Genomic DNA, 115,343 nt, shown 5'->3' on the forward strand with positions numbered 1-115,343 from the left:
CTGATGCGTATAGTTCATTTTTCCAGTTAAAGCCTAGCCATTTAATATCTTCTTGCTGGCTATTTACATACTCAGTTTTTTCTGTTACCGGGTTGGTATCATCAAAACGCAAGTTGGTGTAGCCGCCATATTTTTGTGTTAATCCGAAGTTTAAACATATCGCTTTTGCATGGCCAATGTGTAAATAACCATTTGGTTCTGGCGGAAAACGCGTAACCAAAGTTTCATACTTGCCGCTATTTAAATCGTTTTCAACAATTTCTTCAATAAAGTTTAAAGCCTTCTCATCACTCATAAAAACCTGTAAATTAGGATTGCAAAGGTAAAAAGTTTGAGCGGATTTAGGTAATGATTATTGGTTAATTGGCATCCTGTTTTTAGTTTTTTGATTCTTGATAATTTACAAATGAAAGTCAGACAACTAAAAGCGAGAAATGAATAACAAAAATCAATACATTTACATCAACTTAATATTCGTTATGAGCAAAACATTAAACCGACCGATACGTGTTTTAGTGGCAAAAGTTGGATTAGATGGGCATGATAGAGGTGCTAAAGTAATCGCTACTTCTCTTCGTGATGCCGGGATGGAAGTAATTTACACAGGGCTTCGTCAAACCCCAGAAATGGTAGTTAATACCGCTTTGCAAGAAGACGTTGATGCTATTGGAATCTCAATTCTATCGGGCGCCCACATGACAGTTTTTCCAAAAATCATCCATTTTATGAAAGAAAAACAAATGGATGATGTTTTGCTAACCGGAGGAGGAATAATACCCGAGGCAGATAGAGCAAAACTTTCTGCAATTGGCGTTGGTGAGTTATTTCCACCTGGAACAACCATGGCAAGCATTACAGAATATATTAAGAATTGGGTTACAGAAAACAGAAATTTTTAAGCTATGGAATATCAGAATTTAATATCAACAGTAAAAGAAAATATACTTTACGTTACTATAAACCGCGAAAAAGCTTTAAATGCTTTGAATAAAGATACCTTAACTGAACTTGCAGATGTTATTGCTTTTGCGGAGAAATCATCTGAAGTTAGGGGTGTGATTTTAACTGGTGCTGGTGAGAAGGCATTTGTTGCTGGTGCAGATATTAAGGAGTTTTCTGATTATAATGGAGAACAAGGAGAAGAACTTGCAAAGCGGGGGAATCAAAATGTTTTTAATGCTATTGAAGGCTCATCTAAACCTTTTATTGCTGCCATAAATGGTTTTGCTTTAGGCGGTGGACTAGAATTGGCTATGGCTTGTCATATCCGTATTGCAGCTGATAACGTAAAATTAGGATTGCCTGAAGTAACGCTTGGTTTAATTCCGGGTTATGGTGGTACGCAACGCTTAACGCAACTGGTTGGTAAAGGAAAGGCTATAGAACTTATTACAACTGCTAATATGATTAATGCTGAGGAAGCTGAAAGAATTGGATTGGTAAATTATGTTGTGCCAAAAACCGATTTAATTCCAAAAGCTGAAGAAATTTTAAATACCATAAAATTACGTGCTCCACTAGCTGTAGCCGCCGCAATTAAATCCGTAGTTGCCTCATTTAACGAAACTGATGGGTATTTGGTTGAAACACAACAATTTGGAAAGTGCTTTGATACAGATGATTTTAAGGAAGGAGTAGCTGCTTTTGTTGAAAAAAGAAAATCAGTATTTGTTGGCAAATAAAAATTTTGTCTGATTAATTCGAGCGAACAACACAAAAGTGTAGAAAAAATTTCCCATTTCAATTATTTTTATCTATTTATGTAACGAATTACCGCCCATGAAAAAAAAGATACTTATAATAGATGATGAAGTTAACATTGGGCTTTTATTATCCAAATTTTTAACTAGGAATGGTTTCGATGTTGCCAATGCCATAACAGGCAATTCTGCCATTGAAATATTAGCTAATGATACTTTTGATTTAGTGCTTTGCGATTATCGTTTAGATGATACTGATGGTAAGGAAATTCTCATTAAAATTAAAGAAAACTATCCTACAACTGGAGTCATAATTATTACAGGTTATTCTGATATAAAGTTGGCTGTTGAATTAATAAAGCTGGGTGCATACGATTACATCACGAAACCATTATACCCAGATGAAATTGTAAATACAATAAATAAAGCCTTAGAAACGCAAAGGGTACTTAATGAAATTTCTGGGCTACCTAACAAAAATAGTTCGTCCGAAGAAGCCGAATACATAAATCATACAGATTATATTGACGGGAAAAGTGATGTTTCCTCAACTTTATTAAAGCAAATACAATTAATCGCACCAACTTCGTACAGCATTATTTTAACTGGTAAAAGTGGTACTGGAAAAGAATATGTGGCCAAAACCATACATTTAAATAGCCTACGCAAAGACAAACCTTTTATTGCAATGGATTGCGGCTCGCTAACTAAAGAATTAGCAGGTAGCGAATTTTTCGGGCATGAAAAGGGTTCCTTTACTGGTGCTTTATATACAAAAATCGGTCATTTTGAGCAAGCCAACGGAGGAACGCTGTTTTTAGATGAGATTGGAAATTTATCTTATGAAATTCAGGCTACTTTACTTAGAACGGTTCAAGAGCGTAAAGTAAAGCGCATAGGAAGTACAAAAGAAATAGATTTAGATGTTCGGATTATTGTTGCAACCAATGAGAATTTAGTAGATAATATTGCCAAAGGAACTTTTAGGGAAGATTTATACCATCGTTTTAATGAGTTTTCCATTCATATTCCATCTTTAAAAAAACGAGGAAATGATATTATAGTATTTGCAGAAAAATTTTTAGCTACCACTAATAAAGAACTTAATAAAAATATTAGGGGTTTTTCTGAGGAGGTTAAAAGTTGTTTTTTACGTTACAGTTGGCCCGGAAATGTACGTGAACTTAAGAATGTTATCAGGCGTGTGGCATTGTTAACAGATGGAAACATGATTCAAGTTGACGTGCTCCCATTAGAGTTGGCTAACCATGCAAAAGATTACGACAAAGAGGAAGTTCAAAACCAAGCAAAAATTAAATTTTCTAATAAAACCCAGAATTTAAAAAATGCATCTCAGGAAGCGGAATTTGATACAATTTTAAGGGTATTAAAAGAAGTGAATTTTAATAAAACCAAAGCCGCTCAAATTCTAAAGATTGATCGTAAAACGCTGTATAATAAAATAAAAGCAATTAAAATAGACGAAAATGAATAAGATTTAGCGCAAACAAACTAATAATCCTTTTGTAGTATTGATGTAATAGCAAGCAATTAATTATGTCTGTATTCTCTTATAAACAACGCAACAACATTAACCTTGTTATAATTATAGCTTTAGGGTTGTTAATTGCTTATTCACTACAAGGAATTTTTAGTGCTATTTTAAGTACACTTGTATTGTACACCATCATGCGACCAGGTTATATTTACTTAGCTGAGGTTAAAGGTTGGAATAGAAGATTAGTTGCGCTGCTGTTAATTACATTCAGTATCATATTAATCATTTTGCCCTTCTATGCTCTAAGTAGTATGGTCATTAGTAAAATCTCAGAATTAAAGAATAACGAGATTTTCTTCAAAAACCTTCTTGTAAAACTTCAGCATTTAATTCCTGTTAAAATCAACGAGAGTTTAATTCAAGATGGTATGAATCGGATTGGAAATTTTGCAACTCAGTTATTTCCATCATTAATATCAAGTGCGGTAAACATTATACTTAGTTTATTGGTAATGTTCTTTTTATTATACTTTATGTTAATAGAAAGGAAAAAGTTTGAATCTTCTCTAATAAGATATGCTCCATTAAGAGAACAAAATGCTTTACGTTTTGGCGAGGAAATGCAAAACACAACTTATGCAAATGTTTTAGGTCAAGGTTTAATATGTCTGGTTCAGGGTTCGTTGGTAAGTCTTTCATTTTTTGTATTGGGATATAAAGACCCTGTTTTTTGGGGTGTTATAACAGCTTTTATATCTTTTGTGCCAGTTTTAGGTCCGCCTGTTATATTTGTTCCGGCAGCGATTTTACAAATTGCTAATGGCCATAATTTTGAAGGCTGGGCAATGTTAATATTCGGTTTTGTCGTAATTATAAACATCGATAATGTATTAAGATTTATAATTGCCAAAAAAGTTGGTAATATTCATCCGATTATTACAGTAATTGGCGTAATTATTGGTATTCCCTTATTCGGAATTTTGGGCTTGGTTTTTGGTCCACTGTTGCTATCTTATTTTATATTGCTTGTTAAAATTTACGAATCGAGTACGCTTGCATCAGAAAGATTGGAAAGAATTAAAACAAATAATGAGCAAAGTGAGTTATAATTTATAGCTTAACGATAAAATAATATAGTATTGTTATTTTTAAATGTTAAACCCTTAAAATACATTAATTATGAATGATAACTCAAAAGTTGTAGTTGCCCTTTTAGCAGGATTGGCTGCAGGAGCTGCTTTAGGAATTTTATTTGCACCAGAGAAAGGTGATGAAACTCGTGACAAATTAAGCCAGTCGCTTAAAGACTTAGGAGATTCGATAAGAGATAAAGCTGCTGACGAAATTAATAACTTATCTAGTTTAAAAGAAAAAGTTGTTAGCTCAATTAAAACCAAATTGAGAAACGTAGAAGAAGAATATAGCGACGACGTAGAGCACGCATAAAATTATACTAACCGGGCATTTTGCCCGGTTAAATCTCATCTTAATTATGCAGGAAAATAAAGACAAAAGCATAGAGGATCTTGTTAATGATGCCAAAGGTTTTTTTGAAGCCAGGCTAGAATATACCAGACTCCATGTTGTTGAAAAAGCATCAAAAATATTTGCCGATTTAGTAACCAGCACCGCTGTAATTGTGTGTTTTATACTCGCATTCTTATTTGGTTCTGTTACTTTAGCGTTGTATTTATCTGATGTTTTAAATAGTTATGCCGGTGGCTTTGGATGCGTATCGTTAATATATATCTTGTTAGCGCTTATTGTTTATTTTACTAAAGATAAGTACATTGAAAAGGCAATAATTAATATTGCCATTCGAAAATATTTTGATAAACTTGCTGATAAGGAGGAAGAAGATGAGAAGTTATAATAACATCAGAACCCTGGAAGACTTACAAGCAAAAAAGCTTGAACTTAAGGTAGAATATATGCTTAAGCAAACAATGCTTAAATCAGATTCTAAAACTTATTTTAGTCAATTTACCCCCGGTGCGCTAATTAAAAGGTTTGCTAAACCAAATAACCTCTTTAAAGTTGATGATAAGCTAAACTTGAGCGGTACAGCTATGTCATTCATCTTACCGCTGGTAATGAACAAAACATTATTTAGAGGAGCTGGGTTTTTAACTAAGGCGGCTGTTGGTTTAATATCTGGTAAAGTTGGTAAATCAATTGATGCCGAGCACATTTCAGGCATCTATAATTCTATAAAAGGATTTTTTACAAAGACTAAAGAAAAGAAAGCTAAAAAGTTTATTGATTACGGCATTCCACCAGATAGCGAAACTTATTAGTTTAATGGTTCATTAGTATTCATTGGTCATTAGTTTAATTATACTGGCTCTGAATTAAAATCTGAACCTAATAAAATATTAAGCCACTTAACATTTTTATGCTAAGTGGCTTTTTTTTAGTTCAACTGTATAAGACAAATGAACTAATGACTAATGAACTATTGTACTACAAATCAGTTTTAATTTTCAATTCTTTCAATTGTTTTTCATCAATCGTACTTGGACTATCAATCATTACATCTCTTCCCGAATTATTCTTAGGGAAAGCAATTACATCACGGATAGAATCTAATCCTGCAAAAATTGATGTCAGTCGGTCGAAACCAAAAGCGATACCTCCATGTGGTGGAGCGCCAAATTCGAATGCATCCATTAAGAAACCAAATTGTTTTTGCGCTTCTTCTGCACTAAAACCTAAATGTTTAAACATTAAAGCTTGCAATGCTCTATCATGGATACGGATTGAACCACCACCAATTTCAGTTCCATTAATTACCATATCGTATGCATTAGCACGAACGTTTTTTGGGTCGGTATCTAACAATGCAATATCTTCTGGTTTTGGAGATGTAAATGGGTGATGCATCGCATGATAACGTTCAGTTTCCTCATCCCATTCTAAAAGTGGAAAATCCAATACCCAAAGTGCAGAAAACGTATTTTTATCACGTAAACCCAAACGGTTACCCATTTCTAAACGCAATTCATTCAATTGCTTGCGAACTTTATCTGTTGAGCCAGCAAGTACCAAAATTAAATCGCCTTTTTCGGTTTCAAAAGCATTACTCCACTGTTTTAAATCATCTTCATTAAAAAATTTATCAACTGATGATTTAATGGTTCCGTCTTCATTATGGCGAGCGTAGATTAAACCGGTTGCTCCAACCTGTGGGCGTTTTATAAAATCTGTTAATTCGTCTAATTGCTTACGTGTATAGCTTGCAGCGCCTTTTGCATTTATGCCAACAACCAATTCTGCATTATCAAAAACAGGGAATCCTTTGCCTTTTACCAAATCGTTTAGCTCAACAAATTGCATTGCAAAACGAGTGTCGGGCTTATCCGAACCATATAAACGCATCGCATCTGCATATTGCATCCGCGGTACTTCTGGCAAATCATAATTGCGAACTTCTTTAAATAGCGTACGAATCAAGCCTTCAAAAGTATTTAATATATCTTCTTGTTCGATGAAGGACATTTCGCAATCAATTTGAGTAAACTCAGGTTGGCGATCGGCCCTTAAATCTTCATCTCTAAAACATTTAACAATCTGAAAATACCTATCGAAACCTGAAACCATAAGCAATTGCTTAAATGTCTGTGGCGATTGTGGTAAAGCATAAAATTCACCAGCATTCATTCTGCTTGGTACAACAAAATCTCTAGCACCCTCTGGGGTAGATTTAATTAAAACAGGGGTTTCTACTTCAATGAAATCTAAGCCATCCAAATACCGACGAACAGATTGTGCCATTTTATGACGCAAAACCAAATTGTTACGTACAGGATTACGGCGTAAATCCAAATAACGATATTTCATCCGCAACTCATCACCACCATCGGTTTCATCATCAATCATGAAAGGAGGAAGTTTTGCTGCGTTTAAAATTTCTAGTGCAGAAACTTTAATTTCAATATCACCGGTAAACATTTTTGGATTTTTGTTGCTGCGTTCTACAACCGTACCAGTGGTTTTAATTACAAACTCGCGGCCAAGCATACGTGCTGCTTCGCAAAGTTCGCGGTTATCATCCATGTTAAAAACCAGTTGTGTAATCCCATATCTATCGCGAATGTCTATAAAAGTCATACCGCCTAAATCTCTTGATTTTTGTACCCAACCACACAGGGTAACACTGTCGCCCAAATTTTTAAGGCTTAATGCACCGCAAGTTACTGTTCTTAACATATTTGTAATTCTAAATTAAGCGGCAAAAATACCGATTTAGTTTTAAAGTTTAGGAGGGAAGATTGAATGATTTTATTCCATTTGGAATAAATGGACTTATGAAATTTGAATTTTTGTTATTGATCCATCAATATCGTTCTTCCAAAATCACCTCTACCTTAACAACTTTCCATTCACCATCCATCACTTTCCAATGAAAAACCTCCTCTGTTTGGATGGTTTGTTTATTGGTTAAGATTATCATTTTTGGTTTGATAATAACAGATTTCCGGGCAATCTTTTCTGTAAATATTTCATGCTCAAAAGAAGATTTAATCCTATACTGACTGGTTTGAAGCGATTTTGTCTTCCTGAAAGTTTTATCTAAATCAGCAATGTACTCAGCTTTAGTTAATGTTTTGCCATCAGCCTGAATGTATTCTAAATTTTCAGCAAAAACTGTTTCAAAAGCTGTTGAATCTTTACTTTCTAACGCTGCATTTACCTTTTTATGAGTATCATTTATTAAATCAGTTTCCATGCTATGAAGTTAGTTCTTTGTTTTAGCGTTTTCAAATTTTTGATGAATGCCATGAAAAAGGTTTCAACAACTTGTTACCGATAAATCATCCGTGTAAATAAGCTGATTGATACTTATTTAAATTTTTTTCTACCTTGATGCAACGTTTTAAAATCCCTCATGTCTTATAATCAGAATCATCAAAATTTTGGAAGCCGTTTACGTCGATAAAAACCTTGAGCTTGTTAAAGAATGCATGCATGGCAGCAGAGCAGCACAGTTTCAATTATATAAACTGTATGCTAAAGCGATGTATAATGTAGCCTTACGCATTCTAAATTATGAAGAAGAGGCCGAGGATGTTTTGCAGGAAGCATTTTTAGATGCTTTTACCAGAATAGTTGATTTTAGACAGGAAACCACTTTCGGTTTATGGTTGAAGCAGATTGTAATAAACAAATCAATAAATTACCTCCGTAAACGGAAGTTTGAATTTGTAAGTACAGATGAAGTGTCTGAAATTCCGGAAGAACTAGGTGCTGATGAGTATGATATGCGGTTACAGGCAAATGAAATTAGGCAAGCAATAACAAAATTGCCAGATGGATACAGAGTAGTGTTGAGTTTATATTTACTGGAAGGTTACGACCACGAAGAGATTTCACACATTTTAAAAATAAGCGAAAATACAAGCCGCACACAATATATGCGGGCAAAAAAGAAGTTAAAAAGTATATTAGAACAGAAAGGGATGAGAGATGAATAATAGATTAGAAACCTTTGTTAAAGAAAATCGAAAAGATTTCGATGTTTTTGAGCCATCGGCAGCCCTCTGGGCAAAAATAGAATCGGGGCTGGATAGCAACAAGAAAAAAAAACCAATAAATCTGTATTTATGGATAAGTGCTGCCGCATCCATCATTATAGTTTTTGGTTTAGTTTGGCTATACACAGGGCAAATGCAAAATCGCGACTTGGAAATAGCAGACGTTAATGCGGCAGCAGCAAGAAGAGAAATTCAATTTACAAGTTTGATTACCGAGAAGAGAGATAGTTTAGCAATTTTTGCATCAGCAAACCCAGATTTGTATAAAAAATTTACAGACGACTTGCTGAAGCTTGATGAAGATTATGAACGGTTAAAATCGCAATTGCCAACCACGCCAAATCAACTTTATGTGGTAAAAGCAATGGTTAAAAACCGTGAAATTCAGTTAAACTTATTAAAACAACAACTATTAATTATAAACCAGGTTGACGACTACAAAAGGGTTAATCAGATTTAATTCAACAAGCAAACATGCGCTCACCTTATTTATTAGGCTTTAAAATCGGTCGGCAGATTTTGAGGTAGATAAATATTTAAAATTAACAACATGAAAACGATAAAATTATTTTTAGCCATTATGGCTTTCATTGCCGTAAAAAGCTACGCACAAGAAATCTCTGTTACAACAAATTCAACAGAAAATTATGCAGTTAACGTTACAAACAGTACAAATGTTAATGCTGCTGTAAACCCAAATATTACCATTGTTAGCTCAACGCAATCTGGTGGTGATGCAGAACGTTCTAAATCTTTCAGCAAAACATTTAGCGTAAATGGTAACGATAAAATTAACCTGAACAATCAATATGGTTCTATCGTAATTAAAACATGGGATAGAAAAGAAGTTAAAGTTGATGTGGACATAAAAGCCTTTAGCAATTCTGATAAAGACGTTCAAAAATTAATAGATGAAGTGACTATTGATGCAACCAAATCAGGCGACCAGGTTTCAGTTAAAACAAACATAGGTGATAGGGATGGAAACTTTGGAAGAAGATTAAAAAATGGCGTAACTACCTGGAGAAGAGAAATTAAAGTAAATTATGTGGTTTACATGCCTACAACAAATGCTTTAACTGCGCAACAAGAATATGGTAGCATAGATGTTGGTGACTTTTCTGGTCCAACTTCATTTAAAGTTCAGTATGGAAATTTATCGGCCGGTAATTTAAACAATAGCAATAATTACCTTTCTGTTGAGTATGGTAAAATGACTGTTCAGGATATAAACGCCGCCGTTGTAAAACACGAATATGGCGGTGGAATTAGCATAGGGTCTGTAGGTACAATTGAAGTTAACGCAGAATATGTTCCTGTAAACATAAATACAATCCGTAAATCGGCTGATATTAAGGTACAATATGGTTCTGGCTTAACAGTTGGCGCTATAGCAGGTAATTTATTGCTTAATAGCGAATATGCTAAAGTTAATATCAATAGTATAAAAGGAAATACGGTAATTAAACAAGGTTATGGCAGCCTAACGATTGCCAGTGTTGGCAAGTTATCGTTGAAAACAGAATATACAAGTGTTACACTTGGCGCTTTAAATGGTGATGCTTTGATTGATATGGATTACAATAAGTTAACCGTAAATGAGATAACACCAGCTTGTAAAAACTTCGGTTTTAACGGAGAATATGCAAGCGTTGGACTTGGTTTCAGCTCAAATTATAATGCAAACTTTAACATTTCTACCACCTATGCAGGCTTTAAATATGGTTCAAATGTATCATCAAAATTAGTAAGTGATGATGATGAAAATAAACGATACGCTGGTAAAATTGGGGGCGGCGGTGCAGCAAGTGTTTCTATAAAAACAGAATACGGAGCAGTAAGCTTTAAATAATAATTCCAGACAAAATTGATTTAAGTCTTGTCATCTTATGGCAGGACTTTTTTTTTATTTTCTTTTTCATTGACGTTATATTTCATGGCGAAAAGATTGGTTTTCTGTCTGTGAGGACACAGACCAAGGGGAAGATTAATTAGCCTTCCTTATACTAGATCATAATGGAAAATTACTATTCCTTGTTTTACATATAACATTTTTCATTTCCATGGTCTGTGTTCCCACAGACCATTTATTGGTGAAGAGGAAACAAAGAGTAGATGTTATGATGATAATACATTTTTGAAGTAGCTTTCCTTATATTAGCATGTAATGAAAAACCATTTACTCTTTTTCTTGCTACTCATTTCAATATTTGCCAAAGCACAATCTGAGCCGGTAAAATGGGCAACGCAAGAAACATTTTTTGATGATTTAAGAGGTAAAAACTTACCCGATTTTGGAGGGGTGAAATTAAACGGAAAAGCTTTTTATAAAGATAATTTGAAGAACCAGATTGTACTTATAAATTTTTGGTTTGAAGCATGTCCGCCTTGTGTTAAAGAAATACCTGAACTAAATAAATTGGTTGATAAATATAAGACTTCAGCCATAAGGTTCATCGCAATTACTTATGATTCACCCAAACAGGCCGCAATCTTCAAGAAAAAAACTGGATATAAATATGAAATAATCTGTTTAAAACCAGAAGAGATAAGAAAATTAAATATCAATCATGGTTATCCAACCAATGTTTTAATTGGTAAAGATGGTAAAATAATCCAGGCTGTTGCATCCTTATCATTTGATGATGAAAATCCGGAAACTAAACAAAGAACTAAAGATTTTGAAGAACAACTAAAACGAGAAATCTACAAATCAGCTAAATAAGTATTTCCAAACCAAAGCGATAAAAATCTGTTCCATAATTCAGGCGTCTTTTTTATATCTTCGCCTATCAGATAAATTAACTTATGGATTTTTTAAGCACACCCGAAGCCTGGATTTCACTTTTAACATTAACAGTTCTCGAAATCGTTCTCGGTATAGATAATATTGTTTTCATCTCCATTCTTTCAGGAAAACTACCTGTAGATCAACAAAAAAAAGCGAGGCAATTGGGTTTAGGCTTAGCCATGATTACGCGAATTTTATTATTGCTTTCTTTAAGTTGGATAATGACTTTAACCTCGCCACTTTTTAATATTGGCAGCTGGATTGGCATTAATAGCGGCGATTGGTTCGAAAAACTTGCAATTTCGGGTCGCGATTTAATTTTAATAAGTGGTGGGTTATTTTTGATTTACAAAAGCACACATGAAATACACAATAAATTAGAAGGCGAAGAAGATGAAGAAGGAAAAACTAAAGCGCATTCTTTTTGGGCTACTATCATTCAAATTCTCATTTTGGACGTTGTCTTTTCTCTTGATTCTGTAATTACGGCTATTGGGATGGCCGATCATATTGAGATTATGATTGCTGCCGTAATTATTGCTGTTATTACTATGATGTTTTCTGCAGGTGCCATTAGCGCATTTGTTAACAATCATCCAACAGTAAAAATGCTAGCACTTTCATTTCTACTATTGATTGGGGTTTCTCTTTTAGCCGAAGGATTAGACCAGCACATACCTAAAGGCTATGTTTATTTCGCAATGGCCTTTTCTGTTTTGGTAGAAATGCTTAACCTGAAAATGAAAAAGAATGGCAAAAAGCCTATTAAACTAAGGAGTTAGTGCTGGTAATTATAGCACATATTCATCATTTATCGGTTTTACAGGTTCTGGAATTTCATCATCTCCAAGCATTTGAAGCAGGTTTATTTCAATCGTTCTCGTAATTTGATTCAACGGAACACCTGCAGAATTACTTTCGAAAGGATCTATCAGGCTCATTCCATTTATTTGGGTTGATACAAATACAAAACCAATTAACCAGCCTAAAAATATAGATGCAACACCCGCCGATTGACTAATAACCAAAGTAAATGTTACTACGAAAAGCCAAATAAAAACCTTGGTTAAGTAACTGTATGTGGTGGGGAAAATGGTGTTTTTAATTCTTTCACTCATTCCCATCGAATCAGAAAATCGAACAAGCATTTCATTTATTTCCATAAACCTAAAGCCATCAATAGCATTTGCTTTTGATAATTTTTGTAAATCTCTCGATTGAATATTTAAAATTGCGTTGTGCGTATTTTTATGATTTTCGATTTCTTTTAAGTCTTCTTCAGTTAAATATTTAATATAAATTTCATCAACCGTGCCCCGTAAACTAGCTTTTAAGGCATACAGAAATGCTATGTGGCGATAAATCATTCTTCTAACACAGTCATCTTCGCCATCAACATAATTTAGTAAAGCTCTGGTGTACGATCTTGAGTCGTTAACCAATGCACCCCACACTTTTCTGGCTTCCCACCATCTATCGTAAGCCTGATTATTGTTAAAACCTATAAAAAATGCAATGGCAGTACCTAAAACGGTTGGAATTATAGATGGAATTTCAAAGTGATGGGCAATTAAATATGCTCTAACAAAATAGGCAACTGTACAGGATGCTATCATTATTAAATCTACCTTCCATGTATTTCGTAAAATTCTTGTAAGTCTTATGTTCTGTATTAATAGCATATTTTAGTTTTAAAGAGGAAATGACAAATTTAAGTACAAAATGTTTTTCTTCTTTACGAATTAATCACAACTACAGATTTGATTTAAGCATTTCTTGATATAATTTATATATTCTTTATAGGTTTAAGCGGATTTGGATGCTATCCAATTTATAAATTTCTGTAACATTTTTAAATGTAGTTGCTATAATTCATTTCGAATCCATTGTAAATCAATTATATTCGGAAAACCAAATTATCCTGTTAACATGAGCGAAACACTACCTAAGAATAATATTTTTAAAGTAATTGGTGCTTCATCTTTAGGTACGCTCATCGAGTGGTACGATTTTTACATCTTTGGAAGTTTGGCCGTTATCATAGGACATCAATTGTTCCCGGCTGATGCAGGTGCTTCAGCATTGATAAATACATTGGCAATATTTGCAGCTGGGTTTATTGTTCGGCCATTTGGCGCATTGGTTTTTGGGCGTTTGGGCGATTTAATTGGCCGGAAATATACCTTCCTTTTAACGCTGGTTTTAATGGGCGGCTCCACTTTTTTAATCGGGCTAATTCCATCTTATAAAACAATTGGCTATGCGGCACCAATTTTAGTACTGATATTGAGATTAATTCAAGGCTTGGCTTTAGGAGGCGAATATGGTGGGGCAGCAACTTATGTAGCCGAACATGCGCCTAAAAATCGTCGTGGCTTTTTTACCAGTTGGATTCAAACCACAGCAACTTTAGGTTTATTTCTTTCTTTGGGGATAATCGTGATCACTAAAAACATCTTAGGCGCCGAAACTTTTGGGGATTGGGGTTGGCGTATTCCTTTTTTACTGTCAATTGTGCTCGTTGGAGTTTCCATTTATATCCGCATGAAAATGCATGAATCACCAATGTTCACCAAACTTAAATCTGAAGGGAAAGTTTCAAAAAACCCTTTAAAAGAAAGTTTTAACAATAAGGCAAACTTTAAAATGGTTTTATTGGCTTTGTTTGGTGCAACCATGGGGCAAGGTGTAATTTGGTACACCGGGCAATTTTATGCACAATCTTTTTTAGAGAATACCTGCAGGTTAGATTTCAACGATTCGAGGTATATTTTACTTTGGGGAATTGCTTTTGCAACGCCATTTTTTGTCGTTTTTGGTGCCTGGAGTGATAAAGTTGGGCGCAAGTGGATTATGTTAACAGGAATGCTTTTGGGTATAATCTTTTACCGACCGATTTATAAAACATTTTTAAACGACACGAGTGAAGAAAATTTTGCCAAAAATGAATTGTTTTCATCAAGCCAGGGTTTTCCGGTAATTACGCCATTAGCCAACCAGGTTGATAGTTTACGAAGTTTAGAAACTAAGATTTTATTCACAAATGGTTCTGGATACACCAAAGTTCAAATGGATACACTTTCGGCTAAGCGAGGAGTTATATCAGCACCAGGTATGCTAAAAGATAAAATATTACCGAAGCCGGTTTTTTGGAAATTTGTAGGTTTAATCTTCTTTCAAATTCTATTGGTAACTATGGTTTATGGACCTATTGCTGCATTTTTAGTCGAGCTTTTTCCAACTAAAATTCGTTATACCTCCATGTCTCTACCCTACCATATTGGTAATGGCGTATTTGGTGGTTTGGTTCCATTTATTGCAACGTTAATGGCAAGTTTTGAAGATTCTACTCCTCTTTCGGGGCTTTGGTATCCGATAGGAATTGCAGCGCTTAGTTTAGTAATTGGTACAATTTATTTGTCAAATAAAAAGGATGAAAGCATCAATGATTAATTACATCAAGAAAATTTTAGGATTAGGATGGATGGCTTTGGGGCCATTGGCAATGATATTTTTGTTTATTCAAGCGGTAGAAAAAGTTGGGTTGGCACATTCTGAAATCGAAAAAACCAATACCATTCTGCAATGGGGAATTATTCTATTTATCTTCTTCCCGATAAGTATAGGCTTGATGATTTTTGGATTTTATGCCTGGAAAGGTGAATATGAACAATTATCTGAGGTGTCAGAAAATAACGAATTGTAGGCGATAAATAACTGCGCATTTCTCTTCATCTCGATTAGAGCGCAGCGGAACAGAGAGTTCATTGTAGAATGGTTTTATAAATAATTACATAGATTTCTCGGCTTCACTCGAAATGATGCCACTTGTCTGTGGATTCTGAGATTCTGTGGCTATTCTTTTTTTTTGGAAACGGTGGTTCAGTAATCCTTTCGATGCTTCAGTCCTGCTTTACATTACAAGCCCAATGAAATATTGGGGCTTTCCATTTCAATCAGGTTTATTTTTTAAAGTGAGCTGTTTTGCGGTTAATCTCGTTATATCAATTAGAGTGTTGCGAACAGCGCAATCTTTGAACCATACTCGAAACGACAAATTATTGTAATCCCTATAAAACCCTCAATAACAAACCTTTTAAATATTCACCTTCTGAAAAGGAAACCCTAACTGGATGATCTTCCGGCTGGCAAAACTGTTTTATAATTTGAACTTCCCTACCGGCATCAAGTGCAGCCCAAGCGATAATTTGCTTAAAAGTTTCTATATCAACAGCACCAGAGCAAGAAAAGGTTGCAAGCAGTCCGCCTTTTTCTAACAGCAACATGCCAAGGCGATTTAAATCCTTGTAAGCTCTTGCTGCTCTATCCAATGCAGAACGAGATGGTGCATATTTTGGTGGGTCTAATACAATAACATCAAACAACTCCCCAGTTTCTTTAAATGCTCTAAGTTGCTTGTTCACATCCGATTGTATTGATGTAACCTTCGCTGCATCAAATTTATTTAATGCTATATTTTGTTTCAATGTTTCTAAAGCTAACGCAGAACTGTCTACACTTGTAATGTTTGCAGCTCCATTTGCCAAGGCATTTAAACTGAAACCTCCACTATAGCTAAAGCAATCTAAAACTTTTTTACCTTTTGCGTAGCTTGCTAAAATCTTTCTATTATCGCGTTGGTCGCAATAAAAGCCAGATTTTTGTCCGTCGGCAATATTAATGTTGTATGCAATTCCATTTTCTTTAACCTCTAAAAATTCGGGTGGGTTTTCGCCCCAAAGCAAGCCATTTTCAATAGGTAAACCTTCATGACCCCGAGCTGTTGCATCACTTTTATCAAAAATTCCTGCCGGATTTAATTCAGCTTTTAAAAGTTCAACTATATCTGCTTTTACTTTTTCAATGCCCGAACTTAGTATTTGAAGCGATAAAAAATTGGCGTATTTGTCAACAATTAAACCTGGTAAAAAGTCAGCTTCTGAGAAAACCAAACGGCAAGTATTCGTATCATTTGATAAAATAAATTGGCGTGATGCAATGGCTTGTTGCAATCGGTTTTGATACCAACTTTTATCAATAGTTTGTGTTTCATCCCACTCTAAAAGGCGAACTGCAACCCTCGAATTGCTATTAAAATATCCATAAGCTAAAAATTCATTATCAAAAGCAAATACTTTTACCACATCACCATCTTCTGGTTTGCCCTTAATTTTTTCTAAAGCGCCAGAAAATACCCAAGGATGCCTTTGTAATGCTGCTTTTTCTTTGCCCTTTTTTAATATGATTTCTACCATTTGGCAAAGGTAATTAAAAGAGAGGGAATGTTAAATGGAATATCGCTACGAGAATGCTTTGCAGGTTTTTACAAAAACCGATTGCCTAACATTTTCTGCATTTTAACCAATTCTGTATCTAAAACCCTGGTTTCGAATTCAGTAACAGGTCTTTTAGCTTCAATCATAGAAATTAATAACTCAGTAGCAACCTGCCCAATTTCGAAAGCAGGTTGCTTTACCGAAGTTAGTGAAGGGCTGAATAATTCTACTAAATTAGAATTTGTAAAACCTGCAATGGCAATTTTATGGGCAACTTCAGGATTGGTTTTTTTTAATGCCATTATGCATCCTGTTGTTAACCTATCGCTCGAAATAAAAATACCATCAGGTTTAAGTGGTAAAAGTTCTTTAACGGCTTGTTCCAGCTCTATGCTGTGCATGCCGCCATGTTGGCAATATTTTACAATTTCGGGATTAAATTCGATGTGGTATTTAGCCAATGCAGCTTTATATCCTTCTAATCTTTCTTTGGTATTCGATAATGTTTCGGAACTGGTTAGGTGCGCTATTGTCCTTTTGCCTGATAAAATAAGGTGTTCTGTAGCATCAAACGAACCTTTGAAATTGTTGGCGATTACTTTATGGGTTTCAAAATTATCAGGTACTCTATCAAAAAATACAATAGGCAGTCCTTTCCCGTACAAATCTCTTAAGTAATCAATATCCTGTGTTTCTGATGATAGAGCAATTAATAAACCATCAATAGAACGTGATGCCAAATGTTCTACGTTTAATTTTTCTTGTTTGTGTGATTCATGACTTTGAGCTATAATTACATGATAATCTCGGGCATAAGCAATAGATTCAATTCCATTAATAACCTGAGAAAAGAAGTTGTTTGCAATTTCACTTACAATAATTCCGATAGAATAACTTCTTCTCTCTTTTAAGCTGCGGGCAATGGGGTTTGCTCTGTAATTTACCTTCTCTGCATAAGCTAAAACAACTTTTTTGGTTTCATCACTAATTTCGTAACGGTCTCTTAAAGCTCTGGAAACTGTAGAAGTAGAAAGTCCTAAGGCTTTAGCAATATCTTTTATGGTTGATGTTTCAAATCTCATTTTATGAACTTGCACCCAAGTTACGAAAAATATATGTTCAGGGCTATTTAAAGGCTATTTTTAATAACCGTCTAAAGCACGTTTTTGGGAACGATTGCACAGTTTTTTGGTTAAAAGCAGTTTCAAGCCATTTTTAGTTTGTAAAATTGTTACACCATTACAACCAAATATTAACACAGAATATTCTGCTTAACTAAGAATAATATTCTACGTGCGAGTTATTGCATGATTAAAAATCCCAATTCTAGATGCTATGAGCAAAATTTTACTCTTATTAACAATTTTTACTTTTTACTTTGGAATAACCAACGCCCAAATAAGGCAGGTAAGCGGTACAGTTTCCGAGCAGGGTGGTGAAACAATTCCAGGTGTAAGTGTTTTAATTAAAGGCACAAAAACCGGTACTCAAACAGATAACAATGGTAAGTTTTCTATTGCTGTTTCGCCAGGAGCGGTTTTGGTTTTCAATTATGTTGGTTTTAAATCCAAAGAAGTTACTATTGGCAGCCAAACCAGTTTACGCATATCTTTAGAATCAAACGCTACCGATTTAGATGAGGTTGTTGCGATTGGTTATGCCACAGTAAATCGCCGAGATTTGACGGGTTCCGTTTCATCAGTTGGTGCAAAACAATTAAAAGATATTCCGAACAACTCGCTTGCAGAAGCTATTTCTGGCAGATTAGCTGGTGTACAAATTACGGTTTCAGAAGGAACACCAAATGCAAGTGCACAAATTAGGGTACGTGGTGGTGGTTCCATCACTCAGGATAATACACCTTTATACGTTGTTGATGGTGTACAAGTAGAAAATGCACTCTCAGTTTTATCGCCTCAGGATATCGAAAGTATTGATGTTTTGAAAGATGCATCTGCAACAGCAATTTACGGTTCTCGTGGAGCAAATGGTGTTGTTTTGATTACAACAAAGGGCGGTAGAGAAATGAAAACCACCATAAATTATAATGGTTTGGTTGGCATTAGGCAATTGGCTAACAAGTTGGAAGTAATGAATCCTTACGATTTTGTTAAATATCAATACGAAGCAAGCCGAGGAAATGCAACTAGCGAAAGTTTATATGCAGGTTATTATGGTACTTTTAATGATTTAGAAAGCTTTAGAAATACACCATTTGTAGATTGGCAGGAAGAATTATTCGGTCGGGATGCCTTAATGCAAACGCATAATGTAAGCGTTACGGGTGGTGATGCAAAATCGACCTTTAATTTAAGTGTTACATCCAATACAGAAGATGGTGTAATGCTGGCATCAAATTTTGATAGAAAATTAATCAACTTTAAATTCGACCATAAATTTAACGATAAACTGAAAGTTGGATTTAATGTCCGTTACAACAATACGGTTGTGAACGGAGCAGGAACCAGCAACGAAGGTTCTTCATCTTTAAACAGATTGCGTCAAGCTGTTAAATATCGTCCTTTATTAGTAAAAGGACAAGATATTTTAGCATACGACCCAGATTATGCAAGTGAAACAAATGGTAACAGTTTAGCTCTGGTAAATCCATTATTATTAAATGACGCTGAATATAAAAAGGTTTTCACTAATGTAACCAACTTTAACGGTTATTTTAATTACATCATTTATAAAGGAATTTCGTTCAGAAGTACTTTGGGTGTGGATTTTAGTAACAACAGAACAAATATTTTTAACGATATCATTACAAATGAGTCGAGGTTAGTAGGTTCATCTCAGCCAATTGCATCTATTGGTACCAGTAACAGGCAAACCATAAATAATTCAAACGTTATTTCATATACCAATTCTGGCTCTAAAACAGAGTTTAGCAAACGTCATAGTATTGATGCGTTAATTGGGCAAGAGCTTTATCAAGATAAAGTTCAAGCTTATTTCACCGAAAACAGATTGTTTCCTATCGGAATTACGGCAGAAAGGGCATTATCTAATATGGCTTTGGGTACCACACCAGCAGGTGCGTCTACTTCAAGCGATTTAACAGCAAGATTATTTTCTGTTTTCAGTAGGGTTAATTATTCCTTCGATAAAAAATATTTGTTAACCTTAACCATGAGAGCCGACGGCTCTTCGAAATTTTCTGAAGGAAATAAATGGGGTTACTTCCCATCAGGTTCAGTTGCCTGGAGAATCTCAGATGAAAAATTTATGGAGAATCTTAAAACTTCAATTCGCTTGAACGATTTAAAATTTAGGGTAAGTTATGGTGAAGCAGGAAACAATCGTATATCTGATTTCTTGTACACAACCCAATTTAAACCAAATGCATTTTATGACATAAATAACACCTTGGTTACTGCTTTGGTAGCTACAGAATTGGCAAACCCTAATTTAAAATGGGAAACTACAGTATCAAGAAACATTGGTTTAGATGCAGGGTTTTTAAATAACAGATTGCAGTTCACTGTTGATTTGTATAGCAATAAAACTAAAGGGCTTTTGGTAAACAACCCGTTCCCATCTACAAGCGGTTATGCGTTTCAATTACAAAACATAGGTTCTACCAGCAATAAAGGAATTGAACTTCAAATTAATGGTACGCCTGTACAAACTAAAAACTTTTCATGGTCAACTAACTTTAACATCTCATTCAACAAAAACAAAGTTGAAAGCTTGGGCGAATTTCAAAAATCTTTCTTGATTAATTCTGGTTGGGCTGGAACAAATGTTCCTGCCGATTACCAGGTTGCAGTTGGCCAGGCCGTTGGTAAAATGTACGGATTGGTTAATGATGGTTTTTATAAAATAGAAGACTTTAACTATGCAAATGGAGTTTACACTTTAAAACAAGGCGTGCCAAATAACTCAAGTGTAACTTCGTTAGCCCCAAAACCAGGCGTTATAAAATTTAAAGATTTAAATGGTGATGGAGTTGTTGATATTACGAACGACCGTACAATTATTGGTGATGCAAATCCGAAATTTACTGGCGGTTTCAATCAATCGTTTACTTACAAAAACTGGGATTTGAACGTATTTGTAAACTTTCAGGTTGGAAACGATGTGTTAAATGCAAACAAATTAGAGTTTACAAGCGGCTATACACCAAATGGAAACTTGCTTGCAACTATGAATGGCCGATGGAGAAATGTTAACGACCAAGGTGTGGTGGTTACAGATCCAACAGAATTGGCTGCCCTAAATGCAAATGCAACATTGTGGAGCCCACTAACCAGTAACAGTTCATTCTTTGTAAATTCTTATGCAGTAGAAGACGGTTCATTTTTAAGAATCAACAACATTACCCTGGGTTATACTTTGCCAGAAAATTTATTAAGAAAGTTTAAAATAAATAGAATGCGATTGTATGCAACTGTTAATAATCTGGCCGTCATTACAAATTATTCAGGTTACGATCCGGAAGTAAACACCCGTCGTTCAACAGGTACAACACCTGGTGTAGATTATTCGGCTTATCCTAGAAGCAGGGCATTTATCTTCGGACTTAATTTTACGCTATAACATTTAATTAGAGCAACAATGAAAACTAATATCAAACTTATCATAAGCGGACTTTTTATCACCGCAACCATTTTTACTATATCTTCCTGCAAGAAATTTTTAGAAGTAGAACCCATTTCGTCTTTCGGTAACGATTATGTTTTTAGCAATGTTACCAATGCACAAAAGGCATTGTTAGGTGTATATTCATCTTTAGGGGGCGACCAAGGTTATGGTATTCGTTTAAGCATGTACTACCCATACGATAGCGATGAAATGATGGGGCAGGGCGGAACGCCTTATCCGGATAATGAAAGGCGAGATATTGCACACTACAATGTGCAGCCGGCAAATACTCAATTAGCTGGGCCATTTAATCAGCTTTATGTTGGTATCGAAAGAGCAAATATTTGTATTGATAATATACCAAAAATGGAGGCTTATACCAGCGGTAGCGCGGCTGATCAAAAGGAATTGAGAAGACTTTATGGTGAAGCTTTAGCTTTGAGAGCTCAGTTTTATTTCGAGGTAATAAGAAATTGGGGCGATGTTCCAGCCCAGTTTACATCATCCATTAATGTAACTGATCCGTATAATGGCAGAACCAACCGCGATACAATTTACAATCAAATTATAAGAGATTTGGCTATTGCTGCACCTTTGGTTCCATGGCGCTCAGAATCATCGGTAACTAGTGATAGAATTAGTCAGGGTGCTGTTAGAGCTTTACGTGCAAGGTATGCAATGTTTAGAGGCGGATATGCATTAAGACAAGATAGAACAATGAAGCGAAATGCAGATTACAAAACGTTTTATCAAATTGCTAAAGATGAGTGTGCAATTGTAATGGCAAGAGCAGATCATAAATTAAACCCAAGCTTCCAATCAGTATTTAAAGATGGAATAAATGCCCACCGATTTGAACCAAATGGAGAAGTAATTTGGGAAGTTGGTATGACGGGCGGAAGTTCTGGTGTTGGTGATAGTAAATTGGGTTATTACAATGGTCCAAGACAATTCACAGTTGCCACGCCTGGTACAACTGCTGTTGGTAATGCGGCGTTAACAATTTTACCAACCTATTTTTATTCGTTTGATGCAAACGATAGAAGACGTGATGTTACTTGCGCACCTTACGATATTAACCTGGATATGACTTTACGCCCGCGTAGTTTAGTTACCATGCTCGATGGTAAATTTAGAAGAGATTGGCAGGTGCCTTCGGTTACAACTAGTGCTGCACAGTATTTTGGTGTAAACTGGCCAGTAATTCGCTTTTCTGATGTATTGTTGATGTTTGCAGAGGCTGATAACGAATTAAATTCTGGTCCTACTGCAGCGGCTAAAGCAGCATTCGAACAGGTTAGAACACGTGGTTTTGGTGGTAACGCTGCGCTTATTGGTACAACACCATCCGATTACAATGGATTTTTTAATGCTATTGTTAAAGAACGTCAGTTAGAATTTGGTGGAGAAGGTATTAGAAAGTACGATTTAATCAGATGGAATTTATTGGCAACAAAAATTGCTGAGACAAAAGCTAATTTAGCATTAATGGCAGCAAAGGCAGCACCATATAACACTTTGCCGGCAACCATGTATTACACGCCAGATCAAGCTACTGTTGTGTGGTTAAATTCTTTTTACACACCTGCTCCAACCGCACCTGCTGGTTCGGCAAGTGTTGCTTGGAGTGCTACAACCATAAACACAACATTATTAACCTATTACTCTATTGCATTTACGCCAAACAAAAGTGAATTATTGCCACTACCTCAATCGGTAATTGATGCAAACCCTAAGTTAGGGGGACAATTATATGGCTATTAATCGAGTATTAATAAAAATTTAATTCAAAGGGACGATGTAATTATCGTCCTTTTGCGTGTTCGAAAATAAGTAAATTGCTTTGAAAACCGCCACCGATGCAAAATAATTTAACCCCTTTACTTTCTCGTTCAACAATAATTTTATTGCTCTTTGTACTAGGTTTTTATCCTGAAGCAAATGCTCAAAGCAAAGTTTATCCTACAGAAATTACGGTTGATAAAAACGGCAAAGGTAACTTCACAATCATTCAAGAAGCAGTTAATTCCATCCGCGATTTAGGCGAGGTGCAGGTTAAAATTTTCATCAAAAATGGAACATATCAAGAGAAGATATTTATTCCTTCCTGGAAAACAAAAATTGCTTTGATTGGCGAAAGCAAAGAACATACAATTATTACTTTTGATGATTTTTCCGGAAGAATGAATCCTAAAAAAGATGCTCTTGGCTTGGATAAAATTAACACCTATACGTCTTTCACTGTATTGGTTCAGGCTGATGATGTATCACTAGAAAATATAACGATTGCAAATTCAGCGGGGCGGGTTGGCCAGGCGGTTGCATTACACGTTGAAGGTGATAGATTTGTGGCTAAGAATTGCAACATATTAGGTAATCAAGATACATTGTTTCCAGCGACGGAAAATAGTCGGCAGTTTTACACAAATTGCTACATAGAAGGAACAACAGATTTTATTTTTGGCAAGGCCACTGCAGTTTTTGAAAACTGTACCATAAAAAGCTTAACAAATTCATACATCACTGCGGCTGCAACTTCTCAAAGGCAAAAATTTGGATTCGTGTTTTTGAACTGCAAGCTTATTGCGGCAGATGGTGTAGATAAAGTTTATTTAGGCAGGCCTTGGCGACCGTATGCAAAAACGGTTTTTTTAAACGCAGATTTGGGAGCCCACATTATTGCTGAGGGTTGGAATGCGTGGAAAGGTGATGTCATGTTTCCAGATAAGGAGCAAACAGCTTTTTATGCAGAATACAAGAATATAGGCGCAGGTGCTAATCCAAAATCTCGTGTAAAATGGTCAAGGCAATTAACGGATAAAGAGGCCAAACACTACACTATAGAAAATATTTTAAAAGGTGCTGACGAGTGGGATCCAACAAAATAGATATGAAAAACACTGCGTTTAAAATTCTTATCGTGGTAATGCTATTTGTTTTATCTGCGTTTTCATCAAAGCAAAAAAAGATAACCATATACATTATCGGTGATTCTACGGCTGCAAATAAATCAGCAAAAGCATACCCTGAAACAGGCTGGGGAATGGAATTACAGTCTTTTTTTAAAACTGATGTTGTTGTGGATAACAGAGTATTGAATGGTAGGAGCACAAAATCATTCAGGGCAGAAAAACATTGGGAGCCTGTTTTAAGACAATTAATGCCTGGCGATTATGTTTTTATAGAATTTGGCCATAATGATGAAAAGATTGAAAAGCCAGGAATAGGAACTTCATTATCTGAGTTCAAATCTAATTTAATCAATTACGTACTAGAGGTTCGTAAAAAAAGGGCGATTCCTGTTTTACTCACGCCAATTTCTCGTAGAAGTTTCAAAAATGGAATACTTGTTAATTCACACGGCGACTATCCAAATGTAACCCGAAAAGTTGCTGATTCTTTAAACGTTCCGATGATTGATATGTTAGTTAAGACAGAAAAATTACTATCCAATTTGGGCGATTTATCATCCATCAAATTATTTAATTATGTTGATTCAGGGCATATAAATTATCCGATAGGAAAAAAGGATGATACGCATTTAAGTCCTGATGGTGCAAAGCAAGTTGCGGGTTTGGTAGTACAAGGGATAAAAGAAGAAAGGTTAAAACTAGCGAAGCGGTTGAAAAAGTGGAAACCAATAGCGCAATTAATATAAGCTACAAATCTTTGATTTTTTCTTTTGAAGCTTTGACAACTTTTTAAAAGTTGTCAAAGCTAAACTACCACATTAAAAAATATACTTTGTGCTTAAAAAGTTAGAGTCATTGTCGCCAACAATTTCATTCAATAAGTTTTTGTTATTATCAGTCAGTTTCGCAGCTACTAACGATCGAATGGAGAATGAACGCAATGCATCAACAACAGAAAGTGTACCTTCTGCACTATCTTTTCTGCCAGTAAATGGAAATGCATCAGGGCCACGTTGGCATTGGCAATTTAAGTTCACCCTGCTAACTTGATTAACCAATGGATCTATCAATGAAGATATGACAGCCGCATTATTGCTAAAAATACTAACCTGCTGCCCATGTGGCGAGCCAATTAAATATTCAATTGGTTCTTCTAAATCATCAAAAGGAACGACAGGAATAACTGGCCCAAATTGCTCTTCGCGATACAATTTCATATTTGCATTTACGGGGTACATAATTGCTGGATAAACAAAAGTTTCTAATGTTTGTCCACCATTTGTATTAACCACTTTAGCACCATGAGCAATGGCATCATCAATGCACTCTTTTAAATATTCTGGTTTATTTAGTTCCGGGAGTGGAGTTAAAGCAACGCCTTTTTCCCAAGGCATACCAAATTTTAATTTTTCAACTTCGGCAGATAAACGTTTTAAAAATTCTTGTGCCAAACTGCGATGCACATAAACAATTTTAATCGCCGTACAACGCTGTCCGTTAAATGATAGCGAACCCAAAACAGTTTCAGAAACTGCTAAATCTAAATCAGCATCTTTAGTAATAATGGCTGCATTTTTTGCATCCAAACCTAAAATTGCCCTTAAGCGGTTTACCTTTGGATGAAGTTTCTTAAGTTCATTAGCAACTTTGCTTGAGCCAATTAAAGTAAGTACATTAATTTTTCCTGATTTCATTAAACCGGGAACAATGGTATTTCCACGGCCATAAATCGTATTCACAACGCCTTTTGGAAAACTCGAACGGAATGCTTCTAAAAGAGGATAGTGCAATAAGGTTCCATGTTTAGGTGGTTTAAATAAGAGCGTATTTCCCATTATCAAAGCAGGAATAAGTGTTGTAAAAGTTTCGTTTAAAGGGTAATTAAACGGACCCATACATAGCACAACTCCCAGTGGCGAACGGCGTACTTGTGCAACAATTCCTTGCTCTATTTCGAAACGAGATGATTGCCTGTCTATATCTTTCAGGGCATCGATTGTGGCATAAATATACTCTACCGTACGGTCAAATTCTTTTATCGAATCGGTATAAGATTTACCGATTTCCCACATAATTAATTTTGCAACGATATCTTTTTGCTCAATCATTTTATGCGTAAAATTCTCTACACAAACTATCCGGTCGGCCACGCTCATGGTAGGCCATTGCCCGCGACCGTTATCGTAGGCCGCAACAGCTGCATCTAAAGCTTCGGCAGATTCTTTTTCTGTACAAACAGGGAAGCTTCCAATACGTTTTCGTTTTAATCCATCGGCGGTTTTGACGCATACAGGAGAAAAAACTTCGTTAAAAGGACCATTCCAGGTTTTCATTTCGCCGTTAGAAAGAAATTCTTTTTGATTGATTTCTTCCTTGAGCCTAAATTCTTCCGGAATCTGGCTTTCATCAACGAAAATACTTTCGAGATTTAAAGTTGTGCTCAATTTAGTTTGTTTAAGGGTTTATAATTATTGTTAATCTATCGGTTAGGTATAGATTTTGGTTGGTTCTATATTTATGAATTATGTTGTTTCACATCAACGGCTCTTGGAGCTATAAAAAGGCACTATTGATCCTGAAATAAAACCGAAGATTATATCAAACCTTGCGCTATTTTAATTCGATAACTTTATATTTTGGTACAAGGCTTTTCATCACTACCCATCCAATTAAATAGCAAACTGCACATATTGAGAATATGATAAAATAACCGGCTTCCTCACCTTTGAAACCCATGAAGATGATGTTATTTTTTCCAGTATAATCGAACAATACCCCCGAACCTTTATTGATGATGAAGGCACCTATACCACCTGCCATACCGCCAATTCCGGTTATTGTTGCAATTGCTTTTTTAGGAAACATATCACCTACTGTAGAAAAAATATTTGCTGACCAAGCCTGATGTGCTGCACCTGCAATACCAATAATAACTACAGGAATCCAGTAAGTAATATGGCCTAAGGGTTGCGCCGCCAAGGCTAAAAGAGGAAAAAATGCAAAAATTAACATGGCTCTCATTCTACCTTCGTAAGGATTCATACCCTTCTTATCTACAAAATAAGTAGGCAACCAACCACCAATTATAGATAGCAGCGTTATCATGTACAATACAAAAAGTGGCAACGCACTTTGGGTAGAATCCATTCCATAAACAGATTTAAGGTAAGCTGGCGTCCAAAATAAAAAGAACCACCACACACCATCTGTCATAAATTTACCAAAAGCAAATGCCCAGGTTTGTTTGTATTTAAAACAATCTATGAACGATACTTTTTCTTTTGTTTCTTCAACATAATCAGCAAGTTTTCTATCATTTATAACATCTTGTTGTATGTATGCTAACTCTTCGACACTAACTCTTTTGTGTAGTTCGGGTTTGTTATACACAAAAACCCAAAGTCCCATCCAAACAAAACCTAAAGCACCAATAATTAGAAAAGCCATTTCCCAACCGTAAGCTTTAGCAATAAATGGAATTGTTATGGGTGCGGCAAGTGCACCTACTGTTGCCCCGGCATTAAAAATACTGGTTGCAAATGCCCTATCTTTTTTAGGAAAATATTCTGCGGTTGCTTTAATGGCTGCGGGAAAATTCCCTGCTTCACCAACGGCTAAAACAAACCTCGCGAAGATGAATAACGTAACGCTTACAGAAACAACCATACCGGTATTGTTAATTCCGGCGATAACATCTTTTGCACCTTCAAAACTTACCAACCAACTACCTGTTATTACGCCAGACGTTGCGATGCCACAAAAAGCATGCAAGCAGGCACCCACAGACCAAACTCCAATTGCCCATAAAAAACCTTTTTTAGTATCCAACTTATCAACCAAACGGCCTGCAAAAAGCATAGATATGGCATAAAAAATTGAGAAAAGGGCAGTGATATTACCATAATCATTGTTATCCCAATGGAATTCTGGTTTAATAAAATCTGTCCACGTTAGGGAAAGTACCTGCCTATCTAAATAATTTATTGTGGTAGCAAGAAACAGAAGTAAACATATCGTCCATCTGTATTTACTTGATTTGGGTTGGTTCATTTGGTTAGGTTGATTTCTTTTATTTATTCTGCTGAATTAAATCGAGTGCTAATTTTGTGTTATCAAAAAGTTCATCGTAAAGACCTTTACTCATCACATCTTTACTAATTAATTTGCTTCCCATACCCACGGCACATACGCCCGATTTAAACCAGCTTTTTAAATTTTCTGCATTAATTTCTACACCACCGGTTGGCATAAATAATTGTCCGGCAAATAAATCTTTTATCGATGATATAAATTCAGGACCTAAAATATTGGCAGGGAAAATTTTAATTAGCATGGCTTTATGTTCTTGTGCAATGCTAATTTCTGTTGGTGTCATGCAACCCGGAATCCAAAGCATCCCAATTTTATTTGCAATTTCTGCAACCGCAGGATTAACAATTGGCGCAACGATAAAATCCGTTCCAGCCTCGATAAATGCGTTTGCATCTGCCGGGGTTTTAATTGTGCCGATACCCAAATACAAATCAGGCATTTCTGCATCACGAATTTCTTTTAGCTTTTTGAAATTCGGCAAAGCCGATTTACCTCGGTTGGTATATTCGAAAACTCTTATACCTGCTTTATACAAAGTGCGAAGTATTTCAATACTGCCCGCTTCACTATCTTGATAGAAAAGTGGCAACATGCCTTGCTCTAAAATAGCATCTAAAATTTTATGCTTGTTGCTTATCATCGTATTATTCTTTTTTCTATATCGCCAACTGTACTAGTTGTTGCATCGCTTGGAATATATAATTTATCGTAAGCTGCTGCGGTAGCAAAGTTTACTATTTCGTCGGTACTTAAATTATTGTAGAAACCGTAAATTAAACCTGCCATAAAACAGTCGCCACTACCAACTTTATCTAATATTTCGTCTGATACATATTCGGGCGATACCGTTAATTTATCATTTGTATAAAGTGCTGTGTAATACCTTATGCCTTTGCCGTTATCAAACCTAAATGTATTTGCTACTGCTTTGCACGATGGAAACAAACTTAATATTTCTTTCGAGGTATCAGTTGCTTGTTGTAGTAACGTTTGCTTTGCATAACCTTCAGTTGGTTTTAAATCATCGTGAAGGGCAGTTCCAAGCATTTTATTTGCCGCCCAAACATTTCCCATTATCAGGGTGCAATATTCAGCAAGTTCTGGTAAAATCTCTATTGGGTCTTTTCCGTATTTCCAGAGTTTGGCTCGATAGTTTAAATCTAAAGAAATGGTGATGTTTTTTGCTGTCGCGGCTTTTAGCGCTTCTATACACACATCAGCAATTGATTGATTGATAGCAGGGCAAATGGCACTAAAATGAAACCAACTTACATCTTCAAAAACTTCGTCCCAATTTATTTGCCCAACTTTTAAATCTGCGTAAGATGAATTTGCCCTATCGTAAATAACACCAGCGTTTTTTAAGTCTTTCCCTTTTGGTAAATAGTATAAACCTAAACGTTCGCCACTGTAAACAATTGGCGAAGTATCAATATTTCTTTTGTTTAAATAATCGGCAATTTCTTCGGTAACAGAATTTTGCGGCATTGCCGATAAATATGCTGATGGAACATTCCATAAGGCTAAAGCCGTGGCAACATTTAATTCTGCACCACCAATGTAAAAAGGTAATTTATTTTCTTGAAGCCATTTGCCATCCATATCCGGGCAGATGCGAAGAAGAATTTCTCCGAAGCTTAAAACTTTTTTTCCTTTTTCTAATGAGGATGAAATTTGGTTGCTCATTTAATGGGATTATCTGGCTAATATATTTTATTTCAATGGTCTGTGTCACCAAAGACCATTACTTGTTTTAATTTCTGTCTATGATGACACAGACCGAGGTGATCAAACAATAAATCAATTAAAATTTAAAGTAATTTTTTGCGTTAAAATACGAAATATCTTGTATAATTTTTCCAATCCATTCCATGTCGTTTGGTAGTTCGCCTTGTTCAACATCGTTACCAAAAAGATTACAAACTATTCTTCTAAAATATTCATGACGAGGGAAAGATAAAAAGCTTCGTGAATCAGTAAGCATACCAACCAATCGACTTAACAAGCCCATGTTTGATAATGCGTTCAATTGCTTTATCATTCCATCTTTTTGATCTAAAAACCACCAAGCCGAACCAAATTGAACTTTACCGGCAACAGAACCATCGTTAAAGTTTCCTATCATGGTAGCAATTAATTCATTATCTGCCGGGTTTAGGTTATAGATAATGGTTTTTGCTAATTTGTTTTGCGTATCTAATCGATTTAAAAATTTAGAAAGCATTCTTGCCTGGCTAAAATCGCCGATAGAATCCCAACCCGTGTCAGGTCCTAACTGGCTTAACATTCGGGTATTGTTATTTCTTAATGCACCTAAATGATATTGTTGTACCCAACCCTTTTCATGATCCCATTCTGCAAAATAAACCAACATCGCCGATTTAAATTGCAAGTTTTCTTGATATGAGATTTTTGATTTTGTTCTGATTTTATCGAAAATTGAGGTTATTTCTGCATCTGTATAATCTTCAGCATAGATTTGTTCTAAACCATGATCTGAAACAGAACATCCATTTGCTGCAAAATAATCATGGCGGTTTTTTAATGCACCAAGATAATCCTGAAAATTGCTAATAGTCGAATTTACAACCTGTTCAAGTTTATCAATATAATCGTTCAAGCCTGTAATATCGTCGCTGTTCATTGCCTTATCGGGGCGAAAAGCCGGCAACATTTTTAGGTTAATATTTTCATTAACCAACTGCTGATGAAAGTTTAAACTATCTAAAGGATCATCAGTAGTACAAACCGCTTCAACATTCATTTTTGCCAATAAACCTCTTACCGAATAATCTGATGTTTGCAATTTCGATGAGCATTCATCATAGATTTTTTGAGCAGTTTTGCCCGAGAGGATGTCGGTTATGCCAAAATATCGCTGTAATTCTAAATGCGTCCAATGGTATAAAGGATTGCGCAAAGTGTAAGGAACGGTTTCTGCCCACTTTTGAAATTTTTCAAAATCGGAAGCATCGCCAGTAATGTATCTTTCATCGACACCATTTGCCCGCATTGCCCTCCATTTGTAATGGTCGCCATAAAGCCAAACTTGGCTAATGTTTGAAAACTGAACATTATTTGCAATCTGCTCCGGAATAAGGTGATTATGATAATCAATAATCGGCATCGACTTTGCAAAATCGTGGTAAAGTGTTTGCGCAGTTTTGGTTTCCAGTAGGAAATTTTCGTCTAAAAAAGATTTCATTTCAAAAGATATTGTATTTAAGAAATTTGCCATAATATTTTATGCTCAACTTTCTCCTGTGCTATTTTTTAACTATATAATGATTCAATTGCTTAGCGTAAAAGTATCCCACCTTTATGGCTAAGGGTTCCATTTTACATCATCCATCTTACAATTTTTAGAGGCTTACCCCACGTTTCCATGGAATGAAATCATCTTGATTAAGCTGTACCGCTTTCGGAATTACCTCTCCACTAGCCGCTTTAATGCAATATTCTAAAATATCTTCGCCCATTTCTTCAATGGTTTTTAAACCTTCTATAACTGGCCCGCAGTTGATATCAATTATATCGCCCATGCGTTTGGTAAGAGCATTATTGGTAGAAACCTTGATAGTAGGGCAAACCGGGTTTCCTGTTGGCGTACCTAATCCTGTTGTAAATAGAATTAAAGTAGCACCCGAAGCGGCTTTTCCGGTAGTTGCTTCAACATCATTACCAGGTGTACACACTAAATTTAAACCAGGTTTTGTGGCAGGTTCGGTGTAATCTAAAACATCTTCTACAGGCGATGTACCACCTTTTTTTGCAGCGCCAGTGCTTTTTATCGCATCTGTAATCAAGCCATCTTTAATGTTTCCAGGAGATGGATTCATATAAAAACCTGAGCCTACATTTTCTGCCGCTTGGTTATAAGCCGTCATCAATTGGATAAATTTCCTTGCTGCAGTTTCATCTTTAGTACGGTCGATAAGTTGTTGTTCGGCACCACAAAGCTCAGGAAATTCTGCAAGTAAAACCGTGCCACCTAAGGCCACTAATAAATCAGAAGTGTAGCCAACCGCCGGGTTGGCGCTGATGCCACTAAAGCCATCGCTTCCACCACATTTTACGCCTAAAACCAATTTGCTTAATGGTGCCGGCTGACGTTCAATTTCGTTAATTTCTGTTAAGCCAATAAATGTTTTTCTTATGGCTTCTTTAACCAACTGCTCTTCGCTTTGCGATTGTTGCTGCTCGAAAATAAATAGGGGTTTATCAAAATTAGGACTCCGCTGCTTCAAATCGTTCATAAAATCATGAACCTGTAGGTTTTGGCAACCTAAACTTAAAACAGTAACACCGGCAACATTTGGATGATCTGCGTAAGCTGCCAATAATTTACTTAAAACAGCTGCATCCTGGCGAGTACCACCACAACCACCTTGATGGTTTAGAAATTTTATTCCATCAACATTTTTAAAAATACGATTTGCGGCAGGGTTTGGCAAGCCAATGGAGTTTGAATCTGACTCCAATAAGCTTTCGCCATTTTTATACGCATCAACCAATTGATGTGTGTAAGATTTGTATTTATCAGTTACAGCATATCCTAACTCATTGTGTAAAGCTTCACGAATAACATCAAGATTACGGTTTTCGCAAAAAACAGTTGGAATAAAAAGCCAATAATTTGCAGTTCCAACACGGCCATCGCTGCGAACGTAACCATTAAAAGTTCTGCTTTCAAATTTCGATACATTTGGTGCATGCCACTCGTAATTGTATGGTCGAAATTCAAAAGGATCGGAAGCATGTTTGGTATTTTCGGTGTCCATTAAGCCACCTTTTAAAATGAAACGCTGTGCTTTGCCTACCAAAACGCCATACATCATTATTGGGTCGCCAATGTTCATATCCTGCATAAAAAATTTATGCTTCGCCTGAATATCATCTTGTAAAGTATATTCATGTCCATCATGAATTATGGTTTCACCTTTAGTCAAATCTTGCAAGGCAACCAATACGTTATCATTAGGATGAATTTTTAAAATTCTTGTAACCATTTTTAATTTATTCTTATTTATGCAAGTTACCTAATGTTTCTTTTACACCATTACGTTGCAACAAATCTACATTACTTTTTATTGCAGCATTAAAGCCCGGATAATTGTTCAAATTCTTATCCCATAAACGCCTATCACCTAAAATATTATCAATGGCAGTTTCAGGATTTTGCCAATATGTGTATAAAATTTCTGCAAATTCATCTTGAATTGGATAGCTTTTTCCGTTAATGTTGGCTACATAATTGTCGCCATCTTTTGTCGTATTCATAAAGATGATATACGCGGCAAGACCTAAGGCAATTAGCGGAGGTACTTCATTTTTCTGACTATAATATTTTCTGATTAATGGCATATTTCGCATCTGCATTTTTGATGTGAAATTTAAGGTAATGGCTTGCCATTTATGCTCTAATGAAGGATTGCTGAAGCGATCGATAACGCTCATGGCGAAATCGACAGCATCTTGATAAGAAATATCATCGTTTTCTAAAGAATGGGCAATTTCTTGCTTCATTAAAGCAGAAACGTAATTAGCAAAAACTTCATCAGCCATTGCCTCTTTTACGGTGTCAAAACCTGCTAAAATTGCTAGTCCGCAGCTTAATGTGTGTGTGCCATTTAACAAACGCAGTTTTAATTCTTTAAATTTGTTAATGGAAGGCACAATGAAAATGCCTTTATCAGCTTTTTCGAAAGATAAAATTTCTTTCACTTTTTCATTCGATGATTCGATTGCCCAAAGCCTGAAAGGTTCGGCCATAATCATCAATTCATCTTCATACCCAAGTGTGGATTCTATTGCTTTTTGTTCATCGGTTGGTAGTTTGCCAGGTACTATTCTATCAACCAAGGTTTTGCAAAAATAATTTGAGGTTTTTAACCATTGTTCAAAATCCCAACTTAGCTTATTTTGAGCAGATAACTTTAATAAAATTTCTTTCAATTTATCCGCATTATCGCTTATGAGTTCGGTTGGTACGATAACCATTCCGCTTTCTACAGAACCGTTAAAAGCAGTATAGCGTTCGTGCAAAAAGGCAAGCAGTTTACCTGGATAAGATTGCGGTGGATTATCTGTTATTTTATCTTCGCTCATTACAATTCCAACTTCGGTTGTGTTAGAAATTACAATTTGCATTTCGGGCTGGTGTGCGGCTTTTAAAATTTCTGCCCAATCTGCCGTGGCAGATAAAACCCTGCTTATTGCCGAATTAATGCTATTTTCTTCTACATGTACGCCATCTTCAATACCTTTTACGCAAAGTGTGTATAAATTATCCTGCGTAGAAAAAGCATCGGCGCCACCTTGTGATGTTGATTTAACAACTAAAACGCGACCATTAAAAATACCGTTTCTGTTTGCCTTATCAATAAAGTAGTCTGGTAAACCGCGAAGTAAAACTCCCGTACCAAATTGAATTACTTTTTCAGGCAATTCTAAAAGTTCTGCTGCAGGTATGGTTACGTTTTCTGCACTAATGTTTTTTAAATTTTCTTTGCTTAAAATCATTTGTTTTCATTTTGCCGTCGCAGACGGATTTTAAATTATTTTAGTCCGTTGGCTGCTAACCATTTAGGATATTCTTTATCTATCAGTTTTTGCCCCCAGTTACCATACCAGGCATAGCCATTTCTCCGCTCCGGACTTAAATCTTCTAGCTTTAATTTTATGGTATTATCTCTATCGCCAAAAATTGGAATGTTCTTTTCTAAATCATAAAATCGAGCCCAAACAATGCCTGTATTATCTGCAATTAAACCTGAACCGGTTTTTTCCCTATCGAAACGATAGCCAACAATTTTATAATCGCTAAACCATTTAACGGCCGCCGTTATAGAATTTTTTATCTCGGCAGATGGATTTTTAAATTGCATTAAAAAACGAACAACACTTGCCGATTCACTTGTACTTAAAGAAGCTGGTTCAAATGCTCTTGCCTTTGCAGGCTGCAGCGTATTTTTATCATACTGTGCTGCCCAAATGGTTAAGTTATCGCCTTGTTTTACTTGGGTTTTTAAGATGCAATCTATCCCTTTAAGCACCGCTGTTTTTGCTTTTTCAATATATATCGAATTTACTACTTCGAAATCATTTGTTTGTGTAGCGATGTCTTGCAAAATGTTTAAAACATTTACCATTGCATCATCATTATAGGTAATTTCTGAACGGTAAAGGGCTTTATCTGGATAATATTGAGGCCAACCGCCATTTGGATATTGCGCTTCTAAAATAAAATCTAAACCGCGTTCTGCTGCTTTTAAATAGTTTTTGTTCTGCGATTTTTTATAAGCTTTTACCAAATAAATTATTTCTCTACTGGTGGCTCGATTATCAAAAGTTGCATGTAAATTGGTAGTTGCTTTTATCTTTTCGTTTAACGCTGGCGATAAGGGTAAATCGTAGTTTACAACACTTTTATCTTGCAACTGCTTTGGCCATCCTCCATTGCTTAATTGATAAACTAACATTTTATCCGCAATAGAATCGGTAGGCACTTGTGCATAACAAGACATTAAAAATGTACCGAAACCAAGCAAAAAAAATGTTTTTAATTTAATTGTGTTTATCATGTTAAGATGGTTTACTAAAAACCTTGTTTTATTTTTTAGTTGATGTTATTTCTTCGAAGGCACTTGTTTAATTAACCAATTCACTAAATCGTTTGTTGCTTTGTAATTTTCAAGGTCCTTTGGCAATTTCCTTCCATCAATATATTCATTGTAAAACCATGGATCGCCAACGGCGAAAACAGTTCCTTTACGATATTTTGCTGTAGCGATGATTACATCATTTTTATCGGTTAAAGCAGAAGTTGCAGGTGCTTTAGCAACAATTGTTGAAATTTCTTTGATGTAAACTTTTTTAGAAGTTTTAAAAATTGTATTGCCTTGCGGAATGGTAATCGCACCCTGCTCAAAATTTAATCCCTGTACTTTATTGCGGCTATCTTCATTAAAATGAATGCCAAAAGTTTCTGGCAAAATGTTAAATTTTGTGATTTCACAATTGCCTACATCGTTTAAAAGCAATACCAAAACGCCACCTGCTTTTACCCATTCGCTAATTTGCTTTGCATGTGTAGCATTCATAAAATTGGGCTTTGCAGTTTCCTTTTCTGTATCAGGATCAACAATAATATAGATGTTGCTACCTTTTAAATTTGAAAGTGTTGGTGCATCGGCAAGTGTTGATGTTTTTACTCCAGCATCGTTAAATACTTTTCCTAAAAGTGAGAATCCGTTATTATCATCCTCATTCCACAAATAATGAAATGGAATTTTATCGCCGGTTGGACCAGTCATGTATTCGTTATTGAAGAAGTTATCAACGGTAACGGTTAAATCTTTGCCTGGTTTTGGTAAAGCAGCTAATTCCATTTCGCTGGCAGCACAAATAAAAGCACCGACTCCTTTTGGGTCGTTGGTTATTACTTTTTCACTGATGTAATATTCAAAGCTACCATCTCTATATTTTGGTTTGCCGCCTAAGCCAGAAACAGAAACTGTTTTGGTTAAGTTCACTCTTTCATCACCAGCGCTTTCTATAAATTCTTTCTTTAAACCAGCATAGCCTTTATTTGCAGCTTTAGCAAAAGATTGCGGCAAGTAACCTTTACGAACGCCTTTCGCAAAACCATAAACAAACATGCTAGATGCGGAAGATTCTAAATAATTACCTTTTTTAGTAGGCATATCCAGGATGTCATACCAAACGCCAGATTTTGCATCTTGATATTTCATGGCAGCATTAGCTGTACGATTAAGAATTGCTGTTAAATCTTTATATTTAGGATGATTTTTCGAGAAATTATCAAGCACATCTACCAAAGCCATTATATACCAACCCATTGCTCTGCCCCAAAAATTTGGCGATTTACCCGTTGTTTTATCAGCCCATTTTTCTAATCTGCTTTCATCATATCCATGGTAAAGAAGTCCGGTTTTTGCATCTCTAGAATTTTTTTCCATCAAAATAAATTGATTGGCGATATCATCAAATGCCGAATCTTTTTTCATCAAAATTGCATATTCCGTATAAAATGGCTCTGCCATGTATAAACCATCAAGCCACATTTGGTTTGGATAAATTTTCTTATGCCAAAAGCCTCCTTCTTTTGTACGAGGTTGATTTTTAAGCTGATTATATAACTGTGTTGCTGCAGATAAATACTTTGGCTGACCGGTAACTTTGTACAATAATAAGAGCGAACGACCATTTTTAACATTATCAATATTAAAATCTTCGGCTTTGTAAGTTCTGATGTTACCCGTTTTATCTACGTAAGCATCCATAGAATTTTGGATGTACTTAAAATAATCTCCGTTGCCTGTGTTTCTCCAAACTTGTGCAGCGCCTTCCAAAACAACGCCCATATCGTAACTCCATTTTGGTCCTTTAGCATCTTTCAGTACCGTTGTATCCTGAAACAATGTTTCCATTGCTGTAAGCGTTAATTGCTCTGATAGTTTCTTTTGCGCAAAGCCACTTAAGGAAATTATTGTTAATACGAGCAGAAAGGATATTTTATGGATGATTTTTTTCATATTATTTAAAAATCTCTAAAACAGTTTTACTTACTTCTGTGCCAAATGCCGATGTTTTTTTGGCTTTAGTTACATCGGTACCGCTAATTTTTACGCCTTTGGTTTTTTCACCGGTGATGTTAAACAACAATTCACTTCCGTTTTTATATTGTAAACCATTAATGTTTATGTTGGTTCCATTTTGTACATGTAATATCGGATTTGTATCATCAGTTATCACATTAATGTTCTTTAAAAAAATGCCTGATGCTTCTATAATTTCAATTCCCTTTTTCGCCTGAATGGTTACATTTTCGAGATAAATATCTTTTATATTCATTTCTGGTAAACCTCTAAAAAATATAGCTTTGGCTGCTCCGTTTGCTACAACATTTTTAATGTAGAAGTTTTTGAATTGGGGTGTAGCCTCAGTAACAGGCACCGTAATGGTTTTTATGGCTTCACGTTTTTCTCCAGCTAAAGGAACCGGGTCTTGCGCTGCATAATACATATCAAATAAAATGGCTTCACCAGGAATATCAATCATATTAATATTATTGATGTAAATATTTTCTACAACACCCCCGCGACCGCGAGTGGTTTTAAAGCGTAAACCAATGTCAGTGCCAATAAATGAACAATCGTAAACCCAGATATTTTTTGCTCCGCCACTCATTTCACTACCGATTACGAAACCGCCGTGTGCATGGTAAACCACATTATTTCTGATAATGACGTTCTCTGTTGGCATTCCACGTTTTCTTCCTGATTCATCTCTTCCTGATTTTATACAGATTCCATCATCGCCAACATCAAATGTGCTGCCCTCTATTAACACGTTTTTGCATGATTCTACATCTACACCATCTCCGTTTTGAGCAAACCAAGGATTTTTAACTTGTAAATTTCTTAGTGTTAAGTCTTCGCACATTAACGGATGCAAGTTCCATGCGGGTGAGTTTTGAAAAGTAACGCCTTCTAAAAGGATTTTTTTACAACTTGTTAGTACAACCAAATTTGGGCGTAAAAAATCTTTAATATCATCATAATCTGCAGCAGTTTTACCAGGTACAATTACACCTGCATTCTTTATTTTAGAACCTTTTACGGTTTTTTGCGATGGATACCAGGTTTTACCATCTTCGCTAACAAAGCCACCAGATGCAACCAACTTTTGCCACTGTGTTTCGGTTAATTTATCCTTTTTAACCATGCGCCATGCGCCACCATTTCCGTCAATAATTCCTGAACCCGTTATGGCAATGTTTACCAAATTTACACCAGATATAGGACTTTGATTACGCCAAGCTGGCTGTCCTTCCCAATTGCCTTCAACCAGTTTATATTGATTAAAATCGTCTGTAAATTGAAGAATTGCATCACGCTTTAAATGAAGATTAACATTGCTTTTTAGTTCTATTGGTCCGGTAAGCCATAAGCCCGAAGGAATTAAAACTACTCCACCACCTTTTTCGCTTACTTTTGCAATCGCATTGTTTATAATGGTAGTATTCAAAGTTATGCCATCGCCTTTGGCACCGAACGTTACAATGCTAGTTGTATCTTTTTTAAATTTAACTTGTTGAATTACAGGTAAAACCTGTTTTTGAGCACTTACAGTTGTTGCAGCTAAAAAAAAGATGCATGCACTTACCGAAAATATATAATAGAATTTACCTCTGAAAAGATTCATGTTGTGCTCCGTTAAATTATACTTGGTTATTATTATAACAAGTGTACGGTGTTTAAGGCTAAAACAGAAGAGAAATCTATGCAATCGTTGCCAAAGAAAACAACCAAATGTATTGGTAAATTACTATTAACTATTTGTTTAATAGATGAATAGCCTATTATTTTAGTTGTGGAATCCAGCTTCGGAACACATTTTCCAGTGTATATGCTTCATATTCTTTAGCTGTTAATTGGTGAGACCATCCAACTCTATTATCTGTTTTTGCGCCCTTGCCCGAGTTATTATACTCTGCATAATAGGCTGTTTTTTCATTGCTTTCCTTACCCCAATTGTTCCATCCTGCAGGATTTATGAGTTCTGGAAGCACACAATTTAGATAGGCCACTTTAGCAAATGGTCGCCACGGTCTGCCTAAATAGAAACTATTTGATGCTGCATCGCCAACAACTTTACATTTATTAAATACGTAACCAAATTTTGTGGTATCGGCTGTAGATGCAGCAGTAATATACCCTGACTTCTTACAAAAAATGGTGCAGCTTTCAAACCAGGCCGTTGATGCACCAAAAATAAAATCTACTGTACCTTCAATATAGCAATTGTAATAATACTGCCGGTTATTGCCGCCATAGGTGTAAAGTGTATCTTGAAAACCCAAGAATCTGCAGTTGTTAAAAATCAACTTATCGCCACCAGCCCATACTGCAACTGCCTGCCCAACCGGGCCAGAAGAGTTTTGAAAAGTTATATTCTCTGCAGAAAACCCTTCACCATAAATGTAAAAACTTGATGAGCCAGAAGTCCCTTTTTCTTCGCCAAAAATATTTTTTTTCTGGTTGTAATCATCATAAGTTAAAATAGTTTCTTTTAAACTTTCACCAACAAGCTTTACGTTCTTTTTTGATGCTGCCAATACAAGCTTTTCTTTATACACACCCTTTTTAATAAAAATTACTGTTGTTTTATTCCTAAAATCAGGTACAGCATTAATGGCTTCCTGTACCGTTTTAAAATTGCCTTTTCCATCAATGGATACGATAAAATCGGGCTTTATTTGTGTAGCATTTGCAGATAAGCGAAATGCAATTAACAGCAGGATGAATACGGTTTTCATATTATGGTTAGCTAAAAATAAAATCGGCCACGTTATCGGTAAACCTTAAACGCAGCCGTGTTTTAATTAATATATGATGAGCAATTTTAATCATTAAAAATAAAGCAAAGAAGGATTAGCATAAATTAAACCTCGCAAACGATAACGGGAACGATTGCACAATAAACATTGGATTAAAAATAAAATTGGCTTAACCTTGTTTAGCCAAATATAAATTGAATTTTTTAATCAGTTTTCCAATGAAAAATCTATTAAACATACTTTTTTTATCCATCATTCCTTCGTTATGTTTTGCTCAAGATACAGTTAAGAATAAATATGTTTCTAAAGTTTGGGTTTCTGATTTGGGTAATGGAACTTTTAAAAACCCAGTTATAAATGCCGATTATTCTGACCCCGATGCCATTCGTGTAGGAAGTGACTATTATATGGTTGCGTCTAGTTTCGACGCAGTTCCCGGCTTGCCAATACTGCATTCTAAAGATTTAATTAATTGGAAAATAATCGGGCATGCTTTGTTGCGGCAACCGCCTTTCGAGCATTTTGAAAAAACACAACATGGAAATGGTGTTTGGGCGCCATCCATCCGGTATAGAAATGGCGAATTTTGTATTTATTATCCCGACCCAGACTTTGGGATTTACCTAACAAAGGCAAAAAGTATCACAGGACTTTGGTCTGCTCCTGAATTGGTTATTGCAGGTAAAGGTTTAATCGACCCATGCCCGTTTTGGGACGAAGACGGGAAGGCATATTTAGCTTATGCTTATGCCGGAAGCAGAGCAGGTATAAAAAGTGTTTTGGCCATTATGCCGTTAAATTCTGAAGGAACCAAACCCATCTTTGTAGGTACAATAGTTTACGATGGACATGAGCTCGACCCAACTATTGAAGGACCAAAAATGTATAAGCGGAATGGGTTTTATTATCTTTTTGCTCCTGCCGGAGGTGTTTCTACAGGATGGCAGGTAGTATTAAGAAGCAAAAACATTTATGGTCCATATGAGCGGAAAGTGGTTATGGACGAGGGCAAATCAGGCATTAATGGGCCACATCAAGGCGCTTGGCTTAATACCCAAACAGGGGAAGATTGGTTTATCCATTTTCAGGATAAAGATGCTTATGGTAGAGTTATTCATTTACAACCAATGAAGTGGGTAAATAATTGGCCAGTTATAGGAATTGATAAAGATGGTGATGGAAAAGGTGAGCCTGTAAAAAGCTTCAATAAGCCGAATGTTGGTAAAATATATCCCATAGAAACACCGATAGAGAGTGATGAATTTACAACACAACAACTGGGTTTGCAATGGCAATGGCAAGCAAATCCACAAAGCACCTGGGCATTTACCGATGCTGCAAAAAGCGTTTTAAAGTTATATACATCAAAAGTGCCTGATGATGCAAAAAATTTGTGGGATGTCCCAAATTTGTTGCTGCAAAAATTCCCTGCTGATGAATTTATGGCAACTACCAAACTAACCTTTAAACCAAACCCCAAACTAGAAAATGAAGAAACCGGATTGGTTGTATTAGGGAGAAATTATGCTGCATTCACAGTAAAAAGCAAAAAGGATGGAATCTACTTAATTTACAATACTTGTATTTCGGCAGATAAAGGAAAGGCTGAAGATGAAAATGAAATTATCAAATTAAATTCTAACGTGATTCACTTAAGTGTTAAAGTAACTGCTGGTGCAAAGTGCCAGTTTAGCTATAGCTATGATGGAGTAAAATTTATAAATGCTGGTGATGAATTTCAAGCTGTAGCCGGGCAATGGATTGGTGCAAAAATGGGCATATTTGCTACAAGAGAAACACAAACAAATGATTCGGGCATTGCAGAATACGATTGGTTTAGAGTTGATAAAATCAAATAGAGATAATTTTATTTTTGTGTAAATTAATTATAGTTAAAATTTATATATTTGAAGTTATAAATCAACTTTCCCTATATGACTTTAGTTCAGCTTGAATACATTGTTGCAGTAGATACTTACAGAAGCTTTGTTACGGCTGCAGAAAAGTGCTTTGTAACCCAACCAACTTTAAGCATGCAGGTTCAAAAACTGGAAGAGTTGCTCAGTGTAAAACTGTTCGATAGGAGCAAGCAACCTGTTAGTCCAACGGAGATTGGAACTCAAATTATTGCCCAAGCCAGGGTTATTCTTCAAGAAAGCGGTAAGGTTAAAGAGTTGATTAATAGTCAGCAGCAGGATGTTTTGGGCGAATTAAGAATCGGGGTCATCCCAACGGTTGCACCATACTTATTGCCTCAGGTAATATCGGCAATGCTAGAAAAATACCCGGATTTAAAATTAATGATTTGGGAATATACCACAGAAGACATTATTCACCATTTAAAAACTGGAGTTTTAGATTGTGGGATTTTAGCTACTCCGTTAACGGATATGAACATTTTAGAAATACCGCTTTATTACGAGAACTTTGTTAGTTATATTAGTAAAAACAGCAAATTATATAAGAAGAAAGCAATCGATGCTGAGGACTTGAACGATGAAAACATCTGGCTTTTAAATGAAGGGCATTGTATGCGGAACCAGGTGTTAAATATTTGCCGCTCTACCAAAAATAACAGGCTTCAGGGTTTAGAATATAATACAGGAAGTGTAGAAACCTTGGTAAGAATGGTAGATTTAAACGGTGGTGCAACACTGTTGCCAGAACTGGCAATAGCAGAATTAAATGTAAAACAAATCAACAAAATTAGGCACTTTAAATCGCCAGAACCTGTGCGTGAAATTAGTTTGGTTACACACAAAAACTACATCAAAAAAAGAATGCTAAATGCTTTAAAAGATGAAATTTTAGAAATAATTCCTAAAACCATGAAGCAAAAAAAGAAAAAAGATATCGTTGGTATCTAATAACCTGAGTTAGATTAATACTTTCAAAAAAAATTTGTTTGAACACCTTTTGCGTCATTCCGAGGTACGAAGCAATCTATTTATTTAGTTAGAAAGATTGATTCAGCTCGCAAAAGTCCAGCCTCGCAATTACGACCATTCTTGTTAAATGCTTACCGTTATTGTAAAATGCATTTTAATAATTGAAATCAGGTTAATTAAGTAAAAATTAGAGTTACTAGTTTACTTTTTCAGGTTTAAATAACAATCCGTTAATATCTCCTTCAACTTCTTCTTCGCCTTTTTTCTTCTTTTTATTTGATTTGCCGCTCAAACGCTCTTCGATAATTTTATCGTATTTGGTTTGTTGGTCGCCTTTTAATACGTTGCGAATTCCTTTCGAAGTTTCGTTTTGTAGTTTATAAAATTTATCAACATCTTCTTCTTTAGATGTTCCGGCTTGTTGTCTTTTAATTAAATCAGATTGTTCTTTAGCTTGATTAAACGTTAAACTATAAATGATGCTTTTTTGGGTATCATTCAATTTTAGTTTTTTATCTAAATCTTCAACATTTTTTTTGGCAATTTCTGATGATGTTGGCACCTTATTTTGCTGTGCAAATGTTAATGATGTAACGCCGAAAACCATTAAGAATAAGAATATAACCTTTTTCATGTGTAAAATATTATATGCGAAGGTATCGATTAATAAGAAAGCCTGCAAATTTGTGTTTACAGGCTTTCAAAGTAATTTTTGTTTCTACAATTATAGTGCTTTCTTATAAAGCTCTGCAACAGCATCCCAATTCACAGCATTCCAAATTGCTGCTAAATAATCAGGGCGTTTATTTTGATATTTTAAGTAATATGCATGTTCCCAAACATCGATACCAAAAATTGGTGTTCCTTTTACTTCAGCAATATCCATTAAAGGGTTATCTTGATTTGGAGTAGATGACACCTGTAGTTTTTTATCGGCACCAACTGATAACCAAGCCCAACCAGAACCAAAACGTGTTGCTCCAGCTTCTTGTAATTTAGTTTTTAATTCAGCGAAAGAACCAAAAGTTTCATTAATCGCTTTTGCTAAATCGCCTGTTGGTTCACCACCTTTATTCGGGCCTAAAACATTCCAGAATAATGAGTGATTATAATGTCCACCACCGTTGTTTCTAACAGCAGCCGGGTATTTCGAAATATTTTTAACAATATCCTCGATGCTAGAATTCGCCTCAGGCTTACCTTCTAATGCTTTGTTTAAGTTGGTAACATAAGCCTGGTGATGTTTGTCATGGTGAATTTCCATGGTCATTTTATCAATATGCGGTTCTAATGCATCGGTTGCGTAGTGTAACGCAGGTAATTCAAAAGCCATAATATTATATGTTTAAAGTTTAAAATATGTTTCTTGTAGCAAATATAACATTCGAAGGTTAAGTTTTGTTCACGTTATTATCATCAAATGATTTTTTACTTATTATATTGCTATATTATTTTCGATAAAATCTTCCTCTTCAAGTCAATCAAATTATCTTTTATTTAGGAAAAAATTTTTCATCAATTCAGCACATTCATCTGCTAAAACACCACCTTTTAGCACCGTTTTCGGGTGAAGCAATTTAGCACCTTTAGATAAAAAGCCTCTTTTTTCTTCTCTCGCACCATAAACAATTCTGCTTATCTGTGTCCAATAACTCGCCCCAGCACACATTACGCAAGGTTCAATAGTAACGTACAATGTACAGTCGGTCAAATATTTGCCTCCAATGGTTTGGGCTGCTGATGTAAAAGCCTGCATCTCCGCATGTGCAGTAACATCGTTAAAACGTTCTGTTAGATTGTATCCCCTTCCAATAATTCTGTGTTTTGAAACCACTATTGCGCCAATAGGAATTTCATCTTCTGACAAAGCCTTTTGGGCTTCTGCCAAAGCTAATTTCATATAGTGAAAATCTTCGGCCTCGGGATTGTTGTTTTCGAAATTATAAAAACTCATGGTTCAAATATAGCTTATATCATTTTACTACCGTTCGGTACTTTTTGATTTACTGTAGTTAAAACAATGTCGCCGCTTTCATTAGCAAAGCCTGTTACCAGAAACTCTGACATAAATTTTCCAATTTGCTTTTTCGGAAAATTAACTACACCAACAATTTGAATTCCTAAAAGATTATCTGCGGTATATAATTTAGTGATTTGAGCACTACTTGTTTTAATGCCAAACTCACCAAAATCAACCTTTAATTTGTATGCCGGTTTTCTGGCTTCAGGAAAATCAATAACTTCAATAATTGTACCTACACGTAATTCTACTTTTTCAAAATCATTCCAGGTTATTTCTTCCATAGGTATTTTTATGTGGTGTAAATTTAAAATAATCTAATCGGGATAAAGAAGATATTGAAATCTCAATAATTTCATTCGAAATTTATTATTTGATTAGCTTTTAGTAACGTATTTTTTTTGTTAAAAATCTCTATTTATTTTTTATGAATCATTACATTTAAACTTCCGAACCAAATAATCCTTAATAATTAATGAAAAATAACTTACTGGATACAAAAGATTACATCGTCTTTTTAATCTATTTCGTAATTGTTGCCGCTTACGGTCTGTACATTTACAATAAGAAAAAATCAGCATCAACTGGGTCTAAAGATTATTTTTTAGCCGAAGGTTCTTTAACCTGGTGGGCAATTGGCGCATCATTAATTGCTTCTAATATCTCTGCCGAGCAGTTTATTGGTATGAGTGGCTCGGGTTTTAAAATGGGTTTAGCCATTGCTACTTACGAATGGATGGCCGCCGCAACATTAATTGTTGTAGCTGTATTCTTTATTCCGGTTTACCTAAAAAATAAAATTTCTACCATGCCACAATTCCTGCACCAAAGGTATAATGGTACAGTAGCAATGATTATGGCTGTGTTTTGGTTGCTTTTGTATGTCGTGGTAAATCTTACTTCAATCTTATATCTAGGAGCTTTAGCAGTGAGTAGCATTTCTGGTTTTAGTCTCGATTTATGTATGTATGCCATCGCTGGTTTCGCGATAATTATTACCCTTGGCGGGATGAAAGTTATTGGTTATACAGATGTAATTCAAGTGTTTTTCTTAATCCTCGGCGGATTAGCTACTACATATTTGGCTTTGAATTTGGTTTCAGAACATTACGGAACTAAAGGAATTTTTGGAGGATACAGCTTGATGACGTCAAAAGCATCAGAACATTTCCACATGATTTTAAAACCTGAAAATGAAAATTACATTGATTTACCAGGCTTAAGTGTTTTGGTAGGCGGTATGTGGATTGTGAATTTAAATTACTGGGGTTGCAATCAATACATTACTCAAAGAGCGTTAGGAGCAGATTTAAAAACGGCCAGAAGTGGTATTTTATTCGCTGCATTTTTAAAATTATTAATGCCAATTATTGTGGTACTTCCAGGAATTGCAGCTTATGTTTTATACAAAGATGGCGCATTTCAATCAGAGATGCTACAAGATGGCTCTGTAAATCCTGATAGAGCATATCCTGTTCTGCTTAATTTATTACCTGCCGGATTAAAGGGTTTATCTTTCGCGGCATTAACGGCCGCTGTAGTTGCATCGCTTGCAGGTAAGGCAAATAGCATTGCAACAATTTTTACGTTAGATATTTACAAAAAGGTTCTTAATGTTGATGCAACCGAAAAGAACTTAGTTTTAACAGGTAAGGTTGCCATTATTGTGGCAATGGTTTTGGGTGTGCTAATTGCTCCTCATTTAGGTATCGATAAAAAAGGAGGTTTCCAATACATTCAGGAATACACAGGCTTCGTTTCTCCAGGTATTTTTGCCATGTTTATTTTAGGTTTCTTTTGGAAAAAGACGACATCAAATGCAGCCTTATTTGCTACAATTGGAGGCTTCGCGTTATCGCTTTATTTAAAATTTCTTCCAAAATGGCGTGATTTATCATGGTTATCAAGTACGGGTTTCTCTAAATTGGTGAAACAAGAGAATGGAAATATGTTATATGAAATTCCGTTTTTAGATAGAATGGGCTTCGTATTTATATTTTGTATTATAGGAATGTTTATTATTAGTATGATAGAAGGTAGAAAAGGCGTAAATACTAAAGGACTTGAAATTGATGCTAAGATGTTCAAAACCTCAACAGGTTTTGCAGTTGGCGCCTTGTTAATTTTGGGATTACTTGTTGCGCTTTATAGCATTTATTGGTAAGAGAAATTGTTTGTCATTGCTGAGATAGTTACCATCTACAGCAATGGCGAATTTTATATTAAAACCTTATTGTGCACAAGGCCCATCAGGGATTTCTTTGCTAATCTTAATCACCTTTGTTACTACCAAGGTAGAATCAAAATCTGCAGCTACAGTGGCAGTATCAGATTTTGAAAAATAACCTTCTAATTCTACATATACTGGCTCGTAAGGCTTTTCGAAGTTTAAATTACTGTATGATAATTCAAGATTTTTAACACTATCTGCCACCCAATATTCCCTGCCATCTTCGCAAAGCGTGAATGATTTCATTTCAGGTCCGAAACTGTATAAACCTTTAACGGTTTTACTTTTACTTGCTTCTTCAGTCTTCTCCTCTCTATTACAAGCGGTTATGGCAACGCCAAATAGCATAACGAATACGCCTGCTTGTTTAAATAGTTTCATGTAGTTTATAATGATTGATTAATTTGTTCTATGTTCTTTACGCTCAAATTAGATGACAAAGCAGATGCCAAAAATGAGAAAATGCCTACCGTAACAAAAACTAAAATAAAATCTTTCCATTTTAAACCTATCGGATAAGAGCTTATCAAGGTATCTTCTCCCATTTTAATGATTCCGAAGTTATGCTGAATGAAATAAAATATTATCCCGATTATTAATCCTAGTACACAGCCAGACATGGTAATCATCATTCCTTCCAATAAGAAAATTCTCTTAATTAGCGATTTGCTTGCTCCTAAACTGCTTAATATGGCAATATCCTTAACCTTATCTATTACCAACATGGTTAACGAGCCTATGATATTAAATATAGCAATAATTAGTATAAAGGTTAGTATGATATAAACTGCCCATTTTTCCGTATTTAAGATGTGATATAGCGATCGGTTTTGTTGAGCTCGGTTTCTCACTTCAAATGCCGAACCAGCCTTTTCTGCAACTTCTTCCTGAAATTTTTCTACATCAACACCGGGCTGCAGATATATTTCTATAGATGAAACATTCTTTTCTTCACCTAAAAGTGTTCTCGCAAAATCAAGCGGAACGATAATGCCATTATCAAACTCTTGCTGTACCTCAAATACACCGCTAACCCTGATGCTCTTGTTTACAAAGTCATCAGCTGGATTAAGGGTGTTTGCTGCAATATCTTTTTTCGGCGAGAAAACTTCCAATTCTGTAAAGGGATCAACCGTATTTACATTTAAATAACTTTGTAAAGCCGAACCAATTACCGAGGTATATCCGCTTTTATTATTTAAAACAAACCTGCCTTCTTTAATTGTACTATCTAATTTAGTGTTCTTTAAGTAATCATAGCTTACTCCTTTTACCATGCCTACAGCCTGCTTGTCGTTATATTTCAACAAGGCATTTTCTTGCAATACTTCAGTAAAAGAGTAAACATCTTTGCTATCCCTTAATTGATTAAAATATTCGGTATCAGGGTTAAAAGTTTTTCCCTTTGCCGGACTGATGGAAATTTCTGGTGTTACTGTATTAAACATGTTTAAAATGGTAACTTCTAAACCATTAAATACCGATAAAATAATTATTAATGCTGCACTACCAACCATTACCCCAACCATAGAAATGCCCGAAATTAAATTAATAGCATTTGTTGATTTTTTGGCAAACAAATACCTTTTGGCAATATAGAATGGAGTATTCACAGATTAAATGTATAAAAATGAATTGGATAGCTTTAATTTAGTTATTCCAAGGAGTTAACATTAAAAGAAGGGATTATGTTCTTTTTCAAAACCGATTGTTGTTGATGGACCGTGACCAGGATAAACTTTGCAATCGGCTGGTAATGGAAATATGTTTGTTTTTATGCTGTTGATAAGTTGATTGTGGTTACCGCCGGGTAAATCCGTGCGACCAATGCTGCCATAGAATAAAACATCGCCGCCAATTAAAAAGTTATCGGCTTCGCTATAAAAACACAAATGAGCAGGTGAATGCCCCGGTGCAAAAATCAGCTCCAGGCTACTGTTTCCAAAAGTTACTGTACCTTTTTCATCTAGAAATGTATCAGGTTCTGGCGAAAGTTCATATTTCCCAAAGCCCATCTGCGGCGCATAACCTGGTACAGCTTGTAAAATTTGCAGTTCGCCTTTATGAAATTGTGGTTTCAATCCCCAGGTATCAAAAACAAATTTATTACCGAAAACATGGTCTAAATGGCAATGTGTATTTAAAAGTAGTTCGGGTTTTAACTCGTTGTCTTTTATAAAGGCTACTAATTTATTTTGCTCTGAACCCTCATACATCCCTGGGTCGATGATTACGCATGATTTAGTTTCATCGTACAAAACGTAAGTATTTTCACTATAAGCGTTAAACGTAAATATTTTTATGCTAATCATAATGTTATTTTCATTCTAGAAATTAATCTTTCCATTTAAAGGTCGATATCATTTTATCAATATCAGTTTTTATGAATTTTACCACTGGTTCTATTGAATCGTACTGCGGACGTTCGTTAAAATACAAAGCACCTCTAAAATAATGTTTTGTGCTATCTGTTAGAAAAAACTGGACAGATGATGCTGTATTGCCTTCAATTGCATAGTAAATTCCGTAAACTTTTCTTTCCGGATAGTTAATTACTTTTTGATCAATAGCCCTTGCTTTTATGGTGTGCTTAAAGGCAAGCTTACGGGCATCTTCAACCATTTCATCATACTCAGCCTTATTCGAAACATCGTAATAAGTTAAATGCAAAAAACCATTAAATTGTTTAAAATGAAGATTGTACCAGTCTTTCCCGGTCTTTTTACCTTTGTCAATTTCCATTTTGGCATAAACAGGATATTGAAAACTAAAGGCCGAAGAGGATTTAAATTCCTGATATTTTTTTTCGGGATAAATAATTCTGAAATAAGCCTTTGGTTTCGGACTATAATCATTATTCTGGCAAGCTGCTAAAAGTAGAAGAAGCATTGAGGGCAGAAAAATAAAGTATTTCAATTTCATATTATCTTCTCTAGTAGTAGGCTAATGTAGAAACGCAGTTTATAATATATTATTCCAAATGCACCAGGCTTTTTCTGCTTGTTGATGAAGCATTTCCAAGCCATTTTTAGTTTTAGCGCCTTGTTCCGCTGCTTTTATTAAAAAAACTGTTTCTAACGGATTATAAACCAAATCATAAGCCAAGTGTTCTTTTCCTAATATATTGTAATTTATTTCAGGAAAGGTATCTATGTTGGGCGACATGCCCAAAGGCGTTGTGTTTATTAATAGTTTATGCGATTGCAAAAGTTCATCAGTTACATCGCTGTATAAGATTTTTCCTTCAAAAGCTTTGCGCACAACCACCTGAAACTCGATATTTAACTTGTGTAAAACATATTTTACTGCTTTCGCCGCCCCACCATCGCCAAATATTAAAGCTTTTTTATGCTGAGGTTCTAATAGAGGTTTTAACGAAGTTTCAAAACCAAATGCGTCAGTATTAAAACCTTTTAAATAGGTTTCTCCTTCAAAACTTCTTATCGCAATACAATTTACGGCCCCAATTTTTTCTGCTGCTTCCTCAATATCATTCAAAAATGGCATAACTGCAACCTTATGAGGAATGGTTACGTTTAAGCCATAGAGGGAAGGGTTTTTAACCAATAAATCTGGTAATGATTTTATACTTTCGATAGGAAAAAGCTCGTATTGGTGATCTTTTATACCTTCGTTGATAAACTTTTCGGTAAAATATTTTTTGGAGAATGAATGCGAAAGCGGAAACCCTATTAAGCCGTAAGTTTTCATAATTATATTTACACTAATGCGAGGCAAAAAACAACCTTATAAACAAGCAAAAAATAGTGCTGTTTGATTGCTTTATGCCTCGCAATAACGATTTTGAATATTTTATTTGCCTAAATTTAGGAAGTGGTCGAAAGTATCGCCTCTCAATCCTAAACGAATGGTTTCTAATGGAATAACTTCTGCAGGCGCAATGTTTCCTAAATTTACATTGGTGCCAATTAGTTTAATAAACCAAACCTGTTGCTCTTTTTGTGGAGCTTCCCAAATAATACTTTCTTCTGGAATTTGAGTTAGAATTTCATCAACCAAACCTTCTCTAACTTCACCGCTGCCACGATATATACCTACGTTTCCGCCTTCACGGGCTTCGGCAATTACTTTCCAGGCGCCAGCTTCCATTTCCGCTTTCATAAGTTTGATCCATTTATATGGAGCAAAAATTTTGGCAGCATCTTTACTTCCTACTTCAGAAATTACGGTAACTTGTTTAGCAAGTTCGCTAATGTAACCACATTTTATATCGTGTTCAATTTCGATAGAACCATCGGATACTTCGGCGTATTCCATTCCATATTGATCTAGAACACGTTGATAATCCTCGAATTGATTACGGATGATAAATGCTTCAAAAAGCGTTCCGCCGAAATAAGTTGGAATACCTGCACTTTTATATAAGGCTAATTTTTCTTTGAGGTTTGGTGTAACATGTGATGTAGCCCAACCTAATTTTACGATGTCTGTATAAACGCCGGCAACTTCAATAAAATCTTCTACCTGGCGAAGGCTTAATCCCTTATCCATAACCATTGTGTAGCCTTTTTGGCGTGGTTTAGCAGGACGCTCGGGAACGTTTAATAATGGGTAATTCATATGCGTACAAAAGTGAAAAAAATTTTGAGAATTATTTGTTAAATTTTTCTCACAGGGCTTTTACCTGATATATCTGTTTATAACGTTGATAATGGCGCTGTTATCCTGTAATTGAGGTAAATATTCAAATAAAATATAATGTTTATCAGGGTCAGTTGTTAAAGCGGTTTCTAAATAACCCAATGCATCGGCATAATTTCCTAATGCGAAAAGATATGCAACCATTCTATAATAAAGTTCTGCTGCTTCCGGATTATTTTTTATTGCTTCTGCCATCGTTTCCGATGCTTCTAGAAGTTTTCCTTGCTCGTATAAAACAGTACTAAAGTCTAACCAAGCCTCTATATCTAAAGGATTGTACTCTAATACTTTCTCATAAGCTGCAATAGATTCTTCAATTTGATTCAATTTGTAATGAGCATCGGCCATTGCAAACCAAAAATCTGGATTTTCGCCTTCTAAGTCTATGGCTTTTTTATAAAAATGTAACGATTCGAAATATCGCTCTTCATGATTTAACGTAACGCCAATTCCAAACCAGGCATCGGCCATTTTTGGATCCATTTTAACCGATTTCTTGTAGTAAGAACGGGCTTCATCCATTTTCTCCAACTTCTCGTAACATTCGCCAATTGCGCAATAAGTATCGGCATTGGGTTGTTCGTATTCGAAAGTGTGTTTATAAACTTCTATCGCCTCATCATATTTATCTAGCTGCACTAAAGCATTACCCTTATTAAAGTACGCTGAGCTAAAATCTTCTTTAATTAAAATGGCATAATCGTAAGCATCAATCGCTTTTTCAAAAAGATTAAGTTTATGAAAGCTGTTGCCCAAGTTATACCATGCCGCATACGAATACGGGTCAGTATCAATATATTGCTGATAAAATTTTATGCTTTCTTCTTGTTTATCTAAAACATCATAACAAAAAGCCAGTTCGTATAAACCATCCTGATTTTCCATGTTTTGCTCCAAACTTAGTTTAATGTAAGTGATGGCGCTTTCATAATCAGACATGCTTTGATATACATAAGCAATTTGAAGTAAAATCTCATCAGTGCTTTCTGCTAAATCTAAAGCCTTTTCGTAATTCTCTAAAGCTTCGCTATAACGTTCTGTATTTTGATAGATATTACCACGCAGTAAGTAAATATCCGGTTCAGATGGTTCAAGCAATTCGGCTTTTTGCAAGGCAATAAAAGCTTGCTCGTTATGGTTTGTAAGAATAAACAAATGGGCTTGTTTTATTAAAAATACGGTAGCGTAAGGATGTTGGCTAACCGCATAATCTACTACCTGCAAAGCCTTAACAGGATCGTTTTTCTCGATGTAAAAATCTACAATGTATTCAAAGGCACCTGCATCAAAAAAGTATTGATCCTTATTGCGAATCATTTCTTCGTAACGCTCGATAGAACGTTGTGCATCTTCATTGGATTCAAAAAAAAATTCTTCTTCCATATCGTTATACTATTAAAAGAACCGTGCCATTTAGTAGAAAAACACATTATAAGTTTACAATATTTACCAATGCCCTTTATAAATAATTATTAACAATGTATGTTAATATAGGCGTAAATCGTTGAAATAAACTCTTTTAGTTGTGTTAAAATGTGTGAGTAATCAACAAATTATTCTGTAGCAGCAGTTCCTTTTCTCTTCTTTTACAAAAATAACATAAATTTATTTTATCAAAGGTAATTCAGAAGTCATGAAAAGAGTATTCGTTTTGGCGCTTATATGTGCATTTTTTAGTCAGAAACTGATGGCACAAAAATCAGTAGAAGATTCAGTTAAAGCCGTGGTAAACAATTTATTCGCGGGTATGAAGAAAGGTGATAGTTCATTGGCATCATCCGCCTTTGCAAGCACGTGTATTATGCAAACCATTGTTAATAAAAATGGAATAAATACAGTACAAACTTCACCAATATCTAACTTTTAAAGTTTATTGGCACACCGCATCCACAGAAATATGATGAGCGAATTGTATTTACAAAAGTTTTAATTGATGGGCCGTTAGCCAGCGTGTGGACGGACTATAAATTTTATATTGATGATAAATTCAGTCATTGCGGGGTGAACTCTTTTCAATTGGTTAAAGGCGAAAGCGGCTGGCGAATTGTTTATATTATTGATACCCGGAGAAAAGATGATTGTAAATCTTAGCTTTGAATTATTGATGATTAAAAATTATAACAGCGCATTCTATGAAAACAGATATTCAATCTATATTAAATACATTAGAAATTCAACCCGAAAACCTGGCCTATAGCACGGGTAACAATTGGGGAGGATCATCAAATTCAGAAACTATTGTTAGCTCCTCACCAGTTGATGGTAAAAGTATTGCTACGGTAAAAGTGGCCAATCAGGCTGATTATAATTCGGTAATTGAAAAGGCACAAGAAGCTTTTCTTTTCTGGAAGACAGTTCCATCACCCAAAAGAGGAGATATAGTTCGCCAGCTTGGTGATGCTTTGCGGCAAAATAAAGAAGCTTTAGGTACGCTCGTATCTTACGAAATGGGTAAAAGTTTGCAAGAGGGTTTTGGTGAGGTGCAGGAGATGATAGACATTTGCGATTTTGCTGTTGGTTTATCTCGGCAGCTTTATGGTTTAACCATGCACAGCGAAAGACCAAGCCATCGTATGTACGAACAATGGCATCCTTTAGGAATTGTAGGTATTATTTCTGCATTTAATTTTCCTGTTGCAGTATGGAGCTGGAATGCGGCATTAGCTTTGGTTTGTGGTAATGTTTGCATCTGGAAACCATCCGAAAAAACACCTTTAACCGGGATTGCCTGCCAGAAAATTATAGCGAAAGTTTTAGCAAATAATGATATTCCTGAAGGTGTTTCAAACCTAATTGTTGGCGATAAATTGATTGGCGAATTAATGACTAATGATGGTCGTGTACCTTTAATTTCTGCAACGGGTTCTACTCGAATGGGTAAGGAGGTTGCAGCTGCAGTTGGTGCCCGTTTAGGGAAAAGTTTGCTAGAACTAGGAGGTAATAATGCAATAATCATTTCTGAACATGCCGATCTAGATATGAGTTTAATTGGCGCAGTTTTCGGAGCTGTAGGTACCGCAGGGCAACGTTGTACCTCTACCAGAAGATTAATTATTCACGAAAAAGTATATGATACTTTTAAAGAGAAATTGGTTAAAGCCTACGGACAATTAAGAATTGGAGATCCATTAGATCAAAACAATCATGTTGGTCCGCTGATTGATACAGACGCCGTTAAAGCTTATCTAAATTCGATTGAAAAATGTAAAGCAGAAGGTGGAAATTTCGTAGTAGATGGTGGGGTTTTAGAAGGCGGAAATTATAGCAGCGGTTGTTATGTTAAGCCGTGTATTGCCGAGGTTAAGAATGATTATGAAATTGTACAACATGAAACCTTTGCGCCAATTTTATATTTAATTAAATACAAAACTTTAGATGAAGCAATTGCATTGCAAAACGGTGTACCGCAAGGTTTATCATCAGCAATTATGACGTTGAATTTGCGTGAAGCAGAATTGTTCCTATCTAATCAAGGATCTGATTGTGGAATAGCGAACGTAAATATTGGAACATCGGGAGCAGAAATTGGTGGTGCTTTTGGCGGTGAAAAAGAAACGGGAGGCGGTAGAGAAAGTGGTTCTGATGCCTGGAGAGCATATATGAGGCGCCAAACAAATACAATCAATTATTCTAATACATTACCACTTGCACAAGGAATAAAGTTTGATTTTTAAGAATTGGTTTTCTGTGTTATGCTCAGCTTGTTGAGTACCTTTTGAAAAACGCTTTAGCAATTCCTACCGCAAAAGGCATAAAAAAACGGTGAAAGAATCGCTCTTTCACCCTTATCATTAACTAAAACTAAACTATTTATATAGATTATTAGAAAAACTTTTCTAATAAGTCGGTTTTGATATCTGCATAGCGAGAAGTATTGTTTGCGTAAATTGCTTTCGTAGAAATACTAATGTTTGTACTTTCTGCAGCAAAATCATCCATTTTCAATTTGGCTTCTTCGCCTAATACTACGGTATGGTTTTCTGTAGCTCCTGCTAAATTTAAGCTTGTGCCATCGTTAATTAATGTAGATAAATTAACTGTGTTAGCATTAATATTGGCGCTTGATTTATCTTTTAACACTACATTAAGATTTAATAAATTAAATAATCCAGCTGTTGTAACTGATGAAGTATTAGAAGCCTCAATCGACGAAATATTATTTACATGAGCTACAACTGTTAAGGCGTTTTTGCTAAAAGAACTTATGCGAAGTTCAGAACCTTGTTGTTGCACCAATGCATTGTTTGCATAATATTTATCGTAAACCTCTACGCTCTCTTTCCCATCCTGAACAAGTATTAATTTTACGTTACCGCTAACCGAAATTTTAGTGATGTTTTTAACCTGAGTTAAGGCGGTATAACTGCTGTTATTTTCGGTAGCATTTGCTATTGTTGTTGCGCTGCTTAAAGTAACTACTGTTAAGGCTGCAATAAATAAGTTTTTGATAGAATTTTTCATGACTTTAATATTTTATATGTTATAAATCTTTTTTTAAATCCCTAATTATTTGGTGGTTTTAAATATAAGACGATAACAATTCGAAAACGTTTCAGCAGATTTACCTGTATTATACCACAATGGATAATTGATAGACGAACGCCTGTAATATCTATACGAAAAGAATCATATCGCCTAAAAAACATCAATAATTAATCGCTGAATTAAATTCTTATAACATTTTTGTTAATTAATGTTAATGTATGCTTAAACTATAAAATTAGTTTTATATTCACGGCATAAACCTATCTCCATCTATGAAGAAACTAATGCTCTCACTGTGCTTTTTATTTTTTTGTATTATTTCAGCAAAAGCACAGAATTTACATGCCATTAAGGGGCGTGTAATTGATACCACCTCAACAACCATTTTGGGCGGAACTTCTATCGCTGTTTTAAACGCAAAAGATTCTACCATGGTTAAATTTACTCGGGCAGCCGAGAATGGAACATTTGAAATTAATAATGTTCGCAACGGCAAGTATATATTACTGGTGTCTTATCCAAAATATGCAGACTTTGTCGATTTTTTCACGTTGGATTCAACCAAAAAAGATCTCGATTACGGCAAAATAAGCTTGACAGGTAAAGTGCAGCTACTTGCTGATGTTATTATTAAGGGTAATCGTGCCGCTATAAAAATTAAGGGTGATACTACCGAATTCGATCCTTTAGCATACAATATTGAACCAAATTCTAAAGTTGAGGATTTGATAAAACAATTTCCAGGAATAGAAATTGATAAAGACGGTAAAATAACTGCTCAAGGGCAAAAAAATGTTAAGGTTTTGGTAGATGGTGAAGAGTTTTTCGGCGATGACCCTACATTGGTAACCAAAAACATTCGGGCTGATATGGTTGATAAAGTACAGCTATATGATAAAAAGAGCGACCAAGCAACGTTTACAGGTATTGATGATGGTGAAAAAACCAAAACCTTAAACATCAAACTTAAAGAAGATGCTAAGAATGGCTTTTTTGGTAAAGCTGTTGCAGGCGTAGGTACAGATGGATATTACCAGGGGCAGATTTTATACAACAAGTTTACAGGTAAAAAGAAGTTTTCGGCCTATGGAATTTTAGGTAATAATGGTCAGGTTGGATTAAATTGGGAAGACAGTCAGAAATTAGGCGCATCTGGTGGCACCACAGTTAGTGATGATGGTGGAATTTATTTTACCGGAAGTGGTGATGAGTTTGAAGGATGGGGCGGTCAATACAATGGACAAGGAATTCCAATAGCTAGGTCAGGTGGTTTGCATTTCGACAACAAATGGAATAGTGATAAAGAAACCATCAATACAAATTATAAAATAGGTTCGTTAAAAGTTGTGGGTGATAGAAATACAATAAGTCAAAATAACCTTGCTACAGGAATTATAAATAATACGTCGAACCAAACGTATGACAATGATATATTTCGTCAGAAATTGGATGCTATGTATGAAATAAAGTTAGATACCACGCTGACTTTAAAAATAAATGTAGATGGAACCATCAAAAATAGTAATACATATAATGATTACGCAACTTTAAGTACACGAGGAGATAATAGCTTGTTAAATACGAGCTCTCGAACCTTAACCAATGAGGGTGATGATAAAATATTTAATATAAATGCATTTCTTACTAAAAAATTAAAGAAAAAAGGACGAACACTATCGCTCAATCTAAGTCAATCCGTTACGGATAGTAAAACTGAAGGATATTTAAACTCTTCAAATAGTTTCTATAATATTGCTGGTATTTTAGATAGTATAGCAAATGTTAATCAATATAAAGTTAATGACATTACAAACAATGTTTTTAAATCAAATATTGCTTATACCGAACCATTATCGAAAACGCTTACAGTAGTATTAAATTATGGTTTAAATTTAATTACTGGTAGGTCTGACAGAAAATCATTTAATCAATCTATCCCAGGAAGGTATGATATTCTTGATACACAGTTTAGTAATGATTATCAGCTGGATCAAACCGTAAACCAGGGTGGTGCTATATTTAATTATAAGAAAGGTAAAACAGTTATTAATGTAGGTTCTAAATTTAGTGGTGTAAGTTTTAAACAGGAAGATCTTTATAATAATAAGACTTACGATAGAAACTTTGTTAATTATATGCCACAGGCTATGTACCAATATAATTTTTCTCAACAAAAATCATTCAGGTTAAATTATAATGGTAATACCAATCAACCCTCTTTAGAGCAAATTCAACCAATTAGAGTAAATACAGATCCGTTAAATATTACATTAGGTAATCCTGATCTAAGGCCTTCATTCAGAAGCAGTATTAATGCAAGCTATAACTCATACAAAGTAATAAGCAGCCAGTCTATATATATTAGTGGTTACTTTAGTTTTACTTCAAATCCTATTGTAAGCAATGTTTTTACAGATGCTGCAGGCAAAAGTACCTTTCAAGCGGTTAATATTTCAGATAAAATGCCTTCTAACTTTAGTATATACTCCAGCTTTGGAAGGAAAATTAAGGGGATTGATATTAATACTGGTTTAGGCTTTAATATGAATGGTAATACCTCTTATAACTATATTAATACTGTGCTAAATCAAACTAAAAATATGACTTATAGCCCAACAATAAATTTCTCGAAATATAAAGATGGTAAATACAACTTTTATTTATATGCTGGTCCAAGCTATACTACAACCGAAGCCTCTGTTCAACAGGCTTTTAATAGTAATGGATGGGGAGCACAGGGCTATTTCTCTGGTTCGATTAAATTGCCGGGTAAATTCGAAATCAATTCTGATGGAGAATATACTTACAGAGGAAAGACGCAGGCATTTAATGAATCGTTTAATCAGTTCTTATGGAATGCAACTGTAGCAAAAAAATTCTTTAAAGCACAAAATCTTAAAGCGTCGGTAACAGGTTTCGACCTTTTAAATCAAAACCAAGGATTTGAACGTTCAGCATCAAACGGGAACATTACACAAAGTAGTTATGCAACAATAAGAAGATATTTTATGTTCTCGCTAAGCTGGGATTTTACTAAAATGGGCGGCGCCGCTAAAACTCAAAAATAAACACTATGAAAACAGCATTAAAACTTACCATTGTTCTGGCAACTATCTTTGTAGCTAATAGTTGTTTTGGGCAAAATGTACATTTTATTAAGAATGGCGTAATCGAATTTGAAAAAAGATCAAATATGTACGCACTTATTAAGAAGAAAATAAATAAGAATAACGAAAGTTACATGCAGCAGGCTTTTGAAGCATATAAAAAGAATAATCCTCAGTTTAAGGCCGCTAAAAGCACATTACGATTTAATAGCGATAAAGCCATGTATAAATTCGATGATGATACTGCACCTATTTCTAATAATTGGTTAAATAACAATCCTATCGCCGATTTAAAAAATGTAATTGCTACAGATTTTAAAACGGAAACAAGCGTAACTCAGAAACCTGTGTACGAAGCAACTTATCTGGTAAAGGATAGCGTTCGTAAAATTAACTGGAAAATTACAGATGAAACTCGTGATATTGCAGGTTATGAATGTAGGAGAGCGAATGCTATTATTATGGATTCGGTTTATGTAGTGGCTTATTATTGTAACCAAATCGCAGTTTCGGGTGGACCAGAATCTTTTACTGGCTTACCGGGCATGATATTAGGATTAGCGTTGCCACACGACAATATAACATGGTTCGCAACGAAAGTTACAGAAATAGCCGTTCCCGAAAAAGAATTAATACCACCAACAAAAGGGAAACCAATAGATAATGCTGGACTTAAAAAGGTATTAATATCTGTATTTAAAGATGAAGGCGATTATGCTCAGCCATATTTGAAGGCTTTTTCACTTTAGTAAATAGATAGGTTTATCAAAGGATAAATTTAATCTCTTGTTTCAAAAATTTGCGTGTCTTTTGTGGTAAAATTTACTCCACAAAAGACACATTATAAATAAACAAATTAATATCTGCTCAAGAAATCATTATACGCTAAAGCTATTCCTTCTTTCAATTCGATTTGATGCTTCCAACCTAAATTATGCAGTTTAGTAACATCCATTAGTTTACGTGGTGTGCCATCCGGTTTGCTCGAATCAAAAACCAATTCACCTTCAAAACCTAAAACATCTTTAATTAATAAGGCTAAATCTTTAATGGTTAAATCATGTCCAACACCAATATTAATCAGGTTTGGTTCGTTGTAATTTTGCATCAAAAAATAACAGGCATCAGCTAAATCATCAGCAAATAAAAACTCACGCATTGGAGCACCCGAACCCCAAACAGTAACCTGTTTTTCGTCATTAATTTTAGCCTCGTGTACTTTGCGGATTAAAGCCGGTAAAACGTGCGAATTTTGCGGATGATAGTTATCGTTATATCCATACAAATTGGTAGGCATTACAGATATAAAATTACAACCATACTGGTCGCGATATGCGTCGCACATTTTTATGCCTGCAATTTTGGCGATTGCATAAGGTTCATTGGTTTCTTCTAAAGCGCCTGTTAAAAGGTAATCTTCCTTTAAAGGTTGAGGTGCCAATTTCGGATAAATACAACTCGAACCTAAAAACATTAATTTTTTAACGCCTGTTAAATAAGCGTTGTGAATTACATTGTTTTGAATGGCAAGGTTTTCGAAAAGAAAATCGGCACGATAAGTATTATTTGCAATTATGCCACCAACTTTTGCTGCTGCTAAAAAAACATAATCGGGTTTTTCGGCAGAAAAAAAATCTGTTACAGCTTGCTGATTACGCAAATCTAATTCGGCTGAGGTTTTTGTTAAAAGATTAGTGTATCCTTCTTTTTGCAGCTTACGATAAATGGCTGAACCAACCATGCCTCGGTGACCCGCAACATATATTTTAGCACTTTTTTCCAATGAGAATTTTTTAAAATTTCACCAAAAATACAATGAATTACCAATAATGCTTCAATTACGGTCAAGAAAAACAAATCGATAAATAATTAAATCTTATTTTTGCTGAAAAAAAACTTTTGGGTAAAGATAAACTTAGGCGTTTTGCAGAAATAGAAACCTTTGCAAACGTGTTTCAATTAGAAGAAGGAAAACCATTACAAGGTAAATGGGCTGTTGAACATTTTAGAAATGACAATCCTGTTGTGTTGGAATTGGCTTGTGGAAAAGGTGAATATTCTGTTAACCTCGCAACGTTATTTCCTGAGAAAAACTTTATTGGCATTGATTATAAAGGCAATCGCATTTGGAGAGGAGCTAAAACCGCAATTGAAGATGGGTTAACGAATGTTGCATTTCTTAGGATTCAAATTGAAAATTTAATGGATTATTTTGCCAAAGCTGAGATTGATGAAATTTGGATAACCTTTCCTGATCCTCAACCACAAATTAGCAGAGAAAAGAAACGTTTAACATTCCCAGCCTTCCTGAATAAATATAAACATATTTTAAAGCCAGGCGGTAAAATCAACCTTAAAACCGATAACGATCAGCTTTATGCTTACACCTGCGAAAAGGTAGAAGAACTTGGATTGAAAGTTCATAAAAACACCGACAAATTGTATGCTTCAGAATTTGCTGATGAGGTTTTATCCATTAAAACATATTACGAAAAGAAGTATTTATTACACGATAAAAACATCAATTACATTCAATTTTCGTTTCAATAGTGGATAAGAATTTTTACGAACAGGTTTATGAAATTGCCCGGCTAATTCCAAAAGGAAGGGTAAGCTCTTATGGTGCAATTGCGAAAAGTTTAGGGGCTGCCAAATCATCGAGAATGGTTGGTCATGCAATGCGTTACGCAGGCACAGCACATCCACCTGTCCCGGCACATCGGGTTGTAAATAGTTCAGGTTTGCTAACAGGTAAGTTTCATTTTGAAACACCAGAAACAATGGAAATGCTTTTGGCCGCCGAAGGTGTTGAAGTTAAAAATGATAAAGTGGTAAATTTCAAGGTGGTGTTTTGGAATCCTATGGACGAAATAAATCTTTAAACAATCTTAACAATTCAATCACTCAAAAATCATTCATTAATAATAAATTATGGGCAAGTTAGTAGAAGAATTTAATGGCTATCGCGAAAAAATGAACGATAGAATTATGGATACGACAAATACCAATATAAAGCGTTTTTTTGCTTTGGATACCACATCATATGCAGATGGCGCTTTAGATGTGAAAACTAAAGAGATGCTTGGCTTGGTAGCTTCTATGGTTTTGCGTTGTGATGATTGTATAAAATACCATTTAGGTAAATGTCATGATGCCGGTGTAAACAGTGATGAAATGAACGAAATATTTATGATAGCCAATTTAGTAGGTGGTAGTATCGTAATACCACATTACAGAAGAGCTGTTGAATATTGGGATGAACTAAATGAGGGATAGTAATGATGTATGCAAAATTCAAAACCACTTAATCTCCTCCATCATCTTAAAATCCTTTAATTCTTCTAATTCTGGTTATACTTTCTCACCATCTCTGTAACCTCTTTACTATTCAGTGCGGTATTGGCTTCAACCTCAGCTTTTAAATTGGGGTTGTCGCCTAGTTTTTGTAGCAGGATAGTTCTAACCTCAGCTTTTCTAGTATCGTCGGTTATTGCCTTAATGGGTATTTCCTGTAGCGGGCCAGCACCTGGCTTTTCTATAAAATATCGCACTATTGGTGCGCCAGCTGGTCGGTTGTCGTAATTTCTTCCACCGCCAATACTTATCCCGCCACCTAAACCCATTCCACTTCCGTAGCCACCAGTTCCTGTGCCAATTCCAACTGAAGGACTAAACCTAACTCGTTTTTGTTTTTGTACAGGCATTAACGTTTCACCGCCAAATGCATAAAGGTTCACTTTACCCATTTCTAAAACCTTTACAAAACGATACTCTAAATTTTTACCCGTTGCAAAACCTTTGCTTAGATATGTATTTCCATTCCAAAAGAAATTTTTGATGTCTTTAGCAGGTAAAATCACATCCGTTTCATCATTTGCTTTTATCAAAACAGAAAAATAATCTGTGCCTTTTATGGTTCCGCGAATTACATCATCATCGTTTTTAACAATAAAATCTTGAGCAGAAACATGCTGAAAACCAAAGAAAAATAATGTGACTAAAAAAAATAAATTCCTCATAAGTAAATCAATATTTAGGATAACGCAATTTTAAGGCTTTTGGCACATCAATCCTAAAATACATGCGATATAGTTTCCTTAGATTATTAACTTTGAATAAATTTCAGTGAAATCACTACGCTGTGAAATCACTTAAACTGTGTAACCACATGAACAATAAAAAACTCTTTCTTCTGGATGGGATGGCGCTTATGTACAGGGCTCATTTTGCATTAAGTAAAAACCCTCGCTTTACGTCAACAGGAATCAATACTTCGGCTGTAATGGGCTTTACCAATACATTGCTCGATGTAATTAAGAAAGAAAAGCCAACACATATTGCCGTAGTTTTTGATACAGATGCACCAACAGAAAGGCATACATCATTCGAAGCATACAAAGCACATCGGCAGGCAATGCCCGAAGATTTAGCTGCGGCAATGCCTTATGTTATTAAGTTGATTACTGGTTTTAATATTCCTGTAATTACTTCTGATGGTTATGAGGCTGATGATATTATTGGTACACTGGCCAAAAAAGCAGAGCAAAAGGGTTATCAGGTTTATTGTATGACGCCCGACAAGGATTTTGCGCAACTGGTTTCAGAGAACATCTTTATTTACAAGCCTGCTCGTATGGGTAACGACATGGAAATATTAGGCGTTAAAGAAATTCTTGCAAAATGGGAAATTGAAAACGTATTACAGGTTATTGATATTTTAGGTTTATGGGGCGATGCTGTTGATAATATTCCGGGTATTCCGGGCATAGGTGAAAAAACTGCGAAGCTTTTAATTAAGCAGTATGGCTCGATGGAAAATATCATTGCCCATTCGCACGAGTTAAAAGGAAAACAACGAGAAAATGTAGAAAATTTTTCCGAACAAGGATTAATCTCTAAAAAGCTTGCTACTATTTTGTTGGATGTTCCAGTAGAGTTGGATGAGGAGAGTTTAGAACTGTGCGACCCAAGCAAAGATTTATTAGAGCCGCTGTTTACCGAGTTAGAATTTAGAACTTTAGGTCGCCGAGTTTTTGGAGATGAATTTTCCGTTACCACAGCGAAATTTCAGGAAGGCACACAAACCGATATGTTTGGCAACCAGTTTGGCGAAACTGTTCAATATACCAACACGCTCGAAGAGGAAGAACCTGTTGAGAAACTTCCGGCTAGAACGATAGAAAATACAGAACACAATTATCAGCTGGTTGAAACAGCAGAACAACGAGCCGATTTAATTAAACTATTGCTTACGCAGGATAGAATATCATTTGATACGGAAACAACCGGTACAGATGCAAATATGGCAGAGCTGGTTGGTTTATCGTTTTGTATAAAACCAGGCGAAGGTTATTATATTCCCGTTTCGCCAGTAAGAGACGAAGCCCAATTGATTGTTGATGAATTTAGGGTTGTACTGGAAAATGAAAAGATTGAAAAAATAGGGCAAAACACCAAGTATGATATTTTAGTATTTAAATGGTATGGTGTGCAGGTAAAGGGGAAACTTTTTGATACCATGTTGGCGCATTATCTTATCGATCCTGATACCAGACACGGAATGGATGTGCTATCGGAAAACTATCTTGGATATTCACCAATTTCCATTACAAAGCTAATTGGTCCGAAGGGTAAAAACCAAGGAACGATGCGTGATGTTCCTGTTATTGATGTGGTTGATTATGCAGCCGAAGATGCTGATGTGACTTTGCAACTAGCCCACATTTTCGAGCCTAAATTAAAAGAATTAAATGCCGCTAAACTTGCTGAAGAAGTAGAAAATCCACTGGTTTATGTGTTAGCAGATATTGAAAAAGAAGGTGTAAGAATTGATATGGAAACGCTAAGGGCGTATTCAAAAGAATTGGAGAAAGACATCATCAAATTTGAGCAGAATGTTTACGACAAAGCCGGAATTAAATTTAATCTGGCATCGCCAAAACAGCTTGGTGAGGTTTTGTTTGATAAATTACAACTAGATCCAAAAGCTAAAAAAACTAAAACCGGGCAATACCAAACCGGTGAAGATGTTTTAACGGCATTGGCCGGGAAAAGTGATATTGTAAAAGATATTTTAGATTTCAGGCAGTTACAGAAACTAAAATCAACTTATGTTGATGCGTTGCCATTAATGGTTAATCCTAAAACTGGTCGTGTTCATACTTCTTACAATCAAGCAGTTGCTGCTACAGGGCGATTAAGCTCTAACAATCCTAACCTTCAAAACATTCCAATCCGTACCGAAAGAGGTAGGGAAGTTCGGAAGGCTTTTATCGCCAGAGATGAAAATCATATTTTATTATCGGCCGATTATTCTCAAATAGAATTACGAATTATTGCAGAAATCAGTAAAGAAGAAAACATGCTCGATGCTTTTAGCAAAGGTATCGATATTCACACCGCTACTGCAGCAAAAGTTTACGGCATAAGTATAGAAGATGTTGACAGTACCCAACGAAGAAATGCGAAAGCCGTAAATTTCGGAATTATTTATGGTCAGTCGGCTTTTGGTTTATCACAAAATTTAGGCATTCCACGTAAAGAAGCAGCAGATATTATTGAACAATATTTCACCCAATATCCAGGTATTAAAAGGTACATGAGCGATACCATGAACTTTGCTCGTGAAAACGGATTTGTAGAAACGATTATGGGTAGAAGGCGCTATTTACGGGATATTAATTCGGCCAACCAAACCGTTCGTGGGTTTGCAGAACGAAATGCGATTAACGCACCAATACAAGGTTCTGCCGCAGATATGATTAAAATTGCAATGATTAACATTCACAGGGAAATGAAAGCACAAAACCTGCAATCAACCATGACTATGCAAGTGCATGATGAGTTGGTTTTTGACGTATTAAAATCTGAAAAGGATGTTATGAAAGCTATCATACAAGATAAAATGACTAATGCAATTAAGTTAACTGTACCAATTGTTGTAGAAATTGGCGAAGGCGAAAATTGGTTAGCCGCACACTAATTATGAAATATCTGCTCTCTATTTTTTTTGGTTTTATAACCATAACCAGCTTTGCTCAAAAAAGCGATACACTTTACAGCTATACCAACATTGGTGGTAGAGAAGTTAAAAAGGACAAGGCTGCTAATATTTATAAAATTTACAAACGTGATGATTCTACATGGATAAGAACGACTTCTAATCAAAACCTTGATTTATTAAAAAAGGAAACTTTTATCGATTCTAAGCTGAAAGTTTTAAATGGTAACTACCAGGAATATATTAAAGGAAAGGTTGTTTTAGACGGAGCATATTTAAAAGGAAATAAAACTGATTTGTGGATAAGATATGATTCATTAGGTAGAGTTTTAGAATCGGAAACATATCAGATAAATATGCTAAATGGCCCATACACTTCGTATTGGCCCACTGGTAAAGTTATGGAAACTGGTAGTTACGTTAATGGTAAACTTGTTGGCGACTGGAAACTTTACAACGAAACAGGCGAATTAAAATCGGTTAAAAATTTTAATAATGGCATGTTAATCCAGCGAGATAAAAGTCAAATTCAGTTGGTTGACTTAACACCGCCCGTCTTTCCTGGGGGAATACAAGAATTTTATAAATATTTAGGTAGAAATATAAGGTACCCTAAGGAAGCATTTAATGCGCATATTGCTGGCAAGGTTTATTTTATGATTACTATTGATAAAGAAGGCAAACCTAAGGACTTCAAAATTATTTCCTCTCCTGGATATATGCTATCTGATGAAGCAAAACGTGTTATGCTAAATTCGCCAATATGGATTCCAGGAACTGAAGCGGGCAAGCCCGTAGATATGAAACAAACGTTGAACATAAATTTCACCTTGAACTAATTCAAAATAAAAATTATTCCTATCTTCATTAAAACTTCATCCCGATTAATCAATTTTATATCAACAAATAAACGAGTAAAACAAAAAATTAAAAAGTATGAAAAAGTTATTGAGTTTAATCGCAATTGCAGCATTTGGTTTAACTACCGCATTTGCTCAAACACCAGCAACATCTACTGCACCAGCAAAAAGAGTTGTTAAAAAAGAAGTAAAAACCACAGTTGCGCCAGTAAAAGCAGGAGTAAAACAAGAAGCCAAAAAAGTTGAAACTAAAACAACTACAACGGCAGCAAAATTGAAAGCAGATGGAACGCCTGATATGCGTTTTAAAGATAATAAGACAAAAGCAGTAACAAAAGTAGTTGGTCCAACTAAAAAAGACGGAACAGCTGATATGCGTTATAAAGCAAACAAAGCTGCTGCTAAAAAGAATTAGTTTTAGGTTTATAATTTGAGCGTCCCGATTTTACATCGGGACGCTTTTTTATTTTATAGTATTATTGTTTCGCCGATTTTAGGCAATAGAAGTGTTTTGTTTTCGCGTTGAAATTTTGCAATTGCATCATCCATATCTATACTTATTGGCGGAAAAGTATTATAATGCACTCCGATAATCTTATCACAATCAATGTAATTTGATGCAATAACCGCATCATCTACGTCCATTGTATAATGCCCGCCGATTGGTAAGATGGCATAGTCTAAATTGTGTAATTCTGCCAATAATTTCATTTCTACAGTTAGTGCAGTATCTCCGGCAAAGTAAATTTGTTTTCCACTCAGGTTTAATACAAAACCAGCTGGGTTTCCACCATAGCTTCCATCTGGGTTAGAACTGCTGTGTACAGCCCAAACGGTACGAAGTTTACCAAAACCTAAATCTTGAGTTCCAAAATTAATATCGGTTACTTTATCAACTCCTTGTTCTTTAATCCATTTTGCCACTTCAACCATTGCAATTACTTCGGCTCCGGTTTGCTTGGCGATTTCAACCAAATCGGCAACATGGTCGCCATGACCATGGCTTACCAAAATATAATCAGCCTCTATCTTTGTTATATCTATATCCTTTGCTAAAGGATTGTGTGTTATAAATGGATCGAAAAGGAATTTTTTGCCGTCTGCTTCAATCAAAAAGCAAGATTGACCGTAATATGTAAATTTCATGATGATACCTTTAATTTCTTATTTGAATAATTCTATTGTCCAAACATACCACCTAAACCACCAAGCATGTCGTTAGTAGCCGCTTGCATTTCTGTGGCGCTTACTTGTTCTGCACTTGCTAAAGCTTTATTAATTGCTGTAAGTAGTAATTCTTCCAGCTCTTCTTTATCAGCAGTTTTTAAAAATTCTTCGTCAATTGCAACTGCAGTAATGGCTTTATTTGCTGTCGCGGTAATTCTGATTGCACCGTTTTCTACTTCACCAAATACAGAAATGGTATCTAAGCGTTTTTTAATTTCTTCGGCTTTTTGTTGCGCCGCTAATAATTTATCGAACATAGTATTTGCTGTTTTTAATATAAAACGAAATTAGGGCAAAATGTTTTTAGGATTTGTTTTTATGACAAACTATTCAATTTTTTTACAATAATGATTGATGTTAGAATTTAATCTTCATCGCTACCAGGTAAACTACCATTTCCATGATAAGCACCTTTACGAATGATTGGCATATTAAAGTGTTTGTATAAATCATCAAGATGCATTAAGCTACCATTGGTTAAATTTCCAAGGAAGATAATAACGATGTTTTTATCCAAATCGCGAACGTAAATGTGGCGAAAGCCGTGCCACCAACCTGTATGATACACTACCTTATCCATTTTTTCACCTTCAAAAGTTCGCCAACCGTAACCGTAATTAAAATGACCATTTACAGGTTTGTTATGGCCTTTATATGCAGAATCTAAACTTTTTTTGGTTAACAATCTGCCATTTTTCAAATATTTATCAAACAACACCAAATCGTGTACTGTACTGTAAATTCCTTTGTCGCCAACCGGGCCATCTAAAAAATTTTGTGCAACAGAATAACGCCAAGTACGATCGTGGCCTACAACATCTACCGGAACTTTTTCATATTCGGTTGTGCTGTACACATGCGTATGCTTTAAACCAGCAGGTTTAAATACATGCTCCATCATGTATTGCGAATAGCGCTGACCAGTTACTTTTTCGATAATCGCACCTAAAACCATAAAATTGGAGTTGTTGTAATGAAAGCGGTTGTCAGGCTTTGTATATGGATTAGGTTTTTTTTCGGCAATTACGTCCATCACTTGCTGGTTGGTAACACCTTTTTTCATGTTTCGTTTTTCCTTTCTCCAAATATCGTCGATAAAGTAAACGTAGTTCATCATGCCGCTGCGGTGTGTTAACAAAAGCTTTACGGTAATACCGTCATATGGAAAATTAGGGAAGAATTTTTTCACATTATCATTTAACGATAATTTTCCTGCTTCTACCAATTGAATTATGGCTGTTCCGGTAAAGGTTTTGGTGATGGATGCAAGTTCAAATTCCGAGTTTATTTTTAAACTATCTCGGTGTAGATAATCTGCCCAGCCAATTGCTTTTTGATAAAGGATTTTGCCATCTTTAGCAACCAGCATATTTCCGTTAAAACCATATTTTTTGTGGAGGTTATCTACAAAATCGGCAATCCATTTATCGCCCTTTTCAGGGTTATAAACCAATAGTAAACTATCAGCTTTATCATCTTCTTTTACTCTTATTTTGGCATCTTCAGCTTTCTTTTCTTCAGTTTTTTTACTGTTGCAAGCGGTTAAGATTGTTAATGATAGCGCAAAGGCTGATATTATATACTTAAAATTCATTTATTCGGGCAGACTAAATTTAAAACCCGAAAATTAAAGATTTTTGAACGGTTACTGGCAAAGAGTTTTAAACATTCTTACAGTTCTGGTTAAACCAGCAATCAAACAAATGGCCCTGTTTTCCATAAACAGGATCATTATCTGGTTTTTCTACCTTTGATATATCTCCATCAGCTTCAGGGCGTTCATTTGCTTCTCCATACTTCATGTTATAATCAATCCCTTTCGGATAAGCACCAACAACAGTAAAACCTTCACTGGCTCTAAGCCTCTTATGCGCAACACCAGCAGGAATTAATACCACATCACCTTTATCGAGTTCAATACAAACACCGTGCTCTCCGCCAAATTGTACATCTGCATTTCCACAAAAAACACCCATTACCTCATGAGTATTACTGTGGTAATGGTGGTAATCATAAATTCCATCAACCCAAGAATTACTGTAACCATTTTGTTCAAAAACAGTTTTAATTACATTAATATCATCATCAGGATGAATTAAAAAGGCTCCCTTGTATATCATCAGCGGATAGATCGGATTGTTGGGGAAATTTCCGTTTTCCTCTATTTTATGTGATACTAAGTATGCTTCTTGAATTAACTTTCCTTTATCCATAATTTAATTCTTTTTATTATCTAACAAAAGATTACTGAAAGGGTTTAGAGAAAAGTACGTTCCTTTACACTTCGGAAATTCCTTAACTACTTGCGATTATTTCTGAGCTTCTGCCCAAACATTCATTTTCGCTTCAAATACAGAAAGTGGTAGCGAACCGTCTTTTAAAACTTCTGTATGAAAAGCCGATAGTTTAAACTTTGCACCGAGTTCTTTTTCATATTTATTTCTTAGTTCTCTAATTTTCATAGCACCTGTTTTGTAACCTAAAGCTTGCGCAGGGATTCCCATATAGCGTTCAATCTCAGCAGTAGCGCCTTCTGTACTTATCGCTTCGTTATCAGTCATGTATTTTATTGCATCTTCTCTACTCATATTTTTGCTATGGATTGCAACATCAACAACCAAACGAATTGCTCTGTGCATTTCATCGCCTAAAGCACCCATGTGTTGATAAGGGTCTTGGTATAAGCCCAATTCTTTTCCTAAAGATTCGCAATACAAAGCCCAACCTTCAACATAAGCATTGTGACCTCCAAAACGGCGGAAATTAGGTAATGCAGCGTTTTCTTGAGTTAGTGAAATTTGATAGTGGTGACCAGGAATGGCCTCATGAAGGAAAAGAGATTCCATTCCTGAAGTGGTGTTAAATGTTTTTGCATCAAGAATTGGTACGTAAAATATCCCCGGACGTTTACCATCTGCCGAACCTTGGTTGTATTCTGCGCTTGCCGATGCCGCTCTGAAAGCTTCTGTCTGGCGGATTTCGAAAGGAGTTTTCGGCTCATTTTCAAACATCTTTTTTAAATTTGGCTTCATCCTTTGATGAATGTTTTCGAATGCTGCTAAAATTTCTTGAGGATTTTTATAAGCCATAAATTTTTTATCTGTCTTCATATATTCGAAGAAAGCTTTTAAATCGCCCTTAAAACCTACTTTATTTTTAATGCTATCCATTGCAGCTTTAATTCTTGCAACCTCTTTCAAGCCTGTTTGATATACTTCCTCAGGGGTTTTGTTTGTGGTAGTTTGCTGCCTAACTAAGTAGGCGTACCATTCTGCACCATTTGGTAGTGCAGCATAGCCTGAACTTGTTCTAGCTTTAGGTAGATATTCATTCTTAAGATAATCGCCTAACTTTTTATAGGTTGGGATAAGTACATTCTTAATTGCAATGCGATACTCATCTGTAATTCTTTTTTTATCAGCAGCAGAAAATGAAGCAGGAATTAATTTTATCGGACCATAAAACAAACTTTGTTCTGGAGTGGCTACAACCATACTTTGCATTTGCGGAATCATTTTTACCACCAAAGCTTTCGGAAGTGTAAAACCTGCATTAGCTCCTTTTTTGAAGTTGCCAATGGCTGTATCGGCCCAAACCGAAAAAGCATTAACGCGTTTTAGCCAGTCTTCGTAATTTTTAACAGTTTTAAAAGGTTGAGCTCCCGTTCCCGAACCTAACTGTCCGAACATTAACGGCAAAGCAAACATCTGGTTAAAAGGGAAATATTCAGTATGATATCTAAAACCTTCCAGATTCATTTCAATTTGGTCTTTCATATAATCGAAAGACAGCTTATCATTCTGATTCAAAGCCTCTCTATCAAAGCTTTTCAGGCTATCGAGATATCGCTCGTTAAAACTTTTATTTTCTTTTATATAAGCCTGAGAACCATCATTGGGTAATAAATCATTATAGCGCTCATCGCCAATAAATGTAGCTGATATTGGATTTAATTTTAATCCATCTTGATAATATTGCTCACACATGGAAGCAAATTTTTTGTTCGCTTCAGCATCGTCAGATTTATTAGTTTGCTTGCAGGCAACAATTGTAATTACGCAAGCGGCAAAAAGAAAAAGGTTCTTCATTAGATCAGTTTTAGGTTCTAATCAAAAATAGTAAAATTTAGGTACGTATTTAAACCAAAAAAGCCAATCCTTTTAAAAGAATTGGCTTTAATTATTTATGTTTTAAATCCTTCGAATAACTTAGGATGACAAATTATTAAGCTAATAACCTGATTGGTTCTTCTAATAAACCTTTTAATGTTTGTAAGAATTGAGCTCCTGTTGCGCCATCAACCACACGGTGATCGCAGCCTAAAGTTAGTTTCATAACATTACCTGGAACAACAGCGCCATTTTTAACAACTGGCACAGCTTGAATAGCACCTACAGATAAAATTGCGCCATCTGGTGAGTTAATGATTGATGTAAATTCATCAATACCAAACATACCTAAATTAGATACTGTAAAAGTAGAACCTTCCCAATCTGCTGGTTGTAATTTTTTAGCTTTTGCTTTGCCACCAAAATCTTTTACTTCGGCAGAAATGTGTGATAAAGATTTACCATCAGCAAAACGCACAACTGGTACCAATAAACCATCTTCAACAGCCATAGCAACACCAATGTTGGTGTGTTCGTTAAAACGGATTTTATCGCCACCCCATGATGAATTAACAGCTGGGTGTTTTTTCAAAGCAACTGCAACCGCTTTAATTACGATATCATTAAAAGAAACCTTTACAGGAGCAACAGCATTAATTGCCGTACGGGCAGCCATTGCATTATCCATATCTATACTTACTGTTAAATAGAAATGCGGAGCGGTAAATAAACTTTCTGCTAAGCGTTTTGCAATTACTTTACGCATTTGCGAAACGGGTTGTTCTGTAAATTTAACCTCGCCAACATAAGTAGGGATTGTTGGTGCGGCAGCAGCAGCTTTCTCTGTTGATGGAGCGCTTTCAGCTTTAGCACTTCCGCTTTCTGCTTGTGGAGCTGCTGGTTTATAGTTTTCGATATCTTTTTTAATGATTCGGCCACCTTCTGCGCTACCCGCAACTTGTGATAAATCAATACCTTTATCTTTTGCAATCTTTTTAGCCAAAGGCGAAGCTTTAACACGGCTATCAGAAGATGTTTCTGCAACCGGTGCAGATGAACTTGCATCAGCAGTTGCTTTCGGACTTGCTGACTCCTGAGTTTCGGACTTTTTAGGAGCAGAACCTCCAGCTAGAATACCACTTACATCAGTGCCTTCTGGTCCAACGATAGCAATAATGCCATTAACTTTAGCCGCTGCACCTTTTTCTACACCAATATGTAATAAAGTTCCGGTTGCATAACCCATAACTTCCATAGTTGCCTTATCGGTCTCTACATCAGCTAAAACATCATCATCCTTAACTTTATCGCCAACTTTTTTATGCCATTCAGCAATAACGCCTTCAGTCATAGTATCACTTAATAAAGGCATGCGAATAACCGTAACACCTTTCGCTGCTAATTCTTCTTCACTTAAGCCACCACCTTGAGCAGGAGCCTCCTCTTTTGGTTTTTCGCCTTCTTCTTTTGGCTGTTCAGTTTCAGCTTTAGGAGCTTCAGTACTTTCCGCAGGTTTTTCTTCTGTTTTACCAGTACCACCAGCAGCATCAATTGCAGCCTGAAAATCTTCACCTTCTTTTCCAATTACAGCAATAATTGCATCAATAGGAACGCCTTTACCTTCTTCAACACCAATATGTAATAAAGTACCTTCCTCGTAAGATTCAAGGTCCATAGTTGCCTTATCGGTTTCTACTTCAGCTAAAACATCGCCGCTCTTTACTTTATCGCCAACTTTAACATGCCATTTTGCCAATACCCCTTCTGTCATGGTATCGCTCATTTTGGGCATTCTAACTACTTCAGCCATTATATATTTTTAATTGAAATCTTTTAAATTATTAATCCATTACGTAAGGATAGTCTTTTTGCATATATACATCTTTGTATAGTTCTGCAACTTCTGGCCAAGGAGATTCTTCAGCAAATTTTACAGCCTGATCTACAGTAGCCTTTACTTTGGCTTCTACTTCTTCAATCCAGGCTTGGTCTGCATACTTTTCTTTAAGAATCGTTTCTCTTGCAAGTTCAACCGGATCTTTAGCTTTATAATCTTCTAATTCTTCTTTTGTACGATATTTTGCAGGGTCAGACATCGAATGTCCACGGTAGCGATAAGTTCTCATTTCTAAGAAAGTTGGTCCCTCACCTTTACGGGCACGTTGAATAGCTTCATCCATAGCGTTGTGCACTGCAACTGGGTCCATACCATCAACAGGAGCGCAAGGCATATCAAAGCCTAAACCAATTTTATAAATATCCGTCATATTGGTTGTACGTTGCACTGAAGTTCCCATGGCGTAACCATTGTTTTCGCAAACAAAAATTACAGGTAATTTCCAAAGCATTGCCATGTTAAATGTTTCGTTTAATGCACCTTGGCGAACAGCGCCATCGCCCATGTAACAAATGTTAACATTATCTGTTCCTTTATATTTTTCTGCAAAAGCAACACCTGCACCTAAAGGAATCTGACCGCCAACAATTGCATGGCCTCCATAAAAGTTATGTTCTTTGCTAAACATGTGCATAGAACCACCTTTACCTTTAGAGCAACCAGTAGCTTTACCGTACATTTCTGCCATAATGCTATCTGCACTTACACCTAAAGCTAAAGCATGAGCATGATCACGATAAGTTGTAATCATCGAATCGCCTTTTTGCATAGCGGAAATCGCTCCTGCAACTACAGCTTCTTGCCCAATGTATAAATGGCAAAAGCCACGAATTTTTTGTTGTCCGTATAACTGGCCGGTTTTCTCTTCGAATTTGCGCATAAGCAACATCGATTCGAACCACTTTAACCAAGTATCTTTATTTATTTCTACTGCACTCATTTTAGGATATTTGTTTTTTTGCGTGAGCAAATCTAATTTTTTTATTGTAATTTTTGGCACTTTTTAGTGTAAAAACATCATGGTATTTAACCAAATCTAGCATATTTTTAAAAAACTTCACTGTTAATGCTGAATTGCCTTTCAAGGTAAATTTTTTCAGCTTTACAAAATGCAGTTTATCCTGTTTGCAAAACCAAAGTATGGTGAAATTTAATTCTGCCAAACTACATTTTGCTATAATTATTATTTTTATTAGAAAGGCAATTGCAGTAGCTTTTCGGTTATGATAGCCCCGCCATACGCATTATCTTTTTTGCCAAAGTTTCTACAAGATTTTTAATTTTCTGCTACAAAAAAGTATAATTGCTGCTGTCGGGCTTAAAATAGTAAAGTTAACCTAAGTAAATTAAAGCCCGACAAGAGATCCTTTACAATGATATTTCTCAATGGAGTACCGAATCGAATGGCGTGATTTTCGAACAGATTAAAGCACGATAATTTGCTTGCTAAAAATTATTTTCTCAACGTGTTTTTATCAAACAAAATAGTGGAAATGTTAATAACTTTTAATTTTTGCACCAAACATTTGGATAACATTTGTATAATTAATACTTTTGGTAACCAACAATAAGCCCAAGTGGTGTACGTTAATGTGTAAGTAGATTACCCAAACATAACTGTATAACATGATTAAAAAATTTTTGTTTTCATCCCTAATCGCTATTTGTACGCTCTCAGCCGCATTTGCGCAAACAAAAACAAAAGAATCCGGTAAAGAATTAACAGACCCAGATAATCTTGCATCGCAGTATTTCTCACAAGTTATGGGTGTTGCAGTAGATGCAACTTCGAACTTAAAGTTATACAAGTTTGTTTACGAATGGATTGGAACTCCCTACAGCTTCGGTGGAAATACCAAAAAAGGCATAGATTGTTCAGCTTTTACAAAGGCGATTTACGACAAAGTTTTCAACACCACCATCAGACGAAATTCTCGTGATATTTTTAGCATGGTTGACCCACTTTCTAAAGAAGATTTAAAAGAAGGTGATTTGGTTTTCTTCAAAATTAAAAGCAGAAGCATTTCGCATATAGGCATTTACTTAGGGGATAACAGATTTGCACATGCATCTAGTTCTCGTGGTGTAGTTATCAGTAATTTAAATGAACCTTATTACAGCCGTTATTTTTATAAAGGCGGAAGAATTTTGGAATCGTTTAAAAAGGACTTCATAGTTGAATAAAATTTAAAATTTAGTTTAATAAAATACATAATCCTCCCGAAGCAATTCTGGAGGATTTTTTTATAACCATAAAATCAATTAATGAAAATAATAAACAGCATCATTCTATCATCCCTTCTTTTTGCTTTATTTATTAGCTGCACAAGCAATAGTGCCCAGGTTGTTTCCTATCAGCCCAAAGCTGATACAGTAATCCGCAAAGTTAAAGATACCATATCGATTACTGCTGTTGGAGATATTATGCTGGGCTCGGCATTTCCATCTGCTAGTAATTTACCTCCAGATGATGCTGTAAATAGTTTTCAAGCCGTAGATAGTCTATTAAAAGGAGATATTGTTTTTGGAAATTTGGAAGGTTGTTTTCTAAATTTAGGAAACTCCAATAAATGCAAGGGCTTAAATCCTAATAATTGCTATGCCTTTAGAATGCCAGAACGATATGCTGGAATTTATAAGAAGGCGGGCTTTAATGTTTTAAGCATAGCGAACAATCATGTAGGTGATTTCGACGCAAGAGGAAGGAAAAATACTGCGAAAATTTTAGATTCTTTAAAAATACATTATGCCGGGCAAGTAAATAAACCTTTTGAAATTTTTGAGAAGGATAGTGTTAAATATGCTTTTTGTGCTTTTGCCCCAAATGAAAATACAGTTTCGATTAATAAGATTGATAGCGCAAAGGCTTTAGTGGCTCGGTTAAAAAAGCAGGCAGATATAGTAATTGTTTCTTTTCATGGTGGTGGTGAAGGCGCTAGATTTGAACACGTACCACGTAAAAATGAAATTTTTTATAATGAAAACCGAGGAAATGTCTATGCCTTTGCTCATACTGTCATCGATGCTGGAGCAGATATCGTTTTAGGACACGGGCCCCATGTTAGCAGAGCTGTAGAGGTTTATAAAAATAAATTTATCGCTTATAGTATGGGTAATTTTTGTACATACGGTATGTTTAGCTTAAAGGGAAAAAATGGTTTCGCTCCACTGTTTCAGGTTAAAGTTAATAGCAAGGGCGATTTCTTATATGCCGATGTAGTTTCGGTTAAGCAAGAAAAAATAAGCAGATTAACTATTGATGAAAATCATACCGCCTTTAAAAGAATTAAACAACTTACAGATGAAGATTTTGTTGGGCACAAGCTTGAATTCGAAAATAATAGGATAAAAGTTCAACCCTAATTTTGTCATTAACCACATAATTTTCAATCTCAGCCTTAACCTCAACACATGAAAACAGGAATAATTCTACACTATATAGTTGGTATTGCAGCAGCAATTTTAGTTTTAGCCGCTGCATATTACATTAATCAAAATCCAAAAAACATTGTTTCTGCCGGAATAATAATCCTTGCAGGTTCATTGGTTGCTTTTAGCCAGTATTTGATTATTCGACGGAATAAGAAGTAATAAAAATCTATCCTTTTCAATAAAAAAATTACCTAATGAATAGGTTAAGAAGAGATAATTTGAACTATGCCTCGTCTTTCGTGTTTTTTACTAAACCAATACCTGATACAAAGAATATTAAGCCGATAATACCATACACTAATAACCCTCTTGTTTGTTCGCTGTGGTTTACAAATCCCCAACCTGCGTAGATTAATCCAATTACTCCTAATACGGTAAGTATTGTTCCGAAAGTGCGTTTTACGTTCATGTTTTTTAAATTACAGAGTAAATACAATAAATATTGGTTTTTGTTTTTTAATTGTAATAAAAACTAGCTAACATGTTGATATTGACGTTTGAAACGTTGTATGGACTTAAATCTTAAAAAACAAAAAGGCCACAAACGTGCAGATTTTATACTCTGTAATTTGTGGCCTAAAATTAATATGTCTTAATATTGTTTATTACCAAACACCTAATCTATTAGCTGGTGCAACATACATTTTTGCTGTAGCCGGAATATTAAATGCTTTATAAAAAGCTTCCATATTATAAACCGGACCATTTACACGAAATATTTCTGGGCTATGTGGATCGGTTTTTAAGCGTACACGCATGCTTTCATCGCGATTTTTCATTCTCCAAACTTGTGCAAAGCTTAAAAAGAAGCGTTGGTCTGGAGTAAAGCCATCAATCTTTTCATTGCCTTTACCTTGTTCTGTAAGTTTAAAAGCATCGTAAGCAATATTTAACCCGCCAATGTCGGCCAGGTTTTCGCCTAATGTTAGTGCGCCATTAACATGTTGATTATCTAATAAGGAGAAGTTATTGTAAAACGCAACTACTTTATCGGCTTTGGTTTTAAACTTAGCAGCATCATCCTTTGTCCACCACTCTTTTAAATTTCCTGCAGCATCGTACTGTCGGCCTTGATCATCAAAACCATGCGTCATTTCATGACCAATCACTGCACCAATACCACCATAATTTATCGCATCATCAGCATTAAAGGCAAAAAATGGAAATTGCAAAATACCGGCTGGAAAAACGATTTCATTAAACGAAGGATTGTAATAAGCATTAACTGTTGGAGGCGTCATTCCCCATTCTGTTTTATCAACAGGTTTGCCTAATTTATCCATCATCTCTTTATAATCGTGCTTTTTAGCAGATTGAAGATTTGCATAATAAGTATTTTTAGAAATTTCTACATCATCGTATTTCTTCCATTTATCAGGATAGCCAATTTTTTTAACAAATGCATTTAATTTTTCCAATGCCTTTTTCTTTGTTTCTGGAGTCATCCAATCTACCTGCTTTATTCTATTCTCATAAACCTTTTGCAAATTGTTTACCAGTTCGAGCATTCGTTTTTTAGCTTCTGGCTTAAAATATTGCTCTGCATAAAGCTGCCCTAATAAATCGCCTAAACTTCTATCCGTATTGGTCACCATTGCCTTCCATCTTTCGGTTTGCGATGGCTGACCGTATAATGTTTTACCGAAAAAATCGAATTTAGCAGTCCTGAAATTTTTCGTAAGTGCATTTGCAGCAGCGTTTAAAGCATCAAACTTCAATTTTTCTTTCCAAATCGCAATGGGTTGAATTTTAATTAAAGTAGATAAGGCTTGATAGTATTTTGGCTGGCGTACAATTACGCTATCTGTGCTTGCGCCTAATTTATTTAGAACAGTTTTGAAATCGATATTGGGTATTTGCTTTTGAAAATCAGCAACCGAAAATTTATTGTAATTTTTTTGTGGATCGCGAAGTTCAACAGGTGTTGAATGGGCTTTTGCCAAAGCGGTTTCTAAGTTTAAAATATCATTGGCGTATTTTGCTGCATTAACAGAATCGCCCGCAAGACTAAATATTTTATTGATGTATTTAACATATTCAGTTCTAATCTTTTTCGCTTTCTCGTCTTGGTCTAAATAGTAACTACGTTCCGGTAAATTAATACCCGATTGTGCAAAAACTAAAACATTTTTCGAACTCATTTTATCATCAGGCTCTATCCCGAAACCTAACAAATCGCCTTCACCTTCTTTAAATCCTTCTGCAATAAAATTGATTAAATCTTTATCATTTTTAATCGCATCAATTTTTGATAATAATGGCTTTACTGGTTCAGTACCAAGTTTTTCAATGGTTAACGAATCCATCCCGCTTGCGTAAAAATCGCCAACTTTTTGCTCAGCACTTCCTTTACCTGCACTGCTTTTTGCAGCATGTTCTAAAATGTTCCGTAGGTTTTTAATGTTATCATTATATAAGGTATAAAATGAACCCCAGCCAGTTTCGGTTTTAGGGATTTGAGCATTTTTCATCCATTTACCGTTGGCATAAAGGAAGAAATTATCGCCAGGTTTTACAGTTGTATCCATACCGGCTGTATCAAAAAATACAGTTCTTTGATCTGTTTCGGTAGCTTGATGATTTTTATCATTCTGGCAGGCTGCAAGTAATATTAAGGCTGCAGCAGGCAGATATAATTTTCTTTTCATGAGATGTATTTAAGTTATCAATAATTAAAGCTACGAAAAGCATGATGTAGTTTGCATGAATTTTTTATAACTTCAAAAAAAAATCTAATGTTATGCAATACGTAGTTTACATTCTAATTTTCTTTGGAATTATTATTCTCTTAAGTTCTTTTGTTACAGTAAAACAAGGAACCATAGCGGTAATTACTGTTTTTGGCAAATATCAACGCCAATTGAGGCCAGGATTAAATTTTAAAATTCCTTTAATTGAGCAGATTTATTCGCGTATTTCTATTCAGAACCGCTCGGTTGAATTATCATTCCAGGCCGTTACGCAAGATCAAGCAAACGTTTATTTTAAGGCGATGCTGCTTTATTCGGTAGTCAATCAGGATGAAGAAACCATTAAAAATGTGGCCTTTAAATTTGTTGATGCTACCAACTTGATGCAAGCTTTGATTAGAACAATTGAAGGTTCTATTCGTGCTTATGTAGCTACCCAAAAACAGGCAAATGTTTTAGCGCAACGCAATGAGATTGTACTTCATGTAAAAGAGCAAATTGACCAGGTTTTAGACGGCTGGGGTTATCATTTGCAAGATTTGCAATTAAATGATATAACTTTTGATGAAGAAATTATGCGCTCGATGAGTCGTGTGGTTGCATCAAATAACCTTAAGGCTGCAGCAGAAAACGAAGGTCAGGCTTTATTGATAACCAAAACAAAGGGTGCAGAAGCAGATGGTAATGCCATTAAAATTGCAGCAATGGCCGAGCGTGAGGCTGCACAATTACGTGGGCAAGGTATTGCATTATTTAGAGAGGAAGTTGCAAAAGGTATGACAAATGCTGCTCATGAAATGCAACAAGCTAATTTGGATACTTCAGTAATTCTTTTCACCATGTGGACGGAAGCGATTAAGCAATTTGCAGAATATGGCGAAGGAAATATTATTTTCTTAGATGGAAGTACTGAAGGCATGAATAAAACCATGAAAGAAATGATGGCTATGCAACTGAATAGACAAAACCAGCCTGGACAGCAAGCAAAATAGGCTTGATGCTTTATTTAAACTTACGAAGTCTCCTTTGCTATTGGCTTGTTAGACTTCGTAAGTTTTACATTGAGTATAAAAAAGCCCGCTAAAATTTTAAATTTTAGCGGGCTTTTTACTGATTAAATTTTTATTAATTGTTCTTTGGCATTAAACCCAAATTCATAACGTAATTACCAGATTGTTGCATGAAATCACCCATAACATGTAATGATTCATCTTCAATAAAATCGAATGCATCTTGCTTAGTAGGTTTTTCGCCCTTTTTAATAGATGGTAAACCACGTGCTGTTCTAAGCTCATTAATTCTTGCTAAGCTTTTTGCTTCCTGAGCATCACGTTCTGCTTTCAACTTAGCTTCGTTTAATGGAACAGAAACTTCAGCATCACGTTTTTTCATTTCAGCAAAATCTTGTTTTAAATATTTGAAATCTAAAGAGTTGGCAATGCGTTGTTCACTATTTTTTATCAAGTTAGGTTTAACAGCTGTTAAATTTGCTACTGCTTTAAAATTTGAACTTGGAATTACATCCCAAGGCAATGCTGATGGTTCTGTATCTTCTCCAATTTTATCCATCGGATATAAAGATGGGAAAACAACATCTGGTGTTACACCTTTATGTTGAGTGCTACTACCTGCAACTCGATAGAATTTAGCCATTGTAAGGTTTATCTGACCTAAGTTAATATCTGCAGCAGTAACATTACTTGGTGCTGTTCCTGTTGTTTTGTTTTTAGTAATTAATCCTGCAACTCGTTGCAACATGCTTGGGTTTACCAATTTATTTAAATCGATTGACGATTGTACTGTTCCTTTACCATAGGTTTGGCTACCCATAATAATACCGCGGCCATAATCTTGGATGGCGCCAGCAAAAATTTCAGATGCAGAAGCACTTAAGCGATCTACCATTACACCAAATGGACCATCCCAAGCAACACCTGTAGTTTGGTCTTCGTCAACTTCGATTTTACCACGTAAATCTTTAACCTGAACAACAGGACCTTTATCAATAAATAAGCCAGTTAATGAAATTGCTTCAACAAGTGAACCACCGCCGTTTCCACGTAAATCCATCACAATTGCATCCACTTTATCAAAAGTTTTTAAAGAATCAATAAGTTTTCTAACGTCACGAGTTGTACTTTTATAATTTTTATCGCCAGCATTTGCAGCTTTAAAATCAGCATAAAATGCAGGTAAAGTAATTACACCCATTTTATAGCTTTTGCCATTCATATTGATGGTTTTCACTGTTTTCTTAGCAGATGTTTCTTCTAAAACAACTTTATCTCGAACTAAAGATATAATTACAGGTTTAGAAGACATTTCTTTTCCGGCAGGAATAACCTTTAATCGTACTTTAGTTCCTTTAGCACCTTTAATTTTAGATACTGTTGCATCTAATCTCCATCCTACAACATCTACAAATTCTCCATCGCCTTGTGCAACTGCAATAATTCTATCGCCTGGGGTTAGCTGTTTGTCTTTAAAAGCTGGTCCGCCAGCAATAATTTCTGAAATCTTAACAACTTCATTTTCCAATTGTAATCTTGCACCAATTCCCTCAAACGAACGAGACATATCTTCGTTAAAAGCTACTGCATTTACCGGATTGAAGTAATTTGTATGTGGGTCAATAGATTCTGTAAAAGCATCCATCAAAATTTGAAATACATCTTGATTATTGGTTTTTGAGGTTTGTGATTGTAAATTTTGGTAACGTTTGGTTAAAGTTTCAACGTTTTTTGCCTGAGCAGTTCCTGCTAAGTTTAAATTTACTAATTCGTATTTAACACGTTTTTTCCAGGTTTCATTTAATGCCGTGCTTGAAGCAGCCCAAGGCATTTTTTCTCTGTCGTAAGTGTAAGTATCATTCTGATTGAAATCGAATTTTGTTTTTATTTGCGCTAAAGAATAATTGAAATATTCGTTTAAGCGTTTAGCATATACATTGTAAATGTAAAATGGACCACTTAAATCGCCATTTTTAAAATCGTCATCAAGTGTAAATCTATATTTTTCGAATTCTTTAATATCAGAAGCCAAGAAATAATTCTTACCCTGATCTAAAGATTTTATGTACTTATCTAAAATAATAGAAGATATAGAGTCATTAATTTCGAGTTTTTTATAATTATAGCTTTCGATAAGATTAACAACTTCTTTAATAACCAATTGCTGTTGTTCATCTGGCTTCACGTTAGTAACGCCTTCAACAACAGGTTGAGTTTTTGGAGCGGCATGGCAAGCTAGCACTGCGGCTGTAAAAAGTACAAAAAATATTCTCTTCAACATCTCTTTAAATAATTTAAAATCCATTTCTAATTCTATATAGCCAATATGATACCATTTTATCAAATAAACAAACAAGAGACAGCATTATTACCGTCTCTTGTTAAATGGATCAAATCTAACTAAAAGGTTTTTATTTGTCAATTGCTATAAAACAACCCAACATGGCACTTTTTGTTTTAAAATCAGGCCTTTAGGTGTTAGATATTTTAACAAAAATTAACATTTAAGGAAATGATAAGGAGAATTTCGTAAATATTGCAACCAATTGAACGCATAATATCATTATCGCCCACAAAAAAAAATGAATTAAAGAATCAATTCCTTAGCAGAAAATTATTTTTTTGGAGTTGTTTTAGATGCAATTATATCGCGGGCATCTTTAATTTGAGCTTTGTATTGAGAATTTTTTATGGCTTTAGCTAAAAGTTCTGCTTGGTTTAAATCTTTTGTAGCTAGTGTAAAATCTTTCTTCCTGATTTTTACCTGAGCTAGTCCTAAAACGGACTCTATAAAAGATGTGTTGCTTCTTAACTGTTTAGCCAAAATACCTTGTTGCGTATAAAACCACATAGATTGTGTGTATTTACTATCGGCAAGATAAACCTTACCTAAAATATTGTAGGTATTCATTTGCCCAACACGACTACCCATTTTAGAGTAATTTTTAAGCACTACATTAATTAAAATTTGTTCAGCATCTGTAAATCTACCCAACTGATAATGCATATTGCTCATTTTAATAAGTGCCTGGCAGTATAAATTAAAGTTTTTAACTGCATTAAATTCAAAAGCAGCTTTGCCAAATAGGGTTAATGCCTCATTAAAATCGCCTTTTTTTTCAAGGCTTTGTGCATCTTCAAAATAATTGGTTCCTTCGGCAAGATCGTATTTAGATACCGCAATATTAATTGCACTTCCGCCAAACCCAGGTTCTTGGTCGGCTTTATCTATGTTTTGAGCGCAAAGTTGTAGAGAGGTAAATAGGCAAATAAAAGCCAGAACCATTTTAGTCATGCAACAAAAATAATACTTTAAATGAATTTTTAGCTAAATACCTGTAAATTAACATCAAATGATGCCCAAACCATATAAGGATGCGAATCGCAATGATAAATTTCACCTTTTGAAGTAATTCCGACTACTCCGGCAAAGCCATCGAATGATTTGAGTTCTGCAAATGATTTATCAGTAGCTTCTTTTAAAGTAAAGCCATCTGTAACTCGGGTTACAATTTTAGCCGCTAAGGCACCGCTCACAATATCTTCACCAACACCTGTACAAGAAATGCCTGCATATTGATTTGCATAATTGCCGGCAACAGTAGCAGAATCGCTAACCCGACAAGGAATCTCGAAGCCTTTGCCTCCGGTTGAGGTTGCTGCAGCTAAATTTCCATCAGCATCCAGAGCAACGCATCCAACTGTGCCTTTGTTGTTTTGTTGATTTACTTTTGCTTCATATTCCAACTGGCGCTGTTGCGTTATCGGATTAAAGTATTCAAAGCCATTGTTTCTTGCAAAAGTTTGAGCGCCATCGCCACTTAAAACGCGATCATCGTAAGCTAATAGATTATGAGAGATTTCTATTGGATTTTTAACATCCTCAACATTGATTACACCACTAAACTTTTCAGTTTTACCATCCATTAGCGATGCGCTTAAACGAACTTTTCCATCACTTTGTATTTGAGAACCAATGCCTGCATTAAATAAATCATTATCTTCTAATAAGGCAACGGTATAAACTACTGTTTCCAAAGCCGTGTGGCTTTTTAAATATTCGTAACCAAGTGTAGCTATTTCAGCCAGTGCATCTTGCTTAGCTTTTTTAGTTTCCTGATTGGTAGATGACTCGCTAAAGAAGCCGCCATGTATAATTAGTTTCATTTTGTAAGTAGATTGTAGCTTCAAATATTAAGATAAGCTTCAGAGAGAGTAACCATTTACTCTAATCCTAATACCCTGAATTTTTTCTTATGCTATTGGAATAACTTTTGGGTGATGTATAATTAAACTATGGTCTGTTAAATCGTAAACATCACCATCGCACATCACGTGTACAACCATATTTTTTATAGATACAGGTTGCCCCATTTCAACATCAGTTAAATTTGTATCTGCCATTTGGCGTCCATCAACTAAAATAACCATGCCTGAACCAATGGCTTCCATAACATGCCCATCAGATATGAACAAGCCGGTATCTTCTCCTAAACCAATACCCAAAATACCAGGGTTACTTGCTGCTGCATACAATAAACGGCCAATTCTACCACGTTGAACAAAGTGCGTATCAACAATAACATCATCAATAAAACCTAGGCCACCAGTAATTTTTACTTCACCTTTAAGTAAAGCATCTTTACTACTTCCCTGGTAAATCATATTTTTAGAGCTTGCTGCAGCACCTGCTGATGTTCCTGCAATTACAATAGGCTCATTTTTGTATTTTTCTAATAAAATTTGATGAATTTTTGTGCCACCAAAAATGGATGACAAGCGCAATTGGTCGCCGCCGGTAAAAACCATAACATCGGCAGCTTTTATGCGTTCGCAATTCTCATCACTGTTTGCTTCTTCGCGATTGGTGATGTTTAAAACACCAACATTATGTACATCTAATTGGGCGTAGGCTTTAATGTATTCTTCACCAACTTTTTCTGGCATAAGCGATGCCGTTGTAATAATTTCAAAGCGTGATTCTATATCTCTAACCGATTCTGTGGTGATTCTTTTTAAAATTCCACGCTCAAAGAAATTCATGTTTTCGGGTAAACCGAACTGTGTTTCAGCAAAGCTGCCTGTGTTTATTGCGCCACCTATGATGATGAGTTTACCCTTCGGAACCATTCGTTGTGTATTATTATTGTATCAAAAAACCCAAATATATCAGGATAAGATAAAAAACACGACTTTTTTTGTCAATAATATTCACTTTATTAACAAACGTTAAAATAAACTTGTAAAAATTCAGCTCTTTTAAACCTGAAAATAAAACAATTGTGTAAAAAAATTGATTTAGGTAATTGCTATATCAATTTTAAAAATAAATGCATAATTTACCATCATCAATTTTACAACTGAAATTGATTTAAATAAGCTATACCGACCCCTTGTTTAACGAAAAACGACAAAATTTTACATGAAAATATCAAACATACAAGTATTAAGAGGGCCGAATATATGGTCTATCAATCGCAAAAAACTAATTCAAATGCGACTTGATTTAGAAGAATTAGAGCAGAGACCAACCAATACTATTGAAGGATTTAGCGAAAGGATTGAAAAATTATTGCCAAGCATGTTCAGTCACCGATGCTCCAAAGGTGTAGAAGGTGGTTTTTTTGCCCGTGTTAAAGAAGGTACTTGGATGGGCCATGTGATTGAGCACATTGCTTTGGAAATTCAATCTATCGCAGGTATGGAAACTGGTTTCGGTCGCACTCGCCAAACAAAAACAGAAGGCATTTATAATGTTGTATTCAGTTACTTGGAAGAAAAAGTTGGCGTTTATGCTGCAGAAGCATCGGTAAAAATAGCGCAGGCTTTGATTGATAATGAAGAATATGATTTGGACCACGATATCCGCAGGATGAAAGAAATCCGTGAGCTGGAAGCATTAGGTCCGAGTACTGGTTCTATTGTGCAGGAAGCGGTAAGCAGAAGTATTCCTTGGATAAGATTGAATAAAAGTTCGTTAGTACAGCTGGGTTATGGTAAAAATCAGGTTCGTTTTAGAGCCACCATGACAGAAAAGACAAGCAGCATTGCCGTAGATATTGCAAGTAATAAAGATGAAACCAAACGATTATTAACTGAAGCAGCCATACCTGTTGCTTCTGGTGTCACTATATCGAATCCTGATGATTTAGAAGCATCAGTAAATAAAGTGGGCTTTCCTTTAGTTTTTAAACCTTTAGATGGAAATCATGGTAAAGGCGCTACCATCAATGTAAAAACGTTAGAAGCTGCAAAAGCTGCTTTTGAATATGCTAAAACCTATTCTCGCAGGGTTATCATAGAAAAATTTATAACCGGTTTCGATTTTCGTGTTTTGGTGATTGACCATAAAGTTGTTGCAGCAGCACAGCGAGATCCGGCACATGTATTGGGAAATGGCATTCATACCATCCAAGAATTAATCGATAAGGAAAACGAAGATCCTCGTCGAGGTTATGGGCATGAAAATGTGCTAACAGAAATTTCAGTTGATAGAGATACTCTGGATTTACTTGCAAAGAAAGATTATACGTTAGAAACAATTCCTGAAAAGGGAGAAATTGTTTATTTAAAATCAACTGCAAATTTAAGTACAGGTGGTACATCAATCGATGTGACAGATATTGTTCATCCTCAAAATATTTTTATTTGTGAAAGAATTTCGAGGGTAATCGGTTTAGATATTTGTGGTATTGATATTATGGCGCAAAACCTAACGCAACCCTTAACAGAAAATGGCGGCGTTGTTTTAGAAGTAAATGCAGCACCAGGTTTTAGAATGCATCTTGCACCAAGCGAAGGCTTACCAAGAAACGTTGCGGCTTCAGTTATCGATATGCTTTATCCCCCAGGAAAATTATCGCAAATTCCAATTATTGCAGTTACTGGTACCAACGGAAAAACCACCACAACACGTTTAATTGCCCATATTATTCGTAGCAATGGCAAGCGAGTAGGTTATACAACTTCTGATGGCGTTTATGTTCACAACACCATGTTAATGAAAGGCGATACAACTGGACCGGTAAGTGCAGAGTTTATTTTAAAAGATCCAACCGTTGAATTTGCCGTATTAGAAACTGCCCGTGGTGGAATTTTAAGAGCAGGTTTAGGTTTTAACCAGTGCGATATTGGTGTTATCACCAATATTCAGGAAGATCATTTAGGTATATCAGACATCCATAACCTTGATGATTTAGCACGAGTAAAAGCTGTTGTAATTGGTGCGGTTAGGCGTAAAGGTTGGGCAGTTTTAAATGCTGATAATGGCTACTGTGTTAAAATAGGTAGAGATGCCCGTTGTAATGTCGCCTATTTTAGTATGGATGAAAACAATCCGGTAATTAAAGACCATTGCAAAAAAGGTGGCGTTGCAGCGATTTATGAGAATGGATACATTACCATCAAAACCGGCGATTGGAAATTACGTGTTGATAAAGCAACCCATGTGCCTTTAACTTTTGGTGGTTCGGTTAATTTTATGATTCAGAATGTTTTGGCGGCTACGCTGGCGGCATATTTATGGGGTTATAAAACCGATGATATTCGTTTATCTCTCGAAACCTTTATTCCATCGGCTGCACATACACCAGGCAGAATGAATGTTTTCAGGTTTAAGGACTTCAAAGTTTTAGTAGATTTCGCACACAACCCGGATGGATTTAATGGTGTTAAGGCATATTTACAAAGTGTAGAAGCAACACAGCATGTTGGTATTATTTCTGGTACTGGTGATAGGCGTGATGAAGACATTATGGAAACAGCACGGATTTCTGCGCAAATGTTCGATAAGATCTACATCTGTCAGGAGAAATATTTACGAGGCAGAAAGCAACAAGAACTAATTGATTTATTGATAACCGGAATAAAGGAAGTAGATCCGAACAAGGAAATTATCATCAATAATAAAAGTACCGAATGTTTGCAAGAAGCGATTGATAATGCTCAAAAAGGTTCTTATCTGACTATCTTGAGTAATACAATTGATAATACCATTCAACGCGTTACAGAACATTTGGATAAAGAGTTAGAAGCATAACTCAAGTTAAATTCTTAACGAATTTAGCGTTTAAAATAAAACCCCTTTCAATTATAATTGAAAGGGGTTTTTACGTTGTTAACGAAAAATATTTAGACTATGCTTGAGAATCACGCAATCTTTTAATCTCATCATGAGATCTTCTTAACGAAGTTTTTTGTTCAGAAATTAATTCTCTGATGTTAGAAGGTAAATCTTCTTCTTCCAATGCCAATTTGTAGGCTGCTTGTGCGGCATCTTCACCAAACTCACAATTGTTTAAAACTGTTTGACGATCGTGACCTGTAAATATTGCTTTTACATCCATCCAACCACGATAAATTTTACCAGATGTAGTTGTACCTGTCTCAATATCTTGTCCTGAAGCCGCAACTTCAGTAGCCAATGCCATTTTATATTTTTGACTTTCTTCTATCATGTTTAAGAACAAAGATTTAAGATCGTTATCACCATCTTTCAATTCTTTGCGAGCTTTTTCATATCCTTCTATACGGTCGTTATTAATTTGTACAAGGTCATTTAAAACCTCTGCCGTTGCTGTGGTAGTTTTCATGTTTTTATAAATTGATGTATTGATTGAACATGGAGTATACAGAAAGGTTTGTCATATTGCAGAAAACATTATTCTTAAATGCTATAGTCGGTTATTTTGTTGCGTCCAAGGCGTCTATAATTGATTCATTTATAATGGGATATGTCGATATATTTTTTAGGTGTTAGCTTATTGTTACGCTTTAGTCGCAAATCTTTTACCCAGAATTCACAAATTCTAACATTAAAATATCGACTTTACATCAATGCGTTAGTCGATTTTTTGATTGTAAATTATGAATCTAATTATTCAGAATCCACCTGATGGAGGAACATTATACACGGAAACCAATTTAAACCAGTTCTTTCCAGAGCCATTAAATACCATTACAAGCTGTTTCTTTTTAGCAATAGCTGTTTATTGGACAATCAAATTATGGGGCAATTTTAGATTGCATCCGTTTTTAAGTTTTGCATTAGTGCTGTTATATATTGGTGGCATTGGTGGAACTACTTATCATGGTTTAAGAAGATGGCCAATATTTATTATGATGGATTGGGTGCCAATAATGCTACTCTGCTTATCTGCCGGAACATATTTTTTAGCTAAAATCACTAAATGGTATTTTGCTGCATTAATTGTTGTGTTGTACGCTTTATTTCAGACATTTTTACGGAAGCAATTTACTGGAGGTGATTTCCAGATTTTTATCAATATTAACTATGCTTTTATGGCTGCATTGGTTCTATTTCCGGTGTTTGGCTATTTGTTAAAAACAGAATGGCGCAATGGAAAATGGGTAGGTTTTGCTTTAATTGCTTTCATATTTGCCCTCACTTTTCGTATTGCTGATAAATGGGAAATTCTAAGCTTTGGAACACACTTTTTATGGCATACTTTCGGTGCGGTAGCTTCATTCTGTATGCTTAACTATATTTATTTAGTCAATGCTAAGCGAGTTTAAATTTTGATTGTTCATATTCAAGTAGCTTTTTGTTAGAATGAAGCGATAGGTTAGCTTTGACAACTTTTTAAAAGTTGTCAAAGCTGTATAAATAATCAAAATTTTAGTTTTGACAGCATATCTAACCTCACCCTATCAAGGTATTTGCTTTGGCTTCGGTCGTGCTTTCCCTCTCCTTTAAGAGAGGGATTTAATAGGTGGTGGTGATGCCTATTAGTTAAGTATATATTATTTGCCGATAGCATATTTAATGCCGCCGTATAAATGTTTTAAAAATAGATTGTCAATCCAGCATTCATCTGTATGTCCCATTGAGGTATAAAATGATCTGCCTCCGTCAAAATCGTGATACCAACTAAATGGATGGAAATTTCCATTTTTACCACCTTTGTAAGATGATTCATCGATGGTTATTAAAACCTTGATGTTTGGATTGATATTTTTAAAATTGTACAATTCATCACGGTGCATCCAAACAGAATCGGTAAAAAATTTTGTAGAAGGATGTTTTTTATCTTTAATTACAAATCTGGCATTTTGCTGCTCCGGATGACTTAAAAAATAAGCGCCAGCAAGTTTACCATACCATGGCCAGTCGTATTCGGTATCCGTTGCTGCATGTACACCAACGTAACCACCTCCTGCCTGAATGTATTTTTCAAATGCGGCTTGTTGTTTATCATCTAATACATCACCTGTGGTGCTTAAGAAAATCACTGCAGCATATTTTTTTAAATTATCTTCGGTAAATAATGCAGAATTTTTGGTGGTATCAACCAAAAAATTATGTTCAGCGCCTAGTTTAATAAGGGCTATTTTACCTTTTTCGATAGATGCATGGCGGTAACCTTTAGTTTTAGAAAACACTAAAATTTTAGGGTCTTTCTTAGCAATGGTGTAACTCTGAAAAAAAGATGCAATTATAATTAACAGGCAAATTGAAAATAGATTTTTCATGATAAATGGTTAGGGTGATTATGTTCTTCAATGAAGCACTAATCTAAGAAAGATGTTTGATAATTTCTTTACATCGATTTTCCACTTGCTTGCAAACTGGCTCAAATAAAGCATTATCCCAATATGGGTCTGTAACTTCGTCGTTATCCAAAAATAATTTTACCTTTTTACGCTCTTCATCTGTTTTCGCTAAATTTAAAACATCTCTTAAATTGTTTCTGTCCATAACGAAAATCCAATCGTATTTAGCGAACATGGTATCACTAAATTGCTGGGCCCTTTGTGTGCTTATATCGTAGCCACTTAGTTTTGCAGCCGTTATACTTCTATGATCAGGAGCTTTGCCAATGTGCCAGTTTCCTGTTCCAGCTGAGGCAATTTCCCAACCTAACTTTTGCTGCTGAACGAGATGGCGCATAATTCCTTCTGCCAGAGGCGAACGGCAAATATTACCCAGGCAAACCATTAAAATTTTCAAAATTATTTAGATTCTGCTTTGTAAACGTACACGACAGTATAAATTATTCCGCCCTGTGGTTCAGTTGTTATGACCTGAGTGAGTTTGTTTCCACTTAATACCATTGGAAATTTAGTGTTTGACGATAAGATAATCTGATCTTCATTTCTTTTCCAAGTTTGAATGCCTACGGTTGGCGCCATATCACACAGTGCACCATTTGAGCCAGACGTGAAAGTTCCATCACTATTAAATGAAATCATCATATTGGCTACACAACTTGCTTGTCCCATCAATTCAATATAATTTGTGCCTGTTTTGTTACCAAACGTCATCGCCGGTGAAACTGTTGCAGTTTCTATCTTCCAGTTTTTAGAGGTTAACGTTTTATCAGCATCTTTTTTGCAAGATGTTAATACCACACCAAGTAGGAATAAAAGGAATAATTTTTTCATAGATTTTGGTTTTTTAACTATACGAATGATTTTTAAATAACGCTACAGATTGTAGAACTTATCCGTAAATATCATTCAATACTTTAGCTAACCTGATTCCACCTTTAAGTAGTTGTTCGTTTAAAGTATCAACCCAATCAAAATTGTAGCGATAGCTTAATTTAGAATCGGGTTTGGTTTTGTCGTAAATTTTACTGCAAATTAAATAGGATTCGTATATACAATCTTTTAAGCTTGTGTTTTGCCAATTGTACAATTGCACCGCCGAAGGATGATTTATTGCTTTAGCAAATTCTGTATAGCTTAATTGTTGATATTCAATTAATTGTTCATCCCACACACGGTGAAGATTTGACTTTTCGTTAAACCATGATACCGAAATCCGGTTTCCGCCAGAATCATCTTTGTGAGCGACATGCATTGGCTGAGATAAATCGCCTTCTAAATGTACCAACATGCGTAAGGCTAATTTTTTTTCATCAGCTGTGCTGCCTGTATTTTTTAATATGGCAATAAGTTCGGGGATTTTATTGTACAGGTTAGTTCCCTTTTCCGAATCTAAAATACTATAAACGCCGTCTTTATTTAGTCCGCCTGGGAGGTTTACAAAATGCCAGTTGTACATGTAGTTATATGTAGAATCTGACTTAATAAAATCGCCCCAATTGGCCGACATCGCTAAGCTTTCATATCCTAATATGCCCTGAATGGCTTTTCGGGTTTTGGCTTTTAAATAACTATCGGCAATTTCGCCAACTACCCGGTGACCAATCATTCCCCATGCATTTGCCTGTATTGGTAAGTATGCCAATACACCAATTGCAGCAATTGTAAACAATTTCTTTTTAATTGAATTTGATATCATATTATAATTCTTTTTGAACACAGGTAACTTTTTCTTTTAGTGATAATTTTATTTCTCGCCTATCGCTTAAACTTTCTAGCAACAATGTATCGGCTGTTTTACTTTTTATCAGGAAATTTTTATCGTACCTGCCAATTCGATAACAACCCGAAATTTTTTGTTTGTAATTGGCATGTGTAAATGTAGCGCCAACAAAAAGCGTATCGCCTTTAACTGCGTAAACGCCTTTTGCATATTCTTTCCAAATGCCATTGTTGTAGCAAGAATCTTCGTAGAAATTTACTTTGCTATGGGTTTCTAAGTCGATATAAATAGAATCGCAAGTAATTTTGAAATGATGCTGTGTGTAATTATTAAGCTTGTTGCTAAAAGCGACCGAATCTTCATTCCAAACACCTTGCATAAATGCTTCGCCTTTTCCCTGAATATTTGGTCGAGGCGAACAAGCCAGCTGTAAGATGGAAAAGGTAAAAAGGATGATATACAAAAACCTTAGCCTTGGGTAATGCTTAATTATTCTCAAATTAAGGAGTTTATTTATTGATATTGTCATTTTTTCGCCAAGCGATTAATTTTTAAGCAAGTTTTGAGTTAAATAAACCCGATTGAAGCGTAAAGCTTTTTATTGCACTAACCTTAAATAATTATTGCTGAGGCACGAAGCATCTGCAACCGATGAAACAGATGCCTTGTGCCTCAGCATAACAGAAGTTGAAAAAACTTGAAGCGAAAAGCGGGGCTATCGGGGCCGAAGATCTAATAGCCTTGCTTTCCACAAAATCTCTAAAACGACTTTTTCTATCGGCTTAAAAAGGTGTTTCTCATTTGGGTGTGGCTTTTATTTTAAACTTCCAACCATATCTTCCGGACGAACCCATTCATCAAATTGCTCATTTGTGAGTAAGCCCAATTCTACTGCCGCAGCTTTTAAAGTTTTATTCTCTTTATGCGCTTTCTTAGCAATTTTAGCAGCATTTTCATAACCAACATGCGGGTTTAAAGCGGTAACTAACATTAATGAGTTTTGTAAATGTTTCTCAATTTCTGGTAAGTTAGCAGTAATACCTTCAGCACATTTAACCGTGAAAGAAACGCAAGCATCGCCAATTAAACGAGCTGATTGCAATACATTTGCCGCAATTAATGGTTTAAAAACATTCAGTTCGAAATGACCAGACATGCCGCCGATTGAAACCGCAACATCGTTACCCATAACCTGTGCACAAACCATGGTTAATGCTTCTGGCTGAGTTGGGTTAACTTTTCCCGGCATAATCGAAGAACCTGGTTCGTTATCAGGGATTACGATTTCACCAATGCCACAACGCGGACCAGAACTTAACATACGCACATCATTTGCTACTTTCATCAAGGCAACTGCAGTACGTTTTAAAGCGCCAGAAAGTTCAACCATTGCGTCGTGAGCGGCCAAAGCCTCGAATTTATTTGGTGCCGTTACAAAAGGTAAGCCCGTTAAATCAGCAATTTTTTGTGCCACTAAAACATCGTATCCTTTTGGTGTATTTAAGCCTGTTCCAACTGCCGTTCCGCCTAAAGCCAACTCAGCAACCATAACTAAAGCATTTTTAATCGCTCTGATGCTGTTATCAATTTGTTGTACGTAACCCGAAAATTCTTGTCCTAAAGTTAACGGCGTTGCATCCATAAAATGCGTACGTCCAGTTTTTACAATCGAACTAAACTCTTCAACTTTTGAAGCCAAAGCATTGCGCAATTTCTCCAAACCAGGAATGGTATTTTCTACTGTTAATTTGTATGCTGCAATGTGCATTGCAGTTGGGTATGTATCGTTAGATGATTGCGATTTATTCACATCATCATTCGGGTGAAGAACTTTTTTATAATCAGCCAAAGCGCCGCCGTTAATAACATGAGCACGATTTGCAATTACTTCGTTTCCGTTCATGTTACTTTGCGTACCCGAACCGGTTTGCCAAATTACCAGCGGAAATTGGTCGTCTAACTTACCTGCAATGATTTCATCACAAGCTTTAGCAATCAGTTCTGCCTTATCTGCAGAAAGTACGCCTAGTTCAGTATTAGCCAATGCAGCCGCTTTTTTCAAATAGCCAAAAGCATGAATAATTTCTTTAGGCATAGAACCTTCTGGTCCGATTTTAAAATTATTGCGTGAGCGTTCGGTTTGTGCACCCCAGTATTTATCGGCAGGCACTTGCACCTCGCCCATGGTATCGTGTTCTATTCTGAAACTCATTATATTTTGATTTTTGTTGTCGCAAATTTAAGTTTTTTGCCTATAAAGCAAGGTATTATCTTCGATATTTACTATGGTATGATTTGAGGTTTTTTTAGATGTGCAAAGTTTTTATTTTGGAAAGGTGCTGAAGTGGTTTTTAGCTTGGGTTCGGTCCCGCTGATTCGCTGCAATCTTTTTGTGATTGTTGTGTTGAGCTTGTAGAAACACTGCTGCAAAAAGTATTTGCGCTGCCATCGGGTTTGTGTGGCTAGAAAACTGCAATTAATAAAACTTGTGTGATGCAAATTTTGGCTAAAGCCATTGGCACTTATTTTAAATTCCGTTGGTTGAAACCAACGGCAGAGATTGATGATATTGCTGTTGTATAAAATAAAAGTTGCTTATCTCAACAATTCTCTGTGAAAATCTCTGTGCCCTCCGTGGTTAATAAACCTTTTTGTACTTTTGCGGCTATGTCAGTTATTAAACCCTCATTAGCAAAAGGTACACGCGATTTTACGCCTGTTGAAATGGTAAAACGCAACTTTATTTACGATACCATTAAAACGGTTTTTAAAAAATACGGTTACGCAGAAATTCAAACACCAAGTTTTGAAAACCTATCAACCTTAACAGGAAAGTATGGTGATGAGGGCGATAAATTGATTTTTAAAATATTAAACAGTGGAGAATATTTAAAAGATGCCAAGAAAAAATCTTTCGATTTCACTCAGGATGATAACAGTAATCAACTTATCCCTTTAATCTCCGAAAAAGCACTCCGTTATGATTTAACAGTTCCCTTTGCTCGTTACGTAGTGATGCACCAGCATGAAATCACTTTACCTTTTAAACGTTTTCAGGTTCAACCGGTTTGGCGAGCAGACAGGCCGCAAAAAGGTCGGTACCGTGAGTTTTACCAGTGCGATGTGGATGTGGTTGGTTCTGAAAGTTTGTTAAATGAGGCTGAATTTATCCTCATTTATAATGAGGCTTTAACTAAATTAGGACTGAAAGATTTCAGCATTAAAATTAATAATAGAAAAATTCTATCAGGCATCGCTGAGATTATAGGTAAACCTGATTTGATAATTGACATGACGGTTGCCATAGATAAACTTGATAAAATTGGTTTGGATGGTGTTAGTAAAGAATTGTTAGAACGTGGTTTTACAGAGGATGATTTGGAGAAACTTCGCCCGGTTATTTTGTTGGATGGAACCAACCAAGAAAAAATAGCAAGTTTAAAACAGGTTTTAGCAAATTCAGAAACTGGTTTAAAAGGCGTTGCTGAAATTGAACAGGTTTTCGATTATGTAGAAAGTTTAATTTCTTATAGCTTGCCATTAACGGCAAAATTAGAGTTGGATATAACTTTAGCACGTGGCTTAAATTATTATACAGGTTGCATTTTCGAAGTTAAAACTAACGAAGTAGCTATGGGCAGCATCGGTGGTGGCGGTCGTTATGATGATTTAACAGGCATGTTCGGCTTGAAGGATTTAACCGGAGTAGGTGTTTCTTTCGGAGCGGATAGAATTTATGATGTGCTAGAAGAATTGAATCTCTTCCCTGCATCGGCAGAAGTTGGAACGAAAGTTTTAATAAGTAATTTTGATGCCGAAGCCGAAAAGTATGCATTGCCGATTTTGCAGCAATTTAGAAGTGCAGGCATTTCAGCAGAACTGTATCCATCATCAGCTAAGCTAAAAAAACAAATGGCGTATGCCGATGCGAAGAATATTCCTTATGTAGTTTTAATAGGTGGTGATGAAATTGCAAGTGGAGAATTAACGCTCAAAGATATGAAAAGCGGTGAACAGAAAAAGCTAGCCGTATTAGGTATTTTGGATTTGCTGAAGTAAGGTTTAACCGCAAAGAGCGCTAAGTTTTCGCAAAGAAACGCAAAGCTGGGATTAGAAATTATGCAACCAACTTTGCGTTTCTTTGCGCTTTTTCCTTGACTTTCTTTGCGGTTAAATCCTATTTCCCAACCCGCAACAAAATCGGGAAATGAACATCCTTTTCAGCATCACTTCCCCATGCCTCTTTCAATTCGGTAAACATATATTCCAAAGGATTTCTGTCGTTGGCTTTTTTGTAGTGTTGCAAGGATGACCAGGTATTTAAATATCCAATCATCTGGTTAAAATTCCAGGTTGTTTTAATTTGAAAGTGTGGCGCAACAATTTCATCGAAAGGAAATGGAATCGTTTTATAGCCTTCTTCAATGTATCTGCGTTCGCTATCCCAATACTTAACAAGAATATCTTCGTAAAGTTTGTGAACAGCTTCATCTACTTTCTTATCAATAAACATCAAGCCATAACCGATTACCGCTAAAACGCCATCAGGCTTTAAAGTTCGTTTTACTTCACTGTAAAAATCATCAAAATTAAACCAATGAATGGCTTGTGCAACGGTTATCAAATCGAAACTTTTATCCGGAACATTTATCTTTTCAGCTGGCGCTACTTCGTATAAAATATTAGGCATTTTTAAAGCCTGATTTAGTTGTTTCTCGCTAATATCTGTGGCATAAACCGATTTGAAATGTTGCGCTAAAACCCTAGCAACTTGTCCATTGCCGGTGGCACAATCCCAGGCCGCATCTTTATTATCGATTAGATTTAATAGATAATCATACAATTCTTGCGGGTAAGTTGGTCGGTAAATGGCGTACTCAGCAGACTGGGTGGAAAAGTTATCTTTCATATTTTTGGCAATTAAACTTTGATACTTTCGCAATGATATTTTCAGTAATCTATCTTGATATTAACTAATTTAGATAAATAAACAATGACTACATAATTGTGTTTAAATTCATATTAGAAATTAATACCAAACTATGCATCCAACTGAAAATGATTTTACGGCAAAGGAAATCGACGACGTCAAGTATCGACTAAAATCTATTTTCGGTGGCTCGGTTGGTAACCTGGTTGAGTGGTACGATTGGTACACCTACTCGGCTTTTGCTTTATATTTTTCACCTGTATTTTTTCCGAATAGCAATCCAACCGCACAGCTTTTAAATACCGCAGGAATATTTGCTGTTGGTTTTTTAATGAGGCCAATTGGTGGTTGGTTATTTGGCAGCATTGCCGATAAAAAGGGAAGGAAAAAATCTATGGCGCTTTCGGTATTCATCATGGCAATTGGTTCCTTAATTATTGGCTTAACACCAGGCTACAAACAAATCGGGATTTTTGCGCCATTACTGTTGGTTTTCGCTAGGCTAATTCAAGGCTTAAGCACGGGTGGCGAATATGGAACTTCGGCAACATATTTAAGTGAAATGGCAACCAAAAAGCATCGAGGCTTTTATTCAAGTTTTCAGTATGTAACTCTAATCGGCGGGCAATTGCTGGCTTTGGGCATACAATTAATTTTACAAAATTGGCTGTTAACACCTTCCGAATTACATGCCTGGGGATGGAGAATTCCCTTTTTTATTGGTGCCATTCTATCGTTCATAGCTTTATATTTAAGAAGACATATCGATGAAACTTCGGCATTTAAGAGGAATAAAGAAGATAAAAAAGGTGGAATTGCTGTATTGATGAAATACCCTAAAGAGGTTTTTACTGTTGTTGGTTTAACCTTGGGTGGTACAATTGCCTTTTACACCTTCAGCACGTATATGCAAAAATTTCTGGTAAACACTGTTCATTTAAGTAAAGAAACCTCTACAACATTATCATTTGTTTCGCTTTTGGTTTTCGCCATTATGCAGCCCTTGTTTGGGTTATTATCTGATAAAATCGGTCGCAAGCCGCTGTTAATTGGCTTTGGTGTTTTAGGAACTTTATGTACCGTGCCGATTTTAACTGGTTTAGCAAATGAAACCAATACGACAATAATTTTTTTATTGATGATTGCTGCGTTGATTATTGTAAGTGGCTACACCAGTATAAATGCAGTTGTTAAAGCAGAACTATTTCCTGCCGAAATTAGGGCTTTAGGTGTGGGACTGCCTTACGCTTTAACTGTTGCCATTTTCGGTGGAACGGCAGAATATCTTGCCCTTTGGTTTAAAAATATAGGTCACGAAAATTATTTTTACTGGTACGTTACTGGCTGTATTTTAATTTCGCTGATTTTATATACCACAATGAAGGATACAAAACATCACTCGAAAATAGAAGACTAGACCAGGATTAAATTGATTATAGGATTTTAAAGATTATTGTAGTGAAGATAAAGCGCTAAAATATCTGCGTTAAAAGTATTATCAAAATCCAATTCCGTGATTTCTGTATTTCCGTAGCAAAAAAATCTGTGTTACTCCGTGTAAATCTGTGGTTAAAGATAATCCCAAATCAATTCATCAAAAAATCCAATTCCGTGATTTTCATGTTTCTGTGGCAAAAAAAATCCGTGTTTATCCGTGTAAATCTTTGGTTAAAAATAATCCCACGTTAATTCATCAAAATCCAATTCCGTGATTTCTGTATTTCCGTAGCAAAAAAATCATTGTAAATCTGTGATTAAAACAACTCTTTAAAAACCTACTTTAAGATTTCTGTGTTTCCGTGTCAAAAGATATTTTTTCTATATTTACCATTATGCTCAATCAAGCCCCTTTAGCCGAAAGAATGCGTCCTCAAAATCTTGATGAATATGTAGGACAAAAGCATTTGGTTGGCATTGGTGCGGTTTTGCGCAAAGGCATTGAAAGCAGTCAGCTACCATCGATGATTTTTTGGGGACCGCCCGGAGTGGGGAAAACAACTTTGGCTTATATCATTTCTCAAACATTAGACAGGCCATTTTTTAACCTTAGTGCCATTAACAGTGGCGTAAAAGATATTCGCGAAGTAATTGATAAAGCAGCGGCTTTGAAAGATAGCTTTTTAGGTTTGCCCATTTTATTTATTGATGAAATTCACCGTTTCAGCAAATCACAGCAAGATAGCCTGCTTGGCGCAGTCGAGCGAGGTTTGGTTACGCTAATTGGTGCAACAACCGAAAACCCTTCCTTCGAGGTCATTTCCGCTTTGCTTTCTCGTTGCCAGGTTTACATTTTAAAATCTTTAACCGAGGAGGAATTGGCTGGTTTGCTGCAAACAGCTGTAAAAAAAGATGTTCTCTTATCTCAAAAGAAAATTACCATAAAAGAACATGAGGCTTTAATTCGATTGAGTGGTGGCGACGCCAGAAAACTTTTAAATGTGTTGGAAATTGCTATCAATGGGATAGGCGGAGATAGCATCGTACTAGCCAACGAAAATGTTTTAGCACATGCCCAACAAAACTTAGCGCTTTACGATAAGGCCGGAGAACAACATTACGACATCATTTCTGCATTTATAAAATCCATCCGCGGTAGCGACCCAAATGCTGCGGTGTATTGGTTGGCCAGAATGATTGAAGGCGGTGAAGACCCTTTGTTTATTGCCCGCAGGTTATTGATTCTTTCATCTGAAGATATTGGAAATGCCAATCCGAACGCCTTGCTGTTGGCTAATAATTGTTTTACGGCAGTTAATGTTATTGGCTACCCGGAGGCAAGAATTATTTTATCGCAATGCGTAACCTATTTAGCAAGTTCGCCAAAAAGTAATGCATCTTACGAGGCCATTATCCAGGCACAAGCTTTGGTTAAGCAAACGGGTAATTTACCTGTTCCGTTGCACATTCGTAATGCCCCAACTAAATTGATGAAGAATATTGGTTATGGTAAAGATTACAAATATTCGCATGGTTATGAGGGCAATTTTGAAGCGCAAGAATATTTCCCGGATGAATTAAGCGGCACTAAACTTTACGACCCGGGGAAAAATCCGGCTGAGGAAAAGTTGAGAGAAAAACTTAGGCAAAACTGGAAAGAAAAATACAAGTATTGATGTAACATTTTAATAAAAACAAACACTAACTAAAAGAACTAAATCAAAACTATTTATGCTGAAAACTTTTTTAAGCCATCAATCGAAATCCTTTTGGCGATCGCGAAACAAAGGCAGTAGCATTGCCACCCAAATTATTTTAGGTTTTTTTATGCTTTACTTCCTGGCGCTAGCGGTTGGAGCAGGTTTTAGTATGCCTTATTTATTGCCTAAAATTTTCGCTAACCAAGATGTAATTACCAGTTTTAACGGACTCATTCTATATTACTTTGCATTTGATTTTATTATGCGTTTACAACTGCAAGAGTTGCCAACCTTAAGCATAATTCCTTATCTACATTTAAAAATAAAACGCAGTCAAATAATTTCCTTCTTGAATGTAAAATCTTTGTTTTCTGCATTTAACGTATGGCCGTTCTTTTTGTTTTTGCCATTTATTTTTATGCGTATTGCGCCCGCTTATGGTGCATTTGCAACTGTAATGTACATTGTTTCCATATTTTCTATTGCAATTTTTAATAACTATTTAGTATTATACATTAAAAGAAAAACCATTAGTAATGTACTTTATACCGCTGTTGGCTTAATAATTATCGCTGGCTTCGCGGCTTTGGAATATTACAAAGTTATCTCTATAATGGCTGCTTCCGATTTTGTTTTTAAAGCGATTGCCTTACACCCATACATTGGATTTGCTTTTGCGATTGCAGCTTTTTTAATCTTTAAAATCAATTCAGATTTCCTTAGAAAGAATCTCTACACAGAAGAATTAAGCAGCAAGCAAGAGAAAAAAGTAAGTACCGATTATGCTTTTTTAAACCGTTTTGGAAAAGTTGGCGAACTTGCAGCGTTAGAGCTAAAATTAATTTTACGCCATAAACGTTCGCGTTCATCAGTAATACTGGGTTTCTTCTTTTTGCTTTATGGATTTCTATTTTACAAAACGCCAGCTATTGATGGTGATAAATTCGGACAAATGATGTTCGGTGCTATTTTTATGACGGGAGTTTCCATCATCATTTATGGGCAGTTTATGTTTGCCTGGCAGAGTGCACATTTTGATGGTTTGCTAAGTGCCAAAATCAATTTTAAAGATTTTATCAAAGCAAAATTTTTGCTGTTTACCATCGCATCAAGCATAATTACATTGCTGGCAAGTTTTTATGGATTTCTAAGCCCGAAGTTGCTATTGCTTCAATTGGCCGCATATTTATACAACATAGGTTTCGGCACTGTAATCGTTCTTTATCTGGCCACACTTAATAAAAAACGATTGGATATTACTAAGGCTGCCAGTTTTAACTATCAAGGTACGAGCGCAACCCAGTTTTTATTGATGTTTCCATATGCACTAACACCAATATTGCTTTATGTACCTTTTGGGATGATGAATATGCCATACTGGGGATTAATTGTAGTTGCTGTATTTGGTTTAATTATGCTTTTGATGAGAGGTTTCTGGGTAAACTTGATTACTGCAAAATTTGAAAAACAACGTTATAAAATAGCCGAAGGCTTTAGAGAATAATTATGATTTTAGAAATTAAAAATTTGAAAAAGGTTTATGGCGATAAAACCGTTGTAAACATAGAACATGTACAAATTGAACAGGGTGAAACCATAGGTTTAGTTGGTAACAATGGAGCAGGAAAAACCACTTTTTTCCGTATGCTTTTAGATTTAATTCGCCCTACAGAAGGTGAAGTATTATCAAAAGGTGAAAATGTTATGCTAAAAGATGATTGGAAAAATTACACTGCATCATTTTTAGATGAAGGTTTTCTTATCGACTATTTAACACCTGAAGAATATTTTATTTTTATTGGGAGTTTGCATGATTTGAGCGTAGCTGATGTTTCTGCTTATTTAACTCAGTATTCTGAATTTTTTAATAGTGAGATTTTAAACAGCGGAAAGTACATTCGTGATTTTAGCAAAGGAAACCAGAATAAGGTTGGTATTGCCGCGGCATTAATGCAGAAACCCGAAATCTTAATTTTAGATGAGCCTTTTGCTAACCTCGACCCAACAACTCAAATCAGGTTGAAGAAGCTTTTAAAAGAACATCCTGGTAATATGACAACCTTTATTTCCAGTCACGATTTAAACCATGTTACCGATGTATGCAACAGAATTATTCTGGTTGAGAAAGGCAAAGTAATTAAGGATTTTAAAACCGATGAAAACACGCTTAAAGAATTAGAAAGCTATTTTTCGGCTTAGTGCTTTGTACTAATAATAATACATTAAAAGCGCCTTGATTCGTCAGGCGCTTTTTTTTGTTTTCTTAATATTCCTTTAAGCTCTGTAATCGGTTGATAAAATTAAAATATTGAAGTAATAATTTTTGGCATTGTGTTTGAATACAGACACGCAGGAAATTAAACCTTAATTATTATGAGTATTTCAAAAGTAAGAGTAGCAACATTAAGTATAGGATTAGCGGTAGGGTCTATTGCATTTCAAAGCTGTGATAGTTTAACAAAAACACAAAAAGGTGCAGGTATTGGTGCTGCTGCAGGTGGTGTAATTGGTGCATTAATCGGTAAAAAAGCAGGTAACACAGCTGTTGGTGCTTTAATTGGTGGTGCTGTTGGTGGTACAGCTGGAGCGTTTATCGGTCGTAGAATGGATAGACAAGCTGCAGAAATTCAAAAAGCAATTCCAAATGCAGAAGTTATCCGTGAAGGTGAAGGTATTATTGTAAAATTTGATAGCGGTATTTTATTCGACTTCGATAAAACTGCATTAAAAGATGCTGCTAAAACAAATGTACAAAGTTTAGCTGCTTCATTAAATCAGTATCCTGATACAGATATTAAAATTATTGGACATACAGATAGCCGCGGTACTGAACAATATAATATGGGTTTATCTGAAAGAAGAGCAGCAGCCGTTAAAGCGTATGCAGTTTCTCAAGGTGTTCCATCATCAAGATTGGTAACAATTGGTAAAGGTTTTGCTGAGCCAATTGCTGATAACGAAACTGAAACTGGTCGTGCTGCAAACCGTCGTGTAGAGATTGTTATTGTAGCTAACGATGCATTAAAAAGCACTGCGCAAAAACAAGGATAGTTTTTAGCACATTCCCTCTCAGAGGTCTATATATATTCAACCCCGATTCAAAAAATCGGGGTTTTTTAATTATTTTTTTTTCTTCATTGCGAGGCACGAAGCAATCTCTTTAACAAAAAGAATTTTATTTATAGTAATTATAATTTGTAGCCTGTTTAAGAATAAATATCTTCGAAATAGCTTACCACCAAAGATTTCATTAGCAATTCTTGTTCTAGCATAGTATAAGGTGGTATAGCTTTAACCAATTTCCAATGTGGCCAACCATCTTGGTCTAATCCTTCCAATTCGTAAAAGCCCATTTCGCTCAATAACCTGCAGGTTGCGATATGCATCAGTTCTTCTTTTTGGCGTTTACTGTATTTCTTGGGTCCTTTACCTAATTCTTGTACTCCAATCAGAAATAACATTACTTTTAAATCAGGAAAATCCGAATCAAATTCTTGCGAAATTTTCTCTTGCAGCGCTTTCCATTTGCTATTAATCTCCGACGGTTTCATGTTTGCAAAGATAGTGTAAAAAGGTTTCAGCATATACTAAAAGGTTTGGTGTTTCTACAATATGCTAACATCAATATTGTATTTTTGGTTACATTTATAATCTATGGATTCAACCTCAAATAAAATTATCTCCGCTGGTTTATTGGCTTATGGCATGTCGGGAAAAGTTTTTCACGCCCCATTTTTGCATGCACACAATGGTTTCAACTTAAAAGCAGTGGCAGAACGCAGTAAAAAAAATGCACTAAATGATTACCCAGAAATAATAAGTTACAATAGTGTTGATGAGCTTTTAAACGATACAGAAATCGAATTGGTAGTTGTTAATACTCCAAATAATCTTCATTACGAACATGCTAAAGCTGCATTAGAAAAAGGAAAACATATCCTTGTAGAAAAGCCCTTTACGGCAACAGCTAAACAGGCAAAAGAATTGTTCGATTTAGCAGATAGTGTTGGTAAGCAAATTTTCTTCTATCAAAATCGCCGTTGGGATAGTGATTTTGCTTCGGTAAAAAAAGTTTTGGCAAGTGGAAAATTAGGTAAATTGAATGAGATGCATTTACGTTACGATAGATACAGAAAAGTAATTGGTCCGAAAGCTTTTAAAGAACAGGCGGTTGAAGCAAGTGGATTGCTATACGATTTAGGTCCGCATTTATTGGATCAGGTGATTAGCGTTTTTGGAAAACCTTTAAGTTATCATAAAATTTTAGGGAAGAATAGGAAGGATACCGCGGTTGATGATTACTTCTCCATTCAGCTTAACTATGCAGATAGCGTGAATGTGTTTGTAACATCGAGTATGTTGGTGGTAAATCCACAAGCAGCTTTTGTGCTGCATGGTGTTAATGGCAGTTTTATAAAACAGAGAGCAGATAGTCAGGAAGAACAGTTGCTTGCAGGAATGAAATTGACTGATGAAGGTTATGGAATTGAACCTAAAGGCAAAGATGGATTGTTAACCACAATTGATAATGAGGGTTTGAAAACGGAAGAAGTTGTACCATCAGAAAAGGGTAGTTATTTACCACTTTTTGATGCTGTTTATCTCTCGCTAACATCAAATGCACCATACCCCGTAACACGTGAGGATGTATTGATTCAATTAGAAATTTTAGAAAGTAAATAACAAATAAAATAATACCAATTCGAGTAACCATTCATGAGTTCATTACCTTTTGCCTACCTAATCCCTATATTTTTACTAGCGCTTTATTTTATCTTAAGGAAAAAGAAGCCTGCTATTGAGCCTTTAACAGAAACAGATAAACAAATTTTAAACGATTATGTAGGTTTCTATCAGCATTTAGATTCGACCGATAAGTTGAGATTTGAACAAAAAGTTGCAGCATTTTTTAGCACAGTGAAAATTGAAGGCATTGAATTAGAAATGACAACCTTTGATGAGTTATTAATAGCTTCGAGTGCTGTTATACCAATTTTTGGATTTAAAGATTGGCAATATAAAAACCTCACAAGCGTTTTGCTTTATCCCGATACATTTAACAGCGATTTTCAATTTGAAGGAGGCGAAAGAAACATTATGGGTATGGTTGGAAGTGGTTACATGAACGGACAAATGATTTTATCTCGTTCTGCATTACGACAGGGTTTTTCTAAAAGCGCAGGAAAAGAAAATACCGCTATCCATGAATTTGTACATCTTTTGGATAAATCTGACGGTGCTACAGATGGAGTTCCGGAAAACCTGATGAGCCACGAATATACCTTACCGTGGATAAAAATGATGCATGAAGAAATGAAGCGGATTGAAGATAACAAATCTGACATTAATCCTTACGCAATTACAAATGAGGCAGAGTTTTTTGCGGTGGTATCAGAATATTTTTTCGAAAAGCCTGAATTATTAAAAGATAAACACCCCGATTTATATCATCAATTAAGTAAAATATTTGCACAACAACCTGCAGGATAATTAATCAATCTTTAAAAAATGAAAAACATCAAAATAATCATATCGGTAGCATTTTGTTTAATTTCTTTAAACATTTTTGCCCAGCAAACTTATTTGCTAAAGCAAAATTATCCAATAGGGAAAAAGTACAGTTATGCTTTTAACTCCGACCAAATCATTAGCCAGAAAGTAGATGGAAAAGAATTGAATTACATTCAAAATGTTGGTACAGATTACACTTTTGATATTTCGGAAGCAAAGGCTGGCGATAAAAATATAAAGGTGATTTACAAACGATTGAATATTAAATCGGTTGGCGCTGGAAACGAAATGATTTTAGATTCTGATAAAGAAGAGGTAGGGAAACCAAATCCATTTGCAGGTTTAAGAAATGCAACATTTAATATGGTAATGGCACCAAACGGTGGAGTAAAATCAATATCGGGGATTGATAAAATGGTGGATAGTATGGCTGCTAAAATGACCACTGATACTGCGCAATTGAAACAAATTAAGACTTCCCTCACTAAACAGTTTAATGCTGAGGTTATCAAACAATCGATGGAATCTTCTTTAAAAATTTTCCCAGATAAAGCAGTAAAAATTGGTGAAAGTTGGGTTGTGAATACCAAAGTTGTAATTACCATGCCTATCGAATCGGCAATGACTTATACACTTAAAGAAGTAAAAAACGGTGTTGCAACGCTCGCAATTAAAGGTACACTTATTTCAAAAGGAGCATTTGAAAGTTTAGGCAGCAAAATGGAAACCGATTTAAAGGGTATGAATATCGGCGATGCACAGATAGATTTAAAAACAGGTATGGTATTAAATACACATACCCGTTTAGAATTATATGGTAAAATGAAAGTTGCCGAACAATCTGTAGATTTTAATTTAGAGGGAATAAATAAAGTTGTAGGAAAAGAAATAAATTAGTTATAAACTGCCTGTTAGCGCTACTAAAAATTCTGTTACAATTTCTACATGAGGTATATGTCCGCATGCTTCAAATTCAACTATTTTTGAGCCGGGTATTTTAAGAGCTGTATTTTTTCCTAAAAACCTGTATAAACCATGAATGGCCTGTTGATCAGCCGAAAGTAAACCTTTTCCAACAATCGTCTTATCTTCTTTGCCGATAAAAAGAATGGTTGGAACTTTTAAATCTTTAAATTCATCTACAACTGGTTGTTCATAAATCATGTTATAGGTTAGTGCAGCAACTTTAGCATATCGTGGGAAATCGGCACTAAAGGTTACCCCAGCGGCAACGTTTACTAAACTCTCATAATCAGGTTTCCAAACTGTAAAATAAGAGCTTTTGTAATATTGGCGAATGCTTTCTGCGGTATTTTTGAGTTCTCGCTGATACTGCTCCTCAACAGTAGAAACCGGCACAAAAGTTTTGTAATCTTCTAAGCCGATTGGGTTTTCTAATAACAATTTATCCATCCGTTCTGGGAACATTAGTGCAAATCGTGTTGCCAACATGCCGCCCATGCTATGTCCTAAAATTGAAGTTTTTTGAATGCCTAAAGTATCCAGCAACTTTTTATTCCATTGAGCCAATTGCTTAAAACTATAGTTAATAATCGGTTTAGATGAACGCCCGAATCCAATCTGGTCTGGGACCAAAACTCGGTAACCATTCCCCGCTAAAGCTCTTATTACGTGGCTCCAATAATAGCCACCAAAGTTTTTGCCGTGGAATAGCATAACCGTTCTTCCATTTGGAGCAATAGTTGGAGGTACATCCATATAAGCCATTCTAACATCCTGACCTTCAATATTGATTGGTAAAAACTTTATTGGGTACGGATATTTTACGTTCTCAAGAGTGATGGATAACGTATCAATTTTTTGCGCCTGCACAGCTGTAAACGAAAATAACGAAAGGGCAAATAGAATTAAAAATCTCTTCATTTAAAAATATTTTAGTAACCTGGCGAAATTAATAATAATTAATTCGATTTGGTTGAAGAGAATAGTTTAAAAACCATGCCTGAAATTTTAGCTCAAGCGTAGTGGGTTATTTAAAATTAATTAATAGGAATATATCGAATGCATCGTACCTCACTAAAACTGAATGGCGGTCGTTATTGCGAGGTACGAAGCAATCTTAAAAGCAATGTTTTAAAAGCAATTGTTGATAAAGAATTTATACGTTTAACTTTTCGTTAGCACAAACCGCAGAATAATGTTATTAAAACATTGTTTTTAAAACAGCAGCCGACATATTTACAGTTGTAGAATCGGATAAGCTTCCTGATGATTTGGTAACATGGATGTTTTCTAATTTCAAATCCGTTTTACCTTTAGTGCTGATAAATAGATTATCTATTTTATATTTGGTTTTATCAGGTTCTGCACCACTAATTTCGATGTTCGAATTTCCAGAGGCATTAATTGATAATGATTTAAAGGATGAGAATTCGGTACTGAAATTCGTATTGTTAAGATTCATAAAGACATTTCCAGCATTTGCATTGTTGATTGAGAAGCTCTTAATATTATTTCCAGAAACGTTCAATTTGTCAAATTTAGAATCGTCGGCAACTGTAAGTGAGCCTAAAGATGTTGCATCTATTGTTAAAGAATCTAAATTAATTCCTAATCCAATACCATGACCGTTGCTACCACTAAATTTATTAAGCGAAGGCGCATACACAACTATCGAAGCATATTCCTTGGTATTATTTTTTTGTTGGTTAATTTGAAATTGTAATACACCATTTTTATCAACTGTGTAGCTTAGCATACTTTTAAGATGATCAGGAATTTTTATTCCCGATGCTGTATCCTTTAGTAGCAGAACATTTATGAAAAATCCTTTGGCATCGCTGATATTAACAGATGTAAATTTCTTTGATAATGGGATACTAACATAGCCTTCTGATGATGTGGCAAAGTGTTCGATATTCTTGCTTGCAATATCCTGCTCTTTATCTGATTTATAATTTATTTTCACATTCACCGCAATCACAATTATTGGGATTAATATCAGCGAAATGGCAAGCGATATCAATAATTTATTACTTGTTTTCATGTTTTTAAGCGTTAAAATTTTCTTTAACAAATGTTTTATATTTAGCTTCAAGTTCATCAAAGCCAATGTTTAATAAATAGATGTTTCTAAATACTACAGGTAGTTCATCATCTATAAATTGAATTTTTCGGTAGTTTTTTACGTGTTCAATAGCACTTTCATCCACAAAAAAACCGATACCTCTTTTGTTGTTTATGATGTTTTTGTTTTGTAGCAGTTCGTAAGTGCGCATTACTGTATTCGGATTAACTTCCATATCTACCGCAAGCTCTCTTACTGATGGCACTTTCTCGTCGGCTTTCCATTTTCCTAACAAAATATGTTCGCAAACATAATCTGCTATTTGTAGGTATATTGCCTTGTTATCTCTAAATTCCATATCTATACCAATTAAAAATTAAACCTCTTTTTCTTTAAGACGGATGTGAGCTATCGTCCAAAAAATTAGTGTTAAGCCAGATGTTACCAAGAGGATCAAAAGAAATATTAATTCTTCATCGTTGTGTGCACCTCTATGTCTAATATTAACCATATTTTTCGTTAAAATTCCTCCTGCTTTATAGATTGCATAGAATGCAATTCCCGAAAATATCATTACTGAAATGGCTGTTTTGATGTAATGAAATCTATTAAAATATATCGAGCCAAGTAGAAAAATGCTTGTAATTAAGAAAGGGATGGCAAAGAAGTATTCTAAATATCCACGATAATTTTTATCATTAAACATTTGGTAAGTAATACTTTGGGCTTCGGCAACTTTTGGATTGGTAATCCTGAAGGCATCAATATTGGAATTTAGATATTTTACAAAGCTCAAATCTACCAAGTAAAATATAACTAAGTAGCCCGTTAGGCTTACTATTGCTGTGTAAAATATTCCTGATAGTAACTTTTCAGTAATGGATGCAGGTGTCATCAACTCCAAAATAGCTCTTGATTTTTGTCCGAGAATACTAAAGTAACCACTAGCTACTGTGCTAGTAAATAAAAAACCTAGAATTAAAAATATGCCATAGCGAAAACGCAAATCAAGGTTGCCCTCGTAATCAAAATTGCCAGTTCTTTTTTCAATGCTTGGAATATAATAGCTATAAAACCCAATTAAAACGCCTGCAACCACCAAAAGACTTATCAAGTAAATTTTTCCAAAATCTAACCATTGTCTTTTAAGCAGTAAGCCAAACCTGTTTATGTTAAATGTGTTGTTCATCGCTTAGTTAAATAAAGGTTTAAATTTGATTTTTTCTGCAAGTATCGCATTGAATAGAAGTTCCATGTCCAGCTTGCTATCTTCGTTATGATAGTTTGGCATCACTGCATTGTAACCCGACAAAGAAGGTTCGGCATAAATAATGCTTTCATCCAATTCTTTTACTTTTTTAAAGGTTAATTTATTGGTAATATCTTCAACCGATGCCTTTAAAGCAACATCATTTTCATCAAGCATAATTACAGTATCAATTAAATTATCTAAATCTCGAACCTGATGGGTGGATATGATAATGCAACGTTCATCCGTTAATGCCGAAGCCATAATTTTTCTAAACTGGGCTTTCGATGGAATATCCAAACCATTTGTAGGCTCATCCATAATAACTAATTTTGCCTCAGTAGCTAAACCAAATGCAATAATAAACTTCTTCTTTTGCCCATAACTCATATTAATAAGTTTATTATCTGCCGGTATGTCAAACTCTTTTAAAAGCTCAAAGAAATAGCTGTGATTAAATTTTTTATAAAATGGCGCATTGGCTTTTACGTACGAATCTATCTTAACTGATGGTAAATAAAATTCTTCAGGTATAAAGCAAATCTGCTCTAATAGTGCTGGCTGGCGCTTTGCAGGGTTAAATCCCATAACTTCTAGCGCTCCGCTTTGAGCGTAAACCAAGCCTGCCAGGTTTTTTAACAGGCTAGATTTACCAGCACCATTTTTTCCAAGCAAACCGTAAATATGACCATTGCTTAATTGCATGCTCATATTTTTAAATAATGGTTTATGCTTGCTGTAACCAAAATTTAGATTGTTAATTTTAATCATATCTACTGTATTAGTTAAATAATACACTAAAGTATAATCTATTTTAATATGTTCCAAATAATTTCCGATTTATTTTCATTTCACCTCTATTTTATAAGCATTATGTAAAATATAAGTTTAATGGTTACAGTGGTAAAACATCCTTTACATCGAGATTGTATTATAGTATGTTAACACATTTTTATGGATAAAAATTGGGCATATTTGTTAAGCCGATTGGCAATTGGCTTAAGTTTTTTTGGACATGGGTTGGTTCGATTACCTAAGCTGGAAGGTTTTAGTAATTGGATGATGGGACAATTTTCGAAGTCGTTATTGCCAGATTTTTTGGTTCTGCCTTTTAGTTACGCTTTGCCAATCTTAGAATTCGCTGCTGGATTATTGATTTTGATAGGCTTGTTTACAAAGCAAGGTTTATTGCTTGCGGGTGTAGTTTCTTTAGCATTAATTTTTGGTACAACAATGATAGAAAACTGGGAAGCATTACCATCACAACTTATTCATGTCGCATTTTTATCCTTATTGTTGGCATACTTGCCGCATAATAGTTTTGCGGTTGATAAACTTTTAAAAAAATAGTTATGGAATACAGAAAAATTGGAAATTCAGATTTAGAACTTTCGGCAATTACTTTCGGCGCTTGGGCAGCAGGCGGTTGGATGTGGGGAAGTACCGATAGAAACGATGCGATAAAAGCGATTCAAGCTGGCTTTGATTTAGGTGTAACTTCTATTGATACTGCACCAATATACGGTCAGGGTGATAGCGAGGAAATTGTTGGTGATGCAATTAAAGGCATATCAAGAGATAAAATACAACTTGTTACTAAGTTTGGTATGCGTTGGGATTTAGCCAAAGGCGAATTGGCAATGAAATCGAAAAATAACGATGGTGATGATATTGACGTGTATAAATATGCAGGTAAGGAAAGTGTTATTTACGAATGCGAACAATCGTTAAAACGTTTAGGCACCGATTATATCGATCTATATCAAATACACTGGCCGGATGTAACTACACCAATTAGCGAAACATTTGAAGCGGTGAGTAGATTAATTGAACAAGGAAAGGTTCGTTATGCTGGTGTTTGTAATTATAACGCAGCGCAATTAAAAGAAGCTGGTGAAACTTTAGAAATCGTTTCTAATCAAATTCCTTTTAGTATGGTTAATCGTGGTGTAGAAAATGAAACTGTGCCTTATTGTATAGAAAATAATAAATCTATTTTGGCGTACAGCCCAATGGAAAGAGGGTTGCTAACAGGAAAAATGACTACCGATTATAAGTTTGAAGAAGGTGATCATCGTCAGGGAAACAAGTTCTTCACCCCAGAAAGTATAGAAAAAACAAATGCATTTTTGGCAAAAATTAAACCTTTGGCTGATGAGAAAAATGCAACTTTATCTCAATTGGTTTTAAGGTGGACAATCGAGCGCCCAGGAATTACAATAGCTTTAGTTGGAGCAAGAAATGAAAAGCAAGCTGTTCAAAATGCTGAAGCTATTAATGTTAAATTGAGTAGTGAGGAAATCCAGTTTATCAACTCAGAATTAGAAAACGCTGGTTTTTAAATTAATTAACCGCAAAGAACTCAAAGGCAAAATTTTTATTTTCTTTGCATCAAACTTTGCGTTCTTCGCGGTAAATCAAAATCGAATATGTCTAAATTATTTTCTCCTTTAAAATTAAAGGATATTACTTTAAAAAATAGAATTGTAATTTCACCAATGTGCCAGTATTCAGCAATTGATGGCTTTGCCAACGATTGGCATTTGGTGCATTTAGGAAGCAGGGCAGTTGGTGGTGCCGGCTTAATTATTCAGGAAGCTACTGCTGTTGTGCCAGAAGGCAGAATAACACATGCAGATTTAGGGATTTGGAAAGATGAGCAGGTAGAAAAACTTAAGCAAATTGTTTCTTTTATTCATGATAATGGTTCAATAGCCGGAATCCAACTAGCACATGCTGGAAGAAAAGCAAGTTGCGACTTACCATGGCAAGGTGGCGAACAACTCGCAGAAGGTGAAAATAGCTGGTTACCTGTTGGTCCTTCT

Annotated in this window: 107 protein-coding genes (2 of these 107 running past the window's edge); 49 read left to right on the top strand and 58 right to left on the bottom strand. The window is 35.4% G+C overall.

The window, feature by feature from the left end:
- On the bottom strand, positions 1-295 hold the 5' portion of the coding sequence (locus ACFOWA_RS12105; protein WP_378985459.1) for a glutamine--tRNA ligase/YqeY domain fusion protein. 1,361 nt of this gene lie to the left of the window's left edge; only the first 295 of its 1,656 coding nucleotides appear in the window; it begins with the start codon at positions 293-295; its stop codon lies beyond the left edge, outside the window.
- A 139-nt stretch (positions 296-434) separates the two neighbouring features.
- Here ACFOWA_RS12105 and ACFOWA_RS12110 point away from each other — a divergent pair, with 139 nt between their 5' ends.
- The 7 genes from ACFOWA_RS12110 (at position 435) to ACFOWA_RS12140 (ending at position 5,495) form a co-directional block, all read left to right on the top strand.
- Complete coding sequence (locus ACFOWA_RS12110; protein WP_378985461.1) at positions 435-899, top strand: cobalamin B12-binding domain-containing protein; 465 nt, start codon at positions 435-437, stop codon at positions 897-899.
- Positions 900-902: 3 nt separating this feature from the next.
- Complete coding sequence (locus ACFOWA_RS12115) at positions 903-1,682, top strand: enoyl-CoA hydratase/isomerase family protein (RefSeq protein ID WP_378985463.1); 780 nt, start codon at positions 903-905, stop codon at positions 1,680-1,682.
- Positions 1,683-1,779: 97 nt separating this feature from the next.
- A complete protein-coding gene (locus tag ACFOWA_RS12120; RefSeq protein WP_378985465.1) occupies positions 1,780-3,195 on the top strand; it encodes a sigma-54-dependent transcriptional regulator in 1,416 nt (471 codons plus the stop codon).
- 62 nt (positions 3,196-3,257) lie between these two features.
- Positions 3,258-4,307, top strand: coding sequence for an AI-2E family transporter (locus ACFOWA_RS12125; protein ID WP_378985467.1), 1,050 nt, complete (start codon positions 3,258-3,260; stop codon positions 4,305-4,307).
- Between the two features lie 70 nt (positions 4,308-4,377).
- Positions 4,378-4,644: a YtxH domain-containing protein gene (locus ACFOWA_RS12130; RefSeq protein ID WP_123207672.1), complete on the top strand. Its 267-nt coding sequence runs from the start codon at positions 4,378-4,380 to the stop codon at positions 4,642-4,644.
- Positions 4,645-4,690: 46 nt separating this feature from the next.
- The gene (locus tag ACFOWA_RS12135) at positions 4,691-5,071 is read left to right on the top strand and encodes a phage holin family protein (RefSeq protein ID WP_378985469.1); all 381 of its coding nucleotides are present in this window, start codon (positions 4,691-4,693) and stop codon (positions 5,069-5,071) included.
- A complete protein-coding gene (locus ACFOWA_RS12140) occupies positions 5,058-5,495 on the top strand; it encodes a hypothetical protein (protein ID WP_378985471.1) in 438 nt (145 codons plus the stop codon). The genes ACFOWA_RS12135 and ACFOWA_RS12140 overlap by 14 nt, the downstream gene beginning before the upstream one ends.
- 166 nt (positions 5,496-5,661) lie before the next feature.
- Here the strand turns inward: ACFOWA_RS12140 and aspS are convergent, their stop codons facing one another.
- Together aspS and ACFOWA_RS12150 are read right to left on the bottom strand one after the other, a co-directional pair.
- Positions 5,662-7,407: an aspartate--tRNA ligase gene (gene aspS, locus ACFOWA_RS12145; protein ID WP_378985473.1), complete on the bottom strand. Its 1,746-nt coding sequence runs from the start codon at positions 7,405-7,407 to the stop codon at positions 5,662-5,664.
- A 127-nt stretch (positions 7,408-7,534) separates the two neighbouring features.
- Positions 7,535-7,927: a nuclear transport factor 2 family protein gene (locus ACFOWA_RS12150; protein ID WP_378985475.1), complete on the bottom strand. Its 393-nt coding sequence runs from the start codon at positions 7,925-7,927 to the stop codon at positions 7,535-7,537.
- A 235-nt stretch (positions 7,928-8,162) separates the two neighbouring features.
- Here ACFOWA_RS12150 and ACFOWA_RS12155 point away from each other — a divergent pair, with 235 nt between their 5' ends.
- The 5 genes from ACFOWA_RS12155 to ACFOWA_RS12175 all read left to right on the top strand — a co-directional run bounded on the left by ACFOWA_RS12155 (position 8,163) and on the right by ACFOWA_RS12175 (position 12,305).
- Positions 8,163-8,672, top strand: a complete 510-nt coding sequence (locus tag ACFOWA_RS12155) for an RNA polymerase sigma factor (protein ID WP_378986154.1) — start codon at positions 8,163-8,165, stop codon at positions 8,670-8,672.
- The gene (locus tag ACFOWA_RS12160; RefSeq protein ID WP_378985477.1) at positions 8,665-9,192 is read left to right on the top strand and encodes a hypothetical protein; all 528 of its coding nucleotides are present in this window, start codon (positions 8,665-8,667) and stop codon (positions 9,190-9,192) included. Before ACFOWA_RS12155 ends, ACFOWA_RS12160 begins: the two co-directional genes overlap by 8 nt.
- A gap of 90 nt (positions 9,193-9,282) precedes the next feature.
- Positions 9,283-10,584, top strand: a complete 1,302-nt coding sequence (locus ACFOWA_RS12165; protein WP_378985479.1) for a hypothetical protein — start codon at positions 9,283-9,285, stop codon at positions 10,582-10,584.
- A 315-nt stretch (positions 10,585-10,899) separates the two neighbouring features.
- Positions 10,900-11,457: a TlpA family protein disulfide reductase gene (locus tag ACFOWA_RS12170; RefSeq protein ID WP_378985481.1), complete on the top strand. Its 558-nt coding sequence runs from the start codon at positions 10,900-10,902 to the stop codon at positions 11,455-11,457.
- Positions 11,458-11,540: 83 nt separating this feature from the next.
- The gene (locus tag ACFOWA_RS12175) at positions 11,541-12,305 is read left to right on the top strand and encodes a TerC family protein (protein ID WP_378985483.1); all 765 of its coding nucleotides are present in this window, start codon (positions 11,541-11,543) and stop codon (positions 12,303-12,305) included.
- A gap of 9 nt (positions 12,306-12,314) precedes the next feature.
- Here ACFOWA_RS12175 and ACFOWA_RS12180 read toward each other — a convergent pair whose 3' ends face one another.
- A complete protein-coding gene (locus ACFOWA_RS12180) occupies positions 12,315-13,205 on the bottom strand; it encodes a bestrophin family protein (RefSeq protein WP_449302193.1) in 891 nt (296 codons plus the stop codon).
- 247 nt (positions 13,206-13,452) lie between these two features.
- Between ACFOWA_RS12180 and ACFOWA_RS12185 the strand changes: the two genes are divergently transcribed.
- Positions 13,453-14,976: an MFS transporter gene (locus ACFOWA_RS12185; RefSeq protein WP_378985487.1), complete on the top strand. Its 1,524-nt coding sequence runs from the start codon at positions 13,453-13,455 to the stop codon at positions 14,974-14,976.
- Positions 14,957-15,229, top strand: a complete 273-nt coding sequence (locus tag ACFOWA_RS12190; protein ID WP_378985489.1) for a DUF6814 family protein — start codon at positions 14,957-14,959, stop codon at positions 15,227-15,229. Before ACFOWA_RS12185 ends, ACFOWA_RS12190 begins: the two co-directional genes overlap by 20 nt.
- Before the next feature lie 364 nt (positions 15,230-15,593).
- On the opposite strand, the gene ACFOWA_RS12195 is transcribed toward ACFOWA_RS12190, so the two are convergent.
- Entirely contained in the window at positions 15,594-16,778 is a 1,185-nt protein-coding gene (locus tag ACFOWA_RS12195; RefSeq protein WP_378985491.1) for a class I SAM-dependent rRNA methyltransferase, read from the bottom strand.
- Positions 16,779-16,846: 68 nt separating this feature from the next.
- Positions 16,847-17,881: a LacI family DNA-binding transcriptional regulator gene (locus ACFOWA_RS12200; RefSeq protein ID WP_378985493.1), complete on the bottom strand. Its 1,035-nt coding sequence runs from the start codon at positions 17,879-17,881 to the stop codon at positions 16,847-16,849.
- Positions 17,882-18,134: 253 nt separating this feature from the next.
- On the opposite strand from ACFOWA_RS12200, the gene ACFOWA_RS12205 reads away from it, so the two are divergent.
- From ACFOWA_RS12205 to ACFOWA_RS12220, 4 genes are all read left to right on the top strand, one after another.
- Positions 18,135-21,341 (top strand): SusC/RagA family TonB-linked outer membrane protein, encoded by a 3,207-nt coding sequence (locus ACFOWA_RS12205; RefSeq protein WP_378985495.1) that lies wholly within the window; start codon positions 18,135-18,137, stop codon positions 21,339-21,341.
- 18 nt (positions 21,342-21,359) lie between these two features.
- Complete coding sequence (locus tag ACFOWA_RS12210) at positions 21,360-23,150, top strand: RagB/SusD family nutrient uptake outer membrane protein (protein ID WP_378985497.1); 1,791 nt, start codon at positions 21,360-21,362, stop codon at positions 23,148-23,150.
- A gap of 95 nt (positions 23,151-23,245) precedes the next feature.
- Positions 23,246-24,274, top strand: coding sequence for a pectinesterase family protein (locus ACFOWA_RS12215; RefSeq protein ID WP_378985499.1), 1,029 nt, complete (start codon positions 23,246-23,248; stop codon positions 24,272-24,274).
- Positions 24,275-24,276: 2 nt separating this feature from the next.
- Positions 24,277-25,044 carry a rhamnogalacturonan acetylesterase gene (locus ACFOWA_RS12220; protein WP_378985501.1) on the top strand — a complete coding sequence of 256 codons (768 nt, stop codon included), beginning with the start codon at positions 24,277-24,279 and terminating at the stop codon, positions 25,042-25,044.
- A gap of 72 nt (positions 25,045-25,116) precedes the next feature.
- On the opposite strand, the gene ACFOWA_RS12225 is transcribed toward ACFOWA_RS12220, so the two are convergent.
- From ACFOWA_RS12225 to ACFOWA_RS12275, 11 genes are all read right to left on the bottom strand, one after another.
- Positions 25,117-26,742, bottom strand: a complete 1,626-nt coding sequence (locus ACFOWA_RS12225) for an NADP-dependent glyceraldehyde-3-phosphate dehydrogenase (RefSeq protein WP_378985503.1) — start codon at positions 26,740-26,742, stop codon at positions 25,117-25,119.
- A gap of 166 nt (positions 26,743-26,908) precedes the next feature.
- Positions 26,909-28,348 (bottom strand): MFS transporter, encoded by a 1,440-nt coding sequence (locus ACFOWA_RS12230; protein WP_378985505.1) that lies wholly within the window; start codon positions 28,346-28,348, stop codon positions 26,909-26,911.
- Positions 28,349-28,367: 19 nt separating this feature from the next.
- Entirely contained in the window at positions 28,368-29,030 is a 663-nt protein-coding gene (locus ACFOWA_RS12235; protein WP_378985507.1) for a bifunctional 4-hydroxy-2-oxoglutarate aldolase/2-dehydro-3-deoxy-phosphogluconate aldolase, read from the bottom strand.
- Positions 29,027-30,076 carry a PfkB family carbohydrate kinase gene (locus ACFOWA_RS12240; RefSeq protein ID WP_378985509.1) on the bottom strand — a complete coding sequence of 350 codons (1,050 nt, stop codon included), beginning with the start codon at positions 30,074-30,076 and terminating at the stop codon, positions 29,027-29,029. Before ACFOWA_RS12240 ends, ACFOWA_RS12235 begins: the two co-directional genes overlap by 4 nt.
- 118 nt (positions 30,077-30,194) lie before the next feature.
- Positions 30,195-31,595 (bottom strand): glucuronate isomerase, encoded by a 1,401-nt coding sequence (gene uxaC / locus ACFOWA_RS12245; protein WP_378985511.1) that lies wholly within the window; start codon positions 31,593-31,595, stop codon positions 30,195-30,197.
- A gap of 157 nt (positions 31,596-31,752) precedes the next feature.
- Positions 31,753-33,399: a UxaA family hydrolase gene (locus tag ACFOWA_RS12250; RefSeq protein WP_378985513.1), complete on the bottom strand. Its 1,647-nt coding sequence runs from the start codon at positions 33,397-33,399 to the stop codon at positions 31,753-31,755.
- Positions 33,400-33,412: 13 nt separating this feature from the next.
- A complete protein-coding gene (locus tag ACFOWA_RS12255; protein ID WP_378985515.1) occupies positions 33,413-34,912 on the bottom strand; it encodes a tagaturonate reductase in 1,500 nt (499 codons plus the stop codon).
- Between the two features lie 35 nt (positions 34,913-34,947).
- Complete coding sequence (gene pelA / locus ACFOWA_RS12260) at positions 34,948-35,973, bottom strand: pectate lyase (RefSeq protein WP_378985517.1); 1,026 nt, start codon at positions 35,971-35,973, stop codon at positions 34,948-34,950.
- A gap of 45 nt (positions 35,974-36,018) precedes the next feature.
- Positions 36,019-37,947 carry a glycoside hydrolase family 88 protein gene (locus ACFOWA_RS12265; protein ID WP_378985519.1) on the bottom strand — a complete coding sequence of 643 codons (1,929 nt, stop codon included), beginning with the start codon at positions 37,945-37,947 and terminating at the stop codon, positions 36,019-36,021.
- Position 37,948: 1 nt separating this feature from the next.
- The gene (locus tag ACFOWA_RS12270; RefSeq protein ID WP_378985521.1) at positions 37,949-39,619 is read right to left on the bottom strand and encodes a glycoside hydrolase family 28 protein; all 1,671 of its coding nucleotides are present in this window, start codon (positions 39,617-39,619) and stop codon (positions 37,949-37,951) included.
- A gap of 157 nt (positions 39,620-39,776) precedes the next feature.
- Positions 39,777-40,733 (bottom strand): pectinesterase family protein, encoded by a 957-nt coding sequence (locus ACFOWA_RS12275; RefSeq protein WP_378985523.1) that lies wholly within the window; start codon positions 40,731-40,733, stop codon positions 39,777-39,779.
- A gap of 239 nt (positions 40,734-40,972) precedes the next feature.
- On the opposite strand from ACFOWA_RS12275, the gene ACFOWA_RS12280 reads away from it, so the two are divergent.
- Positions 40,973-42,613: a glycoside hydrolase family 43 protein gene (locus ACFOWA_RS12280; protein ID WP_378985525.1), complete on the top strand. Its 1,641-nt coding sequence runs from the start codon at positions 40,973-40,975 to the stop codon at positions 42,611-42,613.
- A gap of 75 nt (positions 42,614-42,688) precedes the next feature.
- Complete coding sequence (locus ACFOWA_RS12285; RefSeq protein ID WP_378985527.1) at positions 42,689-43,621, top strand: hydrogen peroxide-inducible genes activator; 933 nt, start codon at positions 42,689-42,691, stop codon at positions 43,619-43,621.
- 217 nt (positions 43,622-43,838) lie between these two features.
- Here ACFOWA_RS12285 and ACFOWA_RS12290 read toward each other — a convergent pair whose 3' ends face one another.
- The 4 genes from ACFOWA_RS12290 to ACFOWA_RS12305 form a co-directional block, all read right to left on the bottom strand.
- Complete coding sequence (locus tag ACFOWA_RS12290) at positions 43,839-44,276, bottom strand: hypothetical protein (RefSeq protein ID WP_378985529.1); 438 nt, start codon at positions 44,274-44,276, stop codon at positions 43,839-43,841.
- Positions 44,277-44,366: 90 nt separating this feature from the next.
- Positions 44,367-44,975: a superoxide dismutase gene (locus ACFOWA_RS12295; protein ID WP_378985531.1), complete on the bottom strand. Its 609-nt coding sequence runs from the start codon at positions 44,973-44,975 to the stop codon at positions 44,367-44,369.
- Positions 44,976-45,128: 153 nt separating this feature from the next.
- Positions 45,129-45,596 (bottom strand): nucleoside deaminase, encoded by a 468-nt coding sequence (locus tag ACFOWA_RS12300; protein WP_378985533.1) that lies wholly within the window; start codon positions 45,594-45,596, stop codon positions 45,129-45,131.
- Positions 45,597-45,610: 14 nt separating this feature from the next.
- Positions 45,611-45,946 carry a tRNA-binding protein gene (locus tag ACFOWA_RS12305; protein ID WP_378985535.1) on the bottom strand — a complete coding sequence of 112 codons (336 nt, stop codon included), beginning with the start codon at positions 45,944-45,946 and terminating at the stop codon, positions 45,611-45,613.
- Between the two features lie 191 nt (positions 45,947-46,137).
- On the opposite strand from ACFOWA_RS12305, the gene ACFOWA_RS12310 reads away from it, so the two are divergent.
- Positions 46,138-47,826, top strand: coding sequence for a sodium/sugar symporter (locus ACFOWA_RS12310; RefSeq protein WP_378985537.1), 1,689 nt, complete (start codon positions 46,138-46,140; stop codon positions 47,824-47,826).
- Positions 47,827-47,892: 66 nt separating this feature from the next.
- Here ACFOWA_RS12310 and ACFOWA_RS12315 read toward each other — a convergent pair whose 3' ends face one another.
- The 7 genes from ACFOWA_RS12315 to ACFOWA_RS12345 all read right to left on the bottom strand — a co-directional run bounded on the left by ACFOWA_RS12315 (position 47,893) and on the right by ACFOWA_RS12345 (position 53,937).
- Entirely contained in the window at positions 47,893-48,273 is a 381-nt protein-coding gene (locus ACFOWA_RS12315; protein ID WP_378985539.1) for a hypothetical protein, read from the bottom strand.
- 5 nt (positions 48,274-48,278) lie between these two features.
- Positions 48,279-49,505 carry an ABC transporter permease gene (locus tag ACFOWA_RS12320; protein WP_378985541.1) on the bottom strand — a complete coding sequence of 409 codons (1,227 nt, stop codon included), beginning with the start codon at positions 49,503-49,505 and terminating at the stop codon, positions 48,279-48,281.
- Positions 49,506-49,565: 60 nt separating this feature from the next.
- Positions 49,566-50,204: an MBL fold metallo-hydrolase gene (locus ACFOWA_RS12325; RefSeq protein ID WP_378985543.1), complete on the bottom strand. Its 639-nt coding sequence runs from the start codon at positions 50,202-50,204 to the stop codon at positions 49,566-49,568.
- A gap of 22 nt (positions 50,205-50,226) precedes the next feature.
- On the bottom strand, positions 50,227-50,814 hold the full coding sequence (gldD, locus tag ACFOWA_RS12330) for a gliding motility lipoprotein GldD (RefSeq protein ID WP_378985545.1): 588 nt from the start codon (positions 50,812-50,814) through the stop codon (positions 50,227-50,229).
- Between the two features lie 39 nt (positions 50,815-50,853).
- Positions 50,854-51,603, bottom strand: a complete 750-nt coding sequence (locus tag ACFOWA_RS12335; RefSeq protein WP_378985546.1) for a shikimate dehydrogenase family protein — start codon at positions 51,601-51,603, stop codon at positions 50,854-50,856.
- Between the two features lie 102 nt (positions 51,604-51,705).
- Entirely contained in the window at positions 51,706-52,473 is a 768-nt protein-coding gene (locus tag ACFOWA_RS12340) for a phosphosulfolactate synthase (protein WP_123207627.1), read from the bottom strand.
- A gap of 60 nt (positions 52,474-52,533) precedes the next feature.
- Positions 52,534-53,937: a tetratricopeptide repeat protein gene (locus ACFOWA_RS12345; RefSeq protein WP_378985549.1), complete on the bottom strand. Its 1,404-nt coding sequence runs from the start codon at positions 53,935-53,937 to the stop codon at positions 52,534-52,536.
- 250 nt (positions 53,938-54,187) lie between these two features.
- Here ACFOWA_RS12345 and ACFOWA_RS12350 point away from each other — a divergent pair, with 250 nt between their 5' ends.
- On the top strand, positions 54,188-54,421 hold the full coding sequence (locus ACFOWA_RS12350) for a hypothetical protein (protein WP_378985551.1): 234 nt from the start codon (positions 54,188-54,190) through the stop codon (positions 54,419-54,421).
- Positions 54,422-54,686: 265 nt separating this feature from the next.
- On the top strand, positions 54,687-56,228 hold the full coding sequence (gene amaB, locus ACFOWA_RS12355; RefSeq protein WP_378985553.1) for an L-piperidine-6-carboxylate dehydrogenase: 1,542 nt from the start codon (positions 54,687-54,689) through the stop codon (positions 56,226-56,228).
- A gap of 148 nt (positions 56,229-56,376) precedes the next feature.
- On the opposite strand, the gene ACFOWA_RS12360 is transcribed toward amaB, so the two are convergent.
- The gene (locus tag ACFOWA_RS12360) at positions 56,377-57,015 is read right to left on the bottom strand and encodes a GIN domain-containing protein (protein ID WP_378985555.1); all 639 of its coding nucleotides are present in this window, start codon (positions 57,013-57,015) and stop codon (positions 56,377-56,379) included.
- Positions 57,016-57,311: 296 nt separating this feature from the next.
- Between ACFOWA_RS12360 and ACFOWA_RS12365 the strand changes: the two genes are divergently transcribed.
- Both ACFOWA_RS12365 and ACFOWA_RS12370 read left to right on the top strand, forming a co-directional pair.
- Positions 57,312-60,107 (top strand): outer membrane beta-barrel family protein, encoded by a 2,796-nt coding sequence (locus tag ACFOWA_RS12365; protein ID WP_378985557.1) that lies wholly within the window; start codon positions 57,312-57,314, stop codon positions 60,105-60,107.
- Between the two features lie 5 nt (positions 60,108-60,112).
- Positions 60,113-60,895, top strand: a complete 783-nt coding sequence (locus ACFOWA_RS12370) for a GLPGLI family protein (RefSeq protein ID WP_378985559.1) — start codon at positions 60,113-60,115, stop codon at positions 60,893-60,895.
- 107 nt (positions 60,896-61,002) lie between these two features.
- Here ACFOWA_RS12370 and fcl read toward each other — a convergent pair whose 3' ends face one another.
- A complete protein-coding gene (gene fcl / locus ACFOWA_RS12375; protein ID WP_378985561.1) occupies positions 61,003-61,929 on the bottom strand; it encodes a GDP-L-fucose synthase in 927 nt (308 codons plus the stop codon).
- 116 nt (positions 61,930-62,045) lie between these two features.
- Here fcl and trmB point away from each other — a divergent pair, with 116 nt between their 5' ends.
- Genes trmB through ACFOWA_RS12390 form a run of 3 tightly spaced genes read left to right on the top strand, consistent with a single transcriptional unit; the run spans position 62,046 to position 63,422 of the window.
- Positions 62,046-62,696: a tRNA (guanosine(46)-N7)-methyltransferase TrmB gene (gene trmB / locus ACFOWA_RS12380; RefSeq protein WP_378985563.1), complete on the top strand. Its 651-nt coding sequence runs from the start codon at positions 62,046-62,048 to the stop codon at positions 62,694-62,696.
- Positions 62,696-63,028, top strand: a complete 333-nt coding sequence (locus ACFOWA_RS12385; protein ID WP_378985564.1) for an MGMT family protein — start codon at positions 62,696-62,698, stop codon at positions 63,026-63,028. The genes trmB and ACFOWA_RS12385 overlap by 1 nt, the downstream gene beginning before the upstream one ends.
- Positions 63,029-63,077: 49 nt before the next feature.
- A complete protein-coding gene (locus ACFOWA_RS12390; protein ID WP_378985566.1) occupies positions 63,078-63,422 on the top strand; it encodes a carboxymuconolactone decarboxylase family protein in 345 nt (114 codons plus the stop codon).
- Between the two features lie 65 nt (positions 63,423-63,487).
- Here the strand turns inward: ACFOWA_RS12390 and ACFOWA_RS12395 are convergent, their stop codons facing one another.
- On the bottom strand, positions 63,488-64,165 hold the full coding sequence (locus tag ACFOWA_RS12395) for a hypothetical protein (RefSeq protein WP_378985568.1): 678 nt from the start codon (positions 64,163-64,165) through the stop codon (positions 63,488-63,490).
- A 149-nt stretch (positions 64,166-64,314) separates the two neighbouring features.
- Between ACFOWA_RS12395 and polA the strand changes: the two genes are divergently transcribed.
- From polA to ACFOWA_RS12410, 3 genes are all read left to right on the top strand, one after another.
- Positions 64,315-67,128: a DNA polymerase I gene (gene polA / locus ACFOWA_RS12400; protein ID WP_378985570.1), complete on the top strand. Its 2,814-nt coding sequence runs from the start codon at positions 64,315-64,317 to the stop codon at positions 67,126-67,128.
- Positions 67,129-67,130: 2 nt separating this feature from the next.
- The gene (locus tag ACFOWA_RS12405) at positions 67,131-67,985 is read left to right on the top strand and encodes an energy transducer TonB (RefSeq protein ID WP_378985572.1); all 855 of its coding nucleotides are present in this window, start codon (positions 67,131-67,133) and stop codon (positions 67,983-67,985) included.
- 97 nt (positions 67,986-68,082) lie between these two features.
- On the top strand, positions 68,083-68,421 hold the full coding sequence (locus tag ACFOWA_RS12410) for a hypothetical protein (RefSeq protein WP_378985574.1): 339 nt from the start codon (positions 68,083-68,085) through the stop codon (positions 68,419-68,421).
- 53 nt (positions 68,422-68,474) lie between these two features.
- Here ACFOWA_RS12410 and ACFOWA_RS12415 read toward each other — a convergent pair whose 3' ends face one another.
- The 7 genes from ACFOWA_RS12415 to pdhA all read right to left on the bottom strand — a co-directional run bounded on the left by ACFOWA_RS12415 (position 68,475) and on the right by pdhA (position 76,179).
- Positions 68,475-69,152, bottom strand: coding sequence for a metal-dependent hydrolase (locus ACFOWA_RS12415; RefSeq protein ID WP_378985576.1), 678 nt, complete (start codon positions 69,150-69,152; stop codon positions 68,475-68,477).
- A gap of 32 nt (positions 69,153-69,184) precedes the next feature.
- A complete protein-coding gene (locus ACFOWA_RS12420) occupies positions 69,185-69,490 on the bottom strand; it encodes a YbaB/EbfC family nucleoid-associated protein (protein WP_378985578.1) in 306 nt (101 codons plus the stop codon).
- Positions 69,491-69,597: 107 nt separating this feature from the next.
- Entirely contained in the window at positions 69,598-70,827 is a 1,230-nt protein-coding gene (locus tag ACFOWA_RS12425; RefSeq protein WP_378985580.1) for a serine hydrolase domain-containing protein, read from the bottom strand.
- A gap of 67 nt (positions 70,828-70,894) precedes the next feature.
- A complete protein-coding gene (locus tag ACFOWA_RS12430; protein ID WP_378985582.1) occupies positions 70,895-71,446 on the bottom strand; it encodes a hypothetical protein in 552 nt (183 codons plus the stop codon).
- A 96-nt stretch (positions 71,447-71,542) separates the two neighbouring features.
- A complete protein-coding gene (locus ACFOWA_RS12435; RefSeq protein ID WP_378985584.1) occupies positions 71,543-73,321 on the bottom strand; it encodes a DUF885 domain-containing protein in 1,779 nt (592 codons plus the stop codon).
- A 136-nt stretch (positions 73,322-73,457) separates the two neighbouring features.
- Positions 73,458-75,152 carry a pyruvate dehydrogenase complex dihydrolipoamide acetyltransferase gene (locus ACFOWA_RS12440; RefSeq protein ID WP_378985586.1) on the bottom strand — a complete coding sequence of 565 codons (1,695 nt, stop codon included), beginning with the start codon at positions 75,150-75,152 and terminating at the stop codon, positions 73,458-73,460.
- Between the two features lie 31 nt (positions 75,153-75,183).
- Complete coding sequence (pdhA, locus tag ACFOWA_RS12445) at positions 75,184-76,179, bottom strand: pyruvate dehydrogenase (acetyl-transferring) E1 component subunit alpha (protein WP_123207607.1); 996 nt, start codon at positions 76,177-76,179, stop codon at positions 75,184-75,186.
- A 686-nt stretch (positions 76,180-76,865) separates the two neighbouring features.
- Here pdhA and ACFOWA_RS12450 point away from each other — a divergent pair.
- The 3 genes from ACFOWA_RS12450 to ACFOWA_RS12460 all read left to right on the top strand — a co-directional run bounded on the left by ACFOWA_RS12450 (position 76,866) and on the right by ACFOWA_RS12460 (position 78,830).
- Positions 76,866-77,423, top strand: a complete 558-nt coding sequence (locus tag ACFOWA_RS12450; RefSeq protein ID WP_378985589.1) for a C40 family peptidase — start codon at positions 76,866-76,868, stop codon at positions 77,421-77,423.
- Positions 77,424-77,504: 81 nt separating this feature from the next.
- A complete protein-coding gene (locus ACFOWA_RS12455; protein ID WP_378985591.1) occupies positions 77,505-78,602 on the top strand; it encodes a CapA family protein in 1,098 nt (365 codons plus the stop codon).
- Positions 78,603-78,650: 48 nt separating this feature from the next.
- Positions 78,651-78,830 carry a hypothetical protein gene (locus tag ACFOWA_RS12460; RefSeq protein ID WP_378985593.1) on the top strand — a complete coding sequence of 60 codons (180 nt, stop codon included), beginning with the start codon at positions 78,651-78,653 and terminating at the stop codon, positions 78,828-78,830.
- Between the two features lie 64 nt (positions 78,831-78,894).
- On the opposite strand, the gene ACFOWA_RS12465 is transcribed toward ACFOWA_RS12460, so the two are convergent.
- Together ACFOWA_RS12465 and ACFOWA_RS12470 are read right to left on the bottom strand one after the other, a co-directional pair.
- The gene (locus ACFOWA_RS12465; protein WP_378985595.1) at positions 78,895-79,080 is read right to left on the bottom strand and encodes a hypothetical protein; all 186 of its coding nucleotides are present in this window, start codon (positions 79,078-79,080) and stop codon (positions 78,895-78,897) included.
- 196 nt (positions 79,081-79,276) lie between these two features.
- On the bottom strand, positions 79,277-81,319 hold the full coding sequence (locus ACFOWA_RS12470; protein ID WP_378985597.1) for a M13 family metallopeptidase: 2,043 nt from the start codon (positions 81,317-81,319) through the stop codon (positions 79,277-79,279).
- Between the two features lie 92 nt (positions 81,320-81,411).
- Here ACFOWA_RS12470 and ACFOWA_RS12475 point away from each other — a divergent pair, with 92 nt between their 5' ends.
- The gene (locus tag ACFOWA_RS12475; RefSeq protein WP_378985599.1) at positions 81,412-82,353 is read left to right on the top strand and encodes an SPFH domain-containing protein; all 942 of its coding nucleotides are present in this window, start codon (positions 81,412-81,414) and stop codon (positions 82,351-82,353) included.
- A gap of 133 nt (positions 82,354-82,486) precedes the next feature.
- Here the strand turns inward: ACFOWA_RS12475 and ACFOWA_RS12480 are convergent, their stop codons facing one another.
- The 4 genes from ACFOWA_RS12480 to ACFOWA_RS12495 all read right to left on the bottom strand — a co-directional run bounded on the left by ACFOWA_RS12480 (position 82,487) and on the right by ACFOWA_RS12495 (position 87,501).
- Complete coding sequence (locus tag ACFOWA_RS12480) at positions 82,487-84,652, bottom strand: carboxy terminal-processing peptidase (protein ID WP_449302194.1); 2,166 nt, start codon at positions 84,650-84,652, stop codon at positions 82,487-82,489.
- 333 nt (positions 84,653-84,985) lie between these two features.
- On the bottom strand, positions 84,986-85,666 hold the full coding sequence (locus ACFOWA_RS12485; protein WP_378985603.1) for a hypothetical protein: 681 nt from the start codon (positions 85,664-85,666) through the stop codon (positions 84,986-84,988).
- A gap of 29 nt (positions 85,667-85,695) precedes the next feature.
- Positions 85,696-86,538, bottom strand: a complete 843-nt coding sequence (locus ACFOWA_RS12490; protein ID WP_378985605.1) for an isoaspartyl peptidase/L-asparaginase — start codon at positions 86,536-86,538, stop codon at positions 85,696-85,698.
- Positions 86,539-86,625: 87 nt separating this feature from the next.
- Positions 86,626-87,501 carry a cyanophycinase gene (locus ACFOWA_RS12495; protein ID WP_378985607.1) on the bottom strand — a complete coding sequence of 292 codons (876 nt, stop codon included), beginning with the start codon at positions 87,499-87,501 and terminating at the stop codon, positions 86,626-86,628.
- 292 nt (positions 87,502-87,793) lie between these two features.
- Here ACFOWA_RS12495 and cphA point away from each other — a divergent pair, with 292 nt between their 5' ends.
- Positions 87,794-90,409 carry a cyanophycin synthetase gene (cphA, locus tag ACFOWA_RS12500; RefSeq protein WP_378985609.1) on the top strand — a complete coding sequence of 872 codons (2,616 nt, stop codon included), beginning with the start codon at positions 87,794-87,796 and terminating at the stop codon, positions 90,407-90,409.
- A gap of 97 nt (positions 90,410-90,506) precedes the next feature.
- Here the strand turns inward: cphA and ACFOWA_RS12505 are convergent, their stop codons facing one another.
- Entirely contained in the window at positions 90,507-90,962 is a 456-nt protein-coding gene (locus ACFOWA_RS12505) for a ferritin-like domain-containing protein (RefSeq protein WP_378985611.1), read from the bottom strand.
- A 274-nt stretch (positions 90,963-91,236) separates the two neighbouring features.
- Here ACFOWA_RS12505 and ACFOWA_RS12510 point away from each other — a divergent pair, with 274 nt between their 5' ends.
- Positions 91,237-91,905 (top strand): hypothetical protein, encoded by a 669-nt coding sequence (locus tag ACFOWA_RS12510; protein WP_378985613.1) that lies wholly within the window; start codon positions 91,237-91,239, stop codon positions 91,903-91,905.
- Positions 91,906-92,133: 228 nt separating this feature from the next.
- Here the strand turns inward: ACFOWA_RS12510 and ACFOWA_RS12515 are convergent, their stop codons facing one another.
- The 6 genes from ACFOWA_RS12515 to fumC form a co-directional block, all read right to left on the bottom strand.
- A complete protein-coding gene (locus tag ACFOWA_RS12515) occupies positions 92,134-92,862 on the bottom strand; it encodes a ThuA domain-containing protein (RefSeq protein WP_378985615.1) in 729 nt (242 codons plus the stop codon).
- Between the two features lie 43 nt (positions 92,863-92,905).
- Entirely contained in the window at positions 92,906-93,340 is a 435-nt protein-coding gene (locus ACFOWA_RS12520; RefSeq protein ID WP_378985617.1) for a low molecular weight protein-tyrosine-phosphatase, read from the bottom strand.
- A 2-nt stretch (positions 93,341-93,342) separates the two neighbouring features.
- A complete protein-coding gene (locus ACFOWA_RS12525; RefSeq protein WP_378985619.1) occupies positions 93,343-93,774 on the bottom strand; it encodes a hypothetical protein in 432 nt (143 codons plus the stop codon).
- 58 nt (positions 93,775-93,832) lie between these two features.
- Positions 93,833-94,639, bottom strand: coding sequence for a S1/P1 nuclease (locus ACFOWA_RS12530; protein WP_378985621.1), 807 nt, complete (start codon positions 94,637-94,639; stop codon positions 93,833-93,835).
- A gap of 1 nt (position 94,640) precedes the next feature.
- Positions 94,641-95,162: a fumarate hydratase gene (locus ACFOWA_RS12535; RefSeq protein ID WP_378985623.1), complete on the bottom strand. Its 522-nt coding sequence runs from the start codon at positions 95,160-95,162 to the stop codon at positions 94,641-94,643.
- A gap of 315 nt (positions 95,163-95,477) precedes the next feature.
- Entirely contained in the window at positions 95,478-96,875 is a 1,398-nt protein-coding gene (gene fumC, locus ACFOWA_RS12540; protein WP_378985625.1) for a class II fumarate hydratase, read from the bottom strand.
- A gap of 455 nt (positions 96,876-97,330) precedes the next feature.
- Between fumC and hisS the strand changes: the two genes are divergently transcribed.
- On the top strand, positions 97,331-98,722 hold the full coding sequence (gene hisS / locus ACFOWA_RS12545; protein ID WP_378985627.1) for a histidine--tRNA ligase: 1,392 nt from the start codon (positions 97,331-97,333) through the stop codon (positions 98,720-98,722).
- 118 nt (positions 98,723-98,840) lie between these two features.
- Here the strand turns inward: hisS and ACFOWA_RS12550 are convergent, their stop codons facing one another.
- The gene (locus ACFOWA_RS12550) at positions 98,841-99,572 is read right to left on the bottom strand and encodes a class I SAM-dependent methyltransferase (protein WP_378985629.1); all 732 of its coding nucleotides are present in this window, start codon (positions 99,570-99,572) and stop codon (positions 98,841-98,843) included.
- A gap of 133 nt (positions 99,573-99,705) precedes the next feature.
- On the opposite strand from ACFOWA_RS12550, the gene ACFOWA_RS12555 reads away from it, so the two are divergent.
- From ACFOWA_RS12555 to ACFOWA_RS12575, 5 genes are all read left to right on the top strand, one after another.
- A complete protein-coding gene (locus ACFOWA_RS12555; protein ID WP_378985631.1) occupies positions 99,706-101,010 on the top strand; it encodes an MFS transporter in 1,305 nt (434 codons plus the stop codon).
- Positions 101,011-101,425: 415 nt separating this feature from the next.
- On the top strand, positions 101,426-102,706 hold the full coding sequence (locus ACFOWA_RS12560) for a replication-associated recombination protein A (RefSeq protein ID WP_378985633.1): 1,281 nt from the start codon (positions 101,426-101,428) through the stop codon (positions 102,704-102,706).
- 55 nt (positions 102,707-102,761) lie between these two features.
- The gene (locus ACFOWA_RS12565; protein WP_378985635.1) at positions 102,762-104,234 is read left to right on the top strand and encodes a DUF5687 family protein; all 1,473 of its coding nucleotides are present in this window, start codon (positions 102,762-102,764) and stop codon (positions 104,232-104,234) included.
- Between the two features lie 2 nt (positions 104,235-104,236).
- Positions 104,237-104,929, top strand: a complete 693-nt coding sequence (locus ACFOWA_RS12570; protein WP_378985637.1) for an ABC transporter ATP-binding protein — start codon at positions 104,237-104,239, stop codon at positions 104,927-104,929.
- 174 nt (positions 104,930-105,103) lie between these two features.
- Positions 105,104-105,781, top strand: a complete 678-nt coding sequence (locus tag ACFOWA_RS12575; protein WP_378985639.1) for an OmpA family protein — start codon at positions 105,104-105,106, stop codon at positions 105,779-105,781.
- Positions 105,782-105,936: 155 nt separating this feature from the next.
- Here the strand turns inward: ACFOWA_RS12575 and ACFOWA_RS12580 are convergent, their stop codons facing one another.
- Positions 105,937-106,281: a hypothetical protein gene (locus ACFOWA_RS12580; RefSeq protein WP_378986156.1), complete on the bottom strand. Its 345-nt coding sequence runs from the start codon at positions 106,279-106,281 to the stop codon at positions 105,937-105,939.
- A 103-nt stretch (positions 106,282-106,384) separates the two neighbouring features.
- On the opposite strand from ACFOWA_RS12580, the gene ACFOWA_RS12585 reads away from it, so the two are divergent.
- The 3 genes from ACFOWA_RS12585 to ACFOWA_RS12595 are packed head-to-tail and all read left to right on the top strand — an operon-like array spanning position 106,385 to position 109,138.
- Positions 106,385-107,413, top strand: coding sequence for a Gfo/Idh/MocA family oxidoreductase (locus ACFOWA_RS12585; RefSeq protein ID WP_378985641.1), 1,029 nt, complete (start codon positions 106,385-106,387; stop codon positions 107,411-107,413).
- A gap of 33 nt (positions 107,414-107,446) precedes the next feature.
- Positions 107,447-108,220 carry a M90 family metallopeptidase gene (locus ACFOWA_RS12590; protein ID WP_378985643.1) on the top strand — a complete coding sequence of 258 codons (774 nt, stop codon included), beginning with the start codon at positions 107,447-107,449 and terminating at the stop codon, positions 108,218-108,220.
- 18 nt (positions 108,221-108,238) lie between these two features.
- Complete coding sequence (locus tag ACFOWA_RS12595) at positions 108,239-109,138, top strand: DUF6263 family protein (RefSeq protein ID WP_378985645.1); 900 nt, start codon at positions 108,239-108,241, stop codon at positions 109,136-109,138.
- Here ACFOWA_RS12595 and ACFOWA_RS12600 read toward each other — a convergent pair whose 3' ends face one another.
- From ACFOWA_RS12600 to ACFOWA_RS12620, 5 genes are all read right to left on the bottom strand, one after another.
- A complete protein-coding gene (locus ACFOWA_RS12600) occupies positions 109,139-110,125 on the bottom strand; it encodes an alpha/beta fold hydrolase (RefSeq protein ID WP_378985647.1) in 987 nt (328 codons plus the stop codon). It abuts the gene before it with no gap.
- Positions 110,126-110,405: 280 nt separating this feature from the next.
- Positions 110,406-111,248, bottom strand: coding sequence for a hypothetical protein (locus tag ACFOWA_RS12605; protein WP_378985649.1), 843 nt, complete (start codon positions 111,246-111,248; stop codon positions 110,406-110,408).
- Positions 111,249-111,252: 4 nt separating this feature from the next.
- Positions 111,253-111,627, bottom strand: a complete 375-nt coding sequence (locus tag ACFOWA_RS12610; protein ID WP_378985651.1) for a GntR family transcriptional regulator — start codon at positions 111,625-111,627, stop codon at positions 111,253-111,255.
- A gap of 18 nt (positions 111,628-111,645) precedes the next feature.
- Positions 111,646-112,458, bottom strand: a complete 813-nt coding sequence (locus tag ACFOWA_RS12615) for a hypothetical protein (RefSeq protein ID WP_378985653.1) — start codon at positions 112,456-112,458, stop codon at positions 111,646-111,648.
- A gap of 3 nt (positions 112,459-112,461) precedes the next feature.
- Positions 112,462-113,289 carry an ABC transporter ATP-binding protein gene (locus ACFOWA_RS12620; RefSeq protein ID WP_378985655.1) on the bottom strand — a complete coding sequence of 276 codons (828 nt, stop codon included), beginning with the start codon at positions 113,287-113,289 and terminating at the stop codon, positions 112,462-112,464.
- A 183-nt stretch (positions 113,290-113,472) separates the two neighbouring features.
- On the opposite strand from ACFOWA_RS12620, the gene ACFOWA_RS12625 reads away from it, so the two are divergent.
- The 3 genes from ACFOWA_RS12625 to namA form a co-directional block, all read left to right on the top strand.
- Positions 113,473-113,868 (top strand): DoxX family protein, encoded by a 396-nt coding sequence (locus ACFOWA_RS12625; protein ID WP_378985657.1) that lies wholly within the window; start codon positions 113,473-113,475, stop codon positions 113,866-113,868.
- 2 nt (positions 113,869-113,870) lie between these two features.
- Positions 113,871-114,860, top strand: coding sequence for an aldo/keto reductase (locus ACFOWA_RS12630; RefSeq protein ID WP_378985659.1), 990 nt, complete (start codon positions 113,871-113,873; stop codon positions 114,858-114,860).
- 87 nt (positions 114,861-114,947) lie between these two features.
- Positions 114,948-115,343 carry the start of an NADPH dehydrogenase NamA gene (gene namA / locus ACFOWA_RS12635; protein WP_378985661.1) on the top strand. It continues 684 nt past the right edge of the window, so 396 of the gene's 1,080 nt are visible here — the first part of the coding sequence; it begins with the start codon at positions 114,948-114,950; its stop codon lies off the right edge, out of view.

Source organism: Pedobacter lithocola (genome assembly GCF_042650845.1).
Taxonomy (GTDB): Bacteria; Bacteroidota; Bacteroidia; order Sphingobacteriales; family Sphingobacteriaceae; genus Pedobacter; species Pedobacter lithocola.

What these genes read in the sequence shown, in the direction of transcription:
- ACFOWA_RS12110 (WP_378985461.1), top strand. Translation starts at nt 435, where the DNA reads ATGAATAACAAAAATCAATACATTTACATCAACTTAATATTCGTTATG.
- ACFOWA_RS12115 (WP_378985463.1), top strand. Translation starts at nt 903, where the DNA reads ATGGAATATCAGAATTTAATATCAACAGTAAAAGAAAATATACTTTAC.
- ACFOWA_RS12120 (WP_378985465.1), top strand. Translation starts at nt 1,780, where the DNA reads ATGAAAAAAAAGATACTTATAATAGATGATGAAGTTAACATTGGGCTT.
- ACFOWA_RS12125 (WP_378985467.1), top strand. Translation starts at nt 3,258, where the DNA reads ATGTCTGTATTCTCTTATAAACAACGCAACAACATTAACCTTGTTATA.
- ACFOWA_RS12130 (WP_123207672.1), top strand. Translation starts at nt 4,378, where the DNA reads ATGAATGATAACTCAAAAGTTGTAGTTGCCCTTTTAGCAGGATTGGCT.
- ACFOWA_RS12135 (WP_378985469.1), top strand. Translation starts at nt 4,691, where the DNA reads ATGCAGGAAAATAAAGACAAAAGCATAGAGGATCTTGTTAATGATGCC.
- ACFOWA_RS12140 (WP_378985471.1), top strand. Translation starts at nt 5,058, where the DNA reads ATGAGAAGTTATAATAACATCAGAACCCTGGAAGACTTACAAGCAAAA.
- aspS (WP_378985473.1), bottom strand. Translation starts at nt 7,407, where the DNA reads ATGTTAAGAACAGTAACTTGCGGTGCATTAAGCCTTAAAAATTTGGGC.
- ACFOWA_RS12150 (WP_378985475.1), bottom strand. Translation starts at nt 7,927, where the DNA reads ATGGAAACTGATTTAATAAATGATACTCATAAAAAGGTAAATGCAGCG.
- ACFOWA_RS12155 (WP_378986154.1), top strand. Translation starts at nt 8,163, where the DNA reads ATGCATGGCAGCAGAGCAGCACAGTTTCAATTATATAAACTGTATGCT.
- ACFOWA_RS12160 (WP_378985477.1), top strand. Translation starts at nt 8,665, where the DNA reads ATGAATAATAGATTAGAAACCTTTGTTAAAGAAAATCGAAAAGATTTC.
- ACFOWA_RS12165 (WP_378985479.1), top strand. Translation starts at nt 9,283, where the DNA reads ATGAAAACGATAAAATTATTTTTAGCCATTATGGCTTTCATTGCCGTA.
- ACFOWA_RS12170 (WP_378985481.1), top strand. Translation starts at nt 10,900, where the DNA reads ATGAAAAACCATTTACTCTTTTTCTTGCTACTCATTTCAATATTTGCC.
- ACFOWA_RS12175 (WP_378985483.1), top strand. Translation starts at nt 11,541, where the DNA reads ATGGATTTTTTAAGCACACCCGAAGCCTGGATTTCACTTTTAACATTA.
- ACFOWA_RS12180 (WP_449302193.1), bottom strand. Translation starts at nt 13,205, where the DNA reads ATGCTATTAATACAGAACATAAGACTTACAAGAATTTTACGAAATACA.
- ACFOWA_RS12185 (WP_378985487.1), top strand. Translation starts at nt 13,453, where the DNA reads ATGAGCGAAACACTACCTAAGAATAATATTTTTAAAGTAATTGGTGCT.
- ACFOWA_RS12190 (WP_378985489.1), top strand. Translation starts at nt 14,957, where the DNA reads ATGAAAGCATCAATGATTAATTACATCAAGAAAATTTTAGGATTAGGA.
- ACFOWA_RS12195 (WP_378985491.1), bottom strand. Translation starts at nt 16,778, where the DNA reads ATGGTAGAAATCATATTAAAAAAGGGCAAAGAAAAAGCAGCATTACAA.
- ACFOWA_RS12200 (WP_378985493.1), bottom strand. Translation starts at nt 17,881, where the DNA reads ATGAGATTTGAAACATCAACCATAAAAGATATTGCTAAAGCCTTAGGA.
- ACFOWA_RS12205 (WP_378985495.1), top strand. Translation starts at nt 18,135, where the DNA reads ATGAGCAAAATTTTACTCTTATTAACAATTTTTACTTTTTACTTTGGA.
- ACFOWA_RS12210 (WP_378985497.1), top strand. Translation starts at nt 21,360, where the DNA reads ATGAAAACTAATATCAAACTTATCATAAGCGGACTTTTTATCACCGCA.
- ACFOWA_RS12215 (WP_378985499.1), top strand. Translation starts at nt 23,246, where the DNA reads ATGCAAAATAATTTAACCCCTTTACTTTCTCGTTCAACAATAATTTTA.
- ACFOWA_RS12220 (WP_378985501.1), top strand. Translation starts at nt 24,277, where the DNA reads ATGAAAAACACTGCGTTTAAAATTCTTATCGTGGTAATGCTATTTGTT.
- ACFOWA_RS12230 (WP_378985505.1), bottom strand. Translation starts at nt 28,348, where the DNA reads ATGAACCAACCCAAATCAAGTAAATACAGATGGACGATATGTTTACTT.
- ACFOWA_RS12235 (WP_378985507.1), bottom strand. Translation starts at nt 29,030, where the DNA reads ATGATAAGCAACAAGCATAAAATTTTAGATGCTATTTTAGAGCAAGGC.
- ACFOWA_RS12240 (WP_378985509.1), bottom strand. Translation starts at nt 30,076, where the DNA reads ATGAGCAACCAAATTTCATCCTCATTAGAAAAAGGAAAAAAAGTTTTA.
- uxaC (WP_378985511.1), bottom strand. Translation starts at nt 31,595, where the DNA reads ATGAAATCTTTTTTAGACGAAAATTTCCTACTGGAAACCAAAACTGCG.
- ACFOWA_RS12250 (WP_378985513.1), bottom strand. Translation starts at nt 33,399, where the DNA reads ATGGTTACAAGAATTTTAAAAATTCATCCTAATGATAACGTATTGGTT.
- ACFOWA_RS12255 (WP_378985515.1), bottom strand. Translation starts at nt 34,912, where the DNA reads ATGATTTTAAGCAAAGAAAATTTAAAAAACATTAGTGCAGAAAACGTA.
- pelA (WP_378985517.1), bottom strand. Translation starts at nt 35,973, where the DNA reads ATGATAAACACAATTAAATTAAAAACATTTTTTTTGCTTGGTTTCGGT.
- ACFOWA_RS12265 (WP_378985519.1), bottom strand. Translation starts at nt 37,947, where the DNA reads ATGAAAAAAATCATCCATAAAATATCCTTTCTGCTCGTATTAACAATA.
- ACFOWA_RS12270 (WP_378985521.1), bottom strand. Translation starts at nt 39,619, where the DNA reads ATGAATCTTTTCAGAGGTAAATTCTATTATATATTTTCGGTAAGTGCA.
- ACFOWA_RS12275 (WP_378985523.1), bottom strand. Translation starts at nt 40,733, where the DNA reads ATGAAAACCGTATTCATCCTGCTGTTAATTGCATTTCGCTTATCTGCA.
- ACFOWA_RS12280 (WP_378985525.1), top strand. Translation starts at nt 40,973, where the DNA reads ATGAAAAATCTATTAAACATACTTTTTTTATCCATCATTCCTTCGTTA.
- ACFOWA_RS12285 (WP_378985527.1), top strand. Translation starts at nt 42,689, where the DNA reads ATGACTTTAGTTCAGCTTGAATACATTGTTGCAGTAGATACTTACAGA.
- ACFOWA_RS12290 (WP_378985529.1), bottom strand. Translation starts at nt 44,276, where the DNA reads ATGAAAAAGGTTATATTCTTATTCTTAATGGTTTTCGGCGTTACATCA.
- ACFOWA_RS12295 (WP_378985531.1), bottom strand. Translation starts at nt 44,975, where the DNA reads ATGGCTTTTGAATTACCTGCGTTACACTACGCAACCGATGCATTAGAA.
- ACFOWA_RS12300 (WP_378985533.1), bottom strand. Translation starts at nt 45,596, where the DNA reads ATGAGTTTTTATAATTTCGAAAACAACAATCCCGAGGCCGAAGATTTT.
- ACFOWA_RS12305 (WP_378985535.1), bottom strand. Translation starts at nt 45,946, where the DNA reads ATGGAAGAAATAACCTGGAATGATTTTGAAAAAGTAGAATTACGTGTA.
- ACFOWA_RS12310 (WP_378985537.1), top strand. Translation starts at nt 46,138, where the DNA reads ATGAAAAATAACTTACTGGATACAAAAGATTACATCGTCTTTTTAATC.
- ACFOWA_RS12315 (WP_378985539.1), bottom strand. Translation starts at nt 48,273, where the DNA reads ATGAAACTATTTAAACAAGCAGGCGTATTCGTTATGCTATTTGGCGTT.
- ACFOWA_RS12325 (WP_378985543.1), bottom strand. Translation starts at nt 50,204, where the DNA reads ATGATTAGCATAAAAATATTTACGTTTAACGCTTATAGTGAAAATACT.
- gldD (WP_378985545.1), bottom strand. Translation starts at nt 50,814, where the DNA reads ATGAAATTGAAATACTTTATTTTTCTGCCCTCAATGCTTCTTCTACTT.
- ACFOWA_RS12335 (WP_378985546.1), bottom strand. Translation starts at nt 51,603, where the DNA reads ATGAAAACTTACGGCTTAATAGGGTTTCCGCTTTCGCATTCATTCTCC.
- ACFOWA_RS12340 (WP_123207627.1), bottom strand. Translation starts at nt 52,473, where the DNA reads ATGAATTACCCATTATTAAACGTTCCCGAGCGTCCTGCTAAACCACGC.
- ACFOWA_RS12345 (WP_378985549.1), bottom strand. Translation starts at nt 53,937, where the DNA reads ATGGAAGAAGAATTTTTTTTTGAATCCAATGAAGATGCACAACGTTCT.
- ACFOWA_RS12350 (WP_378985551.1), top strand. Translation starts at nt 54,188, where the DNA reads ATGAAAAGAGTATTCGTTTTGGCGCTTATATGTGCATTTTTTAGTCAG.
- amaB (WP_378985553.1), top strand. Translation starts at nt 54,687, where the DNA reads ATGAAAACAGATATTCAATCTATATTAAATACATTAGAAATTCAACCC.
- ACFOWA_RS12360 (WP_378985555.1), bottom strand. Translation starts at nt 57,015, where the DNA reads ATGAAAAATTCTATCAAAAACTTATTTATTGCAGCCTTAACAGTAGTT.
- ACFOWA_RS12365 (WP_378985557.1), top strand. Translation starts at nt 57,312, where the DNA reads ATGAAGAAACTAATGCTCTCACTGTGCTTTTTATTTTTTTGTATTATT.
- ACFOWA_RS12370 (WP_378985559.1), top strand. Translation starts at nt 60,113, where the DNA reads ATGAAAACAGCATTAAAACTTACCATTGTTCTGGCAACTATCTTTGTA.
- ACFOWA_RS12390 (WP_378985566.1), top strand. Translation starts at nt 63,078, where the DNA reads ATGGGCAAGTTAGTAGAAGAATTTAATGGCTATCGCGAAAAAATGAAC.
- ACFOWA_RS12395 (WP_378985568.1), bottom strand. Translation starts at nt 64,165, where the DNA reads ATGAGGAATTTATTTTTTTTAGTCACATTATTTTTCTTTGGTTTTCAG.
- polA (WP_378985570.1), top strand. Translation starts at nt 64,315, where the DNA reads ATGAACAATAAAAAACTCTTTCTTCTGGATGGGATGGCGCTTATGTAC.
- ACFOWA_RS12405 (WP_378985572.1), top strand. Translation starts at nt 67,131, where the DNA reads ATGAAATATCTGCTCTCTATTTTTTTTGGTTTTATAACCATAACCAGC.
- ACFOWA_RS12410 (WP_378985574.1), top strand. Translation starts at nt 68,083, where the DNA reads ATGAAAAAGTTATTGAGTTTAATCGCAATTGCAGCATTTGGTTTAACT.
- ACFOWA_RS12415 (WP_378985576.1), bottom strand. Translation starts at nt 69,152, where the DNA reads ATGAAATTTACATATTACGGTCAATCTTGCTTTTTGATTGAAGCAGAC.
- ACFOWA_RS12420 (WP_378985578.1), bottom strand. Translation starts at nt 69,490, where the DNA reads ATGTTCGATAAATTATTAGCGGCGCAACAAAAAGCCGAAGAAATTAAA.
- ACFOWA_RS12425 (WP_378985580.1), bottom strand. Translation starts at nt 70,827, where the DNA reads ATGAATTTTAAGTATATAATATCAGCCTTTGCGCTATCATTAACAATC.
- ACFOWA_RS12430 (WP_378985582.1), bottom strand. Translation starts at nt 71,446, where the DNA reads ATGGATAAAGGAAAGTTAATTCAAGAAGCATACTTAGTATCACATAAA.
- ACFOWA_RS12435 (WP_378985584.1), bottom strand. Translation starts at nt 73,321, where the DNA reads ATGAAGAACCTTTTTCTTTTTGCCGCTTGCGTAATTACAATTGTTGCC.
- ACFOWA_RS12440 (WP_378985586.1), bottom strand. Translation starts at nt 75,152, where the DNA reads ATGGCTGAAGTAGTTAGAATGCCCAAAATGAGCGATACCATGACAGAA.
- pdhA (WP_123207607.1), bottom strand. Translation starts at nt 76,179, where the DNA reads ATGAGTGCAGTAGAAATAAATAAAGATACTTGGTTAAAGTGGTTCGAA.
- ACFOWA_RS12450 (WP_378985589.1), top strand. Translation starts at nt 76,866, where the DNA reads ATGATTAAAAAATTTTTGTTTTCATCCCTAATCGCTATTTGTACGCTC.
- ACFOWA_RS12455 (WP_378985591.1), top strand. Translation starts at nt 77,505, where the DNA reads ATGAAAATAATAAACAGCATCATTCTATCATCCCTTCTTTTTGCTTTA.
- ACFOWA_RS12460 (WP_378985593.1), top strand. Translation starts at nt 78,651, where the DNA reads ATGAAAACAGGAATAATTCTACACTATATAGTTGGTATTGCAGCAGCA.
- ACFOWA_RS12465 (WP_378985595.1), bottom strand. Translation starts at nt 79,080, where the DNA reads ATGAACGTAAAACGCACTTTCGGAACAATACTTACCGTATTAGGAGTA.
- ACFOWA_RS12470 (WP_378985597.1), bottom strand. Translation starts at nt 81,319, where the DNA reads ATGAAAAGAAAATTATATCTGCCTGCTGCAGCCTTAATATTACTTGCA.
- ACFOWA_RS12475 (WP_378985599.1), top strand. Translation starts at nt 81,412, where the DNA reads ATGCAATACGTAGTTTACATTCTAATTTTCTTTGGAATTATTATTCTC.
- ACFOWA_RS12480 (WP_449302194.1), bottom strand. Translation starts at nt 84,652, where the DNA reads ATGTTGAAGAGAATATTTTTTGTACTTTTTACAGCCGCAGTGCTAGCT.
- ACFOWA_RS12485 (WP_378985603.1), bottom strand. Translation starts at nt 85,666, where the DNA reads ATGACTAAAATGGTTCTGGCTTTTATTTGCCTATTTACCTCTCTACAA.
- ACFOWA_RS12490 (WP_378985605.1), bottom strand. Translation starts at nt 86,538, where the DNA reads ATGAAACTAATTATACATGGCGGCTTCTTTAGCGAGTCATCTACCAAT.
- ACFOWA_RS12495 (WP_378985607.1), bottom strand. Translation starts at nt 87,501, where the DNA reads ATGGTTCCGAAGGGTAAACTCATCATCATAGGTGGCGCAATAAACACA.
- cphA (WP_378985609.1), top strand. Translation starts at nt 87,794, where the DNA reads ATGAAAATATCAAACATACAAGTATTAAGAGGGCCGAATATATGGTCT.
- ACFOWA_RS12505 (WP_378985611.1), bottom strand. Translation starts at nt 90,962, where the DNA reads ATGAAAACTACCACAGCAACGGCAGAGGTTTTAAATGACCTTGTACAA.
- ACFOWA_RS12510 (WP_378985613.1), top strand. Translation starts at nt 91,237, where the DNA reads ATGAATCTAATTATTCAGAATCCACCTGATGGAGGAACATTATACACG.
- ACFOWA_RS12515 (WP_378985615.1), bottom strand. Translation starts at nt 92,862, where the DNA reads ATGAAAAATCTATTTTCAATTTGCCTGTTAATTATAATTGCATCTTTT.
- ACFOWA_RS12525 (WP_378985619.1), bottom strand. Translation starts at nt 93,774, where the DNA reads ATGAAAAAATTATTCCTTTTATTCCTACTTGGTGTGGTATTAACATCT.
- ACFOWA_RS12530 (WP_378985621.1), bottom strand. Translation starts at nt 94,639, where the DNA reads ATGATATCAAATTCAATTAAAAAGAAATTGTTTACAATTGCTGCAATT.
- fumC (WP_378985625.1), bottom strand. Translation starts at nt 96,875, where the DNA reads ATGAGTTTCAGAATAGAACACGATACCATGGGCGAGGTGCAAGTGCCT.
- hisS (WP_378985627.1), top strand. Translation starts at nt 97,331, where the DNA reads ATGTCAGTTATTAAACCCTCATTAGCAAAAGGTACACGCGATTTTACG.
- ACFOWA_RS12550 (WP_378985629.1), bottom strand. Translation starts at nt 99,572, where the DNA reads ATGAAAGATAACTTTTCCACCCAGTCTGCTGAGTACGCCATTTACCGA.
- ACFOWA_RS12555 (WP_378985631.1), top strand. Translation starts at nt 99,706, where the DNA reads ATGCATCCAACTGAAAATGATTTTACGGCAAAGGAAATCGACGACGTC.
- ACFOWA_RS12560 (WP_378985633.1), top strand. Translation starts at nt 101,426, where the DNA reads ATGCTCAATCAAGCCCCTTTAGCCGAAAGAATGCGTCCTCAAAATCTT.
- ACFOWA_RS12565 (WP_378985635.1), top strand. Translation starts at nt 102,762, where the DNA reads ATGCTGAAAACTTTTTTAAGCCATCAATCGAAATCCTTTTGGCGATCG.
- ACFOWA_RS12570 (WP_378985637.1), top strand. Translation starts at nt 104,237, where the DNA reads ATGATTTTAGAAATTAAAAATTTGAAAAAGGTTTATGGCGATAAAACC.
- ACFOWA_RS12575 (WP_378985639.1), top strand. Translation starts at nt 105,104, where the DNA reads ATGAGTATTTCAAAAGTAAGAGTAGCAACATTAAGTATAGGATTAGCG.
- ACFOWA_RS12580 (WP_378986156.1), bottom strand. Translation starts at nt 106,281, where the DNA reads ATGAAACCGTCGGAGATTAATAGCAAATGGAAAGCGCTGCAAGAGAAA.
- ACFOWA_RS12585 (WP_378985641.1), top strand. Translation starts at nt 106,385, where the DNA reads ATGGATTCAACCTCAAATAAAATTATCTCCGCTGGTTTATTGGCTTAT.
- ACFOWA_RS12590 (WP_378985643.1), top strand. Translation starts at nt 107,447, where the DNA reads ATGAGTTCATTACCTTTTGCCTACCTAATCCCTATATTTTTACTAGCG.
- ACFOWA_RS12595 (WP_378985645.1), top strand. Translation starts at nt 108,239, where the DNA reads ATGAAAAACATCAAAATAATCATATCGGTAGCATTTTGTTTAATTTCT.
- ACFOWA_RS12600 (WP_378985647.1), bottom strand. Translation starts at nt 110,125, where the DNA reads ATGAAGAGATTTTTAATTCTATTTGCCCTTTCGTTATTTTCGTTTACA.
- ACFOWA_RS12605 (WP_378985649.1), bottom strand. Translation starts at nt 111,248, where the DNA reads ATGAAAACAAGTAATAAATTATTGATATCGCTTGCCATTTCGCTGATA.
- ACFOWA_RS12610 (WP_378985651.1), bottom strand. Translation starts at nt 111,627, where the DNA reads ATGGAATTTAGAGATAACAAGGCAATATACCTACAAATAGCAGATTAT.
- ACFOWA_RS12615 (WP_378985653.1), bottom strand. Translation starts at nt 112,458, where the DNA reads ATGAACAACACATTTAACATAAACAGGTTTGGCTTACTGCTTAAAAGA.
- ACFOWA_RS12620 (WP_378985655.1), bottom strand. Translation starts at nt 113,289, where the DNA reads ATGATTAAAATTAACAATCTAAATTTTGGTTACAGCAAGCATAAACCA.
- ACFOWA_RS12625 (WP_378985657.1), top strand. Translation starts at nt 113,473, where the DNA reads ATGGATAAAAATTGGGCATATTTGTTAAGCCGATTGGCAATTGGCTTA.
- ACFOWA_RS12630 (WP_378985659.1), top strand. Translation starts at nt 113,871, where the DNA reads ATGGAATACAGAAAAATTGGAAATTCAGATTTAGAACTTTCGGCAATT.